This is a genomic window from Pedobacter kyungheensis (genome assembly GCF_000812965.1).
In the GTDB taxonomy this organism is placed as follows: domain Bacteria; phylum Bacteroidota; class Bacteroidia; order Sphingobacteriales; family Sphingobacteriaceae; genus Pedobacter; species Pedobacter kyungheensis.
Genome location: NZ_JSYN01000012.1, coordinates 1 through 109018, shown reverse-complemented (window position 1 = coordinate 109018; position 109018 = coordinate 1). Strand labels below are relative to the sequence as shown.

At 37.7% G+C, this 109018-nt stretch carries 97 protein-coding genes and 1 rRNA gene; 58 read left to right on the top strand and 40 right to left on the bottom strand.

The features are described from left to right. Nucleotides 1-180 precede the first annotated feature (180 nt). The 4 genes from OC25_RS11585 to OC25_RS11570 all read right to left on the bottom strand — a co-directional run bounded on the left by OC25_RS11585 (nt 181) and on the right by OC25_RS11570 (nt 3188). Nucleotides 181-858 (bottom strand): metal-dependent hydrolase, encoded by a 678-nt coding sequence (locus tag OC25_RS11585; protein ID WP_039476021.1) that lies wholly within the window; start codon nt 856-858, stop codon nt 181-183. An 80-nt stretch (nt 859-938) separates the two neighbouring features. Continuing rightward, nucleotides 939-1244, bottom strand: coding sequence for a YbaB/EbfC family nucleoid-associated protein (locus OC25_RS11580; RefSeq protein ID WP_039476017.1), 306 nt, complete (start codon nt 1242-1244; stop codon nt 939-941). Between the two features lie 91 nt (nt 1245-1335). After that, complete coding sequence (locus OC25_RS11575; RefSeq protein WP_039476016.1) at nt 1336-2568, bottom strand: serine hydrolase domain-containing protein; 1233 nt, start codon at nt 2566-2568, stop codon at nt 1336-1338. Between the two features lie 68 nt (nt 2569-2636). Continuing rightward, entirely contained in the window at nt 2637-3188 is a 552-nt protein-coding gene (locus OC25_RS11570; protein ID WP_052266155.1) for a cupin domain-containing protein, read from the bottom strand. A gap of 396 nt (nt 3189-3584) precedes the next feature. On the opposite strand from OC25_RS11570, the gene OC25_RS11565 reads away from it, so the two are divergent. Continuing rightward, a complete protein-coding gene (locus OC25_RS11565; protein ID WP_039476014.1) occupies nt 3585-3962 on the top strand; it encodes a GxxExxY protein in 378 nt (125 codons plus the stop codon). A 133-nt stretch (nt 3963-4095) separates the two neighbouring features. On the opposite strand, the gene OC25_RS11560 is transcribed toward OC25_RS11565, so the two are convergent. The 3 genes from OC25_RS11560 to pdhA all read right to left on the bottom strand — a co-directional run bounded on the left by OC25_RS11560 (nt 4096) and on the right by pdhA (nt 8694). Beyond that, nucleotides 4096-5874 carry a DUF885 domain-containing protein gene (locus tag OC25_RS11560; protein ID WP_039476012.1) on the bottom strand — a complete coding sequence of 593 codons (1779 nt, stop codon included), beginning with the start codon at nt 5872-5874 and terminating at the stop codon, nt 4096-4098. Nucleotides 5875-6021: 147 nt separating this feature from the next. Continuing rightward, on the bottom strand, nt 6022-7668 hold the full coding sequence (locus OC25_RS11555) for a dihydrolipoamide acetyltransferase family protein (RefSeq protein ID WP_039476010.1): 1647 nt from the start codon (nt 7666-7668) through the stop codon (nt 6022-6024). Nucleotides 7669-7698: 30 nt separating this feature from the next. Continuing rightward, nucleotides 7699-8694: a pyruvate dehydrogenase (acetyl-transferring) E1 component subunit alpha gene (gene pdhA, locus OC25_RS11550; protein ID WP_039476052.1), complete on the bottom strand. Its 996-nt coding sequence runs from the start codon at nt 8692-8694 to the stop codon at nt 7699-7701. A 510-nt stretch (nt 8695-9204) separates the two neighbouring features. On the opposite strand from pdhA, the gene OC25_RS11545 reads away from it, so the two are divergent. The 4 genes from OC25_RS11545 to OC25_RS28465 all read left to right on the top strand — a co-directional run bounded on the left by OC25_RS11545 (nt 9205) and on the right by OC25_RS28465 (nt 11427). Beyond that, a complete protein-coding gene (locus tag OC25_RS11545; RefSeq protein WP_039476008.1) occupies nt 9205-9762 on the top strand; it encodes a C40 family peptidase in 558 nt (185 codons plus the stop codon). 115 nt (nt 9763-9877) lie between these two features. Next, nucleotides 9878-10978: a CapA family protein gene (locus OC25_RS11540; protein WP_039476007.1), complete on the top strand. Its 1101-nt coding sequence runs from the start codon at nt 9878-9880 to the stop codon at nt 10976-10978. Nucleotides 10979-11117: 139 nt separating this feature from the next. Then, entirely contained in the window at nt 11118-11300 is a 183-nt protein-coding gene (locus tag OC25_RS11535; RefSeq protein ID WP_039476004.1) for a hypothetical protein, read from the top strand. 1 nt (nt 11301) lies between these two features. Further along, the gene (locus OC25_RS28465) at nt 11302-11427 is read left to right on the top strand and encodes a hypothetical protein (RefSeq protein WP_280740772.1); all 126 of its coding nucleotides are present in this window, start codon (nt 11302-11304) and stop codon (nt 11425-11427) included. A 1-nt stretch (nt 11428) separates the two neighbouring features. Here OC25_RS28465 and OC25_RS11530 read toward each other — a convergent pair whose 3' ends face one another. Next, nucleotides 11429-11614, bottom strand: a complete 186-nt coding sequence (locus tag OC25_RS11530) for a hypothetical protein (protein ID WP_039476001.1) — start codon at nt 11612-11614, stop codon at nt 11429-11431. A 443-nt stretch (nt 11615-12057) separates the two neighbouring features. On the opposite strand from OC25_RS11530, the gene OC25_RS11525 reads away from it, so the two are divergent. Beyond that, entirely contained in the window at nt 12058-13467 is a 1410-nt protein-coding gene (locus OC25_RS11525) for a discoidin/SUN/FTP domain-containing protein (protein ID WP_209435588.1), read from the top strand. Between the two features lie 96 nt (nt 13468-13563). Here the strand turns inward: OC25_RS11525 and OC25_RS11520 are convergent, their stop codons facing one another. Then, entirely contained in the window at nt 13564-15606 is a 2043-nt protein-coding gene (locus tag OC25_RS11520) for a M13 family metallopeptidase (RefSeq protein WP_039476000.1), read from the bottom strand. Between the two features lie 85 nt (nt 15607-15691). Between OC25_RS11520 and OC25_RS11515 the strand changes: the two genes are divergently transcribed. After that, nucleotides 15692-16624 (top strand): SPFH domain-containing protein, encoded by a 933-nt coding sequence (locus OC25_RS11515; RefSeq protein WP_039475999.1) that lies wholly within the window; start codon nt 15692-15694, stop codon nt 16622-16624. 107 nt (nt 16625-16731) lie between these two features. On the opposite strand, the gene OC25_RS11510 is transcribed toward OC25_RS11515, so the two are convergent. The 4 genes from OC25_RS11510 to OC25_RS11495 form a co-directional block, all read right to left on the bottom strand. Then, nucleotides 16732-18906, bottom strand: a complete 2175-nt coding sequence (locus OC25_RS11510) for a carboxy terminal-processing peptidase (protein WP_245221972.1) — start codon at nt 18904-18906, stop codon at nt 16732-16734. Nucleotides 18907-19207: 301 nt separating this feature from the next. Beyond that, nucleotides 19208-19891 carry a hypothetical protein gene (locus OC25_RS11505; RefSeq protein WP_039475998.1) on the bottom strand — a complete coding sequence of 228 codons (684 nt, stop codon included), beginning with the start codon at nt 19889-19891 and terminating at the stop codon, nt 19208-19210. Between the two features lie 29 nt (nt 19892-19920). Further along, nucleotides 19921-20763, bottom strand: a complete 843-nt coding sequence (locus OC25_RS11500; RefSeq protein ID WP_039475997.1) for an isoaspartyl peptidase/L-asparaginase — start codon at nt 20761-20763, stop codon at nt 19921-19923. A 56-nt stretch (nt 20764-20819) separates the two neighbouring features. Beyond that, nucleotides 20820-21695, bottom strand: a complete 876-nt coding sequence (locus tag OC25_RS11495) for a cyanophycinase (RefSeq protein WP_039476044.1) — start codon at nt 21693-21695, stop codon at nt 20820-20822. 292 nt (nt 21696-21987) lie between these two features. Between OC25_RS11495 and cphA the strand changes: the two genes are divergently transcribed. Continuing rightward, a complete protein-coding gene (gene cphA, locus OC25_RS11490; RefSeq protein WP_039475995.1) occupies nt 21988-24603 on the top strand; it encodes a cyanophycin synthetase in 2616 nt (871 codons plus the stop codon). Nucleotides 24604-24785: 182 nt separating this feature from the next. Here the strand turns inward: cphA and OC25_RS11485 are convergent, their stop codons facing one another. From OC25_RS11485 to OC25_RS11415, 15 genes are all read right to left on the bottom strand, one after another. Further along, the gene (locus tag OC25_RS11485) at nt 24786-25241 is read right to left on the bottom strand and encodes a PA2169 family four-helix-bundle protein (RefSeq protein ID WP_039475992.1); all 456 of its coding nucleotides are present in this window, start codon (nt 25239-25241) and stop codon (nt 24786-24788) included. Nucleotides 25242-25355: 114 nt separating this feature from the next. Further along, the gene (locus OC25_RS11480) at nt 25356-26273 is read right to left on the bottom strand and encodes a glycosyltransferase (RefSeq protein ID WP_039475989.1); all 918 of its coding nucleotides are present in this window, start codon (nt 26271-26273) and stop codon (nt 25356-25358) included. A gap of 108 nt (nt 26274-26381) precedes the next feature. After that, a complete protein-coding gene (locus OC25_RS11475) occupies nt 26382-26792 on the bottom strand; it encodes a GxxExxY protein (RefSeq protein WP_039475986.1) in 411 nt (136 codons plus the stop codon). Nucleotides 26793-26921: 129 nt separating this feature from the next. Further along, the gene (locus OC25_RS11470) at nt 26922-27683 is read right to left on the bottom strand and encodes a class I SAM-dependent methyltransferase (RefSeq protein ID WP_039475983.1); all 762 of its coding nucleotides are present in this window, start codon (nt 27681-27683) and stop codon (nt 26922-26924) included. A 13-nt stretch (nt 27684-27696) separates the two neighbouring features. After that, nucleotides 27697-28344, bottom strand: a complete 648-nt coding sequence (locus OC25_RS11465; RefSeq protein ID WP_039475980.1) for a class I SAM-dependent methyltransferase — start codon at nt 28342-28344, stop codon at nt 27697-27699. Next, nucleotides 28341-29666, bottom strand: a complete 1326-nt coding sequence (locus OC25_RS11460) for a flippase (RefSeq protein WP_039475977.1) — start codon at nt 29664-29666, stop codon at nt 28341-28343. The genes OC25_RS11465 and OC25_RS11460 overlap by 4 nt, the downstream gene beginning before the upstream one ends. Before the next feature lie 64 nt (nt 29667-29730). Continuing rightward, a complete protein-coding gene (locus tag OC25_RS26895; protein ID WP_052266153.1) occupies nt 29731-30348 on the bottom strand; it encodes a hypothetical protein in 618 nt (205 codons plus the stop codon). A gap of 43 nt (nt 30349-30391) precedes the next feature. Beyond that, complete coding sequence (locus OC25_RS26890) at nt 30392-30910, bottom strand: DUF1569 domain-containing protein (RefSeq protein ID WP_052266152.1); 519 nt, start codon at nt 30908-30910, stop codon at nt 30392-30394. 18 nt (nt 30911-30928) lie between these two features. Beyond that, nucleotides 30929-31633, bottom strand: a complete 705-nt coding sequence (locus OC25_RS11445) for a proline and serine-rich protein 1 family protein (RefSeq protein ID WP_156131458.1) — start codon at nt 31631-31633, stop codon at nt 30929-30931. A 77-nt stretch (nt 31634-31710) separates the two neighbouring features. Then, entirely contained in the window at nt 31711-32400 is a 690-nt protein-coding gene (locus OC25_RS11440) for a YjjG family noncanonical pyrimidine nucleotidase (RefSeq protein WP_039475972.1), read from the bottom strand. A 47-nt stretch (nt 32401-32447) separates the two neighbouring features. Continuing rightward, the gene (locus OC25_RS11435) at nt 32448-32765 is read right to left on the bottom strand and encodes a low molecular weight protein tyrosine phosphatase family protein (RefSeq protein ID WP_039475969.1); all 318 of its coding nucleotides are present in this window, start codon (nt 32763-32765) and stop codon (nt 32448-32450) included. Nucleotides 32766-32813: 48 nt separating this feature from the next. Beyond that, complete coding sequence (upp, locus tag OC25_RS11430) at nt 32814-33458, bottom strand: uracil phosphoribosyltransferase (protein ID WP_039475966.1); 645 nt, start codon at nt 33456-33458, stop codon at nt 32814-32816. A 93-nt stretch (nt 33459-33551) separates the two neighbouring features. Continuing rightward, nucleotides 33552-34820, bottom strand: a complete 1269-nt coding sequence (locus OC25_RS11425) for a DUF7033 domain-containing protein (protein WP_039475964.1) — start codon at nt 34818-34820, stop codon at nt 33552-33554. A gap of 133 nt (nt 34821-34953) precedes the next feature. Beyond that, nucleotides 34954-35460: a DUF6702 family protein gene (locus OC25_RS11420; protein ID WP_039475962.1), complete on the bottom strand. Its 507-nt coding sequence runs from the start codon at nt 35458-35460 to the stop codon at nt 34954-34956. Between the two features lie 43 nt (nt 35461-35503). Then, entirely contained in the window at nt 35504-36169 is a 666-nt protein-coding gene (locus OC25_RS11415; RefSeq protein WP_039475959.1) for a class I SAM-dependent methyltransferase, read from the bottom strand. Nucleotides 36170-36410: 241 nt separating this feature from the next. Between OC25_RS11415 and OC25_RS11410 the strand changes: the two genes are divergently transcribed. From OC25_RS11410 to OC25_RS11380, 7 genes are all read left to right on the top strand, one after another. Beyond that, nucleotides 36411-36995: a HupE/UreJ family protein gene (locus OC25_RS11410; RefSeq protein ID WP_039475955.1), complete on the top strand. Its 585-nt coding sequence runs from the start codon at nt 36411-36413 to the stop codon at nt 36993-36995. Between the two features lie 11 nt (nt 36996-37006). Next, nucleotides 37007-39379: a M1 family metallopeptidase gene (locus tag OC25_RS11405; protein ID WP_039475953.1), complete on the top strand. Its 2373-nt coding sequence runs from the start codon at nt 37007-37009 to the stop codon at nt 39377-39379. A gap of 246 nt (nt 39380-39625) precedes the next feature. Beyond that, nucleotides 39626-41671 carry an excinuclease ABC subunit UvrB gene (uvrB, locus tag OC25_RS11400; protein WP_039475951.1) on the top strand — a complete coding sequence of 682 codons (2046 nt, stop codon included), beginning with the start codon at nt 39626-39628 and terminating at the stop codon, nt 41669-41671. A 13-nt stretch (nt 41672-41684) separates the two neighbouring features. Then, nucleotides 41685-42221, top strand: coding sequence for an ORF6N domain-containing protein (locus OC25_RS11395; protein ID WP_039475950.1), 537 nt, complete (start codon nt 41685-41687; stop codon nt 42219-42221). 137 nt (nt 42222-42358) lie between these two features. After that, nucleotides 42359-43651 carry a DUF3472 domain-containing protein gene (locus tag OC25_RS11390; protein ID WP_039475948.1) on the top strand — a complete coding sequence of 431 codons (1293 nt, stop codon included), beginning with the start codon at nt 42359-42361 and terminating at the stop codon, nt 43649-43651. A gap of 56 nt (nt 43652-43707) precedes the next feature. After that, nucleotides 43708-43905 (top strand): YwbE family protein, encoded by a 198-nt coding sequence (locus OC25_RS11385; RefSeq protein ID WP_039475946.1) that lies wholly within the window; start codon nt 43708-43710, stop codon nt 43903-43905. 128 nt (nt 43906-44033) lie between these two features. After that, complete coding sequence (locus OC25_RS11380) at nt 44034-44282, top strand: DUF4834 family protein (protein WP_039475943.1); 249 nt, start codon at nt 44034-44036, stop codon at nt 44280-44282. Between the two features lie 32 nt (nt 44283-44314). On the opposite strand, the gene OC25_RS11375 is transcribed toward OC25_RS11380, so the two are convergent. The 5 genes from OC25_RS11375 to OC25_RS11355 all read right to left on the bottom strand — a co-directional run bounded on the left by OC25_RS11375 (nt 44315) and on the right by OC25_RS11355 (nt 48380). Further along, the gene (locus OC25_RS11375; protein WP_039475940.1) at nt 44315-44767 is read right to left on the bottom strand and encodes an SRPBCC family protein; all 453 of its coding nucleotides are present in this window, start codon (nt 44765-44767) and stop codon (nt 44315-44317) included. 5 nt (nt 44768-44772) lie between these two features. Continuing rightward, the gene (locus OC25_RS11370) at nt 44773-45693 is read right to left on the bottom strand and encodes a TIGR01777 family oxidoreductase (RefSeq protein WP_245221970.1); all 921 of its coding nucleotides are present in this window, start codon (nt 45691-45693) and stop codon (nt 44773-44775) included. 1 nt (nt 45694) lies between these two features. Continuing rightward, on the bottom strand, nt 45695-46510 hold the full coding sequence (locus OC25_RS11365; RefSeq protein ID WP_039475935.1) for a thiol-disulfide oxidoreductase DCC family protein: 816 nt from the start codon (nt 46508-46510) through the stop codon (nt 45695-45697). A gap of 215 nt (nt 46511-46725) precedes the next feature. Then, a complete protein-coding gene (locus OC25_RS11360) occupies nt 46726-47232 on the bottom strand; it encodes a GbsR/MarR family transcriptional regulator (protein WP_039475933.1) in 507 nt (168 codons plus the stop codon). 47 nt (nt 47233-47279) lie between these two features. Beyond that, on the bottom strand, nt 47280-48380 hold the full coding sequence (locus OC25_RS11355) for an alginate lyase family protein (RefSeq protein WP_167335391.1): 1101 nt from the start codon (nt 48378-48380) through the stop codon (nt 47280-47282). A gap of 129 nt (nt 48381-48509) precedes the next feature. On the opposite strand from OC25_RS11355, the gene OC25_RS11350 reads away from it, so the two are divergent. From OC25_RS11350 to OC25_RS11275, 16 genes are all read left to right on the top strand, one after another. Further along, entirely contained in the window at nt 48510-51011 is a 2502-nt protein-coding gene (locus OC25_RS11350; RefSeq protein WP_039475928.1) for a YfhO family protein, read from the top strand. Between the two features lie 388 nt (nt 51012-51399). Further along, nucleotides 51400-52254: a UDP-2,3-diacylglucosamine diphosphatase gene (locus OC25_RS11345; RefSeq protein ID WP_039475925.1), complete on the top strand. Its 855-nt coding sequence runs from the start codon at nt 51400-51402 to the stop codon at nt 52252-52254. A 20-nt stretch (nt 52255-52274) separates the two neighbouring features. Continuing rightward, nucleotides 52275-53264, top strand: a complete 990-nt coding sequence (locus tag OC25_RS11340; protein WP_039475922.1) for a glycosyltransferase family protein — start codon at nt 52275-52277, stop codon at nt 53262-53264. A gap of 111 nt (nt 53265-53375) precedes the next feature. Then, complete coding sequence (locus tag OC25_RS11335; RefSeq protein WP_039475920.1) at nt 53376-54356, top strand: DUF6427 family protein; 981 nt, start codon at nt 53376-53378, stop codon at nt 54354-54356. A 152-nt stretch (nt 54357-54508) separates the two neighbouring features. Further along, the gene (locus OC25_RS11330) at nt 54509-55243 is read left to right on the top strand and encodes a type III pantothenate kinase (protein WP_039475916.1); all 735 of its coding nucleotides are present in this window, start codon (nt 54509-54511) and stop codon (nt 55241-55243) included. Next, the gene (bamG, locus tag OC25_RS11325) at nt 55224-56543 is read left to right on the top strand and encodes a BamG family beta-barrel-assembly machinery protein (RefSeq protein ID WP_039475912.1); all 1320 of its coding nucleotides are present in this window, start codon (nt 55224-55226) and stop codon (nt 56541-56543) included. The genes OC25_RS11330 and bamG overlap by 20 nt, the downstream gene beginning before the upstream one ends. Beyond that, entirely contained in the window at nt 56543-57109 is a 567-nt protein-coding gene (locus tag OC25_RS11320) for a hypothetical protein (protein ID WP_039475910.1), read from the top strand. The genes bamG and OC25_RS11320 overlap by 1 nt, the downstream gene beginning before the upstream one ends. A 253-nt stretch (nt 57110-57362) precedes the next feature. After that, complete coding sequence (locus OC25_RS11315; protein ID WP_039475907.1) at nt 57363-59447, top strand: peptidylprolyl isomerase; 2085 nt, start codon at nt 57363-57365, stop codon at nt 59445-59447. Nucleotides 59448-59512: 65 nt separating this feature from the next. Next, nucleotides 59513-60028: a DUF2480 family protein gene (locus tag OC25_RS11310; RefSeq protein WP_039475904.1), complete on the top strand. Its 516-nt coding sequence runs from the start codon at nt 59513-59515 to the stop codon at nt 60026-60028. Between the two features lie 100 nt (nt 60029-60128). After that, nucleotides 60129-60902, top strand: a complete 774-nt coding sequence (locus OC25_RS11305; RefSeq protein WP_039476033.1) for a DUF3108 domain-containing protein — start codon at nt 60129-60131, stop codon at nt 60900-60902. 2 nt (nt 60903-60904) lie between these two features. Next, nucleotides 60905-61468, top strand: a complete 564-nt coding sequence (locus OC25_RS11300; RefSeq protein WP_039475901.1) for a DUF3109 family protein — start codon at nt 60905-60907, stop codon at nt 61466-61468. A 142-nt stretch (nt 61469-61610) separates the two neighbouring features. Beyond that, nucleotides 61611-62663 (top strand): dTDP-glucose 4,6-dehydratase, encoded by a 1053-nt coding sequence (gene rfbB / locus OC25_RS11295; protein WP_039475896.1) that lies wholly within the window; start codon nt 61611-61613, stop codon nt 62661-62663. Further along, nucleotides 62663-63211 carry a dTDP-4-dehydrorhamnose 3,5-epimerase gene (gene rfbC / locus OC25_RS11290; protein ID WP_039475893.1) on the top strand — a complete coding sequence of 183 codons (549 nt, stop codon included), beginning with the start codon at nt 62663-62665 and terminating at the stop codon, nt 63209-63211. Before rfbB ends, rfbC (OC25_RS11290) begins: the two co-directional genes overlap by 1 nt. Continuing rightward, nucleotides 63208-64062, top strand: a complete 855-nt coding sequence (gene rfbD / locus OC25_RS11285; protein ID WP_039475890.1) for a dTDP-4-dehydrorhamnose reductase — start codon at nt 63208-63210, stop codon at nt 64060-64062. Before rfbC (OC25_RS11290) ends, rfbD begins: the two co-directional genes overlap by 4 nt. A 118-nt stretch (nt 64063-64180) precedes the next feature. Continuing rightward, on the top strand, nt 64181-65041 hold the full coding sequence (rfbA, locus tag OC25_RS11280) for a glucose-1-phosphate thymidylyltransferase RfbA (RefSeq protein ID WP_039475888.1): 861 nt from the start codon (nt 64181-64183) through the stop codon (nt 65039-65041). Nucleotides 65042-65330: 289 nt separating this feature from the next. Continuing rightward, nucleotides 65331-66614, top strand: a complete 1284-nt coding sequence (locus OC25_RS11275) for a nucleotide sugar dehydrogenase (RefSeq protein WP_039475886.1) — start codon at nt 65331-65333, stop codon at nt 66612-66614. 197 nt (nt 66615-66811) lie between these two features. Here OC25_RS11275 and fcl read toward each other — a convergent pair whose 3' ends face one another. Then, nucleotides 66812-67738: a GDP-L-fucose synthase gene (fcl, locus tag OC25_RS11270; RefSeq protein ID WP_039475884.1), complete on the bottom strand. Its 927-nt coding sequence runs from the start codon at nt 67736-67738 to the stop codon at nt 66812-66814. Nucleotides 67739-68517: 779 nt separating this feature from the next. Here fcl and OC25_RS11265 point away from each other — a divergent pair. From OC25_RS11265 to OC25_RS11160, 22 genes are all read left to right on the top strand, one after another. Continuing rightward, nucleotides 68518-69258 carry a tyrosine-protein phosphatase gene (locus tag OC25_RS11265; protein WP_039475882.1) on the top strand — a complete coding sequence of 247 codons (741 nt, stop codon included), beginning with the start codon at nt 68518-68520 and terminating at the stop codon, nt 69256-69258. Between the two features lie 157 nt (nt 69259-69415). Then, nucleotides 69416-70222, top strand: a complete 807-nt coding sequence (locus tag OC25_RS11260; protein ID WP_039475881.1) for a polysaccharide biosynthesis/export family protein — start codon at nt 69416-69418, stop codon at nt 70220-70222. A gap of 8 nt (nt 70223-70230) precedes the next feature. Continuing rightward, nucleotides 70231-72579, top strand: coding sequence for a GumC family protein (locus OC25_RS11255; RefSeq protein ID WP_039475879.1), 2349 nt, complete (start codon nt 70231-70233; stop codon nt 72577-72579). Nucleotides 72580-72606: 27 nt separating this feature from the next. Continuing rightward, nucleotides 72607-73734 (top strand): GDP-mannose 4,6-dehydratase, encoded by a 1128-nt coding sequence (gmd, locus tag OC25_RS11250; RefSeq protein ID WP_039475877.1) that lies wholly within the window; start codon nt 72607-72609, stop codon nt 73732-73734. A gap of 86 nt (nt 73735-73820) precedes the next feature. Continuing rightward, the gene (locus OC25_RS11245) at nt 73821-74852 is read left to right on the top strand and encodes a ferredoxin--NADP reductase (RefSeq protein WP_039475875.1); all 1032 of its coding nucleotides are present in this window, start codon (nt 73821-73823) and stop codon (nt 74850-74852) included. A 9-nt stretch (nt 74853-74861) separates the two neighbouring features. After that, complete coding sequence (gene rfbF / locus OC25_RS11240; protein WP_039475873.1) at nt 74862-75638, top strand: glucose-1-phosphate cytidylyltransferase; 777 nt, start codon at nt 74862-74864, stop codon at nt 75636-75638. Between the two features lies 1 nt (nt 75639). Then, on the top strand, nt 75640-76731 hold the full coding sequence (gene rfbG, locus OC25_RS11235) for a CDP-glucose 4,6-dehydratase (protein ID WP_039476032.1): 1092 nt from the start codon (nt 75640-75642) through the stop codon (nt 76729-76731). Further along, nucleotides 76731-77267, top strand: a complete 537-nt coding sequence (gene rfbC, locus OC25_RS11230) for a dTDP-4-dehydrorhamnose 3,5-epimerase (protein ID WP_039475871.1) — start codon at nt 76731-76733, stop codon at nt 77265-77267. The genes rfbG and rfbC (OC25_RS11230) overlap by 1 nt, the downstream gene beginning before the upstream one ends. Then, nucleotides 77267-78160, top strand: coding sequence for an NAD-dependent epimerase/dehydratase family protein (locus tag OC25_RS11225; protein ID WP_039475870.1), 894 nt, complete (start codon nt 77267-77269; stop codon nt 78158-78160). Before rfbC (OC25_RS11230) ends, OC25_RS11225 begins: the two co-directional genes overlap by 1 nt. Then, the gene (rfbH, locus tag OC25_RS11220) at nt 78141-79415 is read left to right on the top strand and encodes a lipopolysaccharide biosynthesis protein RfbH (protein WP_039475867.1); all 1275 of its coding nucleotides are present in this window, start codon (nt 78141-78143) and stop codon (nt 79413-79415) included. Before OC25_RS11225 ends, rfbH begins: the two co-directional genes overlap by 20 nt. A 3-nt stretch (nt 79416-79418) precedes the next feature. Beyond that, on the top strand, nt 79419-80786 hold the full coding sequence (locus OC25_RS11215; RefSeq protein WP_039475865.1) for a protoporphyrinogen/coproporphyrinogen oxidase: 1368 nt from the start codon (nt 79419-79421) through the stop codon (nt 80784-80786). A gap of 6 nt (nt 80787-80792) precedes the next feature. Beyond that, nucleotides 80793-82214, top strand: coding sequence for an O-unit flippase-like protein (gene wzx / locus OC25_RS11210; RefSeq protein WP_039475862.1), 1422 nt, complete (start codon nt 80793-80795; stop codon nt 82212-82214). Then, a complete protein-coding gene (locus tag OC25_RS11205; RefSeq protein WP_039475859.1) occupies nt 82204-83223 on the top strand; it encodes a glycosyltransferase in 1020 nt (339 codons plus the stop codon). Before wzx ends, OC25_RS11205 begins: the two co-directional genes overlap by 11 nt. Nucleotides 83224-83279: 56 nt before the next feature. Beyond that, on the top strand, nt 83280-84515 hold the full coding sequence (locus tag OC25_RS11200; RefSeq protein WP_039475856.1) for a glycosyltransferase family 4 protein: 1236 nt from the start codon (nt 83280-83282) through the stop codon (nt 84513-84515). Between the two features lie 68 nt (nt 84516-84583). Then, nucleotides 84584-85609 carry a glycosyltransferase family 2 protein gene (locus OC25_RS11195; protein WP_039475853.1) on the top strand — a complete coding sequence of 342 codons (1026 nt, stop codon included), beginning with the start codon at nt 84584-84586 and terminating at the stop codon, nt 85607-85609. A 212-nt stretch (nt 85610-85821) separates the two neighbouring features. Then, nucleotides 85822-86361 carry an acyltransferase gene (locus tag OC25_RS11190; protein ID WP_052266156.1) on the top strand — a complete coding sequence of 180 codons (540 nt, stop codon included), beginning with the start codon at nt 85822-85824 and terminating at the stop codon, nt 86359-86361. A gap of 50 nt (nt 86362-86411) precedes the next feature. Next, nucleotides 86412-87215: an alpha-1,2-fucosyltransferase gene (locus OC25_RS11185; protein WP_167335390.1), complete on the top strand. Its 804-nt coding sequence runs from the start codon at nt 86412-86414 to the stop codon at nt 87213-87215. Next, nucleotides 87202-88422 carry a hypothetical protein gene (locus tag OC25_RS11180; protein ID WP_039475842.1) on the top strand — a complete coding sequence of 407 codons (1221 nt, stop codon included), beginning with the start codon at nt 87202-87204 and terminating at the stop codon, nt 88420-88422. The genes OC25_RS11185 and OC25_RS11180 overlap by 14 nt, the downstream gene beginning before the upstream one ends. Before the next feature lie 9 nt (nt 88423-88431). After that, on the top strand, nt 88432-89202 hold the full coding sequence (locus tag OC25_RS11175) for a glycosyltransferase family 2 protein (protein WP_052266151.1): 771 nt from the start codon (nt 88432-88434) through the stop codon (nt 89200-89202). Continuing rightward, a complete protein-coding gene (locus tag OC25_RS11170; protein WP_052266150.1) occupies nt 89195-90031 on the top strand; it encodes a glycosyltransferase family 2 protein in 837 nt (278 codons plus the stop codon). Before OC25_RS11175 ends, OC25_RS11170 begins: the two co-directional genes overlap by 8 nt. A gap of 3 nt (nt 90032-90034) precedes the next feature. Next, nucleotides 90035-91138 (top strand): DUF1972 domain-containing protein, encoded by a 1104-nt coding sequence (locus tag OC25_RS11165; RefSeq protein ID WP_039475838.1) that lies wholly within the window; start codon nt 90035-90037, stop codon nt 91136-91138. Next, nucleotides 91122-92210, top strand: a complete 1089-nt coding sequence (locus OC25_RS11160; RefSeq protein ID WP_039475836.1) for a mannose-1-phosphate guanylyltransferase — start codon at nt 91122-91124, stop codon at nt 92208-92210. Before OC25_RS11165 ends, OC25_RS11160 begins: the two co-directional genes overlap by 17 nt. 610 nt (nt 92211-92820) lie before the next feature. Here OC25_RS11160 and OC25_RS11155 read toward each other — a convergent pair. Together OC25_RS11155 and OC25_RS11150 are read right to left on the bottom strand one after the other, a co-directional pair. Further along, nucleotides 92821-93666 (bottom strand): hypothetical protein, encoded by an 846-nt coding sequence (locus OC25_RS11155; protein WP_039475835.1) that lies wholly within the window; start codon nt 93664-93666, stop codon nt 92821-92823. An 8-nt stretch (nt 93667-93674) separates the two neighbouring features. After that, a complete protein-coding gene (locus OC25_RS11150; RefSeq protein ID WP_039475832.1) occupies nt 93675-95081 on the bottom strand; it encodes an MBOAT family O-acyltransferase in 1407 nt (468 codons plus the stop codon). A gap of 733 nt (nt 95082-95814) precedes the next feature. Between OC25_RS11150 and OC25_RS11140 the strand changes: the two genes are divergently transcribed. Further along, nucleotides 95815-97206 (top strand): undecaprenyl-phosphate glucose phosphotransferase, encoded by a 1392-nt coding sequence (locus OC25_RS11140; protein ID WP_039475827.1) that lies wholly within the window; start codon nt 95815-95817, stop codon nt 97204-97206. Between the two features lie 109 nt (nt 97207-97315). Beyond that, entirely contained in the window at nt 97316-98923 is a 1608-nt protein-coding gene (locus OC25_RS11135; RefSeq protein ID WP_039475824.1) for a hypothetical protein, read from the top strand. A 92-nt stretch (nt 98924-99015) separates the two neighbouring features. Here OC25_RS11135 and glmS read toward each other — a convergent pair whose 3' ends face one another. Both glmS and dxs read right to left on the bottom strand, forming a co-directional pair. Next, nucleotides 99016-100854 (bottom strand): glutamine--fructose-6-phosphate transaminase (isomerizing), encoded by a 1839-nt coding sequence (gene glmS / locus OC25_RS11130; protein ID WP_039476025.1) that lies wholly within the window; start codon nt 100852-100854, stop codon nt 99016-99018. Nucleotides 100855-101105: 251 nt separating this feature from the next. After that, nucleotides 101106-103034, bottom strand: a complete 1929-nt coding sequence (gene dxs / locus OC25_RS11125; protein ID WP_039475822.1) for a 1-deoxy-D-xylulose-5-phosphate synthase — start codon at nt 103032-103034, stop codon at nt 101106-101108. Nucleotides 103035-103265: 231 nt separating this feature from the next. Between dxs and OC25_RS11120 the strand changes: the two genes are divergently transcribed. Both OC25_RS11120 and glyA read left to right on the top strand, forming a co-directional pair. Further along, nucleotides 103266-104009, top strand: a complete 744-nt coding sequence (locus OC25_RS11120) for a segregation and condensation protein A (protein ID WP_039475817.1) — start codon at nt 103266-103268, stop codon at nt 104007-104009. 62 nt (nt 104010-104071) lie between these two features. Beyond that, nucleotides 104072-105343: a serine hydroxymethyltransferase gene (glyA, locus tag OC25_RS11115; RefSeq protein WP_039475815.1), complete on the top strand. Its 1272-nt coding sequence runs from the start codon at nt 104072-104074 to the stop codon at nt 105341-105343. A 292-nt stretch (nt 105344-105635) separates the two neighbouring features. Here glyA and OC25_RS11110 read toward each other — a convergent pair whose 3' ends face one another. Together OC25_RS11110 and OC25_RS11105 are read right to left on the bottom strand one after the other, a co-directional pair. Beyond that, nucleotides 105636-107009, bottom strand: a complete 1374-nt coding sequence (locus tag OC25_RS11110) for a hypothetical protein (RefSeq protein WP_052266149.1) — start codon at nt 107007-107009, stop codon at nt 105636-105638. Nucleotides 107010-107068: 59 nt separating this feature from the next. Further along, nucleotides 107069-107767, bottom strand: a complete 699-nt coding sequence (locus OC25_RS11105; protein ID WP_039475811.1) for a ComF family protein — start codon at nt 107765-107767, stop codon at nt 107069-107071. A gap of 996 nt (nt 107768-108763) precedes the next feature. On the opposite strand from OC25_RS11105, the gene OC25_RS11095 reads away from it, so the two are divergent. Further along, nucleotides 108764-109018, top strand: a 16S ribosomal RNA gene (locus tag OC25_RS11095); the annotation flags it as partial.

The following is a 109018-nucleotide window of genomic DNA, read 5'->3' as shown; positions in this document are numbered from 1 at the left end:
TTTTATAATTTGAAAGGGTCTCCGGTGAAAAATCGGAGGCCCTTTTTTGTTTTGTACCGTAAGTTCGTCATTGCGAGGAGGAACGACGAAGCAATCTCTTTAGCGTACGTTAACAGTCATCGTTGTAAGATTGGTTCGTCGGCTGAAAAAGCCTTCTCGCAATGACGATCTGTTTGAAAACTATAAACTGATCGTTTCTCCAATCTCTGGTAACAATAAGGTTTTGTTTTCACGCTTAAATTTATCTAAAGCAACAGCGGTGTCAATTTCAATCACCGGAAAGGTATTGTAATGCACACCGATCACTTTATCGCAATAAAAATATTTGGTAGCTACCAAAGCGTCATCTACATCCATGGTGTAGTTACCGCCAATGGGTAAAATAGCATAGTCTAAATTGTAAATGTCTGCTAAAACCTTCATTTCAATAGTCAGGCCGGTATCGCCGGCGAAGTAGATTTGTTTACCATCTACTTCCAGCACAAAGCCAGCGGGGTTGCCCCCATAGCTTCCATCGGGCAAGCCCGACGAATGTGTGGCAGGTACCATACGCACAGCTCCCCAATCAAAGGTAAACTTGCCGAAGTTCATGCCATGTACTTTTTCTACACCTTGTTTGGCAGCCCAACCGGTTACTTCGGGCATCGCAATTACTGTGGCCTGGGTTTGTTTAGCTAAAGCTACTAAATCGGCTACGTGATCGCCATGACCATGACTCACCAAAATATAATCGGCTTCAATAGCCTTGATATCGATGTTTTTGGCCAGTGGATTGGGCGAAATGAAAGGATCGAATAAAAGTTTTTTGCTGGCTGTTTCGAGCAAAAAACAGGATTGGCCATAATAAGTATATTTCATAGTTATTGTTTCAACATTAAAGTGCCAACTGTGCTCATGCCAGTTAACACCATCAAATTATCAATTAAGAATTGGTGTGTTTATTGACCGAACATGCCACCCAGGCCACCAAGCATATCTTGTGCTGAGGCCTGCATTTCGGCTGCACTCACTTGTTCGGCACTGGCCATGGCTTTGTTAATGGCTGTTAATAACAGTTCCTCTAACTCTTCCTTGTCAGCATTTTTCAAAAATGTTTCATCGATGCTAACACCGGTAACCGTTTTGTTGGCTGTTGCAGTAATTTTAATGGCACCGTTTTCAACTTCACCATATACCGATACGGTATCTAAACGCTTTTTAATTTCTTCGGCTTTTTGTTGTGCCGCGAATAATTTATCGAACATAGCTTTGTATTTTTATAATAAAGGAAATTATTCCCAAATTGTTTTAATGTTAATACTTTTTTGCTTGACGTAAAAGGCTTACTGCCAGTTACTAATCTTCGTCACTTCCCGGCAGACTTCCGTTGCCATGGTAGGCCCCTTTACGGATTATTGGCATATTCAAATGTTTGTAAAGATCGTCCAAATGCATTAAACTGCCATTGGTTAAGTTGCCTAAGAATATAACTACGATATTTTTACTTAAATCTCTAACGTAAATATGTCGGAAACCGTGCCACCATCCGGTATGGTAAACCACTTTATCCATGTTTTCTCCGTCAAACATCCGCCATCCGTAGCCATAGTTAAAATGACCATTAATAGGTTTATTACGCCCTACATACGCTGAATCCAGACTTTTTTGGGTTAACAACCTGCCGTTTTTAAGGTATTTATCAAACAACACCAAATCGTGAACTGTGCTGTAAATTCCCTTATCGCCAACCGGCCCATCGAGAAAGTTCTGTGCAACTGAGTACCTAAAGCTATTGCGGTCATGACCAACCACATCAACCGGTATTTTTTCGTATTCAGTAGTGCTGTACACATGCGTATGCTTTAAACCTGCAGGTTTAAAAACATGCTCCATCATGTATTGAGAGTAACGCTGACCGGTAACTTTTTCGATAATGGCACCCAACACCATAAAGTTAGAGTTGTTATAATGAAAGCGGTTATCGGGCTTGGTATATGGATTAGGCTTTCTTTCGGCAATTACATTCATTACCTCCTGATTAGTTACGCCCTTTTTCATGTTGCGTTTTTCCTTCCGCCAGATATCATCGATGAAATAAACGTAGTTCATCATACCACTGCGGTGCGAAAGCAGGAGCTTTACCGTAATGCCATCGTAAGGGAAATTGGGGTAGAATTTTTTTACATCATCATTTAAGGAAAGTTTACCCGCCTCTACCAATTGCATAATGGCTGTACCGGTAAACGTTTTGGTAATAGAGGCCAGCTCAAATTCAGAGTTGATCGTTAAACTATCGCGGTGTAGATAATCGGCCCAGCCAACGGCTTTTTCGTAAAGAATTTTTCCGTCTTTGGCCACCAGCATATTGCCGTTAAAATTAAACTTTTTGTGCAGGTTATCTACAAAATCGGCAATCCATTTATCCCCTTTTTGTGGGTTGTAAACCAATAACAGGCTATCGGCTTTATCGTCTTCTTTGGTGCGTATTTTTTTTTCAGCCGCCTTTTTCTCTTCAGATTTTTTGCTTGAACAAGCGGTTAGTAAAGTTGCAGAGAGGGCTAATGCTGAACATATATATCGAAAATTCATTTATATCGGGTAAACTATATTTAAAACCCGAAAATTAAAGAATTTTAGACGGTTACAACGAAAGAGTTTTACACATTTTCGCAATTTTGATTGTACCAGCATTCAAATAAATGTCCTTTGCTGCCATAAACCGGATCGCTATCTGGATTTTTCACTTTTGCAATCTCTTCATCTGCTTCAGGCCGCTCACCTGCCCTGCCATATTTCATGTTATAATCAGCACCATTTGGATAAGCACCTACAACAGTAAAGTCATCAGATGAGTTAAGTTTTTTGTGTGCTACACCTGCTGGGATGATAATTACGTCACCTTTATCAAGCTCTATGCAAACACCATGATCGCCACCAAACTGCACATCTGCCTTGCCACAAAATACGCCCATTACTTCGTGCGTATTGCTGTGGTAGTGATGATAATCGAAAATGCCATCAACCCAGGCATTTGTATAGCCGTTTTGTGCAAAAACCTTTTTAATGACCTCATCACCATCATCAGGATGAAGTCTGAGTGCACCTTTGTAAACCATCAGTGGTAAAACCGGATTATTCGGGAAGTTCCCGTTTTCTTCAATTTTATGTGCCACTAAATAGGCTTCCTGTATTAGTTTTTCTTTGTCCATGGTTGAGGAGTTTTATTTAATTAACAATACAAGGGCAAAAGGGTTTAGAATTTTGTTTGTGTTTATTGTATAATTTTTTCTCCCGCAGATTTAAGGAGATAATCGCAGATTTTTGTTTTTTACATGTAGGCAATATTAAGGTATATTTTTTTCGCCGATATAAGTTGGAAAATGCTGTTTTTAGTTTTCTGCGTACTCGGGATATCTGCGGGATATGTATGGTATTTTTTCTCCCATTGATTGAAGATAATAAGCGAAGACTGTAGTTTCTTGCTTGCTAATGAATCTGTTGAGTGCAAAGTCCACCTTTTCTTAAAAACATATTATAATTTTTAAGAATTAAACACTATATTGATTTATCATCCAGATTAAAAAGTATTTAAATGGTTTTGTAATATGGATGAGAATGATATCTCTTATGAAGTAAGGGGAGCAATATTTACAGTTTACAATGCATTAGGGCCGGGGCTGTTAGAATCTACGTATGAAACTGTGCTCACTTATGTTTTAAAAGAAAAAGGCCTGGATGTGCAGCGGCAGGTTCCGCTACCAATTATTTTTAATGATATTGTGCTTGATTCTGCCTACCGGATAGATTTATTAATCAATGATCTGGTAATTATTGAATTAAAGTCGGTTGAGACAGTTACTCCGCTTCACCATAAACAAGTGCTAACCTATCTGAAACTTTCTGGATTAAAATTAGGATTACTCGTAAATTTTAATTCTTCCAATATCTCACAATCCATCTGGAGGAAGGTAAACAGCCTTTGAGACGATGTAGAATGAGTAATTTAGAAAAAATGGAGATATATTTATCTGCGGCCTTTGCGTTATCTGCGGGATAAATATTAAGATAATGTTCCCGCCAATAAAAAAATGCTTAATTATCGGCGGGAAAAATTAATTACTTCTGGCTGGCTGCCCAGACATCCATTTTAGCTTCGAAAACCGATAGCGGGAAAGAACCATCTTTTAAAACGGCAGTATGAAAGGCCGATAATTTGAATTTTGGTCCGAGTTCCTTTTCATATTTGCTTCTTAGTTCCCTTATTTTCATGGCTCCGGTTTTATAACCAAGCGCTTGTGCCGGAATACCCATATAACGCTCAATTTCGGCTGTTGCGCCTTCGTTACTGATGGCTTCGTTATCGGTCATGTATTTAATGGCCTGTTCGCGGGTCATGTTTTTGGTATGAATGGCCACATCAACTACCAGGCGAATGGCACGATGCATTTCATCGCCTAATGCACCCATGTGCTGGTATGGATCCTGGTATAGCCCCAGTTCTTTCCCTAGCGATTCGCAATAAAGTGCCCAGCCTTCAACATAGGCATTATGGCCACCAAAACGGCGGAAATTAGGTAACGATTTGTTTTCCTGTGTTAGTGAAATCTGGTAATGGTGACCAGGGATAGCCTCGTGTAGGAAAAGAGATTCCATTCCGGAGGTAGTATTGAATGTTTTGGCATCCAGAATAGGCACATAAAAGATTCCCGGACGTTTACCATCGGCAGAGCCCTGATTGTATTCTGCGCTCGCAGATGCAGCCCTGAAAGCTTCTGTCTGGCGGATTTCGAAAGGTGTTTTGGGCTCCACATCAAACATTTTTTTCAAATTGGGTTTCATCCGCTGGTGGATGTCTTCGAAAGCAGCTAAAACTTCTTTTGGCGTTTTATAAGGCATGAATTTTTTGTCGGTTTTCATGTATTCGAAAAAAGCCTTCAAATCGCCTTTAAAACCAACCAGGTTTTTGATGCTATCCATTTGTCCTTTTATCCGGGCTACTTCTTTTAAGCCAGTCTGATAAATCTCTTCCGGTGTTTTATTGGTAGTGGTTTGTTGTTTTACCAGGTAAGTATACCACTCCAGGCCGCCAGGCATAGCAGACCAGCCAGAGGTAGTTCTCGCTTTTGGTAGATATTCGTTTTGAAGAAAATCACCCAGTTTTTTATAGGTTGGTACAATAACGGTAGTGATGGCATTGCGGTATGCTTCAGTTAATTTTTGTTTATCAGCAGCAGAAAAACTTGCCGGTAATGAATCGATCGGTCCATAAAACAAACTTTTTTCAGGACTGCTTACTACCATACTCTGCATTTGCGGGATCATTTTAACTACCAAAGCCTTTGGCAAAACAATACCTACGGCTTCACCTTTTCTAAAGTTGGCAATGGCTGTATCGGCCCAAACAGAAAAGGCAGCAGCACGCTTTAGCCAGTTTTCGTAATTTTTTACCGTTTTAAAAGGCTGCGCTCCCGTGCCTGATCCTAACTGGCCAATGGTTAATGGCAAAGCAAACATCTGGTTAAAGGGCAGGTATTCTGAATGATATTTTAGACCCTCTAAATTGATGCTTAGCTGATCTTTAAGGTAGTCGAAAGAGAGTTTATCATTGTCATCCAGGCTTTCCCTGTTGTACCTACCTAAACTGTCGAGGTAGCGTTGGTTAAATGCTTTATATTCCTTAAGGTAAGCTTGTGAGCCATCATTTGGCAGGAGATCATCGTAGCGTTCGTCTCCAATATAAGTAGCGCTAATTGGGTTAAGCTTCAAGCCGTCCTGGTAGTATTGCTCGCACATGCTGGCAAAAGCTTTGTTTTCTGAGTCCGAATCAGATTTGGTTCCCTGTTTGCAGGCCGATAAGGAAGCAATGCAAGCTGTTAACAGAAGTATTCTCTTCATATGGTTTGAGTTTAGTGTTTAACCAAAAATAATAAATTAAACGCCATTTTGTAACGTAGACCAAAAGCAAAAAAGCCATCCCGGAAAGGATGGCTTTGCTATATAGTTAATTTGTATTAACTGAAATACTGTTAATTGTTAACCGGATTACGCTAACAATCTGATTGGCTCTTCTAACAAACCTTTTAAAGTTTGTAAGAATGCTGCTCCGGTTGCACCATCAACCACACGGTGATCGCAACCTAAAGTTAATTTCATTACGTTACCTGGAACAACAGCACTATTTTTAACTACAGGAATGGCCTGAATAGCACCTACTGATAAAATTGCACCGTCAGGAGAGTTGATAATTGAGGTAAACTCATCGATACCAAACATACCTAAGTTAGAAACTGTGAAGGTAGATCCTTCCCAATCTGCCGGTTGTAATTTTTTAGCTTTTGCTTTAGCACCAAAATCTTTCACTTCTGCAGAGATGTGTGATAATGATTTGCCATCTGCAAAACGTACTACAGGTACCAATAAACCATCTTCAACAGCCATAGCTACACCGATGTTAGTATGCTCGTTGAAACGGATTTTATCGCCACCCCATGATGAGTTAACAGCTGGGTGTTTTTTCAATGCCACAGCAACCGCTTTAATTACGATATCGTTGAAAGAAACTTTAACAGGAGCAACTGCATTGATTGCCGTACGGGCAGCCATTGCGTTATCCATATCAATGCTAATGGTTAAATAGAAATGCGGAGCTGTAAATAAACTTTCAGCCAAACGTTTTGCAATTACTTTACGCATTTGCGAAACAGGTTGTTCAGTAAATTTAACTTCACCAACAAAAGTTGGGATTACCGGAGCTGCAGATGGTGCACTTCCTGCTTTTGGTGCTTCTGCCTGAGGTGCAGCAGCTGGTTTGAAGTTTTCGATATCTTTTTTAATGATACGGCCACCTTCTGCGCTACCTGAAACCTGCGATAAGTCGATTCCTTTATCTTTAGCAATTTTCTTTGCCAAAGGAGATGCTTTTACGCGGCTATCAGACGATGAGCTCTGAGCAACTGGTGCAGATGAACCTGCATCAGCGGTTGTTGTTTGTTTTTCTTCTTTCGGAGCTTCAGCTTTTGCAACTGCCGGAGCAGAACCACCAGCTAAAATACCGCTAACGTCAGTACCTTCAGGGCCTACAATAGCGATAATTCCATTTACTTTGGCAGCCTGGCCTTTTTCAACACCGATGTGTAATAAAGTACCGGTTGCATAACCCATGACTTCCATAGTAGCCTTATCGGTTTCTACGTCAGCTAAAACATCATCATCCTTTACTTTATCGCCAACTTTTTTATGCCATTCGGCAATTACGCCTTCAGTCATGGTATCGCTTAACAAAGGCATGCGGATTACCGTTACACCTTTTGCTGCTAATTCTTCTTCGCTTAAGCCTCCACCCTGAGCAGGAGCAGCTTCTTCTTTTTGCTCTTCAGCTTTTGGAGCTTCGCTTTCTGCTGCAGGAGCTGATGCACCTTGCTCAGCGGCTAAAGCTGCTTTATAATCTTCGCCTTCTTTACCAATAACGGCCATGATGGCATCAACCGGAACAGCCTGACCTTCTTCTACACCAACGTATAAAAGGGTACCATCCCAATAAGATTCCATATCCATTGTTGCTTTGTCAGTTTCTACTTCTGCCAAAACATCGCCGCTTTTCACTTTATCGCCCACTTTTTTGTGCCACTTCGCCAAAACCCCTTCGGTCATGGTGTCGCTCATTTTGGGCATTTTAATTACATCAGCCATTATATCTAATTAATTGAAATCTTATTAATATTAGTCCATTACGTAAGGGTAGTTCTCAGTTACATATACATCTTTGTATAACTCAGATGCATCTGGCCAAGGAGATTCTTCGGCAAATTTCACTGCCTGATCTACTGTAGCTTTAACTTTAGCTTCTACTTCTTCAATCCAGGCCTGATCTGCATATTTTTCTTTCAAAATAGTTTCTCTGGCTAATTCTACAGGATCTTTTGCTTTGTAATCTTCTAACTCTTCTTTAGTACGGTATTTTGCCGGATCTGACATTGAGTGACCGCGGTAACGGTAAGTTCTCATTTCCAAGAAAGTTGGTCCTTCGCCTTTACGTGCACGTTGAATAGCTTCGTCCATAGCATTGTGAACCGCAACCGGATCCATACCGTCAACAGGTGCACAAGGCATATCGAAACCTAAACCAATTTTATAGATATCGGTCATGTTGGTAGTACGTTGTACTGAAGTACCCATTGCGTAACCATTGTTTTCGCAAACAAAAACTACAGGTAATTTCCATAACATGGCCATGTTAAATGTTTCGTTTAATGCACCCTGACGTACAGCGCCATCGCCCATATAACAAATGTTAACATTGTCTGTTCCTTTATATTTTTCTGCAAAAGCAACACCAGCACCTAGTGGAATCTGACCTCCAACAATGGCGTGGCCACCATAAAAGTTATGCTCTTTACTGAACATGTGCATTGAACCACCTTTACCTTTAGAACAGCCGGTAGCTTTACCATACATTTCGGCCATAATGCTATCTGCACTAACGCCTAAAGCCAAAGCGTGAGCGTGATCACGGTAAGTGGTAATCATCGAATCGCCTTTTTGCATTGCAGATATAGCACCTGCAACTACAGCTTCTTGTCCAATGTATAAATGACAAAAGCCACGTATTTTTTGTTGTCCGTATAACTGGCCAGTTTTTTCTTCGAATTTGCGCATCAGCAACATCGACTCAAACCACTTTAACCAGGTATCTTTATTTATTTCTACTGCACTCATTTTAGGGTATTTGTTTTTTTGCGACAGCAAATCTAATTTTTTTATTGTAATTTTTGGCACTTTCGGGAGGAAAAACATCATATTCCCGGCCATAAAATTACATTTAACACTTGTTTTACAATTGAATAGGATCGGGAATCGCCTTTTCTGTTTTCCGACAGATTTAATCCTGATTTTTTATAATTAAAACAACGCCCTTTATCGTAATCTCGAATTAAATTATTCTAAAATTTAATTTTGCATATACTCTTATTTACATAATTTAAAATAGTGCTGTTTTTGGTTCTTTTGCCTGCCTGCAGAAAGGAAAAATTTTTGTGACAAAAGCTGATTTTCTTTGAATTATTTAACCGAAAAGTAAGGGTTGTAAAATTAAAATGTTAATAACTTTTACTTTTTAACAGCTAACATTTGGATAACATTTGTATAATTAATACTTTTGGCAACCAACAATAAGCCCATGTGGTGTACGTTAATGTGTAAGTGAATACCCAAACATAACTGTATAACATGATTAAAAAATTTTTGTTTTCAACTCTAATCGCTATTTGCACGCTCTCAACCGCATTTGCGCAAACTAAAACAAAAGAATCTGGTAAAGAATTAAATGACCCTGATAATCTTGCATCGCAGTATTTCTCGCAGGTGATGGGTGTTGCAGTAGATGCGACTTCGAATTTAAAGCTATACAAATTTATATACGAATGGATCGGAACACCATATAGTTATGGTGGAAATACTAAAAGAGGCATTGATTGCTCGGCTTTTACTAAAGCGATTTACGATAAAGTTTTCAACACTACCATTAGAAGAAATTCGCGTGATATTTTTAGCATGGTTGATCCTTTGTCAAAAGAAGATTTAAAAGAAGGTGATCTGGTTTTCTTTAAGATCAAAAGCAGAAGTATTTCACATGTTGGTATCTATCTGGGCGATAACAGATTTGCACATGCATCAAGTTCTCGTGGTGTGGTAATCAGCAACCTGAACGAGCCTTACTACAGTCGCTATTTTTACAAGGGCGGACGTGTGTTAGAATCGTTTAAGAAAGAATTTGAAGTAGAATAAATCAGTTGACAATTTCAGTTAACAGTTAAAACATAACCAAATCCTCCTAAAGCAATTTTGGAGGATTTTTTATTTTTGGCAATTGTCCTGTGTCGCTACAAAAAATGAATACCTAATGAAGCTCATCAATACCGTTTTAATCCTTCCCTTTGTTATAATTATTTCAATCAGCTGTACGAGCAACAATGCACAGGTAGTTAACCCTGTTGCAGTTAAACAGGATACGGTGATTAGAAAGTTAAAAGATACCATTGAAATTACTGCGGTTGGCGATATTATGCTGGGCTCAGCATTCCCTGCTAAAACTAACCTCCCTCCTGATGATGCCGTAAACAGTTTTCAGGCAGTAGATAGCCTGCTTAAAGGCGATATTGTTTTTGGTAACCTGGAAGGCTGCTTCCTAAATTCGGGCAACTCCAATAAATGTAATGGTATTAATCCAAACAGCTGTTATGCGTTCAGAATGCCTGAGCGATATGCGGGGATATATAAAAAAGCTGGTTTCAATGTGTTAAGTATTGCTAATAACCATGTGGGCGATTTTGATGCCAGGGGAAGAAAAAACACAGCCAGGATTTTAGATTCTTTGCAGATCCATTATGCCGGGCAGGTAAATAAACCTTTCGAAGTTTTTGAAAAAGATAGTGTTAAATATGCTTTTTGCGCATTTGCTCCGAATGAAAATACGGTATCGATAAATAAAATCGATAGTGCTAAGGCCCTGGTGGCCCGTTTAAAACAAATGGCCGATATTGTAATTGTCTCGTTTCATGGTGGCGGCGAAGGCGCCCGCTTTGAGCATGTAACACGCAAAAACGAAATCTTTTACAAAGAAAACCGTGGCAATGTATACGCTTTTGCACATGCAGTGATTGATGCTGGAGCAGATGTAGTTTTAGGGCACGGACCCCATGTAACCCGGGCGGTTGAGGTGTACAAGAACAAATTCATTGCTTACAGTCTCGGTAATTTTTGCACCTATGGCATGTTTAGTTTAAAAGGGAATAACGGAATTGCGCCTTTGCTTCAACTCAAAATTAATGCGAAAGGCGATTTTCTGTATGCCAATGTAGTTTCCATACAGCAGGATAAGATTAATCGCTTAACTGTTGACGATAATCACAGGGCTTTTAAACGAATCAAGGAATTAACTGATCTTGATTTTATTGGTCATCAACTTAAATTCGAGGATAACAAAATCAGTTTAAAAGATTAGTTTTCTGCGACATCAATCTCAGTTAATTTCAGAATATTTGTGGTATGAAACCGTCCTGATTTTTCAAATCGCACCGTGGGGTGAATAAATTTGGTCGTTTCATCAACTTTAAGAGCAATAAATTAATCATTAAATCCGGATGAAAAAGGGATTAATACTTCATTACATCATTGGTATAGCAGCGGTAATACTCGTATTGGCTGCAGCATATTATATTCAGCAAAACCCGAAGAATTTACTTTCAGCGGGTATTATTATTCTGGCAGGTTGCCTCGTGGCTTTTAGCCAGTACCAGATTATTAAGCAAAAGAAGAAACAATAATATGCTTGCTTTTATTTTGCAGGCCACCAAAGCCGATAATTTTAAAGATACTGTTTACCTGGGCATAGCTGTAGCTGCAGCAATTGCCTTGTTTATTTTGTCGAAAAAGTTTAGAAGGAAGGAATAACCTAACTCTCGTCTTTCGTATTCTTTACCAAGCCTATTCCGGATACAAAGAAAATTAATCCGATTACGCCATAAACCAGCAACCCCCTGTTGTTTTGGCTGTGGTTAACAAAGCCATACCCGGCATAAATTAAGCCGATGATTCCTAAGATGGTTAATATCGTTCCGAAGGTTCGTTTTACATTCATGATCTGTTTTTATGATCAAACAAGAAATTTAAGCTTTTTGTTTTGTTGAGGCTTCAGTGTGCAGAAGCTTACTTTCAACTAAAAAAACAAATTTCTATTGTACTCGTCAAGCTGCTCTATTCTGTTATGATTGCATTTTATGTAGTAGTTTGTATTCTGTTGCATTGTAATATTTAAATTACATTGTTGACTTTCTAATCCGAAACTCTAACTTTAGATATAATCCACCGGAAACAGGTGGATTAATTTCTCATTTAAAACTAAAACGTTTTAGGAAAGCCAAATATATCACGTTTATCATTTTGTGAATAGAGAATAGCGGGGAAATACAATTGCTTAATTAAAGGAATCAACTCAACCTAAATATTAACCCCAGTGAAATAGATTGTGATCTTACTAACCACTTTAAAGGATCCATTCTTTCATTAAAACAATCTAAACAGATGAAAAACAAACTAATTATCCTCTTGGGCATGCTGATTTTTGCAGCTTTCCTTTCTTGTTCTAAAAAAGGACTGGAAGAATCTCAACCTGCAATTACAAAAAATGCCGTCGCAAATGTAAATAACACCTTACTTGCCGATCCCCCGCTTACCTGGCAAGAGCATTGGTTTGACCATGTGCAGGTATTGCAACGATTTTATCATGATACGAGCATTGTAGTTTACCACGATAATGATGTGAGCAGTACGGTTACATGGCCCAATACCTATTTGGCTCAGGTTTGGAATTATACCAAAAATAAATATGGGTCATTCGGTACAGACTCCCGCTTATGGGCTATTTTTCATACCGGAAAATATAGCGGTGGGCATCCTAGCACGTATATGGATGCCAGCCACGATTACCGAAATGTAATCGATGTGGGGTCTTCAAGCACAAGTGCCTGGCTCAGCGGCACAGGGAACGATCTGGATCTCACCACACATGAGGTTGGTCATATTGTAGAGGGAGCGTCACGCAATGTACTTAATTCCCCCGCTTTTGGTATCTGGCACGATAGTAAATGGATGGAAATCTACATTTACGATGTTTACATTGGTCTTAATCGTTCGGCTGATGTGCAACGCTGGTATAATTTGGTTGCCAATGGAACCGAAAACTATCCACGTGCGCAAACCTATTGGTTTAGAGACTGGTTTTTTCCTATCTATTCGCAACAGGGCGATGCTTCTTCACTAAATAAGTATTTCAGCCTGCTGGCACAGTATTTCCCTAAGCAAACTGTAAATAATGGCCAAACTAATATACAGCGCTTTTCAAGATCGATGAATTATGGCGAGTTTATCCACTTCTGGAGCGGTGCAACAGGGATGGATTTAAAGCCACTTGCTTTAAGTGCTTTTGGTAACCTGGATGAGCAGGGCAACGACTGGGTGTCACAGTTGAATACGGCAAAAACGGCCTTTCCCGGTGTGACGTACCTGAAAGATATAAGCAGCCAAGCGGCTGTGACTGTAAGCAACGAAAATGCTGGTGGTGCTGCTGCAGCTGAGGGGTCTGCTAAACTTTCCGATAGTTACTACAATACCAAGTTCTTTTTGGGTGCTTACCCTAACACTTTTTGGGCGCAATTCACTTTCCCAGGTAGTCAGGTGGTGAAAGGATATACCATTACTGCAGGAAACGATGCGCCTGATCGTGATCCGAAAAGCTGGAAACTGATGGGATCTAACGATGGTACGAATTACACTCAACTCGACATCCGTAGTAACGAGACTTTTGGCTTAAGAAGGCAAACAAAAAAAATGTTGATTTCCAACACTACTGCATACAAATATTATAAGCTCTTTATTACAGCCAATAATGGGAGCGTAGATTTGCAATTAAGTGAGTGGAGGTTATTGCAATAATATCAACTGCAAAATAAAGCTGATCCCGGAATTTAAGAGTTGATCAATTCCGGGATCATAATTTGCAAACGTATATTTTAATTCGTGCTTTTAAATTTACCAAACGCCTAACCTATTTGCCGGTGCGATATACATTTTTGCCGTTTCAGGGATATTGAAAGCTTTGTAGAAGGCTTCCATGTTATACACAGGACCGTTTACGCGAAACATTTCGGGGCTATGAGGATCTGTTTTTAACCTTACACGCATGCTTTCGTCGCGCTCTTTAATCCGCCAAACCTGGGCAAAGCTCAAAAAGAAACGTTGATCTGGTGTAAAACCATCAATCTTATTATTACCTTTTCCCTGAGCTGTTAATTTAAAGGCATCGTAAGCAATATTTAATCCGCCAATATCAGCGAGATTTTCGCCCAATGTTAATGATCCGTTTACGTGCTGATTATCAAACAGACTGAAGTTGTTATAAAATGCCTCTACTTTAGCTGCCTTAGCTTTAAACTTATCAGCGTCAACTTTGGTCCACCAGTCTTTTAAATTACCTGTAGCATCATACTGGCGTCCCTGATCGTCAAATCCATGGGTCATTTCATGTCCAATTATCGCACCGATTGCACCATAGTTAATAGCATCATCTGCTGCAAAATCAAAAAAAGGAAATTGTAAAATTCCTGCGGGGAAAACAATTTCATTAAACGAAGGGCTATAATAGGCATTAACTGTCGGCGGAGTCATTCCCCATTCTGTTTTATCTACGGTTTTACCCAATTTATCCATCATTTCTTTATAGGCATGCCTATCAGCAGATTTAAGATTTGCGTAATACGTGTTTTTAGAAATTTCTACGTCATCATATTTTTTCCACTTATCGGGATAACCGATTTTCTTAATGAATGCGTTTAATTTCTCTAAAGCTTTGCTTTTGGTTTCGGGGGTCATCCAATCTAATTTCTGGATCCTTTCTGCATACACTTTCTGCAGGTTGTTTACCAATTTAAGCATACGCGCTTTGGCTTCGGGTTTAAAGTATTTTTCGGTATACAATTGACCTAAAAGCTCACCTAAGTTATTGTCGGTAGTATTTACGATGGCTTTCCATCTTTCGTCCGGTGCTTGCTGACCGTACAGCGTTTTATCAAAAAAATCGAATTTAGCCTTTCTGAAGAGTTTGGTAAGCGCATTGGCCGAATTGTTTAAGGCATCAAATTTCAATTTCTCTTTCCAGATTTTGATTGGCTGGCTTTTTACCAGGGCTGATAAAGCCTGATAATATTTGGGTTGTTTAACAATAACGGTATCAGTGCTGGCCCCAAGTTTTTGTAAAACAGATTTCCAATCGATATTAGGGGTTTGTTTCTGAAAGTCAGCAACAGTCATTTTATTATAGTTCTTCTGTGGGTCGCGTAGCTGAACAGGGGTTGAGTGCGACTGGACAATTGCGGTTTCGAGCTTTAAAATGTTATCAGCATATTTAGCAGCATTTACCGAATCGCCTGCCAGTTTAAAAATAGTAGTGATGTATTTAACATACTCCGCCCTTATTTTTTTTGCTTTTTCATCCTGATCCAGATAATAACTTCGATCTGGCAGGTTAATGCCCGACTGTGAAAACGATATTGCGTTTTTATTGCTGAGTTTCTCGTCGGGCTCTACACTAAAATCTAAAAGATCGCCTTCGCCGTTTTTAAAACCTTCGGCTACAAAGTTGATTAAATCTTTTCCATTTTTAATGGCATCAATTTTATCTAACAGCGGTTCAATAGGTTTTATTCCCAACTTTTCAATAGTTAGCGTATCCATACCACTGGCATAGAAATCGCCTACTTTTTGTTCTGCACTTCCTTTAGCCCCATCAGCTTTCGAAGCATTTTCGAGAATGGTGTTCAGGTTTTTAAGGTTATCATTTTCCTGCGTATAAAAAGAGCCACAACCAGTTTCCGTTTTAGGGATTTCGGCTTTTTTAAACCATTTGCCATTGGCATATAGAAAAAAGTTATCGCCAGGATTTACAGTGGTATCCATGCCTGCCTTATCAAAAAACTCGGTGCGTACATTTTCTGTTCCCGGATCAGTTTCGTTCTTATTCTGGCAGGCTGCAAATAGCAATAGCCCGGCAGCCGGAAGAATTAACTTAGTTTTCATAGTGTATAAGTTAGAAAAACTTAAAGCTACAAAATGCCTGATGTAGTTTCTATGATTTTTTATAACTTCATAGAAAAATCTAATTATGCAATACACACTTTACATTCTCATTGCGCTCGGGGTAATTATCCTGTTAAGCTCATTTGTAACCGTTAAACAGGGAACCATTGCGGTAGTAACCGTTTTTGGTAAATATCAAAGATTATTGAGGCCGGGCTTGAACCTGAAAATTCCTTTAATTGAGCAGATCTACTCGCGCATATCGATCCAGAACCGTTCGGTAGAATTGTCTTTCCAGGCGGTTACACAAGATCAGGCCAATGTATATTTTAAAGCCATGCTTTTGTATTCGGTAATTAACCAGGATGAGGAGACCATTAAAAATGTAGCCTTTAAATTCGTAGATGCAACCAACTTAATGCAGGCTTTGATCAGAACTATCGAAGGTTCGATAAGGGCTTACGTAGCCACTCAAAAGCAGGCCAATGTACTGGCACAACGCAACGAAATTGTGCTTCATGTTAAAGAGCAGATCGATCAGGTTTTAGATGGCTGGGGTTATCATCTGCAAGATCTTCAATTAAACGATATTACTTTTGATGAAGAAATTATGCGCTCAATGAGCCGCGTAGTGGCATCGAACAACTTAAAAGCTGCAGCAGAAAACGAAGGTCAGGCTTTATTAATTACCAAAACCAAAGCTGCCGAAGCCGATGGTAATGCCATTAAAATTGCTGCAACTGCAGAGCGTGAAGCTGCCCAGTTACGCGGACAAGGTATTGCTTTGTTTAGAGAAGAGGTGGCAAAGGGTATGACAAATGCTGCACACGAAATGCAACAGGCCAATTTAGATACTTCGGTAATTTTATTCACCATGTGGACAGAGGCGATTAAACAATTTGCTGAGTACAGCGAGGGGAATGTGATCTTTTTAGATGGCAGTACCGAAGGCATGAATAAAACGATGAAAGAGATGATGGCCATGCAACAATCGCAAAATACAGCTAAAAAGGCATAGCTAATGTAAAAACAGCTGAATATTCAGCTAATTCTTTAAAGTTTTCCCAATAAAAAAAGCCTATCAGAGATAAATGCTGATAGGCTTTTTTGTGGATTAAGTATTGGCTACTTGTTTATTTTCTCTGCTGCAGGGATGCCCAGGTTCATTACATAATTACCTGATTGTTGCATAAAATCGCCCATTACTTTTAGCGATTCGTCTTCAATAAAATCAAAAACATCCTGCTTGGTAACTTTATCCCCTTTTTTAATAGCAGGCAGGCCTCTTAGCGCCCTTAATTCATTCTGTCTGGCCAGTGACTTCGCTTCCTGCGCATCGCGCTCAGCTTTCAGTTTAGCCTCGTTTAAGGTTACTGAAACTTCTGCATCGCGTTTCTTAAGGTCAGCAATATCTTGTTTCAGGTATTTAAAATCCAAAGAGTTGGCCACGCGTTGCTCACTGTTTTTAATCAGTTGTGCTTTAACAGCAGCTAAATTAGCTACAGGTTTAAAGTTTGAACTGGCAATTACATCCCATGGCAAGGCAGATGGCTCAGTATCTTCTCCAATTTTATCCATAGGGTAAACTGAAGGGAAAACTATATCCGGCGTTACGCCTTTGTGTTGTGTACTGCTACCGGCAACACGGTAAAATTTAGCCATGGTTAAGTTAATCTGACCTAAATTAATATCAGCCGGGTTAGCTGAGCTAGGAGAAGTACCGATGGTTTTATCTTTGGCGATTAATCCGGCAATCCGCTGTAACATGTTAGGGTTTACCAGCTTGTTTAAATCGATAGAAGATTGAACAGTACCTTTGCCATAAGTTTGGCTACCCATTATGATGCCACGACCGTAATCCTGTATTGCACCGGCAAAAATTTCGGAGGCTGAAGCACTTAGACGGTCAACCATCACACCAAACGGACCATTCCAGGCTACACCGGCATTCTCGTCTTCATCTACCTCTATTTTACCACGTAGATCTTTAACCTGAACAACAGGGCCTTTATCAATGAATAATCCGGTTAACGAAATGGCTTCAACTAGAGAACCACCACCATTTCCACGTAAATCCATAACAATGGCATTTACTTTATCGATGTTTTTTAGTGAATCGATTAGTTTTCTAACGTCACGGGTAGTGCTTTTGTAGTTTTTATCGCCAGCATTTGCAGCTTTAAAATCTGCATAAAATGCAGGTACCGAAATGATACCAATTTTATAATCTTTACCGTTTGAGTTAATGGTTTTAACTTTTTTCTTGGCCGACTGATCTTCAAGAATGATTTTCTCTCTTACCAACTCAATAATTACCGGTTTAGACGACATTTCTTTTCCTACCGGAATTACTTTTAAACGAACTTTAGTGCCTTTAGGACCTTTAATTTTGGTTACGGTTACGTCAAGTCTCCATCCAATCACATCAACAAACTCTCCGTCGCCTTGTGCAACAGCAATAATCCTGTCGCCAGCGCTTAACTGTTTGCCTTTAAATGCTGGTCCACCAGGAATAATTTCCGAAATTTTAACTACTTCGTTTTCCAGTTGTAAACGGGCGCCTATTCCTTCAAAAGAACGTGCCATTTCTTCATTAAACTCTGTAGCCCTTGCAGGTACGAAATAATTGGTATGCGGATCGATCGACTCGGTAAAGGCATCCATCAGGATTTGGAAAACATCCTGGTTATTGGTTTTCGAGGTTTGCGATTGCAGGTTTTGGTAACGCTTGGTTAAGGTTTCTACGTTTTTGGCTTCGGTTGTACCTGCCAGATTTAAATTAACCAGCTCGTATTTAACACGTTTTTTCCAGGTATCGTTTAAAGCTGTTGAAGTAGCTGCCCAGGGCATTTTTTCGCGATCGTAAACGTAGCTGTCGGTCTGGTTAAAATCGAATTTGGTTTTAATCTGCGCCAAAGAATAAGTGAAATACTCGTTTAATCTTTTGGCGTAAACGTTATAGATATAAAACGGACCGCTTAAATCACCATTTTTAAAGTCATCATCCAGGGTATATCTGTACTTTTCAAATTCTTTAATGTCTGTAGCCAGGAAATAATTTCTTCCCGGGTCTAAAGATTTGATATACTTATCTAAAATAAGCGAGGATATAGAATCGTTGACCTGAATTTTTTTGTAATTATAGCTCTCAATTAAGTTAACAACTTCTTTAATAACGAGTTGCTGTTGCTCATCAGGTTTCACATTCGTAACACCCTCAACCATTGGCTGAGTTTTAGGTGCAGCATGACAAGCAAGTACTGCTGCAGTAAAAATTACAAAAAATATTCTTCTTAACATCTCTTTAAATGATTTAAAATCCATTTCCAATTCTATATAGCCAATATGATACCATTTTAGCAAAAAAACAAAAAAGAGACAGCATTATTACCGTCTCTTGTTAAAACTTATCAAATCTAGCTAAAAGCTTTTTATTTAACAATAACAATAGGAGAACGTTAGCGCTTATTTTTTGTTTTAAACAGGAGTTGAAATTTGACTATTTGCAGACGATAAATAGCCGGTTTAGCGCCATTTTTCCTGAAAAAATAGCTACTGAATTATGGTTCTGGTTATTTAAACGGGGTTGAAAAAGTGTTGCTTAGCCTTTTTTTGCCGCGGTTTTACTGGCAATCACATCGCGGGCATCTTTAATCTGGCTTCTGTATTGAGTGGTTTTAACAGAGTTGGCAAACCATTCGGCCGATTTTAAGTCGCGGAGGGCAAGGGTAAAATCTTTCTTTTTAATTTTAACCTGTACAATGCCGAGCATGGATTCGATATAGGAATTGTTGCTTTTGAGTTGTTTAGCCAATATGCCCTGCTGGGTGTAAAACCACATGGATTGGGTATATTTAGTATTGGCCAGGTAAACTTTGCCCAAAAGGCTGTAGGTATTCATCACTCCCACCCGGTTTCCGGTTTTGGAGTAATTTTTTAACGCCACGTTTAAGAGGATTTGTTCTGCATCTGAAAAACGGCCCAACTGGTAGTGCATATTGCTCATTTTGATCACGGCCTGGCCATAGCGGTTAAAATTCTTTACCGCGTTATACTCAAATGCTGCCTTACCAAATAGGGTTAATGCTTCATTGTAGTCGCCTTTTCGCTCTAAATCTTCTGCTTCCTCAAAAAACGAGTTGCCATCTTCCAGCTCAAATTTAGATACGGCAATATTGATTGCGTTACCTCCGTTTGGTTCCTGGATTTCCGGTTTATCGATATTCTGAGCGCGTAGTTGTACTGACGCAAAAAGGCCAATTAAAGCCAATGCAATCCTGGTCATGCAACAAAAATAATACTTTAAATTTAATTTCAGCTAAATACCTGTAAATTAACATCGAAAGATGCCCAAACCATGTAGGGATGAGAATCGCAATGGTATATTTCGCCGGTTGATGTTATGCCTACAATACCTGCAAAGCCATCAAAGGCCTTCAGTTCGGTAAAAGATTTATCGGCAGCATCTTTTAAAGAAAAGCCATCTGTAACGCGTGTTACAATTTTAGCCGCCAGCGCACCGCTTACAATATCTTCGCCTACGCCTGTGCACGAAATGCCCGCATGTGCATTGGCAAAATTGCCGGCCACAGTTGCCGAATCGCTTACCCGGCAGGGAATTTCAAAACCCTTGCCTCCTGTAGAAGTAGCGGCTGCTATATTCCCGTTTGCATCAAGAGCTACACAGCCAACGGTACCTTTGTTGTTTTTTTGATTTAGTTTGGCTTCGTATTCTGCCTGGCGTTGTGCCGTGATGGGATTAAAATATTCGAATCCGTTTTTACGGGCAAAATCCTGGGCACCCTGTCCGCTTAAAACGCGGTCATCATAAGTTAGCAGGTTTTGCGCAATTTTGATTGGATTTTTTACATCTTCAACATTAATTACGCCACTGAATTTTTCAGTTTTACCGTCCATTAAAGCCGAGCTTAACCGCACTTTCCCATCGCTCTGAATCTGCGAACCAATCCCCGCATTAAACAATTCATTATCTTCGAGTAAGGCAACGGTGTAAACTACAGTTTCCAAAGCGCTATGGTGCTGTAAATAGGCATGGCCAAGGCTAACAATTTCGGCCAAAGCATCTTGCTTTGCTTTTTTGGTTTCCTGATTGGTAGACGATTCGCTAAAAAAACCTCCGTGTATAATTAGTTTCATTTTTGTGGGATATTAAACAGGACGATTTAAGTACAAGTTAATCATTATTAGCCGAACTACGCTATTGGCGCTACTTTCGGATGTTGGATTATCAAACTGTGGTCGTTCAGGTCGTAAACATCGCCGTCGCACATAACATGTACCACCATATTCTTAATCGATACTGGCTGCCCCATTTCAACATCTGTTAAATTGGTATCGGCCATGGTACGTCCATCTACTAAAATAACCATGCCTGAGCCAATGGCTTCCATAATATGACCATCGGAAATGAAAAGGCCGGTATCTTCGCCCAGACCAATACCTAAAATACCAGGGTTACTGGCTGCTGCATATAATAAACGACCAATTCTACCTCTTTGTACAAAGTGTGTATCTACAATTACATCGTCAATAAAGCCAAGTCCGCCGGTAATTTTCACCTCACCTTTCAACAAGGCATCTTTACTGCTACCTTGATAAATCATGTTTTTAGAACTGGCTGCTGCGCCGGCCGAGGTACCCGCAATTACAACTGGTTCTGTACGGTATTTTTCGAGCAGAAGCTGATGGATTTTAGTGCCTCCAAAAATGGAAGAAAGGCGTAACTGGTCGCCACCGGTAAAAATAATTACCTCTGCTGCCTGAATACGTGCGTAGTTTTCTTCGGCATTGGCTTCTTCTCTGTTGGTGATGTTTAGCACGCCCACATTGTGCACATCTAACTGTGCGTAAGCTTTAATGTATTCTTCGCCAACCTTTTCGGGCATTAGCGATGCTGTAGTGATAATTTCAAAACGCGATTGGGTATCTTTTACCGATTCGGTTGTAATCCGCTTTAAAATTCCACGTTCAAAAAAGTTCATGTTATCGGGCAATCCAAATTGCGTTTCGGCAAAACTGCCTGTGTTAATTGCGCCGCCAATAATGATGAGTTTACCTTCCGGAACCATTTTTTGTGTGTTTGATATCAAAAACTCCAAATATATAGGCTTATGATAAAAAACACGACTTTTTTTGTCAATATTATCTAACTTATTAACAAAAGTTGAAATAAGATAACATAAAATTAACATGCTTGTGCCTAAAAATAAAACAAATACCCTTTAAAATTGATTTAACCAATGGCTGGGGCAATTCTGAGAATAAATGCATAATTTACAATCATTATTTTATGCATTAAATTAAGCAGAAATTGGCCTTCCAACAGCCTTGTTTAAATTAAAATAGCGAGCAAAACATTACATGAAGATATCAAACATACAAGTATTAAGAGGGCCAAATATTTGGTCGATTAACCGGAAAAAACTAATTCAGATGCGGTTGGATTTGGAGGACATGGAGCAGAAGCCAACCAATGTGATTGAGGGATTTAGTGAAAGGATTGAGAAATTGCTGCCCAGCATGTTCACCCACCGCTGCTCTAAAGGTGTAGAAGGGGGCTTTTTTACGCGTGTAAAAGAGGGTACGTGGATGGGGCATGTAATTGAGCACATTGCGCTGGAAATCCAGACCCTTGCGGGCATGGATACTGGTTTTGGCCGCACGCGTATGACCAAAACTGAAGGAGTTTACAACGTGGTATTCAGTTACCTGGAAGAAAAAGTAGGGGTTTATGCTGCCGAAGCTGCGGTGCGGATTGCCGAAGCACTCATTGATAACAAAGAGTACGATCTGGAGCACGATATCCGCAGGATGAGGGAAATCAGAGAACTGGAGGCATTGGGTCCAAGTACCGCATCAATCGTAGAAGAAGCTGTGAGCAGAAGCATTCCGTGGATCAGGCTGAACAAAAGTTCGCTGGTGCAGTTGGGCTACGGTAAAAACCAGGTCCGTTTTAGGGCTACTATGACTGAAAAAACGAGTAGCATAGCAGTAGATATTGCCAGTAACAAAGAAGAAACCAAGCGTTTGCTTACCGAAGCGGCTATTCCTGTTGCAGCAGGTGTAACCATTTCAAATATCGATGATTTAGAAGCTTCGGTTAAAAAAGTAGGTTTCCCTCTGGTATTTAAGCCTTTGGATGGTAACCATGGTAAAGGAGCAACCATTAATGTTAAAACCATGGAAGCGGCAATAGCTGCTTTCGAATATGCCAAAAGCTACTCGCGAAGGGTGATTATTGAAAGATTTATTACCGGATATGATTTTAGGGTATTGGTAATCGATCATAAAGTAGTAGCTGCCGCACAACGCGATCCGGCACATGTAAGAGGGAACGGAATCCATACTATTCAGGAACTGATTGATCAGGAAAATGAAGATCCGCGCCGTGGTTATGGACATGAGAATGTATTAACCGAAATTGCAGTAGACCGCGATACGCTGGATTTACTGGCCAAGAAAGATTATACTTTAACAACCATTCCGGAAAAGGGCGAGATTGTTTATTTAAAATCTACCGCTAATTTAAGTACCGGCGGTACATCAATCGATGTAACCGATATTGTACATCCACAAAATATATTTATCTGCGAAAGAATTTCGAGGGTAATTGGTCTGGATATTTGTGGAATAGACATTATGGCGCAAAACCTTACCCAGCCATTAACCGAAAATGGAGGTGTTGTGTTGGAAGTAAATGCTGCCCCTGGTTTCAGGATGCACCTGGCGCCAAGCGAAGGCTTACCCCGAAATGTGGCTGCCCCGGTAATTGATATGCTTTACCCGCAAGGTAAGTTATCGCAAATTCCGATTATTGCTGTAACCGGAACCAATGGAAAAACCACTACCACGCGGCTGATAGCACATATTATCCGCAGTAACGGAAAACGGGTAGGTTTTACCACCAGTGATGGCGTGTATGTGCATAATACCATGTTGATGAAAGGCGATACTACCGGACCAGTGAGTGCAGAGTTTATTTTGAAAGACCCGACAGTAGAGTTTGCCGTGCTGGAAACCGCCCGTGGAGGTATTTTAAGAGCTGGATTAGGCTTTAATGCCTGCGATATTGGCGTAGTAACCAATATTCAGGAAGACCACCTTGGCATTTCTGATATTCACAATCTCGACGATTTAACCCGGGTAAAAGCCGTGGTAATTGGTGCTGTAAGGCGCAAGGGCTGGGCGGTATTAAATGCCGATAATGGTTATTGCGTACGTATTGCCAAAGATGCCCGTTGTAATGTGGCTTATTTCAGCATGGATGAAAATAATCCGATAATTAAAGAACACTGTAAAAAAGGAGGCATCGCTGCTATTTACGAAAACGGATACATTACCATAAAAACCGGCGATTGGAAATTAAGGGTAGATAAAGCTTCACATATTCCGCTAACTTTTGGCGGTTCGGTAAACTTTATGATCCAGAATGTGCTTGCAGCAACGCTTGCAACCTATTTATGGGGTTATAAACCTGAAGATATCCGCCTGGCATTGGAAACTTTTATTCCTTCAGCTGCGCATACGCCGGGAAGAATGAATGTTTTCAGGTTTAAAGATTTTAAAGTGCTGGTAGATTTTGCGCACAATCCCGATGGCTTTAATGGGGTTAAAGGTTTCTTACAAGGGGTGGAGGCAACTGAACATGTAGGGATTATTTCGGCAACCGGCGACAGAAGAGATTCAGATATTATGGAAACTGCCCGGATTTCGGCACAAATGTTCGATAAAATTTACATCTGCCAGGAAAAATACCTGCGCGGACGCCAGCAGCAAGATTTAGTTGATTTACTTTTGAAAGGTATTCGCGAAGTTGATCCTAACAAAGAAGTCATTATCAATCATAAGAGTACCGAATGTTTGCAAATTGCGATTGATACAGCTAAGAAAGGTTCTTATTTAACAATTTTGAGTAATACGATTGATAACACCATTCAACGGGTTACCGAGCATCTGGATAAGGAGTTGGAAGCGTAAAATTTAAAAAGAAGCATCGTCACCCTGATCTGATAGCTATCGGATTTCTGCCCGGCTGGTCAGACGGGTATTTCAGGGTCTAATAGATGCTGAAACAAGTTCAGAATGACGGAATGATACTATAAAAAAACTCCCCTCGTTATAAACCAGGGGAGTTTTTCGTTTTTATATAAGTTATTCCATTATGCCTGTGCATCGCGCAACCTTTTTATTTCATCGTGCGAGGTTCTTAATGATGCTTTTTGATCCGAAATCAGTTCCCTGATGTTCGATGGCAGATCTTCTTCCTCTAAAGCCATTTTATAGGCGTTTTGCGCAGCATCTTCGCCAAATTCACAATTATTTAAAACAGTTTGGCGGTCGTTACCAGTAAACATGGCCTTAACATCCATCCAAACCCTGTAAATTTTACCCGAATTGGTGGTTCCGGTTTCAATATCTTCGCCTAGGGCCGATACTTCGGTAGCTAAAGCCATTTTATATTTCTGGCTTTCGCTAATCATGTTTAAAAAGAGTGATTTTAAATCTGCGTCACCATCTTTTAATTCCTTGCGACCTCTTTCATAGCCTTCAATACGGTCGTTATTAATTAAGATGAGATCGTTAAGTACTTCTGCAGTTGCTGTTGCTGTTTTCATGTTGTTATTTTTTATAGTTTTGATGTATAAAAAGAACAGGAGCCATTAAAAAAAGGTTTGTCATTTTTTAAATAGCTCACAACAAGAGGCTATAACTGCAAATATTTGCTGAAATTATTTTTTAGAGAAGTATTGCGCCAGTTTTTCTTTGACGAAACGCCTGACCCGGGTAACCATATTACCTTTCCGTTTGGCTAAAAACTTTTTTATTGATTTATAGGCTAAAGCATCTTCGGCAATTACCGTTGGAAATTCGGTAATCGGCTTAGGGTTAATAATTACATTGTAAATATCGTTTATGCCTGAGTGTACGCCGGTTCCATCATGACCAATATTGTTGACCAGGGATTGCGATGGGTTGAGCGTTAAGCCATCTTTTAAGAAAATGGAAGCATACCACCTGATGGCCCAGCTATTGTTTTTACCTTTTTTAAATTCCAGCATCTGTTTCCAGAAATTCATGGTATGATCGATCGAAAATGCTTTTCTCTTCTTTTTGTCGAATTGTTTGATCAGCAGGTTGATATCGGGTTCGAAGTTTTTCCATGCCCTTCCCCAGGTAGCCCAGCCCCAACTGGTGGCAGCGCGGTAAAAAAACGATTGTGGTAGCTTTTCGCCCTCAAGCGGGTACATGTATGCACCGATATGCATTACTTTTTCCTCGTCGCGGTAGCGAGTTAAAGCATCGTTAAAATAGGTTAAGGTATGTGGCGAAGTAACCAGGTCATCTTCAAAAACAATTACCTGATCGTATTCGGCTACCAATTGGCTTACTCCGGCAATTACCGAATTGGCTAAACCTGCATTTTCTTTCCGTTCGCTTACTTTAACCGATTTGAAACCTTTTACTTTATTGATGATAGCCCTTACTTCCCTAACTTTCTCCTCATCGTTTGGCGTTTTTGCTCCATCAGAAAAAATATACAGGTGGCTGCTGGCCGCCAGCTCATTTTGCTGCAAAAAGTTTAAGGTACGCTCGGTATGCTGCGGGCGGTTATAAACGAAAAGGGCTATGGGGGCAAGTTTGTGCATGTTTGTTTTTACTATTAAAGAAAGATCGGTTTATGTGCCTTACTCAATACTATATTTTATTCACCATATAAGGCAAGTAAGTTCCATTTAAGTTACGTGGAGACAATATTAAGCAATTGATTCATATATTTCATTCACATATGTTTTCTGCCCCTCAGTAAATATGTGTGAGCAATTGAAATTTATGATTAATCCAATCGGAATATGTAGAAGCTTCATATAAGTTAGAAGCTGGGCAACGTGAATTGGAGATACATTTTCTACGGATTTAAGTTCAACGACTAGCGAATCTTCAATTAATAAATCGCACCTTAAATTTGCATCAATTTCTAATCCCTTATAATTTATGGGAATAATGAGCTCAGATTTGAATTTAATGTTTCTTAAGTTAAGTTCATGCACCATACATTTGTGATAAGTGCCTTCTAACAGACCTGGGCCTAGTGCTTTATGTACTTCAATGGCCGCTCCATTTACCTTATAAACAAGGTCTTTTAAATAATTTTTTGTTAATAACATTCCCTTTATAAATTAAATTAACAATTAATTCGGGATGATTTTAACTTGCAATTATAGGGGTTTGGGCAAAATTTAACTAAGCTTATGTTATCTAATTATGCCTTATATGGTTAAATATATTAATTTAAACTAAAATATGTGTAGGTTATGATCTGATTTTTGCGTAAGTACGGTATAAGCATTGGCAAACTGTTCTTGTTTTTTCTTTCCCAATAAATTACCTAAAGCTTTTTTAATCCGGTATTCCAATTCTATTTTTAAATTCTTAGTAAAGGTTTTTGGTGCTTTCCGGTTGATAAACTCATTAAATTTTACAGTTTCGGTGGCAGTCATCGAAGTTTTATCAGCTAAAATCTCCAGACCTTCACTTTGTAATAAAAACCTGAGCGAAGTAGGCGTGTACATGTTAATGTGTCCGTAATCTAAAAAGTGTTTCATGCGTTTATCCACACCGAAACGATAATCTTTTGGAACTTCTACTACAATATATTTAGCAACCCGCTTTAACTCCCGGATCAGGATGCGCTCGTGTTCTACATGTTCTAAAACGTGCGCTAAAATCACCAGGTCGAAAGCATCGTCTGCGTAAGGTATTTTATATCCGTCAAAAGTTTGTGCTTCTTGCAGTTTAGAAAGCTTACGTTCTTTAATAATATCGACACCGCTTTGTGCAATTTCCAGGGCATAAAGCTTAGGCGCGAAGCTCCATTCATTTAAAAAATGTAAGATACTGCCATCTCCTGCGCCAACTTCTAAAACCTTTTGGGGTTTAATGCCTTTGCAAACATCAACAATATTTTTTGCTTTATATTTGGCTCCAAGCATGCGCCAGGCCACATCACTATTGGTATAAAAATTATCGTAGGCGGTTTTTACTTCTTCGCTCAGCATAACATGAATAAGATTAAATACCTAAACAGTTGTTTTCTTTATAAAAAACAGAAGTCGCCTTTTCGTAGAATAAGCCCGGTGAAATTCCGCTGAAACTGATTTCTTTGAAACCCTGCGCTTTTAACAGCACGCGTGCCGGATGGTAGACCTCGCGCTCGCTATCATCTAAAACCAACACGCCATTTGCCGATAATGCATCTACACTATGCTTGCAGCAATTTACGCGGTCGCGGCCATCAACAATAATAATATCGAATTTACGGTTAAGCAAGGTTGCTTTTTTAGCGTACTCGCCATCTTTCTGCAATTCGCAAAATATCATTTCGGCATTGGCCGGACTGGTGTTTTTTACATTATCATACCAGCCTTTATCATGCTCTACAGAGGTAACCGAACCTGCCCGCTCTGCATAAAATAGTGTAGAACTGCCTGATCCATACTCGAAAATATGTTGTGTTTTGTTGATCCGTTCTTTAATGAAATCGATAAAAGAATAGGTTACCCAGGGTAATGCCTTTCCGTTTCCATCTACGGCCTGTTTTTTATCAAAGGCCGTAAACCAGCCAATGCTGTTTAAGTATCCTTTATGTCCGTATGATAATAATGCCTTAAGCCTGTTTGGCTTGGCAATTAGTGTTGTTAATGCTTTAAGAGTACTCAACGTTTAAATATTTTTTGAAATGCTGTTACCAAAAGTAATGATTTTAACATCATTATACCCTGTTGCCGAAGTTTAGGGATAAATAATATAAAAAAGGCTGAAATAAAATATGCAATTACTGTTGCAATTGCTGTTCCCATCATACCCATTGAAGGAATCAGAAGCAGATTTAAAATAATATTTATAACAGCCCCTATTCCAGTTCTGATGAAGGTTAATCTGCCGAAATTTTCTGCTATAAGGTATTGTCCACTGGCTACACCTAAAAAAATAAAGGCTGAACCCCAAACATGAACAGATAAAACAGGCGCTGCATTTGCATATTCGGGTTTAAAATAACTGTAGATAAACGGAGATGCAAAAGTTATAAAAATGGCAAAGCTCAGGCTTAGCCAAACCATCAGATCATATAAATTCTGTAATCTTTTTTGATAGCGAATTTTATCATCACGTCTTGCGTTTAAGATTGCTGGAAAAAGTGATGAAACGATGGCAACGGGAACAAAATTTAATGCTTCGCTAAAATTAACCACAGTTGCATATGCTCCTGCTTCAGCTGTTCCTTTATCCCCAAGGATTTGCTTGAGCATAATTTGATCTATTTTCATATAAATAGACACCATTATACCAGAAATGATTAAAGGCCATGATAACGAACAAAGTTTTTTGGCTAATGTTTTTTCAAATTTCCAGTTCAGTATACTTCTGTTTTTTCGAGAATACGTAATGATGTATCCTATAGAAAGCAGTATCGTATCGAAAAGAAATGCAAAAAAGAAATAACTAATTGGTGAATGGGTGAAAATTAAGATAATTTTTATAGCGGCAGAAATCAGGTTTCCTATAATCTGCACTTGCATAATGTATTTTGATTTTACTTCAGATTGGAAATAGGAATCAATGACGGTAAAGGATTGAAAAACTCCAATAAAAGAAAGGAGTAAGATAAAACGGTATTGAATATCTTGCAAAGGATAAACTAGCCAGGCCAACCCAATAAGTGGGATACACATAAAGCCTGCAAATGTTTTAAGACCAAATGCAGTGCCTAAAATTTTATCTCTGTTTTGAGGAAACTGATGAAGTTCTTTTACTATAAACTGATCTAAGCCAAGTCCGGCTAATGCAGCAAACAAAAAAACATAGGCTATGGCTGTTGTTAAAATACCGTTCCCATATGCCAGTAAATAGTTTGCAACAGCTATATTGGTTAGCATTTTGATTGCCAAACTGCCAACTTTTCCAATAAGCAGCATTCCGGTATTTTTTAAATACTTTTTTAGAGCTTCCTGGTCAAAACCTTTTATGGCGGGTAATTTCATTAACGCAAAGATGTAAAAAAATGTGCGTTAAGCGCCATATTGAAAATTCAAATTGTGTAAGCGGTTATTTCCCCTCGCTTTTAGCCTCAACGGCTTTGCTTTCGGGTGTTTTGGTTTCAGCCGCTGCAGGGGCAATTACGGTTTGTGCCGGTTTGCTGTTTAAAGGAGCGCCAACGGCAATATCACAACGGTGGTTGGGTTGACCATGCGGAGGATTCATACCCTTGCCCACTTTAATGTTCGAAACTTGGGTAACTGTAGGTTGAGTGGGAGTTGTTTTTGCTACTGCAATAGGTTTAGAATCTAACGGAGCGCCCACTGCAATATCGCAGCGGTGACCAGGCTCGCCATGTTTGGGATTTAATTTTTTACCAGACGTACTGGCTACAGTTACAGCAGGCGCTGGTGCGGGTTGTGTTACAACTGCCGGTTTGGATTGCGCAGGAGCTGTTCTGTTTAATGGAGCACCGACAGCCAAAGCGCAGGTATGCCCTGCTTCGCCATGTGGCGGATTAAAAATAAGATTGCTTTTTGTACTTGCTGCCGGTGTAGCTGCTGCATTACCTTTTTGTAATCCCTGTATTCCTGCAGGCGTTGGAATCATAACCTGAGCAGGTTCTTTTTTTTCGCCCTTGCAGGCGAAACATAAAGCCATGGCTAACAGATAAAAAGCGTTCTTCATGAGGGTTGAGTGTTAAGTATTACCCAAATATGGCGAAATTAATTTAGGCCTGAAAACTCTTTTCTATTCTTTCCAGCTGTTTGAGGTGGTGCTTTAAATGAATTTCGATAAATCTTAACCATTGTTTGGCGTTTAAGTATCCTAAACGCGGGTGTTTTGTCTTGCAGGTAGCCGTTGCTAAACCCACCAAAGGATAATTGTCATCTAAAGCCTCTTCAAACTCTAGAATAAAATCGAGTGCTTCGGTTTTGCTTATTTTTTTTACCCGGTCAGCCAGTCTTTGGGGCACTTTATATTGCCTTGCCGGTGGTAGTGCACCAAGCAACAAAATGAGCCTGACGGCAAAAGCAGTGGGTTTATCTTCTCCTTTGCCTTTTGCTGCATGTTCTAAGGCGATGAGCGATAACAGGCTCGAATCAAAAATATGCGAATATACTTCGCTGTAACTCCAGCCGGCTATAGGTGGTTGCTGCTGAAAAATATCATCAGCATAAGCAGATAGTTTCGATTTATAGGCATCGACAATTTTGTGTATCGATGCCTTTATTTTTGCAGCCCTCATATCATAAAGATAAGCGAATTATTCTTTAGCAATGAAATTCAAAAAATCGTCTTTATTGGATGGAAACTTGAATGTATCGGCTAACAGGGTATAATTTTGTGTGTCGATAGTTTTTGGAAACAAAAGTTTAGCAGTTTCTAAACGCTGGTCGTCGAAAGCAAATTCTTTAAGCAGGTACTTTACTTGCTCAGTACTGAAGGTCGCATTTTTGCTGGTAGCTTTAATCAACCTCAATCTGCCATCATCGAACTTTTCTTTTTTGTACAAACTAAAAAATTGATAAAAAGCCTCAGGCGACATTAAAGTATAATTCCTTACAGAACCTCTGTCTGGCCTTGGCGAAATACCAGTGTTGTAGGGCTCGCTATAACCATAAAAATCGTCTAATGCGTATTGATTGTTGCGGAACATACTAAGTTGTTTAATTACGTTCAGTCTGTCATTATCGAAACCTACAATGAGTCGTTCCTGAGCGTTTACATTAAGCTGTTCTTTCAGGATCAATCTATTGCCCTGCATTATAGACAACATGGGTTTGGAATTGTATACATCATAAAAGCGGAACCTACCTGTGGCCGAACTTACAAGTTCATCGTCTAAATACACCGTATACTTGCCCGGTTTGGTAATTTGAAGGAATACTTCAGCTGTGCTGCGGTTGTTTTGAGCAAAACTTAGGGTAGCAAAGAGCATTGCCAGACCTAAAAAGATGGTTTTTTTCATGTTAATTAAGGTTTCATTTGTGTGTGTACTGAAACCTTGCCAAAGCAATGCCAAAATCGAATAAAAACAGTGTTAGCTTAAAAAAGTTTTAACAATTCTTCGAGATGTACAATTTGATGTTTGACATCTTCGGGCTTTTCTTTTTGTGCAGGATTGAAGAATATGGCTTCCATACCAAAGTTTAGCGCTCCATAAATATCAGCCTCAAGACTGTCGCCAATCATAATGCTTTCCGTTTTGAGTGCTTTTGCTTTATCGAGTGCATATTCGAAGATAATCGGGTTAGGCTTATTAACGCCCACATCTTCGGATATAATTACATTTTCGAAATAAGGATTCAACTTCGATAAATTCATTTTGGTTAAAGTTGTTTCTTTAAAGCCATTTGAAATGATGTGAAGTGTATATTTTTGCTGCAGATAGGCCAATACCTGTTCAGCACCTGCAAATAAATTGGTTTTGGTTGGCGAAATGCTTACATAGTCGGCTTCAAACTGTTGCGGTACGGCATCGGGATGGATGCCCAACTGGATGAAGGTTTTACTGAAGCGTTCTGCCCGTAAAAAATCTTTGGTAATTTTTCCTAAATGATAATCGGCCCACAACAAATGATTGTTTTCAGTGTAAATACTGATGAAATCGCTGCAGGATTTAATACCTAATGCCTCTAATTGGTAGGTTTGGTAAAGTTCTTTCAGGGTTTCTTCGGCATTGCGGTCAAAATCCCAGATGGTATGATCGAGATCGAAGAAGATATGTTTTTTCATTAATGTAATTGTAGTTTTTGCAAAGGTAGTTTCTATTATTGCTGGAATTATAAATAAGCGGTCATTTTTGATTGAATCTCTTCTATGAGTTCTTCGTCCATATATTGATAATCATCTGGAATATGGAGGATTACGATTTCTTTCTCCCTCGTTTCGATGGGGTAACGTTCAATGAGAATTTGTTTATGCTTTTTCTCCATTACAAAAATGGCATCAGCCCATACAATATGCTTTGCGTTTATTTTAACCCTGGCCGATGACGCTGTGCCTGCTGACCGGACTTCATGATCGGGATGATTTTTATATAGCGTTTCAGCAGTGGCACTACGCCATTTGTTTCTGCTGCATACGAAAAGAATGTTCATTTGTTTTTGTTGTGGGATTTAAAAGACCTCTGATTAAAGATCCCAGAACTAAACCTTTTCTCCATAAGCCAGGTCGCCGGCATCGCCCAAGCCAGGAACGATATAGGATTTACTGGTCATTTCTTCATCAATAGCGCCCAGCCAAAGCTTTGCTTTAGGTAAATTAGCCCTAACATGGGTAACCCCTTCAGTACTGGCTATGGCGGCAACAATATGCAGTTCGCTAATTTTATAGCGGTTAATCAATTCTTTACAACACATTACCATACTTTGGCCGGTTGCCAGCATCGGGTCGGCCATAATCAACACCCTTCCCTCCAGATCGGGGGTAGAAACATAATCCATCTGGATAATAAAATCGCCACTCTTTTTAACTTTCCGGTAGGCCGAAATGAAGCAGCATTCGGCTTTGTCAAAAATGTTAAGCAAGCCCTGCTGAAGTGGCAAGCCTGCGCGCAGGATGGTCGCCAGAACAGGCTGTTCGGCCAATACCTCACATTTAGATACACCAAGCGGAGTAGTAATTTCGGTAGCTGTATATTTAAGTGATTTACTGATCTCGTAAGCAAAAAACTCCCCAACGCGCTCCATATTTTTGCGGAAACGCATCGAATCTTTCTGGATATTTTCATCCCGAAGTTCGGCAATAAAAGTATTGGCGATAGATTGGGTTTTGCTTAGATCAAAAATCATAATGTTGGTTTTGCTGTACCCTGTTTAAAGATAGACGATAACAGGTTTCTTGCCCTAAATTTAGTGATTTTAAGCTTAAAATTTAAACTAAAATCAATTACCAGCGTAATTAAGCATCTCGTTAAATACCTTTCTTAATTTTTTATATTTTGGGTTTTCTGATAAACTTTTTAGCTGCCAACTGCTGTAAAAAGTGCCATTTACTACTTTTACTGCATCTACATATTGGTTTACCGTTTTTATTGCGGCATCGGTAGGTAAATACTTTAACACATGATCGGTTAAGCAGTAAGGATTTACGGTTAAAGGCGTAACCTTTTCGAGCTGTAAATCGTACCAGTTAAAGGGAGTACAGGTTCCGGCCCTGAAACCTGGTACATTGCTGTAACCCATAGAGTAATCGGTAGTGATGCCGGAGTTCAGGAGGTTTAAATAACAAATCGGAAATTTTAAAATTTCAAGTTGCTGGCTACTTAAAGGATGAATATTTGGCTTGATTTTCTTCAGTTTTGCCAAATCCTCTTTTATTTCGGTTATTTTATGTTTGTCGCTTGCACAAGGCCTTAACAAGCCAACAGCTTTGGCGGTGAGGGCTTTTGATACCCCATTTATGTTGCTATGGGTTAGCGGAACAGCAGGAAAATCGACAAAATAAAGTGGTTGGTTCTTTTTAGTACGGAATAAATGGTTTACCTGCGCCAAAACTTCTTCGCTTTTTATAGCTACACCGGTTAACTGATCAAATTTTGAACGGAAATAAGTATTTTCCTTTTTAAAAACCGAACTGAAAATAAATCTGGTCTTATCTAAAACACCTTTCGGCATTTTGGGTGTAATATTGAAATTTATGGTGGGTTGATGATGGAATTTTTTTTCGTGAAATTTAAAGCTGGGATACTTTTTCCGGATCATGCTTTTAATAATCAGCGCCCATTCATCGATAACCGGCCGGTTTAAAATGCGCCATTTATGCTGCTGGCTTTTAGCTGGATTAAAGTCTTCGGTAGAAACTTTTTGATGGAGATATTCTTCATATCTGCTAATGATGAAAAAAGAAGCTGCAAAAACATCAAAAGTCAATGCTGAGCCTTCTACCGCAAAGGGAACCTGGTACTCGCCAAAAAGAATACTTTTAAGTTTGATTTCTTCAAGCTTATTAGAGAAAAGCAGTGGCGTACTTTTAAAGAAAAGTTCATCACCTAAGGCTTCATTGCCATAGCTGATTTTTACCTGATCGCTTTGCAGAAAATACTGGCTATTGCCTGTAAATTCTACTTCTGTTTTCAGTATATCTTTAAAAATAAAACTGAAAATATACTTAATCCGAGGCGTTAATATGTTGGAGAAGATGATTAGGTGCATAACTTATTTTAACAACACGGATTTAAAAAAAGATAACAAGAAATATTCCTCAGCTCATATTAACTTAAATAATATAGCTATTAAAATTAATGGTAATTTAACATCTAACCATTATCTAATACAAAAATTACAATTAAAAGTTTGCCGCAAACTTCTTTTCAGGGTAGAGGATTTTGCTGCTTTTACGGGTAGCACCTTTCACAATATGTATAATACTCATTTGGTCATCAAACAGGTCGTAAAGGATCGTATTGCTCACTTCAATAGATTTTACAACTGATATTTTTTCAACTTCCAGGTAAATATTTGTGGCCTCGTGGTCTATTTCAAAGCCAATGTAATTTAAGGTTGTTGCTTTTCCATTGGCTTTAATCTGTAAGTGCGATAACAAATATTTTTTAACCAGCTCATCCATCGCCGTTTTCATGCTGGCGTTGCTGAGGTCGGTTTTTTGTTTGTATAACCTGGCTAAAATTGATTCAAAATCATCAGAAAAAATTTTACAGCTTATCTCGAGCGTTTTGTCTTTTGCATTAAAGTTTACTTCGGTAGTACTTACGTGTAAAGGGTGCCTTACGCCTGCCTCGACAGCAAAAAAGGTACAACACAAGAGCAGCACAACAAATTTTAATTTACGCATGGGTATATTTTTGACTATAACGCAAAGTTAAAAGATAAATTGGCTACTTATTAAATGTAATCAAGGTGTTATGTCCGTTGCGTTCTACCTGCAGGCTTTTAAAATCTAAACGGGCAAATATTTTGCTTAGTTTCTGATGTGAAGGATGTACGTGTGTAAGTTTGATATTAAAGGTTTCATTAATCCAGTAACTGAGCCTGATCAGTATTTTTTTTAATCCGCTTTCTTTTGCCAGCTCTTCCTGCAGAAATATCTCATTGTTAACTACAATAAAGCCAAAGCCATCTTTTTTAACCAGGTTGTAAATGCGGGTAGCAAACTGATTGTCGTTGATGCAGTAATACCAGCAGATCCGGTTAAAAATCATATCGTATTTCCCCTCTGCTTCTTCGAGGTAGCCCAGCGAAAAATTTAGGACTATACTTTCATCATTAGCCTTATTTCTGGCAATTTCCAGATAATTGCGGCTGATGTCGTGCCAGGTAACTTTAGCCCCTTTTTTCGCAAATTCAATGCTGTACTGGCCCGGGCCTGCGCCTAAATCCAATATGCTTTTATCCCGTAAATCGGCTACCTGCGTATTAATTGCATCTACAAGGCTGCTATCTACCTTGCTGTATTCGTTGGCAGCATATTTTTCTGCAAAGGCTTTTGGAACGGGATCAAAGCCGCTTTGCGGCTTTTGAAAGTAATATTTAAGCCTTAGCATAATACCATATTAAATAAGTTCAGTTACCTTGTACCAATATACCTTGTTAACCTTGTATAATGAAACAACAATTTAGTTTACAACTGTAAACACAGGTGTTTCTTAAAGCAAAATGGTTTAAAAACGGTAACAAATTTGGGATTTATCGTTTTCTGTACCTGATATTTGGTGTTTTTGTAATTAAAAGCATAATTTTAGTCTTTATAAACTATTTTTAATTGAGATAGTTAGCTTACTATTCATGCCGTTACAAGATTTTATCTTTTATTTTAAACTGGGTTGGGAACACATTATTAGTATTGATGCGCTGGATCATCAGCTTTTTGTTTTGGCGCTCGTTGCCATTTACAGTTACAAAAACCTGAAGCAGGTACTGATACTGGTTACCGCTTTTACCATTGGTCATTCGCTAACTTTGCTTTTAAGTGTTTTAGATTACATCAGGTTTGATAGTAAGTGGGTTGAGTTTTTAATCCCCTGTACCATTGTAATTACTGCTGTCAGTAATATGTTCAGGAAGAACTTTTCTTTGAAATCGGTTAAAATTAACTACTCCCTGGCGTTAGGTTTTGGGCTAATACATGGAATGGGTTTTGCCAACTCGATCAGGATGATGCTGGCCAAAGACCAGAACATTGGCTGGGGGCTCTTTGGCTTTAACGTTGGCCTGGAAGCAGGACAAATTTTTGTGGTGATGATTGTTTTACTCATTACCTTTTTAATTTTTAACTATACCCGCATCAAGCGATTGAGCTGGGTTTTATTTATATCAGCAGCCGTATTTAGCCTGGCTTTAAAAATGGCTTTAGAACGAATTCCATTTTAACTAACATCATAATGAATAAACTGTTTACTTTAACAGGCCTGCTACTTTTTTCGGGTAGCTTAGCTTTTGCCCAAAATACTCAGAATAACCCTGGCAGTAACCACGGCAATAAATTCGAGCAATTGGGAACCATTTTACCAACACCGAATGAGCAACGTACTGCGAGTGGTGCACCTGGAGTTAAATATTGGCAGCAACGTGCCGATTATAACATTAAATGCGAACTGGATGAGAAAAATCTGTTACTTACCGGCTCTGAAACCATTACTTATACCAATAACTCACCCGACCCCCTAACCTACATCTGGTTACAGCTTGATGAGAACGAGCACAGCACCGATAAAAATGCCAATTATCAGGATGCTACCAAAATGCCAGCTATCGGTACTATCCAAAATTTAGACCAGCTAAGTTCAAAAGCAAACAACGGCTATGGTATTAACATTACGAAGTTAACCGATGCTACCGGTAAAAACTTAAAATATACCGTTAACAAAACCATGATGCGCGTGGATTTGCCTGTAGCGTTAAGAACCGGGCAGAAACTGATATTTAACATCGACTGGAATTATAAAATTACGGATCGCATGTCAGTTGGTGGCCGTGGAGGTTATGAATATTTCCCAACTGATGGAAACTACCTGTTTACCATGACCCAATGGTATCCACGCTTATGTGTGTATAGCGATTTTCAGGGATGGCAAAACCACCAGTTTACCGGCAGAGGCGAGTTTGCCTTAACCTTTGGCGATTTTAAGGTACAAATGACTGTTCCGGCCGATCACCTGGTAGGTTCAACAGGCGAGTGTATCAACTACAGTGCTGTTTTAAATCCTACGCAGTTAAGCCGCTATAATACAGCTAAAACAGCTGCAGCTCCAGTTGAAATTCAAACTTTAGCTGAGGCAAAAGCTGCTGAAGCTAAAAAATCGACAGCTAAAAAGACCTGGGTTTTCAATGCAAACAATGTGCGCGATTTCGCCTGGACTTCTTCACGTAAGTTTATCTGGGATGCCATGCCACAAAAAATACAGGCCAATAACAATACTGTTATGTGTATGAGCTTTTATGGAAAAGAAGCTTATAACCTGTATAGCAAATTTTCTACACGTGCAGTAGCCCATACCATTAAAACCTATTCTGATTTTACCATTCCTTATCCATATCCTGTTGCTCAGAGTATTGAGGCCGCTAACGGAATGGAATATCCGATGATTTGTTTCAACTATGGCCGTACCGATGCAGACGGAACTTATAGTGAAAGCACTAAAAATGGGATGTTGGGTGTAATCATCCACGAAGTTGGCCACAACTTTTTCCCAATGATAGTAAACAGCGATGAGCGTCAGTGGACCTGGATGGATGAAGGCTTAAATTCTTTTGTAGAGTATTTAACCGAAGAGCTTTGGGACAATAAATTCCCGAGTAAAAAAGGTCCGGCATATACTATTGTTGATTATATGAAATTACCAAAGGATGAGCTGGAGCCGATTATGACCAACTCTGAAAATATTGCACGTTTTGGTCCGAATGCCTATTCAAAACCGGCCACTGGATTAAATATTCTTCGTGAAACCATTATGGGCAGAGAATTGTTCGACTACGCATTTAAAGAATATGCCAGAAGATGGGCTTTTAAACACCCTGAACCTGCCGATCTTTTCCGTACCATGGAAGATGCCAGTGGCGAAGATCTGGATTGGTTTTGGAGAGGCTGGTTTTACGGAACTGACCCATGCGATATTGCTTTAGACAGTGTGAAATTTGCAAAAGCCGATTTCCCTAAAGAGGTGCCTGCTGCAAGATCGAGAATGGTTAAAATTGATAAACCTGCTGTAAATGCTTTTGAGGATATTTCGAAAATCAGAAACCGCGAAGACAAGAAAATCAGCTTCTATGTAGATAAAAATACAGCAGCTCAGGATTTTTATTATAAATACGATAGAGGAATGGTGAACATTGATACAACAGTAGCAACCAAAATGGAAGGCAGTATGCCTTTAGATGTGGTACCGGCAGCTGAGCAGGATAAGTATGAAAATAAATTCCTCTATGAGTTAAGTTTCAGTAATAAGGGCGGTTTGGTTATGCCAATCATTGTTGAGTTTACCTATAAAGATGGTACCAAAGAAATCGACCGCATTCCGGCGCAAATCTGGAGACATAATGAACTAAAAACGTCTAAGTTTTATGTAAAGGATAAAGAAGTAGCTTCTATTTTAGTTGATCCGTTACGCGAAACGGCCGATATTGATACCAGTAACAATAGCTGGGGAGGTAAAGCTAAGGAAAGTAAGTTTAAAGCTTACAAAGCAAAAGCTGGTGGTGCCGTTAGGGGCCAGTCGGTTGGCAAAAACCCAATGCAGCAAGCTGCAAGTAAATAATAAAAATCCCCGTTGAGTTTCAGCGGGGATTTTTTGTTAACCTAGTAAATCAAAAGTTTAACTTTCGATTTACTAGGTTGTATGCTGTTTATATGCTTTAGGAGTACTTTGTGAAAAAGCATAGATTTTTTTCGGCCCTGATCTCAGGCAATTTTTTAATCCATTCACACAAAATTACTTTTTGATGGTTGAATAAAGCATGCTAAATTGTTTAGCATCATAAAATTTCAGTAAATTTGGTTACCGATGAAATTTAAAATCACCTCAGAATATAAACCTACCGGAGATCAACCTAGTGCTATTAAACAATTGGTTGATGGCGTAAACGCCAATGAACATTACCAAACTTTATTGGGGGTAACCGGATCAGGAAAAACTTTTACCGTAGCCAATGTAATTGAGCAAACTCAAAAGCCAACATTGATTTTAAGCCACAATAAAACACTGGCTGCGCAACTATATGGCGAGTTTAAGAATTTCTTTCCCGAAAATTCTGTTAATTACTTTGTTTCCTACTACGATTATTACCAGCCAGAGGCCTTTATTGCTTCCAGCAACACTTATATCGAAAAAGATCTGAGTATTAACGAAGAGATTGAGAAATTGCGTTTACGTACCACATCATCTTTAATGAGTGGCAGGCGTGATATTATCGTTGTTTCGTCTATTTCTTGTATTTATGGTATGGGTAATCCTGAAGATTTCTCTAAAATGGTTTTCCGTTTTGGTGTTGGATTGAGGATTTCGCGGAATGCCTTTTTACACAGTTTGGTAGAAATTTTATACTCACGTACTACCACCGATTTTAAACGCGGTACCTTCAGGGTTAAGGGAGATACTGTTGATGTTTTCCCGGCCTACCTCGACCATGCCTACCGCATTTCTTTTTTTGGCGATGACATTGAAGAGCTTTCAACCATAGATCCCGTTTCGGGCAAAACTTTAGAAAAGTTGGAAGATATGGCCATTTATCCGGCCAACCTTTTCGTTACGCCTAAAGATCGTTTCAACTCTTCTATTTGGGGCATTCAGGAAGAATTGGAGGTTAGAAAAAACCAGTTAATTGCCGACAGGCATTTGCTTGAGGCCAAGCGTTTAGAAGAACGAACCAATTTCGATATTGAAATGATGAAAGAGCTGGGTTATTGCTCTGGTATTGAAAACTACTCACGCTTCTTCGATGGCCGTCAGCCAGGTATGCGCCCATTCTGTTTACTGGATTATTTCCCGGATGATTATTTAATGGTGATTGATGAAAGCCATGTTACTGTACCGCAAATCAGGGCCATGTATGGCGGAGATAGGTCGCGTAAGCTTTCGCTCGTAGAATATGGTTTTCGTTTACCAGCCGCTTTGGATAACAGGCCATTAAATTTTAACGAATTTGAAGCATTGGCTCCGCAAACCATTTATGTAAGTGCTACACCTGCTGAGTACGAACTCGAAAAATCGGAAGGGGTAGTCATTGAGCAGGTAATCAGGCCGACAGGTTTATTAGATCCGGTAATTGAAATCAGACCTGCCATTAACCAGGTAGATGATTTGCTGGATGAGATAGACCTGACCATAAAAGATGGCGGCCGTATTCTGGTGACTACTCTAACTAAAAGGATGGCAGAAGAGCTAACCAAATACCTGGATCGTTTAAACATTAAAACGCGGTACATCCACTCTGAAATTAAGACTTTGGAACGTGTGGAAATCCTGCGTGGTTTGCGTTTGGGCGAGTTTGACGTATTGGTGGGAATTAACCTTTTGCGTGAAGGTTTGGATTTACCAGAAGTAACATTAGTGGCTATTTTAGATGCCGATAAAGAAGGTTTCTTACGTTCAGAAAAGTCACTAATCCAAACCATAGGTCGTGCTGCACGTAACGATAGAGGTCGCGTAATTATGTATGCCGATGGGATGACCGAAAGTATGGAGAAAACCATCGATGAAACCAATCGCCGTCGGGAGAAACAAATTGCATATAATCTAGAACATGGTATTACACCAAAAACCGTGGGTAAATCGCGCGAAGCCATTTTAGAACAGACTTCTGTACTTGATTTCTCGCAAAAAGCAAGCGATAATAAAGCCAGGGCTTACATCGAAAATGCTGAAATCAGTATTGCTGCTGATCCGATTGTTCAGTACATGGGCAAAGGAGAAATGCAGCGCGCCATTGATAATACCCGTAAAGACATGCAGAAGGCTGCCAAAGAGATGGACTTTTTACAAGCTGCAAAACTGCGAGATGAAATGTTTGCGCTGGAGAAAATGTTTAACGAGAAGTTTGCTAAGGCCTAGTAATCACATCAAAATGAGTAAAACAGACATCATATCGATACCAGATGAGGTAGTTATGAACAAGATATGGATTGTTCGTGATCAAAAAATGATGTTGGATAGAGACCTTGCAGAACTGTATGGAGTTAAAGCAATTCGGTTAAGAGAGCAAGTGAAACGTAATAAGCAGCGGTTCCCTGAAAATTTCATGATACAATTGACAGAAGAGGAAGTAGAAGAGATGGTATCGCAAAATGCGATACCATCGAAGCAGGTGCTTGGAGGCGCTTTACCATATGCTTTTACTGAACATGGGGTGTTAATGTTGTCAAATGTATTGAAGAGTGAAAAGGCAATACAGATGAGCATACGCATCATAGAAATTTTTGTAAAGCTGAGGGAGGCAATAGCGCAGTATAAAGATGCGGCTTTGCTTTTTGAACAGGTAGAAAAGAAACTGATCAAGCAGGATGAAAAAATAGAATTACTTTTTGCCTATTTGAGTAAATTTATAGAAAAAGACGACACTCCTCGTAAACCAATAGGCTTTAAAAGAAAAGGTGAAGCATAAAAGATAAAGCTATCGCTTATGCCGGGGTCAAAATAGATTAAAATAAAGTATACAAGTAACGATTTCGTTTTAAAAAATTGTTTTTTAGATAATTTCAATTAGAATTGCAATTCAATAAGTTATCTAAAAATCATTAAATGAAATCTTTAAAACTAGTAACGCTGATCGTGCTCGGCGCTATCGGGCTGGATGGCTATGCCCAAAACCAGGCAAATATTACACTTCCACTCGGTGGCAATGCTTACAGTTCTTTGCATCAGGACTCAGAAAGAACTTTATCCAACCGGGGGATAGTAAACTGGACCAATCCGAAAGAGTATTTTACAGCATATTTCAGGGTTGCCAAGCCAGGTACAGTTATCGTTTCGATCAATGATAAACCAGTTGTTGACGGGCAATCAATCTTAGAATTTTCTATTAACAATCAAGCTGAAAAAGTAAGTTTCGATGAAAACAAGACTTTCGATGGTAAAATTGGCGAATGGACAATTAAAGATACCGGTTACGTTGCCTTAACCATTAAAGGAGTGAGCAAAAGCGCAAACAAATTTCCTTCCATTGTAAATTTGGCGATTAGCGGATCGGCTGTTGAAGGTAAAACAGCTTATGTTAAAAATAACGAAGGTAATTTCTTTCACTGGGGCCGCCGCGGGCCATCTGTTCACTTAAACTACCTGCAACCCGAAAATGTAAATGCTGAGTGGTATTACAACGAAGTTACCGTGCCAAAAGGTGAAGATATCCTTGGGTCTTATTTTATGGCTAACGGGTTTGGTGAAGGGTATTTCGGCATGCAGGTAAACAGCCCTACAGAAAGACACATTCTGTTTTCGGTTTGGAGTCCTTTCAATACCGACGATCCTAAGAGTATCCCCGATTCGCACAAAATTAAGATGTTAAAGAAAGGCGAAAATGTACACACCGGCGAATTTGGTAACGAAGGTGCAGGCGGACAGAGCTATTTAAATTACATGTGGAAAGCCGGAAATACCTATAAATTTTTATTGCACGGTACACCCGGAAAAGACAGTACCACCACCTATACAGCCTACTTTTTTGCACCTGAAACCAATAAATGGCAATTAATTGCCAGCTTTACCAGGCCACAAACCAAAACTTATTTAAAGCGTTTCCATTCCTTCTTAGAGAATTTTTCACCTGTACAAGGCGATTTATCCAGAAAAGTTTTGTTTAACAACCAATGGATTTGCGATGATAAAGGCGTTTGGACGGAATTAAAATCGGCCAGGTTTACTACAGATAATACCGGTATGAAAGGTTACAGGATGGATTATCAGGGCGGGATTGACAAAGGAGCGTTTTATCTTAAAAATGGTGGTTTTTTTAACGATTATACTTCGCCAAGAAAAGTGTTAAACAGAACGACTGAGGGTAAACGACCAGAAATAGATTTCGGTAAATTACCATAGATATTCAAAATTATTGTGGAATTTTGGTGTTTCATTCATCATCACAATACAGCACAATGGACGGGCAGAACAGAAAAGACATTTATCCGGGATTAGAAGTCGGAATTATTTTGAAGAAAGATCAAAGATCAGGAAACATTACCTACGGTATAGTGAAAGATTTGCTTACTTCATCCACATTCCACTCCAGGGGAATAAAAGTTCGGCTCGAAGATGGCCAGGTAGGCCGTGTAGCTGAGATTGTAGCAGATTAACGGTAGTATTAAAACTTTTATAGCTTAGCATACGTATTATATTTGTAATCAAATTGCAATTAAAGGCTAAAAAAGTAACAAAATAAATTTTGTGTCGTCTATATTTGTATTAACAGTAAATTAATAACATGGTATTATTAAGATTCATTTTCATCACAATATTGGTGCTTTGGCTGATCAGAATGTTGATCAGGTTAGTACTCCCCATGCTGTTTAATAACCTGGCGAGTAAAATGCAGAGTCAGGCTACCGGACAGCAGCAACAAAGAAGGCAAAGACCAGAAGGTTCAATTTCAATCGATTATATGCCGCCAAGGCCCGATCAAAGTAAAACAGATAAACTCGGCGATTTTGTCGATTACGAAGAGATTAAATAATACTAACCCTGAACTTGTTCAGGGTTTTTTGTTTAAGGGAGCTCTGCTACTGATTTTATAACTTGATTTCTGGCGGTTAATAATTTGTGCAGGTAACGTTTCAAAAACAATGAATCTACAGCACGGCCAATTAAACCCATCGGAGATTGGAATGCAAAAATATCTGTCATTTCTGTAAATGTACCTGCAGCGGTGAAGTGGTGTTGATGGTGCAATAGCTTAAACGGCCCTTTCAACATTTCATCAACAAAATAAAAAGGCTTTTTCATTGCCGTAATTTTGTTTGTCATTTTAAAACTTATGGCGAAATGACTGGCCTGCCAGGTAACTTGCTCTCCAAGGTCGATTAAGCCTGTCAGCTTCCCTCCAACAACTTTTTCTTTATAGCTTTTCATCGATTCTGTGTGTAAATCTAAACTTCTTGATAAATCAAAACACTTTTCAATTGGCGCATTAATTTTTGTTTTTAAAATCAGGGTCGACATTATATCTATTTTAAAATGTCTTCAACTGCACACTCAATTGTGGGGTATTTAAATTCAAAGCCACCATTTAACAATACTGTTGGCTTAACCCACCTGCTTTTTAAAATCAGCTCCGTTTCTGTGCCGATAATTTTTGCTCCAATGGCCAATAACCAGGCTGGAGCTGGTAAGCCGAAGCTTATGCCAAAGGTTTTACGGATTTGATGCATTAAAACATGGTTTTTAACCGGATTTGGAGCCGTACAATTAATAATTCCGTTAATTTCTTCATGTTGAAGCAACCATGCTATACTCAAGGCAGCGTCCTGCTCGTGCACCCAGCTTACGTACTGTTCGCCGCTGCCTTGTTTGCCCCCCATACCAGCCTTTACCAGATTAAGCAGCCGTGGAAAAGCACTATCTGTTTTACCCAGCACAATGCCCATTCTTAAAGCAATTTTCCTGGTTTTCGGTGTATTGCTTTCAAAAAAGTAATTTTCCCAGGCTTTACAAACCTCTACTGAAAAACCAGTACCCATTTCGCCATGTATTTCATCCTGGTAACGGTCTTCGGCGTGGCGATATATGGTTGCAGAAGTAATATTGATCCAAAGTTTAGGTGGATTTTCCATTTGATGAATCACTTCGCCCAGCAAAGCAGTTGGTTGCAATCGTGATTGGATAATTTCTTCCTTGTTTTTGGGCGTATATCTGCAGTTTACATTTTTGCCGCAAAGGTTTACAAGCAGGTCGGCATTTTGGAGCGCACTGGCCCATTCGCCTGCTGTCCTTCCATCCCAAACTATCGTTTTAATATTACCCTTTGCAGGCTGGGCTTTCCGTGAAAGGATTACAATTTCATTAGTTATAGGGGCGAAATGTTTGGCCAGTACCTGACCTAAATAACCATTGCCACCAGCCAGAACAATTTTGCTGTATTTCATCATTTTAGAATACTAAGATTAAGACCAGAACAATTAAACGGTAAAGCACCCAGGTTATACTCATGGTTAAGCCCAGGTTTAAAATGCTGCTGCGGCGGAGGTGTTCGATAAACATGATTCCGGCTACCATTAAAAAATAAAGCATAAATAGTATAGGATTGAGTTGAAAGTAATGAGAAACAACAAGTGCAGGCAAAAGCAAAAGTGAACCTGCAAAAGAAATAGTCATCATATTACCCAGATAGTCCCAAAGTTTATCTTTCCGGTAAAAGAGCATAATGATTCCCTGAAAAAATATTTGGCTGCCACAAATCAAGTATTCGCGATAACTGCTACCCAAAGGCACAAAGTGGGTTAACAGACCGGCATAGGCAGTTAAAATATAAGCCGTAACCAGCCAGGTAAAAAGTAAATAAACCAGCCGATATTGGATTTTAAAACTAGGCTGTATGGTATTTGCTTTAATTTTTGCCGGGATAATCACCTTTCTGTTGTAAGAAATAAAGGCATAAAACCGCTGCATGACATAAACAAAGGGGCCAAATGAGAATAGTTTTTTAAATATTGGCAGAGCATGGCCGATAATTTTAAACAAGCTTTGGATGCCATAAGTTACCTCGCCAGTTTGCGTGTTCACCAGGGCAATTTCATTGGCTGCACGTTGCCTGTCAACCAGCGGACAAATATTAGCAGGCATGCTTTGATAAGCTTCACGACCATTTTTATCCAGCATACCAGTTTTAATAAACGTTTTGGTATAGGCGTAACACATGGGGCATTCATTATCAAAGAGGATGATGTGATTTTGGAGTGTTTTCATTTTCTTTAAATTTTAGTATTTTCAGTAAAAACTGAAAGTTATGTTTAAAAAATAAAGCCGAACTTAAGTGTAAGGCATTTTAAGGGTTAGGGTTTAACACTTGGTGCTTAATCGTGAGCGTTTAGGATGAATATGTCTTGATACTTAATACTCACTACTTAATACTTACTACTTGATACTTACTACTCCAATCTCATATCTCACATCTAGCATCTCTATTTAAACACCTTCAATATCGATCCCCAGAACCAGTTTTCTTCCGCTTTGAGCATGGTTTCCAAAGTTTTATCAACATTGCCTGCCAGTTTGTTTATATCTGTAATCGATTTTTTGAAAGTCTTAAATTCAGGGTCTTTATCGTCTCCATCAACATTGGAGAGCTCGTTTAAAACTTTCAAAACAGGCTCCAACTCTCTTTTTTTACGCTCTTTGGCCACCTGGCGTGCAATATTCCATACATCTTTATCTGCAAAAAAATATTCCTTACGCTCGCCGGCTTTGTGTTGTTTTTCAATCAATCCCCAGCCAATTAAATCGCGGAGGGTCATGTTGGCATTCCCTCTTGAGATACTCAGCGTTTCCATAATTTCTTCCGTAGTAAGCGCTTCGGCAGAAATTAGCAATAAAGCATGAACTTGTGCCATGGTGCGGTTAATGCCCCATTCTGAGCCCAGTTTACCCCAGGCTTCTATGAATTTTAATTTTGCTGCTGCTAATTCCATACACAAAGATATAATGTTTTATTAAACTTTCAAAAATTATTGAAAGTTTATTTATTTTGAACTTTAGCGCTATCCCGTTGCAACTGATCTAAAACACCCTGCCAGCTTTGTTCTTTACCATTTACTGATTGAAGTACACTGAGTAAACTCTGGTCAAAGTATACGGCTAACCTGATTACGGGTAGTGCTAAATCTGGTTTAAACATGGTTCCAGGAGCAAATCCCGCTTCGTTATTCTTCGCCCGGTCGCGGTCGAACTTTACTTTAGTATGTACATATTCTTCATGTTGCTGTTCTCCCTTTACATAAGGCATTAGCCAGTTAACCGATTTGCGGATCGATGATCCTTTTGGCGATTCGTAGGTGTAAAAATTAGTTCCTTTTGCCCGATCGATGATAATGGCCAGCTTAAGCATGGGTTCTAAATCGTAAATGTGGTAATGCATGGCATCGCGCTCTTTGAAATCGAGGCTCGTGCCATCAGGGTACAAATTAATATTGATGTGGCTTTTAAGGTTTTCGATAGTCCAGATAATAAAATCAGCATTGTTTAATGCGTAACCAATTTCACCAACTACTTTTAAGCGGTGGGCATTCCAGTTGTTAATGGCTGTGCCCTTTCCCGCTTTCATGCGTTTGCTGTTAATTTCTGTCAACGCTGTTTCGCTAAGCCACTTTTCAATTGTACTTTTGGCGGCAGGCTCTATGTCAGCTTTAATCAGATCGTAGGCCTCTACTGCTTTATCCAGATTGGTATCATCAATTGGATCGCCGTTAGGCCGGTTAATCTTTGCCCAGGCTTCAAGAAATTCTACACATTTGTGGAGATATTTTTGATCACCGCTTAAACGGTACTGTAAAGCCAAGGCAAACATCTTGTTCATATCGGCTAATGCCTGCCGCGTACGTTCTTTTTTAGGATTGCCTTTTAATAAACCTTCCGTGCGGATGGTATCAACAGGATTAGGCTGCTCAGCAAGGCAGTTTGAAGCATTTTTTGCAAAGTCTGCATATAGTTTCCCGGTTTCGGGGTTGCTTTTGATCTGTTTTTTAAGGTTTTTAATTTCATTGGCATTTAAGCTTACCACCTGCGAAAATGCAGTAAAAGCCAAACCCAGTAGTACGATTGTAGCAGCAAACTTTCTCATATTTAAATACATTGAATTTTTATTCTCTTCTACAAATCTAGTTTTTATTCGCGTTGCATTTAATTTATTACTTTTTTATACCGCCCATTTTTTTATTTTTGACGTTCGTTTAAACTTAAACAAACCTTAATGAATAACTGGTTTAATAAAAATGGCATACACCTGGCCATTATTGCATTTTTTGTAGTCATTACGTTTGCCTACTTCAGTCCTGTTTTGCAGGGTAAAGCGCCACAACAAGGCGATGTTTTGCAGGCAAAAGCCATGCAGAAAGAAATTATGGATATTAAGGAAAAAGATGGTAAAGGACCTCTTTGGACTAACCAGATGTTTGGCGGTATGCCAGCTTATCAAATCTGGGTGCAATATCCATTAAATATTACCACTTATGGTATCGATGTGATAAAAGGTGTGTTTCCTGATCCTGTTGGAACGGTTTTACTTTACCTTTTGGGTGCTTATTTATTATTCTGTGTATTAAAAATAAATCCATGGCTTGCTGCGGCAGGTGCCATTGCTTTTGCGTTTACTTCGTATAACTTCATTATAATTGCCGCCGGGCATAGCAACAAGGCGTTGGCCATCGGTTTCTTTGCGCCTATTTTGGCTGCCATTATTCTTACACTCAGAGGGCGTTATTTGGTTGGAGGCAGCTTGCTGGCTTTGTTTATGGCTTTAGAGATCCGCTCTAACCACATCCAAATGACCTACTACCTGTTTATGGCATTGGCTATTTTAGCCGGTATTGAATTGTATCATGCCATTAAAGCCAAACAGTTAGCAACCTTTGGTAAGGCTATCGCATATATTGTGGCCGGTATATTTTTATCGGTACTGGTAAATGCAGGTACTTTGTGGACCACCTATCAGTATGGTAAAGAAACCATCCGTGGTAAGTCGAACTTAACAACTGATAAGGCAGAGCCTTCAAACGGTCTTGATAAAGAATATGCTTACCAGTGGAGCCAGGGTATTGGCGAAAGTTTCTCTTTCTTAATCCCTAACATTTATGGTGGAGCAAGTAGTATCGACGAAATCATTAAACCTGAAAGCAATACTTATAAAGCCGTTGAAAAAAATCTTTCTGGTGTAGATCCACGTCAGGCAATTGGTTACGTGGCGCAAAACCTTGGAACCAACCAGTACTGGGGTAATAAACCAGGTACGGCAGGCCCGTATTATTTTGGAGCCATTATCTGTTTCCTTTTTGTGTTCGGCTTATTTATCGTTAAGCACCGCTGGAAATGGTGGATTTTAGGAACGAGTATCTTATTGATGTTCCTTTCTTTCGGAAGTAATTTACCGTTCATTTCAGATATTTTCTTCGATTACCTGCCTGGTTACAATAAATTCAGAGCGGTAGAATCCATTTTGGCAGTTGTGGGCTTCCTGGTTCCGTTACTGGCTATTTTGGCCATTAAAGAGGCACAAGAAGGAAAATATGATCAGAAATATCTGGTTCAGCGTTTAACCTGGTCGGCAGGTATTACAGGCGGCTTTGCCTTGATAATTGCTGTTATGCCTACTGCATTTTTCAGTTTTACACAAGCCAACCAGGCACAGGTATTAGATGCATTAACGCAAACCTTACAAAATAACAGAGGTGCAGCAATGGAAATTTTAAATGCTATTGTTGCTGATCGTGTTGCTTTGGCTCGTGCAGATGCTTTGCGTACTTTGTTGTTTATCGCCATTGGTTTTGGTATTATCTGGGCATTTATCACCAAAAAAATGAACATGCAACTGGCTTTTGGTCTTTTGGCTTTGTTTGTTTTAATCGATTTATGGCAGGTAGACCGTCGCTATCTAAACAATCAGAATTTTGTTAATAAATCTGATCTGGCCAGCCACTATCAGCCACGTGATGTAGATAATTTTATTTCAGCTGATAAAGATCCAAACTTCCGTGTTTTCGATTTATCGTTGGGCGATCCGTTTAAGAGTGCCGAAACTTCTTATTTCCATAAAACGGTTGGTGGTTTCCACTCAGCAAGGTTAAAACGTTTCCAGGAGCTGGTAGATCAACAAATGACCAAAAGCATCAATCAGGATGTGCTGGATATGTTAAATACCAAATACATCATTACACAGGATCCTCAAAACGGATCGTACAAAATGCAGCGCAATGCTACTGCTGCAGGTAATGCCTGGTTTGTGCAAAGTGTGCAGTTTGCTAAAAATGCCGATGAGGAAATGAAAGCCATCAGCAGTTTTGACGCAAAAAAAGAAGCGATTGTGGATGAAAGTTTCAAAGGTTTAATTGATACCAAACGTTTAGGTACCGGTCAGGAAGGCTTTATTCGTTTAACCACCTACAATCCTGATCATTTAACTTACGAATACTCTTCGGCTAAAGATGTAATTGCCGTTTTCTCTGAGATTTATTACAAAGAAGGCTGGAAAATGTATATTGATGGTGTTGAAAAACCATATTTCAGAGCTGATTACGTTTTACGTGCAGCACAACTGGAGGCAGGTAACCATAAACTCGAATTTATTTTCCATCCAACTGCTTACTACGCAGGTGAGAAAATTTCATTGGCAGGTTCCATCCTGTTATTGGCCGGTTTAGGTTTCGGTTTTTATAACGAAGAAAAGAAGAAAAAGAAAGCCACTCAGGCTAAGGCTTAAGCCTTAGCCATGAATTTTCAAGCCCCATAGGATTTTAATCTTATGGGGCTTTTTTGTTAATAACAAATCTTATTTCTCAGAATAACCAGCAATTTAACAATTAACCAGTTTATACAATTAACCACTTTTAACATCCTTTATCAGATTGGATAATAATTTAACAATGACGTAACATTTGTTTGATAAACAGCGTCTTACCTTTGTATTGTAAATCAGATGATATGTTGGAATCATTTTTTGCCGTGTGTTTGTTAATTGTTGTACTTTATTTCTTTAGCCCCTTTGAGGTAAAACTCGATGAGGAAGAGGAGTGGTAGAACAGTAAACGTATTTCCGAACTGCTTAAACCAAGCGGTAATAAGATTCCTCCCCCTAAAATTTCCCGTTTATGAATAAAAGAAATGTTGATGTAGTCGTAATCTCCGACGTGCATTTGGGCACCTATGGCTGCCATGCTAAAGAGCTTTTGAAGTACCTTAAAAGCATTAAACCCAAAACATTGATTTTAAATGGTGATATTATCGATATCTGGCAATTCAGTAAAAGTTACTGGCCCGAATCGCACATGAAAGTGATCCGTAAGCTGATGAAATTCGTTTCAGAAGGTGTACAGGTGCATTACTTAACCGGCAATCATGATGAAATGCTTCGGAAATTTGATGGTATGGAAATGGGAACCTTTCATTTGCAGAATAAATTGATCTTGGAGCTGGATGGGAAAAAAGCCTGGTTTTTCCATGGCGATGTTTTCGATGTAACCATGCAGCACTCCAAATGGCTGGCTAAGTTGGGGGCAGTAGGTTACGATACCCTGATCCTGATTAACAGTTTTGTAAACTGGGTGCTTACGGCTTTCGGCAGGGAAAAGATGAGTTTCTCTAAAAAAGTGAAGGCTAAGTTTAAAGACGCCGTTAAATTCATCAATAGCTTTGAGCAAACAGCTGCAGAACTGGCGATCGAGAAAGGCTATCAGTATGTGGTTTGCGGACATATCCATCAGGCAGAAAAAAGGGAGATTACTGCCGAAGCAGGAAGTGTTACTTATTTGAACAGTGGTGATTGGGTAGAAAGTTTAACGGCTTTAGAGTACGAAAATCAAAACTGGACTATTTTTAAATATGAGCACCAGCATTTTACCAAAGATGAATTGGATGAAGGACTACTATCTGATGCCGAAGATTTAAAGAGTAAACTGGATATAAATATTCTTTTACAGAATATAAAATATGAAATTGCCCAATAATTTTAGATATTCGGGCATAAATGAAGATACTTTACGCGATACAGGGCACCGGTAACGGTCATATCAGCAGAGCAAGAGAAATTATTCCTTTGCTTCAAAAATATGGTGAACTGGATATTTTAGTGAGTGGTACACAGGCCGATGTTAAACTCAGTCAGCCGGTAAAATACCAGTTGCATGGTTTTAGCTTTATTTTTGGTAAGAAAGGTGGGGTTGACCATTATAAAACCTGGCTAAACATGAATCTTTTCCGTTTCAGGAAAGACATGAAAACACTTCCTTTAAAAGATTATAACCTCATAGTTAACGATTTTGAACCGGTAAGTGCCTGGGCTTGCAAACTGCAGGGTATTGAAAGTGTGTCGTTAAGTCATCAGGCAGCTTTTAAATCGAAAAAAGTACCCCGCCCTAAAACTTTAGACTGGGGCAAACTGATTTTAAGCCGTTATGCACCTACCAAATACCATATTGGCTTCCATTTCGATCGTTACGATAGTTTTATCCATACCCCGGTAATCAGGGCCGAGATCAGAAACCTGGAAAGTGTAAATTTAGGGCATTATACCGTATACCTTCCGGCTATTGATGATAAACGTCTGGTAAAACTTTTTACCCAAATCCCGAATGTGAAATGGGAAGTTTTTTCTAAACACAGCAAAGTAGCTTATCAGGAAGGCAATGTTTTTGTAGAACCTGTAAACAACGAAAAATTCAATAAAAGCTTAGCCAGCTGCGAAGGCTTATTTACCGGTGGTGGTTTTGAAGGACCAGCCGAGGCGCTTTATTTAAAGAAAAAGCTGCTTGTAGCCCCTATGCGCTTTCAGTTTGAACAGCAATGCAATGCCTATGCTTTAAAGCAGTTTGGCTTACCCGTTATCTGGGGGAGCACCCGCAACTGGTTACCCATTGTTAAAAACTGGGTCGAAAACCCTCAAAAGCACGAATTTGATTTTCCGGATGAAACTGCGCAGATTATTGATGACATGGTGAAGAAATACGCGAGAATTTAGTATTCCGCTTTGGTCTTTAAGCTTTAGTCTTTCCGCTTTTAGCTCTAGTCTTTATGCTTTTAGCTGTACTCTTAAATTATTTTCTTTACTTTGCCTAATCGTTAAAAAGGCATGATTAATCAGTTTCGAAAGCTAAATCCAGTTAACCTCATATTTTTGCTGGCCTACACATTTTTTATGCGTGTGGCTATTTTTTATGAAACCCCGGCGCATTTAAATTTCGATTTTCTGGAGCCCTTTGCAAGGTTGTTAATCAATGTAGATCTCGACAATGCTTTTACTGCACAAACCAATATTTTTATTGCCGCAGTGTTGGTTTATGTTCAGGCTTTAATCTTTAATCGGATTGTTAATAATCACAATTTATTGGGTAAACCAAGCTTTCTGCCCGGTTTAATGTTCGTAACCGGAACCAGTTTGTTTATGCCCTTCATGACTTTGAACCCGGCATTGATTTGTAATTTCCTCCTGATCTGGATTATCGATAAGTTTTTGAAACTGGGTAAAAGTGCCAATTCGATTAACACTGTTTTCGATATCGGGATGATTATTGCCATTGGTACACTGGTGTATTTTCCTTTTATGGGCATGTTGCTCATGATATTTTTAGCCTTGCTCCTGTTCAGGTCTTTTAACTGGCGCGAATGGGTTGCGGGATTGGTCGGTTTTATAACCGTATTCTTTTTTCTGGCGGTATTTTACTATTGGAAAGATAATTTGAGTTCTTTTTATCAAATCTGGAAACCACTAGGGAATAAGTTTCCATCTGTGTTTAAAATCAACTATAACGATTATCTGGTACTTATTCCGGTTGCGATTATCATTATTCTGGCATCGTTGCAGCTGCGCGAAAATTTCTTCAGAAGCTTTATCAGTACACGAAAAAGTTTTCAATTGCTTTTTTTTATGTTTATTGTTTCTATTGCCAGTTTTTACCTTAAACCCAATTTCCGTACCTGGCATTTTTTGCTCTGTGTACCACCGGGCGCAGTACTCTTGGCTTACTATTTTAGCAATGCCAAAAAACGCTGGTTTTACGAAACATTGTTCCTTTTATTTGTGCTTTCGGTACAGTACTTTCTGTTTGTTTAACCTTTTTTAACAAATAACCGGAACGAAACTTGACAAAGATTAATAGCTTTGTGCATGATTTTAGCGTTAAAGCTTTTTTAGGTTTTAATTTGATGGATAGAATTGAGATCTTCGGAATTTCTAATTGTAAATTTGATAAAGGGAAATTTTAAATGCGCACGTTAAGCATTGATATTGGAAATTCAGCAGCTAAAGTGGCTGTTTTTTCAAATAAAGAAATCGTTCACCATCAGCGTTTTAATAAACTGGGTATTATTGATCTGGCTCAGCTGATAGAGAAATTTTCACCAGATAAATCCATCATCAGCAGTGTTAATCAGGAAATTGGCCAGCTTGAAGGATTTTTAAAAAAACATACTGAATATACCCGTTTTTCTACTTTGTTAACCAACGGTGTGCAGAACAGGTATAAAACACCCGCAACTTTAGGATTAGACAGATGGGCTGCTGTGTTGGGTGCAAACGGATTATTCCCGACAGGTGCAAGTTTAATTGTAGATGCGGGTACTTGTATTACATACGATGTTTTAAGTCAGGCGAAAATGTATTTTGGTGGCAGCATAAGCCCCGGCATAAAGATGCGTTTCAGGGCTGTGCACGAGTTTACCGGCCGCCTGCCTTTAGTCGAATGGAATGACCAGGAAGAAATAACAGAGGGAACAGACACACAATCGGCAATTAAAAACGGCGTTTTACAAGGTATAATAAATGAAATTGAAGGCTTTATTGCCCTAAATAATAAAAAAGAAAGTGCTTTGAAGGTAATTATAACGGGTGGCGATGCTAATTTTTTGTATAAGCAATTACAAAACAGCATCTTTGCGCCTCAAATTATAAAAGATCCCTACTTGGTATTAAAAGGATTAAATGAAGCTATTGCAGATTAAAATGTACAAAAGAATAAATTATATTGCAGCCATACTCGTTTTAGTTGGTGGTTTAAGTGCTCAGGCACAGGTTACTACATCATCGCCATATTCAAGATATGGGCTCGGTAATATAAAAGGCTCTTTGTTGCCGCAATTGCGGGCAATGGGTGGTATTTCTACTGCTGTAAACAAAGTAAGCGGGTTTAACTACATCAACATGCAGAATCCTGCATCTTACGCTGGTATCTCGTTAACCACTATCGATATTGGTATGAGTGCTACCGTTAATAACTTAAGCCGTGGCAGTTTAAGCGAGAATACTTTTAACGCTACTTTCAGCCATTTGGCTTTTGCTGCACCAGTAGGTCGGAAATCTGCTTTGAGCTTTGGTATTTTGCCTTATTCAGATTTAGGTTATGCTTACCGCAACACAGTTAAAATCGATACCACTTCAGTTGATCAGCTTTATGAAGGTGAAGGTGGCCTATCGAAAGCATATTTCGGTTATGGCTATCGTTTTGGCGATCATTTAAGAATTGGGGCTAACTTAGAGTATATTTTTGGTAACCTGCAAACTACCCGTTCAACTGAATACAGCAATACTATCGTTGGTGCTTATAATGCCAAACTTCAAAATAAAAACAGTGTTGGTGGTTTAGCTTATTCATACGGTATCCAGTATGATTTTAACGTAGGTAAGAAAACATTGGTAACACTGGGCTATTCGGGCAGTACTTCTGGTAAAGTAAATTCAAGCCAGACTTTTTTTGCTACCCGTTATCTTAGAGATGCAAATGGAAATGAGCAGACCGCATTAGATACTTTGAGCAGAATTGACAAAGGAAAATCGAACCTAACCCTGCCACTAACACATAACTTTGGTATTGCCATTCAGCAAAATGATAAATGGATGATCGGTGCCGATTTTAGAATGAGCAAATGGTCGCAAACTACCATTAATAACGTAAGCCAGGGCTTGCAGGATAGCTGGGGAGCATCTTTAGGTGGCCAGTGGACTCCCGATGCTTATTCTTACAACAGCTATATGAAACGTGTTGATTACCGCTTAGGTTTCAATTACGATAAGACCTATATTCAGGTAAACAATCAGAATATTAAACAAATGGGTGCTTCTTTGGGGTTTGGTTTCCCGCTGCCATCAGCAAACGGAGGTACTGCATTTTATAAAATCAACTTTACAACCGAGGTTGGCCAAAGAGGAACTTTAAACAATAATCTGGTTAAAGAGCAGTACATTAATTTCCATCTGGGCTTTACCTTAAACGATACCTGGTTCCGTAAGTACCGCGTAGATTAATGAAATTGAAAACATTTTTATATGGTCTGTTTCTGGCGTTGCCATTGTTTTTGGCTTCTTGTGGAGACGACGATCTAAAAAATGCCAATTCGGTTTCAGCAGGAAAGGTTACTTTAACCCGCGACCGTACTATCGGTGTCGAAATCATTTACAGTGATTCGGCTAGGGTAAAGGCAAAAGGCTATGCACCCATACTGGATAAGATTACCCCTTCTAATGGAGGTGCTTACCAGGAAATGATTAAAGGTGTAAAGATCGATTTTTATAATCCCCAGGGTACGATAGATGGAAACCTGGTTTGTGATTATGCCATCAGAAAAGATACCGAGCTCAAAACCGAATTCCGCAAAAATGTAGTCGTAAAAAATAGCAAGGGCGATACTTTTTCTTCGCAGGAATTAATCTGGGATGAATCGAAGAAAATTTTTTATTCAACCCAAACAGTTGATATTTTGAGTGTGAACGGAGATTTTACCAGGGCAAAAGATTTTAAAGCCCCTCAGGATTTCAGTACCTATGAAATGGGGCCTGGAACCGGTGAAATTAATTCGAAGGGAACTTTATAGCCGGAGTGGTGGCCCTTAACTTGATATAATGTGGAAGAGATAAAATAGATGATGCATTAAGAAACCATCAAAATACAGTGGTTTTGGAGCCAGCTTTGCAGGCAAATTCAGCGGTCTTCCACCTGCCATTTTACTTCTTCCATTGCACTAATAATTAAGCGTTTGATAAATAAAATTTTGTGTTTTCTTTTTTAACGCAAATTTGTATCTTGCGCCCTCTTAAAAAAGAACTAAATAAATTTATAATTACAATATGGGATTAATGACATTTTTGCGTAACCGTGCAGGCTATATCCTGGTCTTTGCAATCGGTTTTGCAATTGTTGCATTTTTAGTAGGTGATGCAATTAACGTAGGTAAACCTTTTTGGTCTGCAAATCAAAAAGTTGTCGGATCTATTGATGGTAACGAAATCAACATTGATGAGTTCGGTCCAAAGGTTGATCAGGGTGTAAACCAAATGAAACAACAATATGGCGGTAGTGCAAATGCACAAATGACTGCTATGGCTGTAGATCAGGCCTGGAATGCAGAGCTGGCTAAAGTATTGTTAACAAAAGAGTACGATCGTTTAGGTTTAACCGTATCAGAAGATGAATTGTATGATTTATTGCAAGGCCAGAACCCTAGCCCACTAATTAAACAATATTTCTCTAATCCTCAAACCGGACAGTTAGACCGTGTAACCCTGATGAACTTCTTAAAATCAAAAGAACCTCAGGCCTTACAGCAATCTGATATGTTACAGCAGGAGATTAAAAACCAGGCTTTACAAACTAAATATTCTAACTTAATCCGTAATTCGGTTTATGTAACTTCTTTAGAAGCTACAGATGAATATAACAACCGTAACAAACTGGCTAACTTTAAATATGTAAGTTTAGATTATACTTCTATTCCTGATGCATCAGTTAAATTAACTGACGGCGATTTTTCTGAATATTATGATCAAAACAAAGCGCGTTTCAATAATCCAACTGAAACCCGTGCTTTCGAATATGTAACTTTCAGCATTAGCCCAACTAAAGCCGATTCATTGGCGATTAAAGCTCAGGTTGATAAAATTGCTGCAGATTTCCAGGTAGCTAAAAACGATTCACTTTTCGCAGCAATCAATTCTGATGTTAAAGTTCCTTTTACTTACCTTTCAAAAGGTAAATTAGATCCGGCTGTTGATTCTGCAGTATTTGCATTACCGGCAGGCAGTTTCTATGGCCCTAAATTATCAGGTAACTCTTATAAAATCGTAAAAGTTGTAGCCAGCCGTTTCTCTCCTGATTCGGTAAAAGCAAGCCACATCTTAATCGATCCGGCTAAAGTTGGCGGTGAAGATAAAGCAAGCAAATTAGCCGATTCATTAAAAGGCTTAATTCTAAAAGGTGGTGATTTTGCGGAACTGGCTAAAAACTACAGTGTTGATGGTTCAAAAGATAAAGGTGGAGAGCTAGGCACATTTGCACGTGGTGCTATGGTGCCTGAGTTTGAAAATGCTGCTTTTGATGGTAAGGCTGGCGATATTAAAGTAGTTAAATCTCAGTTCGGTTACCATGTAATCAAAATCGAGAAACAAATCGGTTCTTCTAAAGTAGCTAAGCTCGCTTACGTGGAGAAAACATTAGCGGCTAGCAGCAAAACACAAGCAGCAGCTTACAAAGCAGCAAGTAATTTCCTTGCCGATGTAAAAGGTGCTGATTTTGCTAAATTGGCTACCCAAAAAGGTTTAAAAGTTGCTGTTGCCGATAGAGTAGCAGCAACGCAGGGCTTTGCAGCAGGTTTAGATAACCCTCGTAAATTAATTCAGGATGCTTATGCAGCTGATAAAGGTGATGTATTACCTGAAATTTACACCATGAGCAATGCTTATGTAGTGGCACGTTTAACCAATGTTAGCCCTAAAGGTACCCTATCATTAGCTGATGTTAAGAAAGAAATCGAGCCAATGGTGCGCAATGCCGTTAAAGCAAAACAGTTAAAAGAAAAACTGGCTAACGCTGGTAAAGGAAATATCGATCAGGTTGCTGCTAAAGTTGGCCGTCCGGTTAGTCCAGTACAGAACATTGTATTTGCTAACCCTGTAATTCCGGGCGTAGCACAAGAAAATGCTTTGGTTGGTAGCGTATTCGGTTCTCAGCCAGGTAAACTATCTGCTCCTGTTCAGGGCGAGCGTGGTGTATATGTATTCTCAGTTGATGGATTTACAAACCCTGCACCAATTGCCAACATGTTTAAACAAAAAGAAGGTATGTTATTAAGCTTAGGTCAGCGTTCTTTAGGAGCAGCTTTCCAGGCTTTACAAGATAATGCACAGATAAAAGACAATCGTGTGAAATTCTATTAATTAGAAAATACGTAATTTTGTAACCGTTCCGATGATTCGTTGGAACGGTTTTTTTATTTAAGGCCATGGAAATTCAGGAAAACATCATCAATAAAGTAGCAAACAGTGGTTTAATCACCTTAAACCTCGAAGACTTTTATCATAAGGGCGAAAGAGTGCTTTATGATATTGTAGATAATCTTTTTCATGGTTTGATGCTGAAGGAGAAAGACTTTAGGGAGTTTATCAAAAATCACGACTGGGCACAGTACCAGGATAAAAATATAGCCATTATCTGTTCTGCCGATGCCATTGTGCCAACCTGGGCTTATATGCTTTTGGCCAACAGGATGAAACCCTATGCCAATGAGGTGGTGTTTGGTGGATTGGATACTTTGGAGGCTGTATTATTTTCGAAGGCACTGGCTAAAATTAATCTGCAGGATTATGCCAATGAGCGTGTAGTGGTAAAAGGATGTGGCGATCTTGAGATACCTGTTTCTGCTTATGTAGAGGTGACTAACCTGTTAACACCAGTGGTTAAAAGCATCATGTTTGGCGAGCCGTGTTCTACTGTTCCCGTTTATAAACGAAAAGATTAAAAATTGGTTTGCTTTTTGTATATCTTCATGAAGAAAAGAATCTATTTCCTTTTTTAAAGACAATGGTTCTTTTCTGTACACACAAATGAATACAAAAGCGATGAAAAAACTGTTTTTAATAGTCACGGCGGCATTGTGCAGTTTTGCTGCACTGGCGCAGGAGCTCCCCCTCAAGAAAGAAGCTGTATTTCAGGAAGGAGAAGTTTTAACGTATAAACTGCGATATGGTTTTATTACTGCCGCAGAGGCTACCATAAAGGTTGCCAATTCAGATTTAAAATTTGATAACAAGCCTACTTTTAAACTTACCGTAGATGCAGAAACCTCAGGAACATTCGATATCTTTTATAAAATAAGAGACCATTACGACTCTTATATTGATAAAACGGATCTTTTGCCTTATTTCTATCAGGAAAACATCCGCGAAGCCAGTTACCGCAGGCAAGATAAGGCTAGATTTAACCAGGATGGAAAAAAGGTGGTATCGAACAGAGGCACTTTTACCACCCCGACTACTCAGACTTTCGATCTGGTATCGGCCTATTATTTTGCCCGTAGCTTGGATATGAGTAAAATTAAGGTGGGCGATAAATTCAAGTTAAACTATTTTTTGGGCGATGAAATCTCGGCCCTCGAAGTAGAATATATAGGTAAAGAAACAATCAAAAGTAAGCTGGGTAATATCCGCTGTTTAAAATTCAGTCCATCTATTAAGCCGGGCCGGATCTTTAAAAAAGACAGCAGATTGTATCTGTGGGTAACTGATGATGGAAATCGGGTACCCGTAAAAGCGCAGGTAGAAATATTGGTTGGCGCAGTAACCATGGAATTAAAATCGGCCGATGGGCTAAAATACGCTTTAGCAAAAGAGTAATGATGATAGAAGTTGAACAAGTGCTGGTGCACGAGGATGTATTGAAAGAAAACTTTGTTTGTAATTTAAGCAAATGCAAGGGGATTTGTTGTGTGGAAGGCGATTCTGGTGCTCCGCTTGATAATGAGGAGAAAGCGATTTTAGAAGATATTTATCCTAAAATCAAGCATTTGCTAAATGAAAAAGGGATTAAAGCCATAGAAGAGCAAGGCGTTTATGTAGTGGATGAAGATGGTGATCTAACCACTCCCTGCGTAGATAAAAATAAAGAGTGCGCTTATGTGCTTTTTGAAGGAGGAATAACCAAATGCGCCATTGAAAAGGCTTATGAGCAGGGCCTGGTCGATTGGCAGAAACCCATTTCGTGCCATCTGTACCCTATCCGCATTACCAAATATCCGGAATTTGATGTGCTCAATTACGACCGCTGGCACATTTGCCACGATGCCTGCACCTTTGGGCGTGAACTTAAAGTGCCTGTTTACAGTTTTTTAAAAGGACCACTTATCCGCAAGTACGGCGAAGCCTGGTACAAGGAGCTGGAAAGTTCGGTAGCGGCGATGTAGTTTTCATCTATAATAAATATTCACCTTAAAATAGGCTAATTGCTTCTAAACTATTTCATTCACTTTTCGTCTTATGTCACAATTAAGTTGTTTCTTGACGAAAACTAGCTTATTTTAGCCAACTGAAAATCATTTAATAACTGTGAAAAAAATATTGATCACTGGTGGAGCGGGCTTTATTGGCTCTCATGTAGTTCGCCGTTTCGTTAATAACTACCCTCAATATGAGATTGTAAACTTAGACAAATTAACCTATGCAGGTAATCTGGCTAATTTAACCGATATCGAAAATAAACCAAATTACAGGTTTGTAAAAGAAGATATTACAGATGCTCAGGCGATTGATGCGCTTTTCGAAACCGAAAATTTTGATGCCGTAATTCATTTAGCCGCAGAAAGCCATGTAGATCGTTCTATTTCTGACCCAACCGCTTTTGTAATGACAAATGTGATTGGTACGGTAAATTTATTAAATGCAGCCAGGGCTTATTGGAAAGGTAGCTATGACCAGAAACGTTTCTACCATGTAAGTACCGATGAGGTTTATGGTGCCTTAGGTGAAGAAGGCATGTTTACCGAAAGTACCTCGTACGATCCACATAGCCCATATTCGGCTTCAAAAGCCAGTTCTGATCATTTTGTGCGTGCCTACCACGATACCTATGGTATGGATTGTGTAATTTCTAACTGTTCAAACAATTATGGTTCACATCATTTTCCTGAGAAACTGATCCCGCTAGCCATTAACAATATTAAAAATAATAAGCCTGTACCCGTTTATGGTAAAGGCGAAAATGTGCGCGACTGGTTATGGGTTGAAGATCATGCCCGTGCCATTGATGTGATTTTCCATAACTCGAAAACCGGCGATACCTACAATATTGGCGGCCATAACGAATGGAAAAATATTGACCTGATTAACTTGTTGTGTACCATCATGGATGAAAAGTTAGGTCGCGAAAAGGGTGAATCGGCTAAACTGATTACCTATGTAACTGACCGTGCTGGGCACGATTTGCGTTATGCCATCGATTCTACGAAGCTCCAGGAGCAGTTAGACTGGGTACCAAGTTTACAGTTTGAAGAAGGTCTGGCTAAAACGGTTGACTGGTACTTACAAAACGAAGACTGGTTAAACAATGTAACCTCGGGTAACTATCAATCTTATTACGAACAACAGTACAGCCATAAATAATGGAAATAGAACAAACAGGATTAAAAGACTGTCTGATTATTAAACCCCGGGTATTTGAAGATGCCAGAGGCTATTTTTTTGAAAGCTTTAATCAAAATACCTTTGAAGAGAAAACCGGCTTATCTGGCCGATTCGTTCAGGATAACCAATCTTATTCTTCCTATGGGGTAATCAGGGGCTTGCATGCACAAACAGGAGAATTTGCACAGGCCAAATTGGTGCGTGTAACCAAAGGCGAGGTACTGGATGTTGCAGTTGATGTGCGCCCAAGTTCGCCAACTTATGGCAAACATGTTGCCGTGCGTTTAAGTGCTGAAAATAAGCTTCAGTTATATATTCCGAGAGGTTTTGTGCATGGCTTCTCCGTACTGAGTGAAACTGCTGAGTTTTTATATAAATGCGATAATTTTTTCAATAAAGCTTCAGAAACTGGAGTGATTTATAACGATGCTGATTTGAATATTGACTGGTTAATCCCGGAAGGTGATCAGGAAGTATCTGAAAAAGATCTGCTTTTAAAACCTTTTTCTGCATTACAGCATATATGAGTAAAATATTAGTAATTGGAGCAGGTGGTCAGCTTGGCCAATGCCTGAAAATTGTAGCTGAACGTAGGGAAATTACTGAAATTGTTTTCCCGGCTGAGCAGGATGCCAATATTTTAGATGAGGCTGTGCTTCAAGCGCTTCTGGCAAAAGAACAACCTGCTTTCGTAATTAACTGTGCTGCGTATACCGCGGTAGATAAAGCAGAAGATGAAGTTGAGTTAGCTAAAGCCATCAATGAAACTGGCGCAGGTTACCTGGCATCAGCTTGCGCTGCAATTGGCGCAACTTTGGTGCATATTTCTACTGATTTTGTTTTTGAAGGCAATGCAGTAAAACTTTTGACAGAAGATGATGAGGCTAAACCCATCAATGTTTATGGTGTAACTAAACTGGATGGAGAAAAGGCTGTTGCAGCTATTTTGCCTGCTCATTTTATTATCCGTACCAGCTGGCTATATTCAGAGTATGCCAATAACTTTGTTAAAACCATGCTGAAGCTGGGTGCTGAACGGGATGAGCTGAATATTATAGCCGATCAGATAGGTACACCAACTTACGCCATAGATCTGGCTAATGCCATCTATGATATCATCGAATCTGGTCAAAAAGATTATGGTATTTACCACTACAGCAATGAAGGGGTAACGTCATGGTTCGATTTTGCAACTGCCATATTTGATATTAGTAAAACGCAGGTTAAGGTAAATCCAATTCCAGGATCAGCTTATCCTACTAAAGCTATCCGGCCTCCATTTTCAGTGATGGATAAATCCAAAATAAAAAGTACATTTAAAATCAAGATTCCTTACTGGAGAGATAGTTTGATTGCATGTATAGCCAAGCTCAATTAGCCGTTTTCAGTTAACAATTAGCAGTGGGCTGTTAATGATAAACATCAAGAAATATAGTAAATTAATAAGCTTTAGTCGTTACCAATGACTATTGAACAAATGAACTAACAACCATACTATGAAAGGTATAATTTTAGCCGGTGGTAGCGGCACACGTTTGCATCCTTTAACATTGGCTTGTAGTAAACAAATGATGCCTGTTTACGATAAACCCATGATTTATTATCCGCTTTCTACTTTGATGTTGGCTGGGATAAAGGAAATCCTGATTATCTCTACCCCGCACGACTTACCTAATTTCGAAAAATTATTAGGCGATGGTGCAGCATTGGGCTGTAAATTCAGTTACGCGGTACAGGCAGAACCCAATGGCTTAGCACAGGCTTTTGTAATTGGCGAGAAATTTATTGGTCAGGATAAGGTTGCCCTGGTATTGGGCGATAACATTTTTCATGGTGATGGAATGGCTAAATTATTACAAGCCAGTTCTGATCCTGATGGTGGTGTAGTATTCGCATACCAAGTGTCAGATCCGGAACGTTATGGCGTAGTTGAATTTGATGAAAACAAAAAAGCGATTTCGATCGAAGAAAAACCTGTAAAGCCTAAATCAGACTATGCGGTGCCTGGATTATATTTTTACGATAACGAAGTAGTAGAAATTGCGAAAAATATTAAGCCATCTCCAAGAGGTGAATACGAAATTACCGATGTAAACCGCATTTATTTGGAGCGCGGTAAGTTGAAGGTTGGCGTATTGAGCCGCGGTACTGCCTGGTTAGATACCGGTACATTTACCTCTTTAATGCAGGCCGGGCAGTTTGTACAGATTATTGAAGAAAGACAAGGCTTAAAAATTGGCTGCATTGAGGAGATTGCCTATCGCATGGGCTTTATTGATGCAGAGCAACTAAAAGCTATTGCCACACCATTGGTTAAAAGTGGTTATGGCAGTTATTTGCTGAAGCAGATTAAATAAACCATTATAAGATATTAGGATTGCATAAATCACCAATTCAGGTTATGCTGGTTGGTGATTTTTTATTTTTAAGTTTTTCATTTTATTATGAAATTCTCTTGAGCAAGAGAGTTGGAAGCAACACTCTATCGCGAACATTTCCTTTTCACGTCATGCTGAACGCGTTTCAGCATCTCTTCATAGTAACTAATCCAAAGGAATATCAGGACAGTGTAACGGCTATCTGATTGCCGAAAGCCTCCTCAGCTTTACCGATTTATCTTATCTTTGCGCTGTCACCGTAAGAAAAATGAATTCAAAAAAGCAGATTGCCATTATAGGTTTAGGTTATGTGGGATTGCCATTGGCGATCGAATTTGCTAAAAAATATAATGTGATAGGTTTCGACACTAACCAAATTCGGGTAGCAGAACTCAATCAGCTCGAAGACCGCACTAACGAAGCCAACCTCAATGATTTAAAATTTGTACTTAATGCCGAAGACAAAAGCGTTCGATTAAAATTAAGTGCTGAGCTGAGTGATTTAAAAACCTGTACCATTTATATTGTTACTGTTCCTACCCCTATCGATCATCTTAAACGGCCAGATTTGCAACCTTTACTCGCTGCCAGCAGTATGTTGGGAACTGTGCTTAAAAGGGGGGATATCGTCATTTACGAATCCACTGTTTACCCAGGCTGTACCGAAGAAGACTGTGTACCTGTTTTGGAAAAAAAATCAGGACTAAAATACAATATTGACTTTTTCTGCGGTTACTCTCCAGAACGCATCAATCCGGGTGATAAAATCAATACACTTACTAAAATTAAAAAGGTTACCTCAGGCTCTACGCTAGCCATTGCATCTGAAGTCGATCAGCTCTATGCTTCAGTTATCACTGCAGGAACCCATTTGGCACCCAGTATCAAAGTAGCTGAGGCTTCAAAAGCAATAGAGAACGCCCAGCGTGACGTTAATATTTCTTTTGTTAATGAGCTGGCCTTAATTTTTGACCGTATGGGCATTGATACGGCTGATGTACTAGCTGCCGCCGCTACCAAATGGAATTTTCTGAATTATAAACCGGGGCTCGTGGGCGGGCATTGCATCGGTGTTGATCCTTATTATTTAGCGCATAAATCAGAAGCATTGGGTTACAAACCTGAAGTGATCTTATCCGGCCGTAGGGTAAATGACAACATGGGGCTTTTTGTGGCCAACAAAGTGGTTAAAATGCTGGCGGCAAGGAATAAGGTAATTAATGGAGCCAGAGCGTTGATTTTAGGCTTTGCATTTAAAGAAAACTGTCCTGATACACGAAACACCCGCGTGATTGATATTTATAAAGAATTGAGATCATTCAGTATGGAGGTTGATGTTTGCGATCCCTGGGCAAATGTTCAAGAAGTAAAAGCCGAATATCGAATCCAATTAATTGAAGAGAACCAATTTGGACAATATGATGTGGTAATTTTAGCGGTGGCACATCAGCAATTTTTAGCATTCGATTATGACAGTTTCAGGAAAAAAGGAACACTGATTTTTGATACCAAATCTTTCATCAACAGAGATTTAACCGATGCCAGATTATAGATTATATGTCTTTTACCTATTCATATTAAAAAATCAATACACAGCACTGACCTGGGTATTATAATTCTACCTGCTGGCATTGGAAATAGGAAGAAACAACAAACGGGCATATCGAATATGTCCCGTTTGCTTGTAGTTGGTAGTATTTGGCTTCTTTAAACATTTAGTTGATTTATAAGAAGGCCACTGAATTTATATTAGTTTCTTTTTAAAAAATCCTCATAAGCTAATGTAATCCCATTCTCTAAATTTACACTATGTTTCCATCCAAGATTGTGAAGTTTACTTACATCCATTAATTTTCTTGGTGTCCCATCGGGTTTGGTCGAATCGAAAACCAGTTCTCCTTTGAAATCGACAATATCTTTAATTAAAAGGGCTAAATCCTTAATTGTTAAATCCTCTCCTGTGCCAATATTTATCAGATTAGGTTCGTTATAGGTTTCCATCAGGAAAAAACAAGCATCAGCCAGATCATCTGCAAAAAGAAATTCACGCATGGGGGCACCAGAACCCCATACTACTACCTGTTTCTCGTTGTTGATTTTTGCTTCATGAAATCTACGAATCAAAGCAGGCAGAACATGAGAGTTTTGTGGGTGATAGTTGTCATTATAACCATATAAGTTAGTCGGCATTACTGATATAAAGTTGCAGCCATATTGTTCACGATAAGCGTCGCACATTTTTATTCCTGCAATCTTGGCAATGGCATAAGGTTCATTTGTATACTCTAAAAGGCCGGTCAAAAGATATTCCTCTTTTAAAGGTTGAGGAGCCATTTTGGGATAGATACAGCTTGAACCTAAAAACATTAATTTTTTAACCTTATTCAAATAGGAATTATTTATTATATTATTTTGAATGGCTAAGTTTTCGAAAAGAAAATCGGCCCGATAGGTGTTGTTTGCTACTATACCACCAACTTTTGCTGCTGCAAGAAACACATAGTCAGGTTGGTTTTCTCTAAAGAAATGAGCTACGGCTTGCTGATCGCGGAGGTCTAATTCTGATGATGTTTTCGTGAGAAGATTATTGTAACCTTCTTTCTGAAGTTTGCGATAAATAGCAGAGCCAACCATTCCTCTGTGACCTGCAATAAAAATTTTAGCTTCTTTTTCCAATTTAATTTTTTTAAATGTATACGAAAATACAATAGATTAAGTAGATGACATAAAAAAAAGATGCGATGCTCGTTTTTTTTAGATGTTAGCTATTTTTGATTACCAACGTCAGATTATAGCGCAAACTATTTATATTTAATTGTTCTTTTCTGGTTAAAAAAATAGAAAGATTAATGAAAAGATATGGTAGACAGTGTATAGAATTTCTACTTGAAAAATGAGCTAATTTTTTGATGCTGAATGTGAACAGGGCCTGACTATTCGTCAATATAAAAAGAATATTGAGGTATAAATAGAAAAAATTCCTTATGCAGTAGACAATAGATATTTAATTCCCCAAATTTTTTATTGAAAGAGTGCTTGCGCATGCCTGATTGTGAAACGGTGGCGTTTCGCGTTTGTCACAATTTACAAAAGAATTTTGTAACGGGATTAAGCCACTCTTGTTTATATCTAATTATTGTGATGAAAATTTTAAATTAGGATAATCAACAACATACAGTAGCTGTTAGTTCAGTTTAAAATGAAAAACTATTGCAAGTTAATTTCTTGTTAAAATTGCGTGTTATTAGCAATTGAACCCTGTATTTAAGAATGTTATTTCTAAGGTATGTCTGATTTACTCTACTGTTTATTTGAAAATTATATAAATTAACCTAGATTTACGACATCTTAAAGACGTTCTCGCCAAATATTTCGTTTTATTTTGCGTGGATGTCTGGATTAAGATGTTGGTTAGTCAAATTTAAGACAGTTGATTTAAATGCTTTCGCTATAATATGTTTAGCTTTTTTAATAGGAAAAATAAGATTACGGATATTTCCTGGCTCGGAGTAGATATGCACTCTCATATCTTACCAGGTATTGACGATGGTTCGCCTGATGTTGCCACCTCTATTCGTTTCGTGAAGAGTTTACAAGAATTGGGTTTCGATCAATTGATTGCTACACCACACATTTTCAAAGAATTGTATCCGAATACTCCAAAAACTATTGGAGATGCAAAAGCTTTATTGCAGTCAGAAATGACAAAGCAAAACATTACATTAAAATTAGGAGCTGCAGCAGAGTATATGGTCGATCAGGATTTTACCTTGAACCAACCGCTTTGTAAGCTGGATCATAAACATGTATTGATCGAAATGTCTTATTTGAATGAATCTCCTGAGATTAGTAAAACCATATTCGATATCGAAATTGCTGGCTATCAGCCGATACTAGCACACCCAGAACGGTATACTTTTTATTTCAAAGATCAAAACAGGTTAAAACGATTTAAGGAAAAAGGTTGCCTAATGCAGTTGAATTTGCTATCTGTAGTTGGTTATTATGGTAAAGAAGTTAAGCAATTGGCCGAAATTTTAATAAAGGAAAAGATGTATGATTTGGCTGGCACTGACTTGCATCATGATAAGCATTTAATCACGCTCACTAACGCTGTAGAATCAGGCAAGTTATATGAGTTAATAGGAGCGTATGGATTCAAGAATCAGGAAATTTTTGGGCAGGTATTGATTTGAACGGAAATAAGATTGGCTAAAGTTTACCTATCCGCTTTGATCAATAAGGAGGAGTAGAACACTATCAAATTCATATCTTTTAGATATTACAATTAAATGATTAAGTTTGCACCCTGTCTGTTGTGTAAATTCTATTTCTTGACAGCAAAATTTATCTATGAATAAACAAAATAACGTAATTAAAGGGTTCTTTATCGCTTCCTTATTTTCAACGATAACCCTAAGTTCTTCCTGTGTGAGCAATAAAAAGATAGCATACTTTCAGGACATTCAAACAGTGAATCAAGCAAAATTGGAGAATGCTGCAGTTTTTACAGCCCCAACTATTCAGCCTGATGATATTTTAAGTATTAATATATTCACACTTAATCCACAAACCGGTTCTATTATTAATCAAGCTGCTGCAACACCTACGCTAGGAGGAAATACGAATACTAGTTTAGCTACTCAAAGCACTGGTTTTTTGGTTGATAAAAATGGTGAGGTTGAGCTTTCATTAATTGGGAAATTAAAAGTTTCCGGATTGACGACTTATCAAGCTCGTGAATTAATTAGGGAAAAAGCCGCCGACGTTTATAAGCAACCCAACGTACAATTGCGTTTTGCAAACTTTAAAGTTAGTGTTTTAGGGGAGGTAAATGCCCCATCGGCCTATACTTTGCCTAATGAAAAAGTAACTATTTTAGATGCTTTAAGTTTGGCTGGTGATTTGACAATATACGGTAAAAGAGATAACGTTTTGATTGTCAGAGATAACGATGGTAAAAAAGAATTTGCACGCTTAGACTTGAACTCTTCGAATATCTTTAATAGCCAATTTTATTATTTAAAGCAAAATGATGTTATTTATGTTGAGCCTAACAAGCGAAAAGTTTCAGCCTCGAATTCTGCTCAAATTCAAACCATTGGAGTACTAGCATCTGTAATCTCAGTAATTGTTCTTGCCATTACTAGTTTTAAATAGTTTAACCCATGAATAACTCGATGGATAGAAGCATGATACATGCAGAAGAAGAAGAAAGCATCAATTTAAAAGAAATACTGAATAAACTTGTTGATAAATGGCCTTGGTTTTTGATAAGTGTATTCATCTGCCTACTAATAGCATTTTTATATAGCAAGTTTACGCCGCCTACCTATCAAATTAATGCGAAGATATTAGTTAATGACGATGAAAAAGGAGGAGGTTTAGGAGGAAAAACCAGCGGTCTAATGGACCTTGGGGGGTTATTGGGGGCTAAGAACTCTGTTGATAATGAGGCGGAGATTTTAAAAACCAGGTATTTAATGGAGCAGGTGGTACGTCAGATGCAATTGAATATTGTTTACTCTAGTAAATCAGGTCTTGTAAGACGTGAATTATATAGTCCGCCATTTAAACTGAATGTCGTTAAGGGGGTAGATACTATCTTGGCCACTAGCTTTGACATTCGTAGAACTGCGGGGAATAAACTTCAGGTTAAAACTAATAGCTTTGAGAAAGTCGTTCAATGGGGAGAACCCTTTAGCGTAAATGGAGTTGGCACTATCCAGATTGATAAGGGACAAATAGAACCGCTTGACGAAAAAGAATATTTTGTGTTTGTAAGCTCGATTGACTCGCGGGTAGCGTCTTTAATGCAACAGCTCTCAGTTACTGTCACTAATAAGCAAGTCAGTATAATTGATTTAGGCCTGTCGTATCCTTTACAAGATAAAGGCGAGGATATTTTAGGCGCATTGATACACAAATATACATCTGCAAATCTTGGGGATAAAAATGCTATTGCAGACAGTACTTATAAGTTTATTAAGGAGAGACTTAATGTAATAGCTTCTGAACTTGGAGATGTAGAAGATAAAGTAGAAAGTTTTAAACAGCGTAACAGATTAGCTGATATGTCTGAGCAAGGTAAGTTGTTGGTGAAGAATACAGGAGAATATACCTCTGAACTAGCAAAGGCTGAAACACAAGTTAAAATATTAACCGAGATAGAGTCTTATCTAAAAGACACCAACGGCACCAAGCGCGTATTCCCCTCCTCTATGATTCCAGGAGATTTAGTTTTTTCGAATTTGTTGGGGCAATACAATTCCTTATTGATGGAAAGGGAACGGCAGTTGTTAAGTGTTACAGAAGAAAGCCCATTTGTTCAGAGTATAGATAAGCAGATTTTAGGTTTGAGGAAAGATATTCTTTCAAATATTGAAACTTCTAAAAATAGTTATATTGCGATGCGAGACAAATTCAAATCGCAATTGCAAGCGGCTGAAAACGAAGTTTCTGGCGTTCCACAAATTGAAAAAAATTACCTTAAATTGGCTCGAAATCAGCAAATTAAGCAGGAATTGTATATTTTTTTGATGCAAAAGGCAGAGGAAACAGCTATCTCAAAGACTTCTAATATTTCAGTTGCTAAAATAATAGATCCACCAAAAGCTCAAGTGATTCCAATTAGTCCCAAAAAGAATGTTATTTATTTAGCAGGCCTTTTTGCAGGGTTAATATTTCCATTGATCCTTATCTTTGGACAGGAACTTATAAGTACAAGTATTAAGACTAAGGAAGAGATCACAAAACACACCCGTGTACCAGTAATTGGAGAAATCAGTCATAACGGAAGTTCGGACAATTTGATTGTAGCCAATCAAGGCCGTTCTGCAATCTCTGAACAATTTAGAGCACTTCGAACTAATCTTTCGTTTTATCTGAAAACAGAAGAAGAGAAAGTTATTCTGTTAACTTCGAGTATGAGTGGGGAGGGAAAATCTTTTACAGCTATTAATTTAGGTAATATTTTAGCTTTAGCGGGGAAAAAAGTTCTTTTAATGGAGCTGGACTTGAGAAAGCCTGGCTTGTCAGCAAAACTAAATGTCAATAATGGAGTTGGTTTTAGTAATTTTACAATTGATCCTGACATTACAATACAGCATATTGTAAAGCCGCTAACAATTAATAAAAATATGTTCATTATTTCTTCTGGTCCATTGCCACCTAACCCAGCTGAAACATTATTAAGTGAAAGGACTCCTGTATTGATAGAAGAATTAAAAAAACAGTTTGATTATATCATTATGGATGCCCCCCCGGTAGGTATTATAACTGATGCACAATTACTTTCTAATTATGCAGATGTAACACTTTACCTGGTTAGGCAAAAAGTTACACAGAAAGCACAACTTAGTATTGTTGAAGAATTATATACCAGTGCAAAAATGAAAAATATTGGTATCGTAGTTAATGACATTATCAGTAAAGACTATGGTTATGGTTATGGCTACGGAAATTATGGCGAAAGTGCAGAAAAGAGCATTTGGCAAAAGTTGAAGATCAAGCGTTAGAGATATTTGGCTCATTATAAATATAAAATGAAAACAGCATTAATTACTGGAATTACGGGGCAAGACGGCGCATATTTGGCCGAATTGTTATTGCAAAAGGGGTATATCGTACACGGCATCAAAAGAAGAAGTTCCTTATTCAATACAGATCGTATCGATCATTTGTATCAAGATCTGCATGAGGAAAAAATTAGATTTAAACTTCACTATGGTGATTTAACCGATTCGACTAATTTAATCAGAATTGTTCAGGAAGTACAGCCTGATGAGATTTATAATTTAGGCGCGATGAGCCATGTTAAGGTATCGTTTGATTCTCCTGAATATGTTGCCAATGTAGATGGTATCGGAACACTAAGGATATTAGAAGCAGTAAGAATCCTGGGTTTGGAAAAGAAAACCAGGGTTTACCAGGCTTCGACTTCTGAGTTATATGGTGGTATGCCAGAGAATAAAAATGATAAAGGATTTTATGATGAAAATTCTCCTTTTTATCCACGTTCTCCATATGGAGCAGCTAAGATTTATGGTTTTTGGATCACTAAAAACTATCGTGAAGCTTATGGTATGTTCGCCTGTAATGGAATTCTATTCAACCATGAAAGTCCATTAAGGGGGGAAACATTTGTAACTCGTAAAATTACCCGTGCGGTTGCGAAAATTGCTCAGGGCTTGCAAGAAAAATTGTACTTAGGCAATTTAGAGGCAGAAAGGGATTGGGGACATGCCAAAGATTACGTGGAAGCCATGTGGCGTATTTTGCAACAAGATGTTCCTGATGATTATGTTATTGCAACCGGCGTAACCACAAAAGTTCGTGACTTCGTTAGAATGGCTTTTGCAGAGGTAGGTATCACTTTAGCATTCAAGGGGCAAGGTGTTGAGGAGATAGCTTATGTTGTATCTTGTTCAAATCCAGACTTTCAGATCACAGCGGGAACAGAGGTAGTTGGTGTTGACCCGGCTTACTTCCGTCCAACAGAAGTAGATTTGTTAATCGGTGATCCTACTAAGTCAAAAACGAAGTTAGGCTGGGAGCCGAAATACGATTTGGCTGCTTTGGTAAAAGAAATGGTTGCTACTGATGTAGAGCATTTCAGAAAAGAAACTTTGCTTAAATCGCACGGATATAAAATCAAAAATCAGTTTGATTAAGAGAGGCTTTAACCATGCAATCATTAAGCTGCCAATAAAAATTTTAAATCACTATTTTCTTCACTGATAGAAAATACGCATCAATAATGAACTATACGCTAAAAGTTGCTGATATTAGAAAGGAAACTGAAGACACAGTTACTTTGTGCTTTAAGCAACCGGGGCTAAAGAAAATCAAATATTTGGCAGGGCAGTACCTGACATTAATCTTTAGAATTAATGGGAGGCGTTATATTCGCCCCTATTCTTTTTCTTCATGCCCTGGAATTGATTCTTTTTTAGAGATTACAGTTAAACGGGTAGAAAATGGACTGGTATCCAATCATATCAATGATATGGTTAAGATTGGCGATTCCATTGAAGTGATGCCGCCTATGGGCGACTTTGTTTTTGAAGAAGATTATGCTTTCACTGATGTGTTTTTTTGGGGAGTAGGTAGTGGTATTACACCACTGATCTCCATCATTAAATATATACTAACTGCGAAAGAAAATGTAAGGGTACACTTAAATTATGGCAATAAAAACCATGAAACAACCATTTTTAGGGATCAGATTCAACAATTAAATACACAATACCCTGAACGTTTAGTGGTGAGGAATTTTCATACTAAAATATTTGTAGATGAAAGCCATCCATATTTAATTCAAGGCAGAATTGACCAAGATAAAGCTTTACAAATACTGGAAGATGAACTTGATCCGAATCAATGTGCACATTATATCTGTGGTCCTGCAGGTTTAAAAGAGTCAGTAAAAAAGGCGCTACAAACTAAATATGGATTTTTAGCAAATGTATTCTCCGAGGATTTTGAGCTGGTTAAGGACCCAAAAGATTTTGAAGATGTATATACACAAAAAATTTTAATAAATTTTGGTGGTAATCAATATCCATTAGAGATTGCAAAAGGCAAAAGTATTTTAGAAGCTGCATTGAACGCCGATATTGAATTGCCTTACTCTTGCCAAACCGGTAATTGTAGTACTTGTAAGGGTAAGCTGATTTCGGGCGATGCTAAAATGATTGGATTAAGTAAAGAGCGTAATGATCTTGTCGCAGGTGAATTTTTATTATGCTGCACACATCCTTTAACAGAGAACGTACAAATAAGTATATAACGTAAAAATATGAAGGTAGTAATACTAGCAGGCGGTTTAGGTACCCGATTAATGGAAGAAACAGAAGCTCGTCCGAAGCCAATGGTAGAAATCGGTGGTAAGCCGATTTTGTGGCACATCATGAAAATCTATGAAGCTTATGGCTACAATGATTTTGTACTTTGCTTAGGTTATAAAGCGCAATCTGTTAAAGAATATTTTTTAAACTATTATCTTTATAACTCCGACGTTTCAATTGATATAGAAAAAAATAAAGTTGATGTTCATTTTTCAAACTCAGAGTCTTTCAAGGTAACACTAGTAGATACTGGATTAAAAACCAATACGGCTGGGCGTATCAAAAAGATCCAGAAGTATGTTGATGGAGAAACATTTATGCTTACTTATGGAGATGGTGTTTCTGATGTTAACATTTCTGAACTAGTAAAATTCCATAAAAGCCATGGCCGTTTAGCTACTTTAACCAGCATACAAACACCTGGCCGTTTTGGGAACATAGAAATGGATGAAAATGGAGGGGTAGAGCACTTTGTGGAGAAGCCTCAAGGTGATGGAATGTGGATTAATGGAGGATTCTTTGTATTGGAACCGGGTATTTTCAAATATTTGGAAGGAGATGTTGAAGATGTTCAATGGGAAAATAAGCCGCTTAAAGAAATTGCTAACAATGGCCAACTTGCAGCGTTTAAACATGAGGGTTTCTGGAAGCCAATGGACGCTTTGAGAGACAGAATTGAACTAGAAGCATTGTGGAGCAGTGGTGAAGCAAAATGGAAAATCTGGTAAGATGAGTTTTCAAAATATATATCAAGGGAAAAAAGTATTAGTTACCGGGCATACAGGGTTTAAAGGGTCATGGTTAGCCATTTGGCTAAAAGAACTTGGGGCTGAAGTTTACGGTTATGCATTAGCGCCATATTCTGATATGGACAATTTTGTAACGACTAAACTATCTGGTCTCATTCATCACCAGGAAGGAGATGTTAGAGATGGGGCAAAACTAAAGCAATATTTTAAGGAAGTACAGCCTGATTTCGCTTTTCATTTGGCTGCACAACCTTTGGTATTACTATCCTATCAAGATCCAGTAGGTACTTTTGATACCAACTTAATGGGTACAGTTAACTTTTGGGAGGCTGTAAGGGCTACCTTATCCGTAAAAGCCGCAGTTAACGTTACCACTGATAAATGTTATGATAATAAGGAGTGGGTTTGGGGGTACCGTGAAAATGATCCTATGGGCGGAAAAGATCCTTATAGTGCATCCAAAGGCTGTTCGGAGCTGATTACCAGTTCTTACCTTGAATCATTTTTCAAAGCCGAGGGAACCGCAAATATTGCATCTGCCCGTGCCGGAAATGTGATTGGTGGAGGCGATTGGGCATTAGATAGAATTATCCCTGATTATTTTAGGGCTTTTAAAAAGGGTGAAAAATTGGAAGTTAGAAATCCACATGCCACCCGCCCATGGCAGCACGTGCTTGAGCCGTTAAGTGGTTATTTAAATCTCGGTGCAGAATTATATATTCAAGGAAAAGCTTTTAGTGGAGGTTGGAATTTTGGACCAGAAGACATGACCAATTATTCAGTAAAACAATTGATAGACTGCATGTTGAAACTGGATAATAAAGGTGGTTATTTTGTGCCGGAAGGTACCAGCAAATTACATGAGGCGGTATTATTGAAGCTTGATATTTCAAAAGCCGCAAACTTTCTGAAATGGAAACCAGTATTGAGTTTTGAAGATACGGTGGAATTTACACTAACAGGTTATTTAGCAGATCTAGATAATACTAAAGATGTTTACGCTTCAAGGAAAGAACAAATTGAAATATTTACCGAAAAAGCAAAAATGAAACAAATTAATTGGTCTGAATAATGAAAATAGTTAAAACTGAATTTCAGGATATTTTCATTATGGAATACGCCTCATATAAAGACAACAGGGGGGAGTTTGTGAAAACAATTCATGAAGAAACTTTTGCTGAACATGGATTAGACTCGAAATTTACAGAAAGTTTTTACTCCGTTTCTGATAAAAATGTAATACGTGGCATGCACTATCAAAAGCCACCTGCTGATCATGCAAAGTTGGTTTATGTGATTACAGGTGCAATTATTGATGTTGTGCTTGATATCAGGCAAAATTCTCCAACATTTGGTCAAGCTTTTTCTGTCGAACTATCAGCAGAAAATCGTAAGGGAATTTATATTGGAAAAGGTTTTGCTCACGGATTTTTAGCGCTCGAAAAAGATACTACGGTTGAATATCACACCACGACTTCTCAAGACAAAGAAGCAGAAGGCGGTATAAAGTATGATTCCTTTGGATTCAAGTGGACCATAGATAAACCAATTTTGTCCATACGTGATATGGCTTTTGAAGGTTTTATCCCATCAAAGCAATATTTTTAATGAACATATTACTAACTGGAGCAACAGGGTATGTAGGTAGAAATTTGATTTCGTATCTAGTAAATTCTTCTGATCATAAACTTTTTGCTATCACAAGGCGGGAAGTTGAGTTGGATAGCAAAGTTGTTGTCATAAAAGATGATGATAACCTTGAAGATGAAATAATTAAGTTACAACCCGATATTGTTATTCATCTTGCATCTTACCTCACAGCGAGATCTGAAGTAAATGATATTCATCAGTTAATAAATGCAAATATTACTTTTGGAACTTTATTATTAAATGCACTTCAAAAAGTAAAAATTAAATGTTTTATAAATGTGGGATCATTTTCAGAATACCATTTTAGCGATGGAAATTTAAATCCAACCTATCTATATGCTGCAACCAAAACCGCATTCAGGTCAATATTAAATTATTATGCTGCATTAAATAACTTTAAGGTTGTTCATGTAATCCCCTATACAATCTATGGTGGGCAGGATACTCAAAAAAAGATAATAGATATTTTATTTGATGCAATACATGCAACTGAACCGGTTAAAATTTCGGAAGGTTTGCAGTACCTCGATTTTATTTATATCTCTGATTTGATTAATTTTTTCCATAAATTGATTGATGGATTTGAAAAAATAGACCACAATGATGTTTTGCATTTGGGCACAGGAAAGGTTCATAATCTTAGAGAGGTAGCAGCAAAAATTGAGGAAATTACACACTCAAAACTAAAATTAGATTGGGGAGCATATCCTCCAAGGTTACGTGATACGGTTTATGCAAATGCACCTATTGGGAAATTGAAAATATTGCTCAATTGGGAACCAGAAATAACATTAGAAAAAGGATTGATTTTAAAATATAAACAATTACAAAATGGGTACAGTGAACGTTAATTATGATCTTAAAGTTTTTAAGGCATCAGTTCCGGGACAAGATTATATTCCAGTAACTGGAAAAATTATTGAAGAAGACGACTTACTGCTTTGCATGGAGTCAGTCGCAGATGGATGGTTAACAGCTGGAAGGTTTGCTACTGAATTCGAAGCAGAATTTGCAAAATATTTTGGAGCGGCGAAGGCTTTGTTGGTAAACTCTGGTTCTTCTGCCAATTTGGTCGCATTTTATGCTTTAACCTCTCCGAAACTAGGTGATAGAGCAATCAAACCGGGAGATGAGGTGATCACTGTTGCTGCTGGTTTTCCTACAACTGTAAATCCAATCGTCCAATTTGGAGCTATCCCTGTGTTTATCGATGTGGATGTTGCTACGCATAATCTGAAATCTGACATGATAGAAGCTGCTGTTTCTCCAAAAACGAAAGCAATTATGATTGCACACTCTTTGGGTAATCCATTCGATTTGGACGAGGTAATGCGTGTGGCAAAAAAATATAACCTATGGGTAGTTGAAGATGATTGCGATTCGTTAGGTGCAACTTATAAGGGTAAAAAAACCGGGACATTTGGAGATATTTCGACCTTCTCATTTTACCCGGCACACCACATTACCATGGGCGAAGGTGGTGCTGTAATTGTAAATAATCCTGAACTTTCTAAAATAGCAGAAAGCTTTAGAGATTGGGGAAGAGATTGTTATTGTTTGCCAGGAAAAGATGATACATGTGGTTGTCGTTTTGGGCAGCAGTTAGGCTCTTTACCTTACGGTTACGACCATAAATATACTTATTCTCATATAGGCTTTAATTTAAAGGTAACAGACATGCAAGCAGCGCTTGGCGTATCTCAAATGCGTAAAATTGATCGTTTTGTGCAAAAAAGGCGCGAAAATTATGCAATGCTGTATGAGCGCATGAAAGAGTTCGAAGATATTTTCATTCTGCCTGAACCAACCCCAGATTCAGAGCCTTCTTGGTTCGGATTTTTGATGACTTTGAGAGAAGGAGATGCAAACGATCGTCACATGTTAGTTCAGTATTTGGAAGAAAATAAAATTGGTACCCGTTTATTATTTGCAGGTAACCTGTTGAGGCAACCGGCTTACGCTAATGTTGAGCATAGGGTTGTTGGAGATTTAGCTAATACTGATATCATCATGAACCAATCTTTTTGGTTAGGCGTTTGGCCCGGATTAGATGCCGTACATTACGATTATATCGCCGATGTGATTAGGAAATATATAAACAGTTAGGTTATGATTTTGGTTTTGGGTGCGGGATTGGCAGGGATTAGTAGTTCATATCATTTAGATCATGAATGTTTAGTTGTAGAAAAAAAACATCACATCGGAGGCCATATCTATTCCCATCAAATTGATGGTTTTACATGGGATGAGGGCCCTCATGTTTCCTTTACGAAACATAAATATGTGAAAGATTTGTTTGCAAAAAGTTTGAATGGCAAATATTTAGAATATCCGGTGTTCCCTACCAACTATTACAAAGGTTATTGGATAAACCATCCTGCGCAATCAAATCTTTATGCTGTTCCTGAGCCGATACGGACCAAATGTTTAAATGATTTTTTATCCAGTAGAAATGAAAATCAGGAAGAAATTGTACCCAAGAACTATGAAGATTGGTCAATTTTGGCTTTTGGAAAGGCATTTTATGAGGAGTTCGTAAAATCTTATACCAAAAAATATTGGACTGTCGAACCGAAAGATTTAACAACAGATTGGGTGGGGGGGAGAGTTTTTTTTCCTGATGTAGAAACCGTGAAACAAGGCTTCTTAGCTCCTTTGGATCAATCAACACATTATATTACTTCTGTCAGATATCCTGAAAAGGGCGGATACTTTAGTTATACCAATGGTTTACGTGAAGGAATGAATGTTGAATTGAACAAAACAGTTGAGCGAATTTCGTTAGCTTCAAAAACAGTTTATTTTGCTGATGGGTCTAATATAGAATATTCAAAACTCATTAATACCCTGCCTCTACCCGAGTTTGTGCGTTATATTGAGGCAACGCCTGAAGTGAACAAGGCAGCTGATGATCTGGCATGCTCTGAACTTTTGTTGATTAATTATGTAATAAATCATCGTGCAAAAATAGATGCCCATTGGTTTTATGTGTACGATGCAGATAAGTACGCAACACGTGTAAACTTTACGGAGCTTTTATCTCCCCAAAATGGGCAAGAGGGTAAAACCGGAATTCAGGTCGAGGTATATTTTTCAAAATATCGGCCACAGATTGAGCCTGTTGAAATTATTGTTAATCGTGTACTCGAAGAATTAATTGAAATGAGATTAGTTGAAAGCAGGGATTTCTTAGAGAATAGCAATACTCAATATATTAAGTATGCAAATGTGATCTGTGATTTGCCTAGAAGACAGGCTCTCGAAACCATTTTTTCTTACTTGGAGCAATATGGCTTAGTAAGAGAAAGCGATGATTTGGAGCCTATGACAGATTGGGATAAAAAGTTAGAAAATAATGATGCTAGTAAAATAGGCGATATTGTTTTAGCAGGCAGGTTCGGCCAGTGGAAGTATTTTTGGACAGATGATTGCATTTTGAGGGGAAAATTTATTGCCGATAAACTTGGTTCTAATTAAATTTAGATGATTAAGAACATTTCAAAAAAAGACATTATTTGGGGTTATGGTGCCCAATTTTTCTCAATCGCATCGGGAGTTTTGGTTTTACCCTTAATACTTCATTTACTTAGTCCAGAAGAGATTGGCATGAATTATTTGATGCTAACTGTCGGATCATTGGTTGCATTATTTGATTTCGGTTTTGGCCCACAATTTGGACGGAATATTACTTACATCTTTAGCGGAGCACAAGAGTTAAAAAAAGAAGGTATTCATACTAATGAAGAAGGTGAAAAACAAATTAACTATCGACTATTAGCTACGATGATCTATACTGTTCGATTTGTTTATCGTAGGTTGTCACTTATAGTTTTAGTTGTTATGCTTTCCTTCGGAACGCTCTATATTTATAAGGTAACTAATGGTTTTACAAATGTACATCGATCCTTATTTATTTGGATAGTTTATTCCATATCAACTTTCTTCAATATGTATTATACCTATTATGCTTCATTATTAATAGGAAAAGGGATGATAATGGAATCAAAAAAGGCCATGGTCTATTCCAGAATTGTGTACATTGTTATAAATGTCTCTTTGTTGTTATTAGGAGTTGGTTTACTCTCTATAGCAATTGCCAATTTGCTGGCCCCTTTTGTAGAAAGGCTTATTTCTCACTATTATTTCTTTACAAAGGAATTCAAGAGTAAAATCGATCAATTTGTAATCACCAAAAAAGAAAAACTAGATTTGTTTAATATCGTTTGGCATAATGCACGCAAACTGGGGCTAGTTTTTATCGGATCTTATGCAATTACCCGTTTTGCAATGTTTTTAGGAGGTTTGTATTTGAGTTTATCGGATATTGCTTCCTATGGCTTAATGGTACAACTCGTTGGAATAATTTCTGGTATTGCTAGTACCCTTTTTATGATTAATAATCCACGTTTTGCTGAACTAAATATTAAAGGAAATATTAATGATCTAAAAAAAGAATTTGCTTTTGCCATGGGGATTTTTTATCTACTGTTCCTTATTGGCGGCGCTTTTCTAGTATTGGCCGTACCCGAATTATTAATATTAATTAAAGCAAAGGCAGTATTACCTGTATCAGGTATCCTTATTTTATATTTGATTATAATGTTACTCGAAACCAATCATTCTTTTTTTGCAACAATGATCGTTATTGGTAATTCTGTTCCCTTTATGTGGGTTTCATTGATTACGGGTGGATTTATTGCTTTAGGAAGTTATTTTTCCTTATCCTTTACAAATTATGGTTTATTGGGTTTGGTATTAGTGCAGGGTATTGTGCAATTGGCATATAATAATTGGAAATGGCCTTTTGTTATTTTGAATAAATATAATATAAGTTTATTCAGCTTTTTAAGATTAGCTGTTTCGGAAGTATTTTATAGATTAAAAACATACTCTTATGGTAGATAAAAGCACTGATTTTTTTAAAATTGAAGATAATTTTGCAAAGACAAAAAGTGTTGAATCTATTCCCATAATTCAATCAAAGTTAAGTTTTAAGCCCAAAATTACGATTGCAATACCCACCTATAAAAGGGCAGATTTATTGAAGGAATCTCTAAATAGCGCCATTAATCAAATAGAATACGATGATTTCGATATAGTTGTAGTAGATAATAACCCAGAACGTGGTTGTGATACTGAAAAAATAATGAATTCTTATAACAACCCTCGCATAAGTTATTATAAGAATTCACAAAACATTGGAATGTTTGGTAATTGGAACAGGTGCATTTCGCTTTCTTCTGGGCAATATCTGTCAATTTTGAACGATGATGATACGTTGGAGTTAAATTATTTAAAATCTGTTCAAGGGATCCTTTTAAAAATGACAGATTTGAATGCTATTATAGTTGGACATAAAGTAATTGATTCTGATGGGAATCTAATTTTTGAGCACAAAAATGATAAACTAAAAATTAATAAAGTTATTCCTTTAGATTTACACCTCGGTAATGTAAACCCAGGATCGCTTGGGATCTTATTTACGAGGGGTAGTCTGTTAAAAATGGGGGGGTATAATGAAAAATTTTATCCCTCATCAGATTATATGTTTTTAGTGCAGTATTTGGTCAACTTTAATAATGTATTTTACTTAAATTCCTCGTTAACTAATTATCGTATTGGGTTTAATGAATCAATAAAAATAGCTACTCTTCAGGGGTTTATTGAAACTGATAAAAAAATCAGAAATTCATTTAAAATTATTTACCCTTCACTAAGTTGTATCATAACTTTGGCACAAAAAGCAATAGAGTTAAGGCAATATAAATTATTATGTGAAGTATCGGATGAATTTTTAAAGATATATTCAGAACAAATATTCAGAATGGAAAATGACATAAACATTTTTAACAAAATTGCTTTCAAGTCAATTCCAATCTTGTGTAAATTAATAAGGTTCAAAAATAATTTTTAATAATTATACTGTTTCTCGGGTATATTTTGATTTTAACTTAAAATGATATGTAAAAGATGAGGGTTCTATGGTTTACCAATAATCAAGCGGGCTATAATTCGGATTTAAATGGATATAACGGAGGCGGATGGATTACTTCTTTGGAAAAGGAAGTTAGAAAATTGCCAAATCTTGAGTTGGCAATATCCTTCTTTTTTCAAGATGAGCCATTTAAAGTTGAACAAGAAAATGTAATTTATTATCCAATTTCTATTGCTAGAGGCATACAAGATAGGTTTAAAAGAGCATTCTCTAAAAGTAAACAAGAAGCTTCACATGTAAGCGCTTTTAAATCGGTAATTGATGATTTTAAGCCTGATATTATACATGTTTTTGGGTCGGAACGAACTTTTGGGCTCATTGCTCAATATACACATATTCCTACAATTATTCATTTGCAAGGTCTGCTTATTCCTTGCTTAAATGCACTTGTTCCACCATTTTATTCTCAATGGGATATATTTCGTTCAAATGGATTAAATCCTTTAAGGCTGCTTTCAAATTACGGGCAATTGAAGGGATGGAAAACTTCTGTTGAAAGGGAAAAAAGGATTTTTGCCGGTTGCAATTATTTCATGGGGCGGACGGAATGGGACAAAAGAATCACTAAAATTTATTCGCCAAAATCGCATTATTATTATTGCAGTGAAATGCTACGCGAATCTTTTTTTAATGCAAGGCCTTGGCAAGTTATAACCAATAGAAATATGGTCATCATTGTAACAACCATTTCAAATCCGCTTTATAAAGGTGCTGATATGTTGTTAAAAACAGCGCAGATACTCAAAAACGAGTTGAAGCTTAACTTCGAATGGCTAGTTTATGGAGTTAATGAGATGGATTTTGCAAGTTTTAAAACAGGAATCCATCTTGAAGCTGTTTCTGTTTATCCTAAAGGTATTGCCTCGTCTGATATAATAAAAGAAGCACTTGGTAATTGTGATGTTTTTGTACATCCTTCATACATTGATAATAGTCCAAATAGTGTTTGTGAAGCCCAACTTCTAGGTGTGCCAGTTATCGCATGTAATGTAGGGGGAGTTTCTACACTAATAGAGCACCTAACAACAGGTGTTTTGGTTCCGGCAAATGATCCTTATATGGCAGCATCTTATATTAAAGAAATCGTTGATAATAAAGAACTTGCATCGAAAATTGGAAACAATGCTAGAGTTCTTGCGATCGAAAGGCATAACAAAGAAAATATAGTAAATGATTTGTCTAGGATTTATCAAACTATCATAGATTTGTAATGAAATTTGAATTTTTTTACCTCTTACTTTAATAGATGGTGATATCAATACATAATGAATAAAATTAAATGTCATTTAATCCTAAAGTTACGGTAGCAATACCTGTTTATAATGTTGAAGCTCATATTGCCAACTGTTTGAATTCTGTTTTTGATCAGGATTATGATCAAATAGAGATTTTAATCGTTTATGATGTTAGCGACGATAATAGTCTGCAAGTAGCTATGGATACGTTAGTGAGCAGTAAATTTCCTTTTCGGGTAATTAAAAAAAACGAGGTTGATAAGGGTATTGGAAAATCCCGAAATATTATTTTGGATAATTTAACAGGTGATTATCTTTTTTTTATTGATAGTGACGATTATATAGTTTCACATACAATCAGTTTACTTGTAAAGGAAGCAGAATTAAATAATGCAGATATTGTGGCAGCTTCCCATCGTGCTGTAGATGAGGAAGGGATAATAACTAAGGTTTTTCAGTATGATGAGAAAAAGGTATTTGATAATGGATCATTTAAAAAACATGTTTATGTTGAGAATGGATATTTTTCAGTGTATTCCTGGAATAAATTATATAAAACCACTTTTTTAAAAGACAATAATTTAAGATACATTCATAACGTAGTTGAAGATGCCGTATTTTCTTTTTTAGAGATCCGGCACCTGACAAAGATCGTGTTACTTCCTGATATTACATTAGATTATCTGATCCGCAATACATCGATTACAAACGCCATCATGTATAATGATTTGTCATTAGAAACGGCTGAGATTTACATTTCGATACGCGATTTCGAATATTCTATTAATAATCCTAAAATATTTGAAGATGTGTGTAGTAATATCGATGTTTTCAACTTTTGTTATACCATGATTGTTAGGGATTCGTACAAAAGTAAAAGGATTACCGATCAGGATAAACCAGAACTGTGTAGAAAAGCTTTTAAAACACCTGTTATAGGGTTGAAAGATTTTTTTTCATTATTATTAGCAAAAAAGAAAAAATTCGTTTTATTATTGATGATAAAGATGCTTCCTTTCAGGTTAAATATGTTAATGGTTAATTTTTATCATAAAAGGAGAAATTTTTGAGATTAATATATCTGCCAGTTTTATTTACTCTAATTAGTAAAGCTGTTATTCAAAATTGAAACCACGGTTTTCCGACAGAAATATTGATTTCGGGAAAGCTAAAATCAACTTCTCCATTTACAAAAAGCTATATGTTAATTAAGATTTATAAGACATACACGAAATATAGAACTAGAATTTTCAACTCTGTCAACTGGAGATGGGGTAGATTTATGATGAAGGTACATGGTATTGCATATGGCAAAAACCTGATCGTGCAGGGAGTTTTAGATATTCAGATAGGAAAGGATGTTAATATTATAATTGGTGACTCCTGTACTTTTAAAAGTGGCAGAGGCCTAAATCCTTTAAGTCGAAATATTAAAGGCTCAATAAGTGTTGAAGATAAAGCAACTTTGCTTATTGGTAACAACTGTGGCTTTAGTTCTGTATGTTTATGGTCGCATCAATCAATAACAATTGGGAATCAAGTTAATATTGGAGCGGACACTATTATTATGGACTCAGATGCTCATTCTTTATCTTATTTTGATCGACGTAACATAGAGAATGATCTGAATCATAAAGTTAATAAACCCATTATTATTGATAATGATGTTTTAATAGGAACTCGGTGTATCATTTTAAAAGGTGTTCACATTGGTGCGCGTAGTATTATTGGGAGTGGAAGTATTGTAGTGAATGACATCCCGGAAGATTGCATAGCAGCAGGGAATCCTGCTAAAGTGATAAAAAAAATTAATTTTAATTAGATATGATTTATGTTGTCTTTAGTGATAGACTAGGAAATAATCTTTTTCAGATGGCTGCAGCTCTGTCTCTAAGTGAAAAAATAACAATATGCGTACCACTACAAGAAGAGTATTCTGCTACATTAAAGTATAAGGATACTTTTTTTAAAGGTTTTGATATCTTAAATTATATTCCAGATGGAATACCGGTTTATGAAGAACCATTTTACCACTATAATTCCGTTCCATATACTGAAGGTACTGATTTGATTATAAAGGGGTACTTCCAGTCGCACAGATATTTTGATAGGTCTCTGGTTTTAAAACAATACTCTATCGATGATAATACTATTTTCTTTATTGAAAAAAAATATCCAGAAATCTTAAAAGGCGGATATACCAGTATTCATATTCGAAGAGGAGATTATCTTAAAATGTTGTACAAGCATCCTTTTTGTGGATTAAAATATTATAAAAAGGCTATTGATCTAATTGGTAAAAATGAAAATTTTATTATCGTCAGTGATGATATTACATGGTGTAAAAATAATATAAAATTGAAAAATGTAATATTTGCTGAAAACACCTCTCCAATTATCGATCTATATATACAATCTTACTGTGAAAATAATATACTCAGCAATAGCTCATTTAGTTGGTGGGGTGCATATTTAAATAAGCATATTAATAAAAAAGTTATTGTACCTTCCTTGTGGTTTGGTTATAAAGCTAATTTCAGTACAAAAGATTTACTACCTCGAGATTATATCGTCATAATTAATAAATACAGTTTTGTTGGGTATTTAAAATCAGTAATGCAGTTGGTTAAAAATAAAATATTCTTTTTACTAAATAATAAAGATGTTCAAAATTAAAAGGAATCAGTTTAAAAGGAGCCTCTCTTTAGGGATTCTGTTCTTTTCTGGAACCAGTTTGCACTTTTTTGATGGTGGAATCATATTTTGGTTTTTTATTCTAATAATTCTAAATAAAAATAATTTCTTAAGAATTAAATTAAAGGATTTACTTGTGTTAAGTTCTCTAATCTTGATTTTAACTGTATTCTATTTGATAAAAAGTAACGAAATTCCATATTTTGTTTTCGTTGCTATAGCATCGGCATATATAGTATTATTGAATTATAGGACAAATAATTATAAACAAATATTTTTGGTAGATATTTCGAATTTATTTAAATTCTATATGCATTTTACCTTAATAAGTATATTTTTTCTAATTTTTGGCCAATCATTGTTTAGCCCTGCTTATCTATGGCCATTTTTACGACAAATAGGTTATATTTTTTGGTATATAGACTCAGGTGGGCCTTCATTTCTCAACCACTATCGATTATGTGGTTTGGCATGGGAGCCTGGGGTTTGGCAATTATTTCTAAATCTCAATCTTATCCTTATCCTTTCCAGTAAGCGGCCAACTAAAGAAGTTATTCTCTCAATAATATCCATTGTGTTTACTTTTTCCACTACTGGTTTGTTTATTATGGTATTTATATTAGCTGCAAACGTTCTTTATTTGAGCCCTATTAAAAGAGCAAAAACATTAATTATCCCCGCAATTTTATTTTTCTTTTTATTTTCTTTAATTTCTTCTAATATCAATGAAAAACTATCCGGTAGCGGCGCAACATCTTCATCTGTAAGATTTGGAGACTTTTATGTTGGTCTTGAAATGTTAAAGAGAAGTCCTATTATCGGAGAAGACCCCAAAACAACATTTAATTCATCGGATCTACTTATTTTAAATACACGTGAGCGTATATGGAATGATGCGGTTGAAGGTGATAAAAGTGGTTATTTGGATGCCGAGATGGTTAATGGTTTTATGATATTTTTATTGGATTTTGGTTTGATTGCTGGTGGCTATTTATTGTATAAGGCATTCTGCTTTAATTTGTTCGAAAATAAAAAAATAAGAAATGTATTTATTTGCGTCATAATAATAGCACTTTTTTCAGAGCCAATCTCAAGAACAGGTTTCTTTTTCTTTTTTATTTTAGCTTCCATTATAATCAATGGGTCTAAAAAAACTAAATATTTACAGCCTGTAGGGCAAATTAATTAGACATAAATTATGATGCTCACAGCGCATATCAATAAACAGAATATACCTTTAGTTTCAGTAATTACGATTGTATATAATGCGGAATCAACAATTGAACAGACAATTTTAAGTGTTTTAGCACAAACCTATCCAAATATTGAATATATTATTATTGATGGCGGCTCTACAGATGGATCATTAAAAATAATAGATAAATATAAAGATAAAATTACAAAATGGATTAGCGAACCCGATAATGGAATTTCTGATGCCTTTAATAAAGGAATTAAGTTCTCATCTGGAAATCTTATTGCGTTATTAAATGCAGATGACTGGTATGAAAAAGATGCTGTAAAAAAAGTTGTTGAAAATTATACAAATAAATATACTGTTCTTTGTGGTAACGTAAAACTTTATAATAATCTAAATAATTTTAAAATTAAGAAGAGTTCGATTGATAGCATCGAATCTGTGATGAATGTTTGGCATCCCGGAATGTTTTGTCCTAAAGAGATTTACGACGAAATAGGGCTTTACAATATTGATATAAAAATTCTTATGGATTATGATTTTGTTATCCGATGTTATCTTGCAAAAATAAATTTCAAATTTATAGATGAAAACATAGTTAATATGCGATATGGAGGTGTGAGTAATCAACTAATTACAAAATCGATGAAGGAAGCTCTGATAATAAAAGAGAATCATTTTGGGAAAAAATTCAAACACAAACTAGAATATCTCTTTTTTAATTCTTATTATCATACTATTATTTATATAAAGAAAATTATTTATGGATAGAAATATCGAAATTGATATTCTTCTATCAACCTATAATGGTGGAAAATATTTAGACGAGCAGTTAAATTCTATCTTAAGTCAAACTAATAGTCAGTGGAAAATTATCATAAGAGACGACGGTTCGTCTGATAATACACTTAGTATTATTGATTGTTATGTAAGAAATTATCCAGATAAGTTCTTTTTGCTTAAAGACCTTGGAGGTAATTTAGGTTCAACACTTTCGTTTTCGCAACTGATTGAAAATTGCAACGGTGACTATATAATGCTTTGTGATCAAGATGATGTATGGTTGGATAATAAAATTGAAATAACGTTGAATGAAATGTCTAATTTGGAGATGAACTTTGGCAAAATACCATTAATGGTATTTACAGATTTGAAGGTTGTCGATCAAAACTTAGCTATTTTATCCGATTCGATGATTAAAAGCCAAAAGTTGGATGTTTCTGTAATTAACAAACCTGTAAAACTTGCAGCCTTAAATGTTGTAGCTGGATGTACAATTATGATTAATCGGGCAGCAGTAAAATGTGTATTACCTCTTACGTCAAAAAATATAATTCATGATCAGTGGATGGCTGTTAATATTTCAAAATATGGAAAAATATCATATGTTTCTCAGCCAACTATACTTTATAGGCAACATTCAAATAATGTTGTAGGGTCAAATAAAATTGCATTTCAATACTTTTACAATAAATTAAAAAGCCCTTTGAAACAGATGAGGATTTATTCTGATTTACTTTCACAATTAAGTTTTAAAATAAGCTCTATTGAATTTATAATGTATAAGGTTTTTTTTACTTTTAAGAGAATGTTAAAATAATTTATGAAAATAGCCATTTTAGGCACACGGGGTATCCCTAACCATTACGGCGGGTTCGAACAATTTGCTGAATATTTATCTTTGGGCTTGGTTGAGCGTGGGCACGAGGTTACCGTTTATAATTCAAATGATCATCCCTATCAGGAATCTATATGGAATGAGGTAAAGATTATTCATTGTTACGACCCTGAAAATAAAATGGGTCCTGCTGGTCAATTTATATATGATTTTAATTGTATTTTGGATAGTAGAAAAAGAGGCTTCGACATTATTCTGCAATTAGGTTATACGAGCAGTTCGATTTGGGGTTGGTTGTTCCCTCGAAAAAAAACTGTAATTACCACCAATGTTGATGGTTTGGAGTGGAAACGCACGAAGTTTTCACCAAAGGTAAAGCGGTTTTTAAAGTACGCGGAAAAGTTAGGAATCAAGTACAGCGATTATTTAATTTCAGATTCCATTGGTATCCAGGATTATTTAAAAGCTACTTATCAAAAAGAGTCACTTTATATTCCCTATGGAGCAGATTTGTTTACCCATCCTGATAAATCTTGTTTGAAGAAATATGGAGTTGAAATGCAGCAGTACAGTATGCTTATAGCACGGTTAGAACCCGAAAATAGTATCGAGATGATTTTGGATGGTGTTGTCCAGGCAGAACAATATGAGAAATTTTTAGTCATTGGTAAGCATGAGACCAAATTTGGAACATATTTAAAAGATAAGTTCAAAGGATACGATAATATCATTTTTGTTGGCGGCGTGTACGATATTAATGTATTGAATAATTTACGCCATTTCTCCAGGCTTTATTTTCATGGTCATACGGTTGGGGGTACCAATCCATCCTTATTAGAAGCTATGGCCTCCCAGGCATTAATAGCCGCAAATAAAAATATCTTTAATGAATCGATTCTAGAAGATGATGCTTTTTATTTTGAAAATGCGAAGGATGTTGCTGAGTTATTAAATAACACAAATAAGGGGGATTATCAATCAGCCATTGAATCAAATAATAAGAAGATTGTCCAGACATTCTCTTGGGAACACATCGTTGACCTATATGAACAACATTTTAATTCGATAATTTATGAATGTAGAAAATAAATATATATTAATCATGGCTGGAGGAGTAGGCTCCCGCTTCTGGCCAAAAAGTAGAAACCATTTTCCTAAGCAATTTATTGATATTTTGGGTATGGGGAAATCTTTATTGCAATTAACTTATGAGAGGTTTTTAAAGATTTGTCCAAACGAGCAAATTTATATATTAACCAATACGAGCTATGCCAGTTTGGTTGCCTGTCAATTGCCAAATGTTTTAGCGGAGAATATCTTGTTGGAACCAAGTCGTAACAACACTGCTCCTTGTATTGCTTATGCGGCATATAAGATTGGGGAAAAAAATCCTGATGCCAATATTGTTGTGACGCCATCCGATCATTTGATTTTAAAGGAAGATGTCTTTTTAGATAAAATTCAACAAGCTTTAAGCTTTAGTGAAAAAAACGATGCCTTATTGACTTTGGGTATCAGCCCAACGAGGCCAGATACGGGCTATGGATACATCAAGTATCAAGTAGCAGGTAGCGGGCATCAAGATATCAAAAAGGTCGATGCTTTCATGGAAAAACCTGCTTTAGCTAAAGCAAAGGAATATTTGGCTAGTGGAGATTATGCGTGGAATGCAGGCATTTTTATCTGGTCAGTTAATTCATTAAAGAGAGCATTTAAAAAGTATGCTCCTGAAATTGCTTTTCTATTTGAAAGCGGTTCGGTATTTTACAACACAGATGCAGAAACTAAATTCATCACGGAAAAATATCCATTAAGCCCCAATATTTCTATTGATTATGCCATATTGGAAAAAGCAGGTAATGTATATACCATTCCGGCTGATATTGGTTGGTCTGACTTGGGTACATGGGCTTCACTACACGTGGTGGGTGAAAAAGATGAGAATAGTAATATGGTTAATTTAGATAAAGTGTACTTGCAAGAGACGACCAATTGCGTTATTCATTTATCTAAAGATAAAGCTGCGGTGATTAGAGGTTTAGATAATTATATTGTGGTTGATGATGGTGAAGTCCTTTTGATCTATCCAAAATCGGAAGAACAGGAAATTAAAAAAGTAGCCGAGCAAATGATTAACAATCATGGCACGCGATATGCTTAAGTGAGTTAGTAAGTTGGTCGGTAATAAATCATTCGTTAATCTAGCTTTTAGCTTAAGCTCTAATCTTTCAAAAGTGACAAACTCTGTCCTGCCTAATCGCTCGTTTCTTTTGAAGCTGTTGCACAACTTCTTTATTTAGTTTGTATTATTGCATATCTTAATGAGGGTAATTAATTTATTCATTTTAATCGGCTAAATAGTATGTGTTACTCAAATTCTAAGTTCTTTAAGGTGGCTGTAGCTTTTTTTGGCTCATGTGTTTTAGTTAATTAATAGTATGTTACGAAAGCACTTTTTGATCTAAAAAAACAATGATGTGTAGCAATCTGTACTCAAGCGAACAGACTGAAAATGAAATGTGGTATAACTAGGTTAATACAGAGGTGCGCATCGTCCTCAAAAATAACATGCAATGGAAAATCATTTCTGCAAATAGGGTACTAAAAGAATGGATTTTAGCTCTCCTTAACTAGTATAGTTGTAGTTGATTTTAAATTAGTTTTACCCGCCTTCTTCAGCAAATTGAGTTCAATACTTACTCCACATGAAATATCTTTGACCATGCAAACCGGTAGACTATTAATAGCATTTTGACAAAGTAAATGTTCTATTATTTTCCTGTTTCCAGAAATTCCCTAAAGTATTTTAGGTAAATCGAAACTTCCTTTTTTTCAAGGTGAATCCCGTCTCTTGACTTGAAAGATGTTGGAGGTAGGTGCATTAAGGGAATGCTAGGGAAGTTTTTTTTGATGGATTCACGTGTAAAAATAGCCAAGGGCAAATTTTCAAGAGATGAATTAACAGGCATTTCAAAAAAGTAGAACTTAGTATTGCGATTAGTTTCTTGTATTGTTTTTATCGCTGCTCTCAAATTTATTATTGCATTTTTTATCACGTTCGTATCTGGATGATTATACTTTTTCTTTTCATTTTGCAACAATTCATTAAATACAGTTGCCGGTAATTCTTTTTCTTCTATTGCCGCAGCATTTTTTTTACCATCAGGTTTTGAAGTAATAATATGTCTTAAAATTCCCATTGGTTGATTTTCGGGGCGCATGGCACGGAAATTATTATTTAAAAAAATGCTAATTGGAGAATCATAAGCATGAGCGAAATCATTGTTTTGACCCTTGAAAAAATAGTTGATTTCAATAAAAATTTTTGAAGGTGCTTCTTTCCGTTTGCTAATGATATTAAAACCATCAAACATCGACATGCCGGGCATTGCTAAATTGTAGACACCTGGAATGCTATCATTTTCTATCAATCCAGATAATGATGTCCCGATCATTGCAGCCTTGGGTGTCACATCAGCGTAAATATATCTGTCAGATTTGATGATATTCCCCTGATATTGGTACTGTACAGATCTCCATTGTTGTTTATTTAAAACTAAAAAAATGCTGTAGGCTGCAAACAATAAAGCAAAAACGAATAAACCTTTTTTTATCATTTTTTATATTAAAATTGAAAATAAATGAATGATCCAGACGGCCCTGAATTGACCGCTATCATAAATAACATGCAGCCGTAAGCAATGAATTTATACTTTTGGGTGATGTTCGCTATCATTGGATTCTGATTAGCTAAGTATAAAAAATGATAGATAACAACTGGCGTTGAATAAAGTAATATAAAAACGATAAGTGTACCATTGTGTGCAAGATGCTGGTTGGCATAAATGGATTTAAAATATTCTATCACATTTTCAACAGGCAGTTTAAAAAATACCCAGGAAATGGTAACCACTAAAAAAACTACAATTCCCATCAGAATCTTTGTGAAAGTATTTTTTTGGGGTAATTTAAAGTTATTTAAAAAAAATCTTTCAATGGCTAAAGCCAAACCATGGTATAGCCCCCATATGGCATAACTCCAAGCCGCGCCGTGCCATAAGCCACCTAGCCCCATAGTAATAATTAAGTTTGTGTATGTACGTACGCGTCCTCTTCGATTCCCCCCCAACGGAATATACAAATACTCCTTCAAAAAAGTTGATAAAGATATATGCCATCTTCTCCAAAATTCAGAAAAAGACGAAGATATGTATGGGAAATTGAAATTGTCTATCAAATCATAACCAAATAATTTTGCAATCCCGAGAGCGATCAAAGAATAACCGGCAAAATCTGAGAAAATTTGAATAGAATACCCAAAAACAATAAGAATAAGATCAAAAGAAGCAATCGTTTTAAAATAAGGATACTCCATCCAAAATGTGAAATTGGTCAAATTATCGGCGATAACCATTTTTAGAAAATATCCCTGTACCAATTTTTCAAACACATAACTCCAATTGATATTCTTAAATTTTTTCTCGCCAATTTGTGGGTAAAATTCATATGCTTTTAAGATAGGACCCGCTATTAAGTGTGGGAAAAATGAAATGAAAAACAAGGTTTTATAAAAATGCTTGGAAAGTGATTTCTCGATAGTTAATATATCTTTATGTTTGTTTGAATATACATCTATCAGTAAACTTAACCCTTCAAAAGTATAAAATGATATACCAATAGGTAAAGGAAGCATTAATAAGAATTGGCCGAAACCTGCGTCGGTATTTAGAAACGTTTTAGCAAATAAAGGGCTATATTTAAAAAAGACCAAGACTGCTAGGTTGATAATAACCCCTGTTGTTGCATAAAATCTGCGCATTTTGGGGTTGCCATTAACAATAAGATAGCTTACAGCGATGTTTATTAATGCTGAAACAATTAACAAAAGTAATAAACTAGGTTGGCTGTAGGCATAAAAAATTAAACTTGATAGAATTAATATTTGTACCTGCAGCTTTTTTAAGAAAGGAATATAATAGACAATAAAGGTTAATACTAGTAATAATATAAAAATGGCGCTATTAAAAAGCATGAGATTTTTTATTAATAAAACAATGATCTGCAGGATTCAATTCAAAGAATTCGAACGTTTGGTCGCAAATATATTTAATTTTCAATAATGTAACACCATAAACGTAATGAATTAAAAACGAGCATGGATAGATTCTGCTTTTTGATGCCTGTATAATTAATGAAAAAGGATTGCTATAGCGTAACATTTAATTAAAAATTACCATTGTACTTAATACTGATGTAAATTGTAATCGAACCTCTATGCAAAGTAAAGATGATTATCTGCAAAACTTATGACCAAAAATCTTTACTGGTTCACTATAATTACTAAATGAGATATCGAATTGTGGATAAAGAGTGGTAAATCAGATGACTGAACAACAATGTAGTTGCTGATAATTGAATCCTTTTGATCTATCCAAAACCGGAGGAACAGAAATTAAACACGTAGCTAAAGACATGGTTGCTGACCATGGAATTAAATATGCTTAAGCCAGCATTAAATAAAAAAAATGCACTTTGTAAACTTTTTTGTTTCTACTGAATTGATTTGTTAATCTACTATTTATCCAGATAACGATACTCGATTTATCAGTCACTTATTTTAATTATATATTGCATAATTATTACCCGTTTTTATATTGGTAATGATTTTTTAACTTTGAAGTGAATTTTTGGGCATCAATTTTGTTCATTGTAATTCAGTTAAAACAAAAATACAAACTAAATGTTTAAGTTCTCACTTTAAGCCTATGCAAACACGTTACTTATTTATACTTAAATATATTTTACCGGTAACTGACCTGATTATGGTTAATATCGTGTACTTTTTTGCCTACCAATTTACGGCGTATATGGGCAAAGCAGTCAGTTCGGAACTGCAATGGCACTATGTGGTGGTGTGTAATTTGATCTGGATTGTAAGCACCACAAGTTTTGGTTTGTATAGCGAATATGGCTCGCGTAGGATAGAGCGGATTTACAGGGGCACCTGGAAAAGTGTGGTTTTACATGCTGTATTGTTTTCTATTTACCTTTTCTTTTCCAGACAAAATGATTTCTCAAGATCTTTCCTGGTAGTTTTCTATGGCATGCTGGCCATCTTATTTTTGATTAACCGTTTTATTGGTACTTCTTTTCAATTTTTGCTATTTAACCATTTACGTGGGGTTAAATCGGTAGCAATTATGGGTAATAATGCTACCGGTATGCAATTGGCCAGTTATTTTGAAAAACAGCACTATATTGAATTTCATGGCTTTATTAATGATGTACCAGAAGATTATCTGGATCGAAATGGCCAGATATCTGATATGGTAGGACGGCAGTTTAAGATGGCTGTAGATAAAGGGATTAAAGATATATATGTAACGATTGCACCTGATCGAATGAGCGATATGACTTTATTAACGGAAGAAGCAGAAAGGCAATGTGTGCGTTTAAAATTTATACCTGATATTAGTGGGGCCTTATTATCGCCTTACACCGTAAGTTATTTAGGTAATGAGTTTCCGGTGATCTCTTTACGATCGGAACCTTTGGAGAAAATCCATAACCGGTTTAAAAAACGGGTAATTGATGTGGTTTTTAGTGGTTTGGTTATTCTTTTTGTATTAAGCTGGCTATATCCGATTATCGCCATTCTGATTAAATTACAGAGTAAAGGGCCAGTATTGTTTAAACAATTAAGGAGTGGGCGTGATGACGAGCCTTTCTGGTGTTTTAAATTCAGGAGTATGCGGATGAATGCCGATAGTGATAAGCGGCAGGCGAGCAAAAATGATGACCGGATTACCCCAATTGGAAAATTCCTGAGAAGATCGAGCCTGGATGAATTGCCACAATTTTTTAATGTATTTATGGGGCACATGAGTGTTGTGGGCCCAAGGCCACATATGTTAAGCCATACAGAACAATATAAAGGTATTGTAGATCAATTTATGGTGCGCCATTTTTTAAAACCGGGTATTACCGGATGGGCTCAAGTAAATGGTTACCGTGGTGAAACAAAAGAAGATTATAAAATGGTAAAACGTGTTGAACACGATATCTGGTATCTGGAGAACTGGAGTGCCATGTTGGATGTGAAGATTATTTTTATGACCGTTATTAACATGGCCAAAGGAGAAGAGAATGCATTCTGACAAAATTCATAAGAAGCCCGAAAGGGCTTTTTCTTTTGCCAATATCTGTGTAACCCGGTTAATTTCATAATTAATTACGTTCTTTGCCCTTTGAATTAAATTTTATCCGATGAAGAAAATCTTGTTGCTCCTATTTTTAGTTATTTCTATCCGTGAGCTAAAAGCTCAAGCCGTGTATCAGCCCTATTCTTATCAGTTTTATCAGAAGTTAAGCGGTGAAGTATATAATCCTAATATCCGTATCCATAGTGCGTTAAAACCTTTCTTTATTGATGATAGCTTATTGCGAGATAAAAGTAACCTTCTGCTGAGTGTAGGAGTAGATTCTAGCCGGCATAGCTGGGTATCAAGGAAGCTATTTCAGGAACATTTACTGGATATCCAAAAAGAAGACTTTACTGTTTACGCTGATTTTTTGCCTGATTTTCAAATTGGTAAAGATTTCTCAGGTAAACAAAACGTGTGGTTAAATACAAGGGGGTATCAAGTGGGTGGTACAGTCGGTAAAAAGTTCTCTTTTTATACGAGTGGTTTTGAAAATCAAGGGCAATTTTCTAAATATTATAACGATTATGTGAACACTACTGGCGTAGTGCCTGGACAATCTTACAACCGTGCTTATGGCTTTAATGGTGGAAAGACTTCATTAGATTGGTCGTATGTAACCGCAACAATATCTTATACCCCTATAAAATATTTGAATATTACAGCTGGTTACGATAAAACATTTATAGGTGATGGTTATCGTTCTTTGTTGTTATCTGATTTTTCTTCTCCGGCTCCTTTTTTAAAGCTTACTGGGAATTTGGGAAATGTGCAATATATGGCCATGTGGACTTCGATGCAAGACCCTGGTGCGACTAAATTATCTTATGATGCTGGCAACCGTAAAAAGGGAGGCGTTTTCCATTATTTAGACTGGAATGTGAATAACCGCCTATCTATCGGTTTCTTTGATTCTATTGTGTGGGCACAAACCGATGAAGCAGGAAATAGAAGAGGATTTGACTGGGGCTATGCTAACCCTATTATTTTTTTGAGGCCAGTTGAAGCCTCGAGCGGTTCGCCTGATAACGCCTTATTAGGTTTTACTGCTAAGTATAAGTTTATGAAAGAACTGGTTGCTTATGGGCAGTTTTCGTTAGATGAATTTGAAGCCAAGAATTTCTTTTCGAGTTCTGGTAGTTCGAGGAATAAATATGGCTGGCAGTTGGGTATAAGGGGAGCAGATATTTTTAAAGTTGAGGGTTTAAATTATTTACTGGAATATAATACTGCGAAGCCTTATACCTTTTCTTCGAGAACGCGCATAGGCAATTACGCTAATTATAATGAACCTTTAGCACACCCGATGGGCGCTAACTTTAGAGAACTGGTTAGTTTATTAAATTATTCTTATAAGCGTTTTGATTTTAGCGGAGAATTGATGTATGCTAAGTACGGATTAGATGAGGCTGGCCAGAATTACGGCAAAAACATTTTTGAGCCCTACACCGATGCGGTAAAAGCTAATGGAAATTATACTACTCAGGGAATTCGAACTGATCTTTTTTATGCCGAGGGCCGGGTTGCTTATGTGATTAACCCTAAATACAACCTGCGTTTGGAATTGGGCGGTATCATCAGGCGTGAAAGTAACAGCTTAGGTAAAAACAATACCGGTTTAATTACTTTTGGTTTAAGAAGTTCATTCAGAAATCTATATTCAGATTTTTAACATAGGAATTCCGCTAATAAATATTATAGCCTAAAATAAGAAAGCCTGATCGCAACCGATCAGGCTTTCTTATTTTATATGTTTATGGATACTTATTCTACCGTTACCGATTTTGCTAAATTGCGAGGTTGATCTACATTACATCCTCTCATCACGGCAATATGATAAGAAAGTAACTGAAGTGGAATAGTTGCTAGTAGCGGTAAGAAAGCTTCATTTGCATCAGGTATCTCGATACAATAATCAGCCATTTTCTTTACCTCTGTATCCCCTGCTGTTACAATGGCAATTACTTTTCCTTTTCGGGCTTTTACTTCCTGGATATTACTAATCACTTTTTCGTATGATGAATTTTGCGTTGCGATAAATACAACAGGCATTTCTTCGGTAATCAGTGCAATAGGGCCATGTTTCATTTCGGCTGCAGGATAGCCCTCCGCATGGATATATGAAATTTCTTTAAGTTTTAAAGCGCCCTCTAAAGCAACGGGAAAGCCCGTACCGCGACCTAAAAACAAGCAGTTTGTAGAATCCTTAATTTTTTCGGAAACTTCTTTGATCAAGTCATTAGATTCGAGCGCAAGCTCAATTTTTTCAGGGATATGGTCTAGTTCAGTTAATAACTCAATTAATTTGGAAGTGGTAATGGTGCCTTTTTGCTGCGCCATATAAAAAGCCATAAGCGTAAGTACGGTAACCTGAGCAGTAAAGGCCTTGGTTGAGGCTACACCAATCTCAGGCCCTGCGTGTGTATAGACACCGGCATCCGTTAATCGTGGGATAGAAGCACCAGCAACGTTACAGATACCAAAGATGGTTGCACCACGTTCTTTAGCCATTTCGATTGCTGCCATGGTATCGGCAGTTTCGCCTGATTGCGAAATGGCAATTACTACATCCTTTTCGGTAATGATTGGGTTACGGTATCTAAACTCTGATGCATACTCCACCTCAACCGGGATACGTGCATATTCTTCAATCAGGTACTCTCCTACCAAACCTGCGTGCCACGATGTTCCGCAGGCGACAATAATAATCCTGTCGATGTTTTTTAATTTATCTGCAAATTCTTTTATGCCACCCAACTGAACTTTACCTTCTTGTGGATAAATACGCCCGCGCATACAATCTTTTATTGACCGGGGCTGTTCGTATATTTCTTTTAACATGAAGTGATCGAAGCCACCTTTCTCAAGCATTTCAAGCTTCAATTCGAGTTCCTGGATTAATGGTGTTTGTACCACATTATCCAGCTGTTTAATTAAAAGGTCGTTTTTGGTAATCAATGCAATCTCTCCATCTTTTAGGTAGATTACGTTTTTGGTGTATTCGATAATCGGAGTGGCATCTGAGGCAATAAAATATTCGCCTGCTCCAACCCCAATTACCATCGGACTTCCTTTGCGGGCCGCAATTAAACGATCAGGATTATCCTGGTCCATAATTACAATGGCATAAGCACCGCTTACTTCCTGCAGGGCCAAACGCACGGCTTCCATCAAATCAATTTGCTCAATCTTCTGGATTTCCTCAATCAGATGAATCAAGACCTCCGTATCGGTATCGCTTTTGAATTCATGACCACGCTCCAGTAATTCTTCTTTTAGGGTGGCGTAGTTTTCGATAATACCGTTATGTATGATAGAAAGTTTATTATTATTTGAGGTATGGGGATGCGAATTCCGATCAGAAGGTGCGCCATGGGTTGCCCAACGGGTATGGCCTATTCCAATAGTGCCAGACTTATCCTGTGCTGCCGCAAATTCTTCTAAAACGGCAACTTTACCAGCTTTTTTGTAAATGTGCTGCCCGGTGTTATTCATTAAAGCAATACCTGCACTATCATAACCACGGTACTCTAATCTTTTAAGCCCTTTTAATACAATTGGCCAGGCTTCTCTAAAGCCGATGTAGCCTACTATTCCACACATAATAAATTTAGATTTAATTAGGCTGCTAATATAGTAAATCAAACGTTTGTTTAGTGTTTTTTTGCTAATTATGGTAGCGTAATTGTTACGGTGTTTACATTGGTTTACAATGATGCTATATTGAATAAGCACTACTGATATGTCTAATTAGCTATAAAAGGTTATTTTTTAGTGATAAAATTATACGCATAAAAAATCCCGTTGTAATTTTTTTTACAACGGGATTTCCTATGTTTTGATGTATTTTGCTTTTAGCCAGCCATACTATCAGTTGTTCTTTTTACAGCAACTTTTCTTACTGTTTCTATAATGGCATTTTTATCGTAACCACATTCTGCCCAAAGTTCCGGTTGCTCTCCATGTTCGATAAACTGATCTGGAATACCCAAGCGGATTACGTTGGCCTGGTAGCCATGGTCGGCCATAAATTCTAGTACCGCAGACCCTACACCACCTTGTAATGAACCATCTTCTACTGTAATTACATGTTTATATTTGGCAAATACCTCGTGCAGCATTTGCTCATCCAAAGGCTTAACAAAACGTAAATCGTAATGTGCCGGATAGAATCCCTCTGTATTGAGTTCGGCACGTGCTTCTACTGCAAAATTACCCACATGACCAATAGTTAACAACGCTACATCTTCGCCATCACATATTTTACGGCCTTTTCCAATCTCTAAAGCTTTAAATGGTCTTTTCCAATCGGGCATTACCCCATTACCGCGTGGATATCGGATTACAAATGGACCAATATTATCTTGTTGCGCGGTAAACATCAGGTTGCGAAGCTCTTCTTCATTCATAGGTGAAGAAACCACCAGATTAGGGATGCAGCGCATATAGGCAATATCATAAGCTCCATGGTGCGTTGCCCCATCGGCACCTGCAAGGCCTGCCCTATCCAGACAAAAAACAACATTGAGTTTTTGGATGGCTACATCATGAATCACCTGGTCATAAGCCCTTTGCATAAAGCTGGAGTAGATATTACAGAATGGAACCAAACCCTGCGCAGCTAAACCTGCAGAAAATGTTACCGCATGCTGTTCGGCTATACCGACATCAAAGGCGCGTTTAGGCATAGCTTTCATCATGATGTTTAATGATGAGCCGGAAGGCATTGCCGGAGTAATGCCTACAATTTTATCATTTGCCTCCGCAAGTTCGACCATAGTATGCCCGAAAACATCCTGGTATTTTGGCGGCTGAGGTTTATCAGGGGTACTCTTTTTAATTTCGCCGGTAATTTTATCGAAAAGGCCCGGAGCATGCCACTTGGTCTGATCTTTCTCAGCCAATGCAAAGCCTTTACCTTTTACGGTAACGCAGTGCAATAATTTAGGACCAGGAATCGCCGAGAGATCTTTGATCACCTGTGCCAAACGTTTCACATCATGACCATCTACTGGGCCAAAATATCTGAAATTTAGCGCTTCGAATAAATTACTTTGTTTAAGCAGTGTGCCTTTAATGCTTTTTTCAATTTTCTTCACGTACTTATGCGCATTAGGGCCAAGTTTAGAAAGGCCGGTAAGCACATGTGAAATATCATCGCGGAACCTGTTATAAGATTTGGAAATGGTAATGCTGGTTAAATATTCTTTCAGCGCACCAACATTAGGGTCGATAGACATGCAATTATCGTTTAAGATAACGAGTACATTGCTGTTTTCAATCCCAGCATGGTTTAATCCTTCAAAAGCCAAACCTGCTGTCATGGCACCATCGCCAATTACGGCAACGTGCTGCCTGTTGGTTTCGCCTTTTAATTGTGAAGCTACCGCCATACCCAAAGCTGCAGATATGGATGTAGAAGAGTGGCCCACCCCAAAGGTATCGTACTCACTTTCTGAAATTTTTGGAAAGCCACTAATACCACCATACACGCGGTTGGTGTGGAATAAGTCTCTTCGGCCGGTAAGAATTTTATGTCCGTAAGCCTGGTGGCCTACATCCCAAACCAGCTTATCGTAGGGTGTATTTAATGCATAATGGAGTGCTACCGTGAGTTCAACAACACCTAAACTGGCACCAAAATGGCCACCATTCACACTCACTACATCAATAATGTATTGTCGTAATTCCTGACTTATTTGTTCTAAGTCAGACTCGTTATATTGCTTCAAATCAGCGGGATAGTTGATTTTTGAAAGCAGGGGGCCAGCTTTTACTTGCATTCGAAATTTGTGGTAAAAAACAAGATACAAAGTAAGGTAAATTTGTTTTAATATAGAAGAGAAAAATTAGTGGTTTATTATTGATGGTTAAGCGGTTAGTGTTTAACGGTTTAGCGTCGGGAGACAAGCGTGTGGCGTTTGGTGCTCCATGAGGTGCCGCGATGATGGGTATTTAGCACTTTGGATTAGGTTATCAGGACCTGAAATTTTTTACTATGTTTGCCGCTACGCATGCAGGCAGAGAATTTTGAAATAAAACTTCCGGTTTTTGAAGGTCCCTTCGATTTGTTGTTGTTCTTTATTGAACGCGATGAACTGAATATTCAGGACGTGGAGATCGCGAAAATTACTAACGATTTCCTTGCCTATATTCATCAATTATTGGCGCTGAATGTAGAAGTGGCCAGCGAATTTATTCTGGTGGCAGCTACGCTGATGCGCATTAAATCGAAAATGCTTCTGCCAAGGATTGAGATTGATGAAGCAGGAAACGAAATTAATGCCGAACAAGACCTGATTGCCCGCCTGATTGCCTATAAGCAGTTTAAATCGGCTGCCGAAGAAATGAAGGTTTTAGAGGATGGCCGGATGAAACAGGACCAGCGGGGTAACATTGCTTTCGACTTAGGCTTGGCAGCAGCATCTTCAACCCATCAGGATGAACTCTTATCACTCGATCTGTATAAACTTTTAACAGTTTATCACCGTACCATGCAAAAGTATGAATTGCGGAGCGAAGAAGTAAAACATACCGTAGTTCAATATCCTTATACTATCGAGCAGCAAAAACACTTTATTGCCAATCTTTTAGATATCAATAAGCAGATCGATTTTGCCCTGGTGCTTAAAAACTCAGAAAATAAAGTACATTTCGTATATAATTTCCTTGCCATTTTAGAAATGTTGCAGCAACAAATTGTAGAGATAACCATCGGAAGTGGCTTTAACAACTTTAATGTGAAAGCATTATCGTAATTGCGCTTATATTAAGTTTGAATTGCTTACTTTTGCAAAAAAAATACAAACCTAATATAACGATGACACGCGACAACCAAATTTTTGAACTTATTGATAAGGAGTTAAACCGCCAGGAGCATGGTTTAGAGCTTATTGCATCAGAAAACTTTGTAAGCAAGCAGGTAATGGAAGCTGCTGGTTCAGTATTAACTAATAAATATGCTGAAGGTTTACCAGGTAAGCGTTACTATGGCGGTTGCCAGGTAGTGGATGTAGTAGAGCAAATTGCTATCGATAGGGCAAAACAATTATTTGGTGCAGCATGGGTTAACGTACAACCACACTCTGGAGCACAGGCTAATGCGGCTGTTATGCTTGCTATTCTTCAGCCAGGCGATAAAATATTAGGTTTTGATCTTTCTCACGGTGGTCACTTAACTCACGGTTCGCCGGTAAATTTTTCTGGTAAATTATATCAACCATTGTTTTATGGTGTAGAGAAAGAAACCGGATTGATCGATTATAAAAAATTAGAAGAAGTTGCTTTAGCAGAAAAACCAAAATTAATTATCTGCGGTGCATCTGCTTACTCGCGCGAGTGGGATTATGCTTTTATCCGTTCGGTAGCTGATAAAATCGGAGCTTTGGTTTTAGCTGATATTTCTCACCCGGCTGGTTTAATTGCAAAAGGTTTGTTGGCTAACCCACTTCCGCATTGCCATATTGTAACTACTACAACCCACAAAACTTTACGCGGTCCGCGTGGTGGTATGATTATGATGGGACAGGATTTCGAAAATCCATGGGGATTAAAAACACCTAAGGGCGAAATCCGTATGGTGAGCAACTTATTGGATATGGCTGTTTTCCCTGGTACGCAAGGTGGCCCCTTAGAGCACATTATTGCGGCTAAAGCAATTGCTTTTGGCGAGGCTTTAAGCGAGGAATACGGAACTTATATCAAACAGGTTGCGGCCAATGCACAGGCTATGGCCAAAGCATTTGTTGCTAAAGGATACGGCATTATTTCTGGTGGTACCGATAATCACTTAATGTTAATCGATCTTCGCAATAAAAACATTACCGGTAAAGTTGCCGAAAATGCTTTAGAAAGAGCTGAAATTACGGTAAACAAAAACATGGTGCCATTTGATGATAAATCGCCATTTGTAACTTCAGGTATCCGTGTAGGAACTGCAGCAGTTACCACAAGGGGGTTAAAAGAAGCAGAAATGGAAAAAATTGTTGATTTAATCGATCAGGTGTTAACAAATCCTGAAGATGAAGCCAACATCAATGCGGTAAAAGCCGAGGTTATTAACCTGGTTAGTGCATTCCCATTGTATAAATAATATCGCATTAAGCGTTTTTATAGAAAGAGCCTTGCAATATGCAGGGCTCTTTTTGTTTATAGGTACATTAAGAAAAAGTTTGATGTTTACTGAGTTTTTGGCTTAGGCGTCTATCAACTATATGCCATTAACTTTCAACAGCGCTTCATCTCTTTTTACGCTTTGATTTGCTAAAAAGTAAAGGGCCGATATTCTTTGAAGAAATATCGACCCTTACCATCTAAATTAACGCTCTCGAATATATAAACGAGAGTTTATGCCAAATTGTTTTCAAGGAAGTGAAAAAAAGTGATTATTTTTCGTAACAGCCTAAGGTTGAGGGATAAAATCTTGAATTTTCTTTCATGTCCTTATTCAAATAATTACTGAAATACAGGTCAGTGCTTAAATCTTTTCCCTTTTTTACTGCCTGACTATTGGTTTGCACTTCAAAATTCTCCATGGTCTTGTCAACAAATAGTGGATTTGTGTTTAAAATGTTGCCATTATTGTTGTAGCTGTTGCTGGTGGTTCTGATAATGTTATTCCACAGGCCAAGTTGCACTACTGCCGATGTTTTTCTTTGAATATCGAGCTCATTGGTTAAACTTCCCCAGATAATATTATTGGTTAAATCTAACTGAAGTTTATTGTAAGCATTTGCAGATAAGTAATCGGAAAAGCTTAAAGCTGCGGTTTTTCTTGGAAAATTTAGGTTGTAACCGGCAAAAGTGTTTTGCTTCAGGTTATAGTTTCCTCCTCCTACGGCATAAATCAGGTAATTGCCGCAATTGTACATCAGGTTATTAAAAGCTAAAAGTTCAGAATGATAACCTATATAGGCTGCAACCTGCATGTTTTTAATAATACTACTGCTTAAAATCAATTTAGGATTTGCATTTAGCGATAAGGAATCGGAGGTGATGCCAACCGATGCGTTTTTGATGATGGCATGTTTGATGAGTCCATTGCCGTTTCGTTTAATAAAAATTCCCTTCCATTGTCCGGGTTCGTCTTGATATATTTTTTCCAGCCTGTCGCTGCAGAACATAACCGGCTCGCTAACTGTGCCATTAACATTAAGGCTCCCTTCTATGTTTAGGTTGGCATCTTTATGGAAATAAATTTTGGTGCCTGGCTGCATAGTAAGAGTAGAAGCACTTTTTACCGTTAGTGTACCATTAATAATATACGGTAAAGCTTTTACCCAAACAGCATTGCTATTAATAACTGCATTATTAACAAATATGGCATTTTGGCCGTAAGCCAGAAGTTGCACCACCTGCCTGTTGCCATTGGTGTTTAAAATAATAGAATCCTGAACCAGAAAAGCCAGGTTCTGCGCGTTAGGGTTAATCGTAACCTTCACAAACAGGTTAATTGAATCCTGACCATTGATAATCAGGTCGTTTTTGTTCAGGAGGTTTTCTCCGTTAATGTTAATACTAAAGGGGGAAGTATTGCCGCCAGCCAATTTAATTTCAGAAATTTTAAGAGCGTCGTTATGTTTATTGGCAATTTTTATCCTTTTAGTTACGGAGCCTACTGAAGTGAAGATGGTATCGAATAAAATTTCCGGATTCGAAATACTGAGTTTGGCATTTGGATCAGTGGTTATGCGTTCTCCTTTCCGGCAGGCCGATACCATGAAAATAAACAATAATAGCAGGCCAATATTGAAACGCATAAATCAAACTTATAAAAATGTTCCAGTAGTTGCAACAACAAGGATCAAGATGATGGGCTTTATTCTGCAAAAGCCACAGCTGCAACACTTACTTTTGCAGCTCCGGCATTCAGTAGTTCGTTGGCACAGGCTTCGAGTGTTGCGCCGGTAGTAATTACATCATCAATCAGCAGAATATGCTTATTTAAAATCTCCACAGGCGATATTACTTTAAATACATCCTGCATATTTTCGTAGCGGTTGTACCTGCTCTTTTTGGTTTGGCTCTCGGTAAAAGCACTTCTAATCAGGTTGCGCTCATTAAAACAAGTTCCCATGCTTTCAGCAAGCCCTTTTGCAATAAAGCTACTTTGATTATATCCTCTTTGTTTATGTTTTTTCGGATGTAATGGAACCGGGATAATCACGTTAACATCTTGGTAAAGCACGCTGTTTCTTAACCTTTCGCCCATCATTTTCCCTAGTAATAGCCCAACATCAGTTTTCCCATTGTATTTTAGGCTATGAATCAGGTTTTGAACTTTTGCACCTTTTCTAAAATAAAGCATGGCCATGGCGGCATTCAGTGGCACGCGACCCCACAATTGTTTGGCAACACGGTTTTCTGCATACTGATGGTAATCTGTAAAAGGAAGATCATACAGGCACTTGATGCAGATAAGCTTCTCATTATGAAATAAAGTTGTGCCACAGGCATTGCAGAGTTCAGGGAACAGCAATGAAATTAAATCCGATGTCAGGCGTTTTATTGTTCCCATATTCCTAATTTATCGATTTTTCATCAATAATAAATAAATATAAGTAAGGTCTATTTTTTAGCAAAGCAGGTTCCTGTGAATTGTAGCATGTGGTCGTCCCGCTATTCCTTCAAGTCCTCACTCGTACCTCGCTCCGGGCTTTACCTTCTATCACCTTCCTGCTGCAGGCAGGGGTTTAGGTGGCACAGCCGGTACAAAGCACCCCGTCAAGGCGTCTAAAAACAAAAAACCTCCCAACCCTTAATTTCCTTTACCCCTTAATGGTGAAAAAACGGCCGGCCGGCGCTTAAAAATCCCCACATAACACCCCAATCCCCCAATTGTTTTATCCCGATGAATATTATTTTCAGCTGTAAACCAATTATTTAGCATAAACCTGCCGATAAAACAGCCAAAAGCCTTTGCGTGGGTATTAATTTTTTCTACCTTTGCAACCCGCTCGGAAGGAGAGGGCAATAAACTGAAAAGCTGGCAATAGAGAAAGAGGAGCAGGATTTATTTTAAAATAATCCTTGCGAGATGAGAAAAGATTGCTACCTTTGCAGCCCGCTTCGGAAGGAACGGGAAGCTGATTAAAAGCAGTGTATTGAAATAGCGAAGAAGGAAAAAAGAAGGACGAAAAAATAAAAATTATTTTATTTGGAAGTTAAAAAAAGATTCCTACCTTTGCACTCCCAACCGAAAGGAAGGGCAAAAAAAGCTGAAGCGGCGGATGTCGCAGAAGGCAAACAAAAAAGATTGAAACGGACGAAACATGAAGGCTGGATGATAAAGACCGGCTGAAACCAAAACCCGAAGATATATAAAAGGCAACCGTGAGGTTAAAGCCGAATAAGTTCTTAAAAGAGATGTCAATGTAGCGAAAGCGGGTTTAATGAAGTACTGATCGAAGTACATGATTAAGGAGCTTTATTTTAAAGGTGATGTCTAACAGACAAAACAAAAGAAGACTATTTTTAACAATAGTTAAAACTGGTCAGCATCAAATAACATTTTACAATGGAGAGTTTGATCCTGGCTCAGGATGAACGCTAGCGGCAGGCCTAATACATGCAAGTCGAACGCGATTAAGGTGCTTGCACCTTATGAAAGTGGCGCACGGGTGCGTAACGCGTATGCAACCTACCTTTATCAGGGGGATAGCCCGGAGAAATCCGGATTAACACCGCATAAAATCACAGGATAGCATTATCCAATGATCAAATATTTATAGGATAAAGATGGGCATGCGTGTCATTAGCTAGTTGGCGG

Excerpts from the sequence above, each read along its gene's own strand:
- bamG (WP_039475912.1), top strand. The coding sequence starts at position 55,224 with ATGAAGCTATTGCAGATTAAAATGTACAAAAGAATAAATTATATTGCA.
- glyA (WP_039475815.1), top strand. The coding sequence starts at position 104,072 with ATGACACGCGACAACCAAATTTTTGAACTTATTGATAAGGAGTTAAAC.
- OC25_RS11440 (WP_039475972.1), bottom strand. The coding sequence starts at position 32,400 with ATGAAAAAACATATCTTCTTCGATCTCGATCATACCATCTGGGATTTT.
- OC25_RS11520 (WP_039476000.1), bottom strand. The coding sequence starts at position 15,606 with ATGAAAACTAAGTTAATTCTTCCGGCTGCCGGGCTATTGCTATTTGCA.
- OC25_RS11420 (WP_039475962.1), bottom strand. The coding sequence starts at position 35,460 with ATGCGTAAATTAAAATTTGTTGTGCTGCTCTTGTGTTGTACCTTTTTT.
- OC25_RS11335 (WP_039475920.1), top strand. The coding sequence starts at position 53,376 with ATGATTAATCAGTTTCGAAAGCTAAATCCAGTTAACCTCATATTTTTG.
- OC25_RS11470 (WP_039475983.1), bottom strand. The coding sequence starts at position 27,683 with ATGCTGAGCGAAGAAGTAAAAACCGCCTACGATAATTTTTATACCAAT.
- OC25_RS11135 (WP_039475824.1), top strand. The coding sequence starts at position 97,316 with ATGAAGAAAATCTTGTTGCTCCTATTTTTAGTTATTTCTATCCGTGAG.
- OC25_RS11555 (WP_039476010.1), bottom strand. The coding sequence starts at position 7,668 with ATGGCTGATGTAATTAAAATGCCCAAAATGAGCGACACCATGACCGAA.
- OC25_RS11505 (WP_039475998.1), bottom strand. The coding sequence starts at position 19,891 with ATGACCAGGATTGCATTGGCTTTAATTGGCCTTTTTGCGTCAGTACAA.
- OC25_RS11260 (WP_039475881.1), top strand. The coding sequence starts at position 69,416 with ATGAATAAACAAAATAACGTAATTAAAGGGTTCTTTATCGCTTCCTTA.
- OC25_RS11405 (WP_039475953.1), top strand. The coding sequence starts at position 37,007 with ATGAATAAACTGTTTACTTTAACAGGCCTGCTACTTTTTTCGGGTAGC.
- OC25_RS11155 (WP_039475835.1), bottom strand. The coding sequence starts at position 93,666 with ATGATAAAAAAAGGTTTATTCGTTTTTGCTTTATTGTTTGCAGCCTAC.
- OC25_RS11350 (WP_039475928.1), top strand. The coding sequence starts at position 48,510 with ATGAATAACTGGTTTAATAAAAATGGCATACACCTGGCCATTATTGCA.
- OC25_RS11190 (WP_052266156.1), top strand. The coding sequence starts at position 85,822 with ATGATGAAGGTACATGGTATTGCATATGGCAAAAACCTGATCGTGCAG.
- rfbG (WP_039476032.1), top strand. The coding sequence starts at position 75,640 with ATGAGTTTTCAAAATATATATCAAGGGAAAAAAGTATTAGTTACCGGG.
- OC25_RS11375 (WP_039475940.1), bottom strand. The coding sequence starts at position 44,767 with ATGTCGACCCTGATTTTAAAAACAAAAATTAATGCGCCAATTGAAAAG.
- OC25_RS11410 (WP_039475955.1), top strand. The coding sequence starts at position 36,411 with ATGCCGTTACAAGATTTTATCTTTTATTTTAAACTGGGTTGGGAACAC.
- gmd (WP_039475877.1), top strand. The coding sequence starts at position 72,607 with ATGAAAACAGCATTAATTACTGGAATTACGGGGCAAGACGGCGCATAT.
- OC25_RS11105 (WP_039475811.1), bottom strand. The coding sequence starts at position 107,767 with ATGGGAACAATAAAACGCCTGACATCGGATTTAATTTCATTGCTGTTC.
- rfbC (WP_039475871.1), top strand. The coding sequence starts at position 76,731 with ATGAAAATAGTTAAAACTGAATTTCAGGATATTTTCATTATGGAATAC.
- glmS (WP_039476025.1), bottom strand. The coding sequence starts at position 100,854 with ATGTGTGGAATAGTAGGCTACATCGGCTTTAGAGAAGCCTGGCCAATT.
- OC25_RS11355 (WP_167335391.1), bottom strand. The coding sequence starts at position 48,380 with ATGAGAAAGTTTGCTGCTACAATCGTACTACTGGGTTTGGCTTTTACT.
- OC25_RS11500 (WP_039475997.1), bottom strand. The coding sequence starts at position 20,763 with ATGAAACTAATTATACACGGAGGTTTTTTTAGCGAATCGTCTACCAAT.
- OC25_RS11120 (WP_039475817.1), top strand. The coding sequence starts at position 103,266 with ATGCAGGCAGAGAATTTTGAAATAAAACTTCCGGTTTTTGAAGGTCCC.
- OC25_RS11475 (WP_039475986.1), bottom strand. The coding sequence starts at position 26,792 with ATGTTATTAACAAAAAATTATTTAAAAGACCTTGTTTATAAGGTAAAT.
- OC25_RS11385 (WP_039475946.1), top strand. The coding sequence starts at position 43,708 with ATGGACGGGCAGAACAGAAAAGACATTTATCCGGGATTAGAAGTCGGA.
- rfbC (WP_039475893.1), top strand. The coding sequence starts at position 62,663 with ATGGAAATAGAACAAACAGGATTAAAAGACTGTCTGATTATTAAACCC.
- OC25_RS11170 (WP_052266150.1), top strand. The coding sequence starts at position 89,195 with ATGGATAGAAATATCGAAATTGATATTCTTCTATCAACCTATAATGGT.
- OC25_RS26890 (WP_052266152.1), bottom strand. The coding sequence starts at position 30,910 with ATGAGGGCTGCAAAAATAAAGGCATCGATACACAAAATTGTCGATGCC.
- OC25_RS11485 (WP_039475992.1), bottom strand. The coding sequence starts at position 25,241 with ATGAAAACAGCAACAGCAACTGCAGAAGTACTTAACGATCTCATCTTA.
- OC25_RS11265 (WP_039475882.1), top strand. The coding sequence starts at position 68,518 with ATGTTTAGCTTTTTTAATAGGAAAAATAAGATTACGGATATTTCCTGG.
- OC25_RS11535 (WP_039476004.1), top strand. The coding sequence starts at position 11,118 with ATGAAAAAGGGATTAATACTTCATTACATCATTGGTATAGCAGCGGTA.
- OC25_RS11245 (WP_039475875.1), top strand. The coding sequence starts at position 73,821 with ATGAACTATACGCTAAAAGTTGCTGATATTAGAAAGGAAACTGAAGAC.
- OC25_RS11445 (WP_156131458.1), bottom strand. The coding sequence starts at position 31,633 with ATGAAAAAAACCATCTTTTTAGGTCTGGCAATGCTCTTTGCTACCCTA.
- OC25_RS11320 (WP_039475910.1), top strand. The coding sequence starts at position 56,543 with ATGAAATTGAAAACATTTTTATATGGTCTGTTTCTGGCGTTGCCATTG.
- wzx (WP_039475862.1), top strand. The coding sequence starts at position 80,793 with ATGATTAAGAACATTTCAAAAAAAGACATTATTTGGGGTTATGGTGCC.
- upp (WP_039475966.1), bottom strand. The coding sequence starts at position 33,458 with ATGATTTTTGATCTAAGCAAAACCCAATCTATCGCCAATACTTTTATT.
- OC25_RS11575 (WP_039476016.1), bottom strand. The coding sequence starts at position 2,568 with ATGAATTTTCGATATATATGTTCAGCATTAGCCCTCTCTGCAACTTTA.
- uvrB (WP_039475951.1), top strand. The coding sequence starts at position 39,626 with ATGAAATTTAAAATCACCTCAGAATATAAACCTACCGGAGATCAACCT.
- OC25_RS11310 (WP_039475904.1), top strand. The coding sequence starts at position 59,513 with ATGGAAATTCAGGAAAACATCATCAATAAAGTAGCAAACAGTGGTTTA.
- OC25_RS11165 (WP_039475838.1), top strand. The coding sequence starts at position 90,035 with ATGAAAATAGCCATTTTAGGCACACGGGGTATCCCTAACCATTACGGC.
- OC25_RS11300 (WP_039475901.1), top strand. The coding sequence starts at position 60,905 with ATGATAGAAGTTGAACAAGTGCTGGTGCACGAGGATGTATTGAAAGAA.
- OC25_RS11435 (WP_039475969.1), bottom strand. The coding sequence starts at position 32,765 with ATGAACATTCTTTTCGTATGCAGCAGAAACAAATGGCGTAGTGCCACT.
- OC25_RS11340 (WP_039475922.1), top strand. The coding sequence starts at position 52,275 with ATGAAGATACTTTACGCGATACAGGGCACCGGTAACGGTCATATCAGC.
- OC25_RS11425 (WP_039475964.1), bottom strand. The coding sequence starts at position 34,820 with ATGCACCTAATCATCTTCTCCAACATATTAACGCCTCGGATTAAGTAT.
- rfbH (WP_039475867.1), top strand. The coding sequence starts at position 78,141 with ATGGGTACAGTGAACGTTAATTATGATCTTAAAGTTTTTAAGGCATCA.
- OC25_RS11390 (WP_039475948.1), top strand. The coding sequence starts at position 42,359 with ATGAAATCTTTAAAACTAGTAACGCTGATCGTGCTCGGCGCTATCGGG.
- OC25_RS28465 (WP_280740772.1), top strand. The coding sequence starts at position 11,302 with ATGCTTGCTTTTATTTTGCAGGCCACCAAAGCCGATAATTTTAAAGAT.
- OC25_RS11510 (WP_245221972.1), bottom strand. The coding sequence starts at position 18,906 with ATGTTAAGAAGAATATTTTTTGTAATTTTTACTGCAGCAGTACTTGCT.
- OC25_RS11395 (WP_039475950.1), top strand. The coding sequence starts at position 41,685 with ATGAGTAAAACAGACATCATATCGATACCAGATGAGGTAGTTATGAAC.
- OC25_RS11160 (WP_039475836.1), top strand. The coding sequence starts at position 91,122 with ATGAATGTAGAAAATAAATATATATTAATCATGGCTGGAGGAGTAGGC.
- OC25_RS11580 (WP_039476017.1), bottom strand. The coding sequence starts at position 1,244 with ATGTTCGATAAATTATTCGCGGCACAACAAAAAGCCGAAGAAATTAAA.
- OC25_RS11540 (WP_039476007.1), top strand. The coding sequence starts at position 9,878 with ATGAAGCTCATCAATACCGTTTTAATCCTTCCCTTTGTTATAATTATT.
- OC25_RS11110 (WP_052266149.1), bottom strand. The coding sequence starts at position 107,009 with ATGCGTTTCAATATTGGCCTGCTATTATTGTTTATTTTCATGGTATCG.
- OC25_RS11150 (WP_039475832.1), bottom strand. The coding sequence starts at position 95,081 with ATGCTTTTTAATAGCGCCATTTTTATATTATTACTAGTATTAACCTTT.
- OC25_RS11480 (WP_039475989.1), bottom strand. The coding sequence starts at position 26,273 with ATGCACAAACTTGCCCCCATAGCCCTTTTCGTTTATAACCGCCCGCAG.
- OC25_RS11275 (WP_039475886.1), top strand. The coding sequence starts at position 65,331 with ATGAATTCAAAAAAGCAGATTGCCATTATAGGTTTAGGTTATGTGGGA.
- OC25_RS11370 (WP_245221970.1), bottom strand. The coding sequence starts at position 45,693 with ATGATGAAATACAGCAAAATTGTTCTGGCTGGTGGCAATGGTTATTTA.
- pdhA (WP_039476052.1), bottom strand. The coding sequence starts at position 8,694 with ATGAGTGCAGTAGAAATAAATAAAGATACCTGGTTAAAGTGGTTTGAG.
- OC25_RS11515 (WP_039475999.1), top strand. The coding sequence starts at position 15,692 with ATGCAATACACACTTTACATTCTCATTGCGCTCGGGGTAATTATCCTG.
- OC25_RS11380 (WP_039475943.1), top strand. The coding sequence starts at position 44,034 with ATGGTATTATTAAGATTCATTTTCATCACAATATTGGTGCTTTGGCTG.
- OC25_RS11415 (WP_039475959.1), bottom strand. The coding sequence starts at position 36,169 with ATGCTAAGGCTTAAATATTACTTTCAAAAGCCGCAAAGCGGCTTTGAT.
- OC25_RS11185 (WP_167335390.1), top strand. The coding sequence starts at position 86,412 with ATGGCTGCAGCTCTGTCTCTAAGTGAAAAAATAACAATATGCGTACCA.
- OC25_RS26895 (WP_052266153.1), bottom strand. The coding sequence starts at position 30,348 with ATGAAGAACGCTTTTTATCTGTTAGCCATGGCTTTATGTTTCGCCTGC.
- OC25_RS11225 (WP_039475870.1), top strand. The coding sequence starts at position 77,267 with ATGAACATATTACTAACTGGAGCAACAGGGTATGTAGGTAGAAATTTG.
- OC25_RS11525 (WP_209435588.1), top strand. The coding sequence starts at position 12,058 with ATGAAAAACAAACTAATTATCCTCTTGGGCATGCTGATTTTTGCAGCT.
- OC25_RS11200 (WP_039475856.1), top strand. The coding sequence starts at position 83,280 with ATGAGGGTTCTATGGTTTACCAATAATCAAGCGGGCTATAATTCGGAT.
- OC25_RS11315 (WP_039475907.1), top strand. The coding sequence starts at position 57,363 with ATGGGATTAATGACATTTTTGCGTAACCGTGCAGGCTATATCCTGGTC.
- OC25_RS11460 (WP_039475977.1), bottom strand. The coding sequence starts at position 29,666 with ATGAAATTACCCGCCATAAAAGGTTTTGACCAGGAAGCTCTAAAAAAG.
- OC25_RS11330 (WP_039475916.1), top strand. The coding sequence starts at position 54,509 with ATGCGCACGTTAAGCATTGATATTGGAAATTCAGCAGCTAAAGTGGCT.
- OC25_RS11565 (WP_039476014.1), top strand. The coding sequence starts at position 3,585 with ATGGATGAGAATGATATCTCTTATGAAGTAAGGGGAGCAATATTTACA.
- OC25_RS11215 (WP_039475865.1), top strand. The coding sequence starts at position 79,419 with ATGATTTTGGTTTTGGGTGCGGGATTGGCAGGGATTAGTAGTTCATAT.
- OC25_RS11585 (WP_039476021.1), bottom strand. The coding sequence starts at position 858 with ATGAAATATACTTATTATGGCCAATCCTGTTTTTTGCTCGAAACAGCC.
- OC25_RS11345 (WP_039475925.1), top strand. The coding sequence starts at position 51,400 with ATGAATAAAAGAAATGTTGATGTAGTCGTAATCTCCGACGTGCATTTG.
- OC25_RS11365 (WP_039475935.1), bottom strand. The coding sequence starts at position 46,510 with ATGAAAACACTCCAAAATCACATCATCCTCTTTGATAATGAATGCCCC.
- OC25_RS11305 (WP_039476033.1), top strand. The coding sequence starts at position 60,129 with ATGAAAAAACTGTTTTTAATAGTCACGGCGGCATTGTGCAGTTTTGCT.
- OC25_RS11545 (WP_039476008.1), top strand. The coding sequence starts at position 9,205 with ATGATTAAAAAATTTTTGTTTTCAACTCTAATCGCTATTTGCACGCTC.
- OC25_RS11175 (WP_052266151.1), top strand. The coding sequence starts at position 88,432 with ATGATGCTCACAGCGCATATCAATAAACAGAATATACCTTTAGTTTCA.
- OC25_RS11495 (WP_039476044.1), bottom strand. The coding sequence starts at position 21,695 with ATGGTTCCGGAAGGTAAACTCATCATTATTGGCGGCGCAATTAACACA.
- OC25_RS11570 (WP_052266155.1), bottom strand. The coding sequence starts at position 3,188 with ATGGACAAAGAAAAACTAATACAGGAAGCCTATTTAGTGGCACATAAA.
- OC25_RS11360 (WP_039475933.1), bottom strand. The coding sequence starts at position 47,232 with ATGGAATTAGCAGCAGCAAAATTAAAATTCATAGAAGCCTGGGGTAAA.
- OC25_RS11255 (WP_039475879.1), top strand. The coding sequence starts at position 70,231 with ATGAATAACTCGATGGATAGAAGCATGATACATGCAGAAGAAGAAGAA.
- rfbD (WP_039475890.1), top strand. The coding sequence starts at position 63,208 with ATGAGTAAAATATTAGTAATTGGAGCAGGTGGTCAGCTTGGCCAATGC.
- OC25_RS11205 (WP_039475859.1), top strand. The coding sequence starts at position 82,204 with ATGGTAGATAAAAGCACTGATTTTTTTAAAATTGAAGATAATTTTGCA.
- cphA (WP_039475995.1), top strand. The coding sequence starts at position 21,988 with ATGAAGATATCAAACATACAAGTATTAAGAGGGCCAAATATTTGGTCG.
- dxs (WP_039475822.1), bottom strand. The coding sequence starts at position 103,034 with ATGCAAGTAAAAGCTGGCCCCCTGCTTTCAAAAATCAACTATCCCGCT.
- rfbA (WP_039475888.1), top strand. The coding sequence starts at position 64,181 with ATGAAAGGTATAATTTTAGCCGGTGGTAGCGGCACACGTTTGCATCCT.
- OC25_RS11180 (WP_039475842.1), top strand. The coding sequence starts at position 87,202 with ATGTTCAAAATTAAAAGGAATCAGTTTAAAAGGAGCCTCTCTTTAGGG.
- rfbF (WP_039475873.1), top strand. The coding sequence starts at position 74,862 with ATGAAGGTAGTAATACTAGCAGGCGGTTTAGGTACCCGATTAATGGAA.
- OC25_RS11195 (WP_039475853.1), top strand. The coding sequence starts at position 84,584 with ATGTCATTTAATCCTAAAGTTACGGTAGCAATACCTGTTTATAATGTT.
- OC25_RS11530 (WP_039476001.1), bottom strand. The coding sequence starts at position 11,614 with ATGAATGTAAAACGAACCTTCGGAACGATATTAACCATCTTAGGAATC.
- OC25_RS11560 (WP_039476012.1), bottom strand. The coding sequence starts at position 5,874 with ATGAAGAGAATACTTCTGTTAACAGCTTGCATTGCTTCCTTATCGGCC.
- OC25_RS11140 (WP_039475827.1), top strand. The coding sequence starts at position 95,815 with ATGCAAACACGTTACTTATTTATACTTAAATATATTTTACCGGTAACT.